General features: G+C 29.8%; 110 protein-coding genes (2 of these 110 only partly in view). 86 read left to right on the top strand and 24 right to left on the bottom strand.

What is annotated here, in order from left to right; all coding sequences use genetic code 11:
• The 11 genes from rpoB to BT0_RS01850 form a co-directional block, all read left to right on the top strand.
• Nucleotides 1–1,694, top strand: partial view of a DNA-directed RNA polymerase subunit beta gene (gene rpoB, locus BT0_RS01900; RefSeq protein WP_011772338.1) — the end only. The gene continues 1,774 nt to the left of window position 1, outside the view; 1,694 of the gene's 3,468 nt are visible here — the last part of the coding sequence; its start codon lies off the left edge, out of view; it ends in the stop codon at nt 1,692–1,694.
• Between the two features lie 14 nt (nt 1,695–1,708).
• Entirely contained in the window at nt 1,709–5,842 is a 4,134-nt protein-coding gene (gene rpoC / locus BT0_RS01895; protein ID WP_011772337.1) for a DNA-directed RNA polymerase subunit beta', read from the top strand.
• A 62-nt stretch (nt 5,843–5,904) separates the two neighbouring features.
• Nucleotides 5,905–6,279, top strand: coding sequence for a 30S ribosomal protein S12 (gene rpsL, locus BT0_RS01890; RefSeq protein WP_011772336.1), 375 nt, complete (start codon nt 5,905–5,907; stop codon nt 6,277–6,279).
• A 14-nt stretch (nt 6,280–6,293) separates the two neighbouring features.
• Nucleotides 6,294–6,767 carry a 30S ribosomal protein S7 gene (rpsG, locus tag BT0_RS01885; protein WP_011772335.1) on the top strand — a complete coding sequence of 158 codons (474 nt, stop codon included), beginning with the start codon at nt 6,294–6,296 and terminating at the stop codon, nt 6,765–6,767.
• Nucleotides 6,768–6,841: 74 nt separating this feature from the next.
• Complete coding sequence (locus tag BT0_RS01880; protein ID WP_041178467.1) at nt 6,842–7,855, top strand: BMP family lipoprotein; 1,014 nt, start codon at nt 6,842–6,844, stop codon at nt 7,853–7,855.
• A gap of 42 nt (nt 7,856–7,897) precedes the next feature.
• Nucleotides 7,898–8,929 (top strand): BMP family lipoprotein, encoded by a 1,032-nt coding sequence (locus BT0_RS01875; protein ID WP_041178466.1) that lies wholly within the window; start codon nt 7,898–7,900, stop codon nt 8,927–8,929.
• A gap of 161 nt (nt 8,930–9,090) precedes the next feature.
• The gene (locus tag BT0_RS01870; RefSeq protein ID WP_011772332.1) at nt 9,091–10,161 is read left to right on the top strand and encodes a BMP family ABC transporter substrate-binding protein; all 1,071 of its coding nucleotides are present in this window, start codon (nt 9,091–9,093) and stop codon (nt 10,159–10,161) included.
• A 63-nt stretch (nt 10,162–10,224) separates the two neighbouring features.
• Nucleotides 10,225–11,211, top strand: coding sequence for a BMP family ABC transporter substrate-binding protein (locus BT0_RS01865; RefSeq protein WP_041178465.1), 987 nt, complete (start codon nt 10,225–10,227; stop codon nt 11,209–11,211).
• Between the two features lie 277 nt (nt 11,212–11,488).
• A complete protein-coding gene (locus BT0_RS01860) occupies nt 11,489–12,913 on the top strand; it encodes an MGH1-like glycoside hydrolase domain-containing protein (RefSeq protein WP_041178464.1) in 1,425 nt (474 codons plus the stop codon).
• Between the two features lie 54 nt (nt 12,914–12,967).
• Entirely contained in the window at nt 12,968–14,329 is a 1,362-nt protein-coding gene (gene mgtE / locus BT0_RS01855; RefSeq protein ID WP_011772329.1) for a magnesium transporter, read from the top strand.
• Between the two features lie 62 nt (nt 14,330–14,391).
• Nucleotides 14,392–14,811: an HIT family protein gene (locus tag BT0_RS01850; RefSeq protein ID WP_181005554.1), complete on the top strand. Its 420-nt coding sequence runs from the start codon at nt 14,392–14,394 to the stop codon at nt 14,809–14,811.
• 142 nt (nt 14,812–14,953) lie between these two features.
• On the opposite strand, the gene BT0_RS01845 is transcribed toward BT0_RS01850, so the two are convergent.
• The 4 genes from BT0_RS01845 to BT0_RS01830 are packed head-to-tail and all read right to left on the bottom strand — an operon-like array spanning nt 14,954 to nt 18,477.
• Nucleotides 14,954–15,427, bottom strand: a complete 474-nt coding sequence (locus tag BT0_RS01845; RefSeq protein WP_041178463.1) for an S-ribosylhomocysteine lyase — start codon at nt 15,425–15,427, stop codon at nt 14,954–14,956.
• Nucleotides 15,424–16,593 (bottom strand): methionine adenosyltransferase, encoded by a 1,170-nt coding sequence (metK, locus tag BT0_RS01840; protein ID WP_011772326.1) that lies wholly within the window; start codon nt 16,591–16,593, stop codon nt 15,424–15,426. Before metK ends, BT0_RS01845 begins: the two co-directional genes overlap by 4 nt.
• An 18-nt stretch (nt 16,594–16,611) precedes the next feature.
• Nucleotides 16,612–17,325: a 5'-methylthioadenosine/adenosylhomocysteine nucleosidase gene (locus BT0_RS01835; protein ID WP_011772325.1), complete on the bottom strand. Its 714-nt coding sequence runs from the start codon at nt 17,323–17,325 to the stop codon at nt 16,612–16,614.
• A 12-nt stretch (nt 17,326–17,337) separates the two neighbouring features.
• Nucleotides 17,338–18,477: an HD-GYP domain-containing protein gene (locus BT0_RS01830; protein WP_011772324.1), complete on the bottom strand. Its 1,140-nt coding sequence runs from the start codon at nt 18,475–18,477 to the stop codon at nt 17,338–17,340.
• A gap of 130 nt (nt 18,478–18,607) precedes the next feature.
• On the opposite strand from BT0_RS01830, the gene BT0_RS01825 reads away from it, so the two are divergent.
• The 6 genes from BT0_RS01825 to BT0_RS01800 are packed head-to-tail and all read left to right on the top strand — an operon-like array spanning nt 18,608 to nt 26,841.
• Complete coding sequence (locus tag BT0_RS01825) at nt 18,608–19,387, top strand: hypothetical protein (protein WP_011772323.1); 780 nt, start codon at nt 18,608–18,610, stop codon at nt 19,385–19,387.
• Nucleotides 19,356–20,879 carry a glutamate--tRNA ligase gene (gene gltX / locus BT0_RS01820; protein ID WP_011772322.1) on the top strand — a complete coding sequence of 508 codons (1,524 nt, stop codon included), beginning with the start codon at nt 19,356–19,358 and terminating at the stop codon, nt 20,877–20,879. Before BT0_RS01825 ends, gltX begins: the two co-directional genes overlap by 32 nt.
• A 31-nt stretch (nt 20,880–20,910) precedes the next feature.
• Nucleotides 20,911–22,248 (top strand): glycine--tRNA ligase, encoded by a 1,338-nt coding sequence (locus BT0_RS01815; protein WP_041178462.1) that lies wholly within the window; start codon nt 20,911–20,913, stop codon nt 22,246–22,248.
• Nucleotides 22,245–23,465, top strand: a complete 1,221-nt coding sequence (gene tyrS / locus BT0_RS01810; RefSeq protein WP_011772320.1) for a tyrosine--tRNA ligase — start codon at nt 22,245–22,247, stop codon at nt 23,463–23,465. Before BT0_RS01815 ends, tyrS begins: the two co-directional genes overlap by 4 nt.
• A 10-nt stretch (nt 23,466–23,475) precedes the next feature.
• Nucleotides 23,476–25,764, top strand: coding sequence for an AAA family ATPase (locus BT0_RS01805; RefSeq protein WP_011772319.1), 2,289 nt, complete (start codon nt 23,476–23,478; stop codon nt 25,762–25,764).
• 24 nt (nt 25,765–25,788) lie between these two features.
• A complete protein-coding gene (locus BT0_RS01800; RefSeq protein WP_011772318.1) occupies nt 25,789–26,841 on the top strand; it encodes an NAD(P)H-dependent glycerol-3-phosphate dehydrogenase in 1,053 nt (350 codons plus the stop codon).
• Nucleotides 26,842–26,855: 14 nt separating this feature from the next.
• On the opposite strand, the gene BT0_RS01795 is transcribed toward BT0_RS01800, so the two are convergent.
• The 5 genes from BT0_RS01795 to BT0_RS01775 all read right to left on the bottom strand — a co-directional run bounded on the left by BT0_RS01795 (nt 26,856) and on the right by BT0_RS01775 (nt 32,822).
• Entirely contained in the window at nt 26,856–27,131 is a 276-nt protein-coding gene (locus BT0_RS01795) for a PTS transporter subunit EIIB (protein ID WP_011772317.1), read from the bottom strand.
• The gene (locus BT0_RS01790) at nt 27,128–28,504 is read right to left on the bottom strand and encodes an aminopeptidase (protein ID WP_011772316.1); all 1,377 of its coding nucleotides are present in this window, start codon (nt 28,502–28,504) and stop codon (nt 27,128–27,130) included. Before BT0_RS01790 ends, BT0_RS01795 begins: the two co-directional genes overlap by 4 nt.
• Nucleotides 28,505–28,675: 171 nt before the next feature.
• A complete protein-coding gene (locus BT0_RS01785; protein WP_011772315.1) occupies nt 28,676–30,667 on the bottom strand; it encodes an EAL domain-containing protein in 1,992 nt (663 codons plus the stop codon).
• Nucleotides 30,668–30,718: 51 nt separating this feature from the next.
• Nucleotides 30,719–31,678 carry a prolipoprotein diacylglyceryl transferase gene (gene lgt / locus BT0_RS01780; RefSeq protein ID WP_011772314.1) on the bottom strand — a complete coding sequence of 320 codons (960 nt, stop codon included), beginning with the start codon at nt 31,676–31,678 and terminating at the stop codon, nt 30,719–30,721.
• A 10-nt stretch (nt 31,679–31,688) separates the two neighbouring features.
• Nucleotides 31,689–32,822: a P-loop NTPase gene (locus tag BT0_RS01775; RefSeq protein WP_011772313.1), complete on the bottom strand. Its 1,134-nt coding sequence runs from the start codon at nt 32,820–32,822 to the stop codon at nt 31,689–31,691.
• Nucleotides 32,823–33,091: 269 nt separating this feature from the next.
• Here BT0_RS01775 and BT0_RS05740 point away from each other — a divergent pair, with 269 nt between their 5' ends.
• The 7 genes from BT0_RS05740 to BT0_RS01740 are packed head-to-tail and all read left to right on the top strand — an operon-like array spanning nt 33,092 to nt 39,381.
• On the top strand, nt 33,092–33,319 hold the full coding sequence (locus tag BT0_RS05740; protein WP_161491409.1) for a hypothetical protein: 228 nt from the start codon (nt 33,092–33,094) through the stop codon (nt 33,317–33,319).
• Nucleotides 33,316–34,746 carry a S41 family peptidase gene (locus BT0_RS01765; protein WP_011772311.1) on the top strand — a complete coding sequence of 477 codons (1,431 nt, stop codon included), beginning with the start codon at nt 33,316–33,318 and terminating at the stop codon, nt 34,744–34,746. Before BT0_RS05740 ends, BT0_RS01765 begins: the two co-directional genes overlap by 4 nt.
• Before the next feature lie 3 nt (nt 34,747–34,749).
• A complete protein-coding gene (locus tag BT0_RS01760; RefSeq protein ID WP_011772310.1) occupies nt 34,750–35,478 on the top strand; it encodes a 16S rRNA (uracil(1498)-N(3))-methyltransferase in 729 nt (242 codons plus the stop codon).
• Complete coding sequence (locus tag BT0_RS01755; RefSeq protein WP_011772309.1) at nt 35,471–36,064, top strand: hypothetical protein; 594 nt, start codon at nt 35,471–35,473, stop codon at nt 36,062–36,064. Before BT0_RS01760 ends, BT0_RS01755 begins: the two co-directional genes overlap by 8 nt.
• A 46-nt stretch (nt 36,065–36,110) precedes the next feature.
• Complete coding sequence (locus BT0_RS01750; RefSeq protein WP_011772308.1) at nt 36,111–36,596, top strand: CarD family transcriptional regulator; 486 nt, start codon at nt 36,111–36,113, stop codon at nt 36,594–36,596.
• Between the two features lie 34 nt (nt 36,597–36,630).
• Nucleotides 36,631–37,572, top strand: coding sequence for a hypothetical protein (locus BT0_RS01745; protein WP_011772307.1), 942 nt, complete (start codon nt 36,631–36,633; stop codon nt 37,570–37,572).
• A gap of 15 nt (nt 37,573–37,587) precedes the next feature.
• A complete protein-coding gene (locus BT0_RS01740) occupies nt 37,588–39,381 on the top strand; it encodes a hypothetical protein (protein ID WP_041178460.1) in 1,794 nt (597 codons plus the stop codon).
• On the opposite strand, the gene BT0_RS01735 is transcribed toward BT0_RS01740, so the two are convergent.
• Nucleotides 39,366–40,499: a hypothetical protein gene (locus BT0_RS01735; protein ID WP_011772305.1), complete on the bottom strand. Its 1,134-nt coding sequence runs from the start codon at nt 40,497–40,499 to the stop codon at nt 39,366–39,368. The genes BT0_RS01740 and BT0_RS01735 overlap by 16 nt on opposite strands.
• 123 nt (nt 40,500–40,622) lie before the next feature.
• Here BT0_RS01735 and BT0_RS01730 point away from each other — a divergent pair, with 123 nt between their 5' ends.
• Both BT0_RS01730 and rpmB read left to right on the top strand, forming a co-directional pair.
• The gene (locus tag BT0_RS01730; RefSeq protein WP_041178459.1) at nt 40,623–42,182 is read left to right on the top strand and encodes a hypothetical protein; all 1,560 of its coding nucleotides are present in this window, start codon (nt 40,623–40,625) and stop codon (nt 42,180–42,182) included.
• Nucleotides 42,183–42,191: 9 nt separating this feature from the next.
• Nucleotides 42,192–42,470 (top strand): 50S ribosomal protein L28, encoded by a 279-nt coding sequence (gene rpmB, locus BT0_RS01725; protein ID WP_011772303.1) that lies wholly within the window; start codon nt 42,192–42,194, stop codon nt 42,468–42,470.
• Nucleotides 42,471–42,490: 20 nt separating this feature from the next.
• Here the strand turns inward: rpmB and amrB are convergent, their stop codons facing one another.
• The 3 genes from amrB to BT0_RS01710 all read right to left on the bottom strand — a co-directional run bounded on the left by amrB (nt 42,491) and on the right by BT0_RS01710 (nt 46,202).
• On the bottom strand, nt 42,491–43,243 hold the full coding sequence (gene amrB / locus BT0_RS01720; RefSeq protein WP_041178458.1) for an AmmeMemoRadiSam system protein B: 753 nt from the start codon (nt 43,241–43,243) through the stop codon (nt 42,491–42,493).
• A 5-nt stretch (nt 43,244–43,248) separates the two neighbouring features.
• Nucleotides 43,249–44,682: a pyruvate kinase gene (pyk, locus tag BT0_RS01715; protein ID WP_011772301.1), complete on the bottom strand. Its 1,434-nt coding sequence runs from the start codon at nt 44,680–44,682 to the stop codon at nt 43,249–43,251.
• A gap of 110 nt (nt 44,683–44,792) precedes the next feature.
• Entirely contained in the window at nt 44,793–46,202 is a 1,410-nt protein-coding gene (locus tag BT0_RS01710) for an NFACT RNA binding domain-containing protein (RefSeq protein WP_011772300.1), read from the bottom strand.
• Between the two features lie 165 nt (nt 46,203–46,367).
• On the opposite strand from BT0_RS01710, the gene BT0_RS01705 reads away from it, so the two are divergent.
• The 9 genes from BT0_RS01705 to rpsI all read left to right on the top strand — a co-directional run bounded on the left by BT0_RS01705 (nt 46,368) and on the right by rpsI (nt 55,251).
• Nucleotides 46,368–47,021, top strand: a complete 654-nt coding sequence (locus tag BT0_RS01705) for a LolA family protein (RefSeq protein WP_011772299.1) — start codon at nt 46,368–46,370, stop codon at nt 47,019–47,021.
• 11 nt (nt 47,022–47,032) lie between these two features.
• Nucleotides 47,033–48,232: a helix-turn-helix domain-containing protein gene (locus BT0_RS01700; protein WP_011772298.1), complete on the top strand. Its 1,200-nt coding sequence runs from the start codon at nt 47,033–47,035 to the stop codon at nt 48,230–48,232.
• Nucleotides 48,232–50,325 carry an ATP-dependent helicase gene (locus tag BT0_RS01695; protein ID WP_011772297.1) on the top strand — a complete coding sequence of 698 codons (2,094 nt, stop codon included), beginning with the start codon at nt 48,232–48,234 and terminating at the stop codon, nt 50,323–50,325. The genes BT0_RS01700 and BT0_RS01695 overlap by 1 nt, the downstream gene beginning before the upstream one ends.
• A gap of 18 nt (nt 50,326–50,343) precedes the next feature.
• Nucleotides 50,344–50,619: an Asp-tRNA(Asn)/Glu-tRNA(Gln) amidotransferase subunit GatC gene (gatC, locus tag BT0_RS01690; RefSeq protein WP_041178569.1), complete on the top strand. Its 276-nt coding sequence runs from the start codon at nt 50,344–50,346 to the stop codon at nt 50,617–50,619.
• A gap of 11 nt (nt 50,620–50,630) precedes the next feature.
• Complete coding sequence (gene gatA, locus BT0_RS01685; RefSeq protein WP_011772295.1) at nt 50,631–52,076, top strand: Asp-tRNA(Asn)/Glu-tRNA(Gln) amidotransferase subunit GatA; 1,446 nt, start codon at nt 50,631–50,633, stop codon at nt 52,074–52,076.
• Nucleotides 52,066–53,523 (top strand): Asp-tRNA(Asn)/Glu-tRNA(Gln) amidotransferase subunit GatB, encoded by a 1,458-nt coding sequence (gatB, locus tag BT0_RS01680; protein ID WP_011772294.1) that lies wholly within the window; start codon nt 52,066–52,068, stop codon nt 53,521–53,523. Before gatA ends, gatB begins: the two co-directional genes overlap by 11 nt.
• Nucleotides 53,516–54,301 carry a hypothetical protein gene (locus BT0_RS01675; RefSeq protein ID WP_011772293.1) on the top strand — a complete coding sequence of 262 codons (786 nt, stop codon included), beginning with the start codon at nt 53,516–53,518 and terminating at the stop codon, nt 54,299–54,301. The genes gatB and BT0_RS01675 overlap by 8 nt, the downstream gene beginning before the upstream one ends.
• 79 nt (nt 54,302–54,380) lie before the next feature.
• Nucleotides 54,381–54,830, top strand: coding sequence for a 50S ribosomal protein L13 (gene rplM / locus BT0_RS01670; protein ID WP_011772292.1), 450 nt, complete (start codon nt 54,381–54,383; stop codon nt 54,828–54,830).
• 10 nt (nt 54,831–54,840) lie between these two features.
• Nucleotides 54,841–55,251, top strand: coding sequence for a 30S ribosomal protein S9 (gene rpsI, locus BT0_RS01665; RefSeq protein WP_011772291.1), 411 nt, complete (start codon nt 54,841–54,843; stop codon nt 55,249–55,251).
• 50 nt (nt 55,252–55,301) lie between these two features.
• Here the strand turns inward: rpsI and eno are convergent, their stop codons facing one another.
• On the bottom strand, nt 55,302–56,603 hold the full coding sequence (eno, locus tag BT0_RS01660) for a phosphopyruvate hydratase (protein WP_041178457.1): 1,302 nt from the start codon (nt 56,601–56,603) through the stop codon (nt 55,302–55,304).
• Nucleotides 56,604–56,728: 125 nt separating this feature from the next.
• Between eno and BT0_RS01655 the strand changes: the two genes are divergently transcribed.
• A complete protein-coding gene (locus BT0_RS01655; RefSeq protein WP_011772289.1) occupies nt 56,729–57,484 on the top strand; it encodes a hypothetical protein in 756 nt (251 codons plus the stop codon).
• Between the two features lie 157 nt (nt 57,485–57,641).
• Here the strand turns inward: BT0_RS01655 and BT0_RS01650 are convergent, their stop codons facing one another.
• From BT0_RS01650 to BT0_RS01625, 6 genes are all read right to left on the bottom strand, one after another.
• Nucleotides 57,642–58,631, bottom strand: a complete 990-nt coding sequence (locus tag BT0_RS01650) for an ABC transporter ATP-binding protein (protein ID WP_011772288.1) — start codon at nt 58,629–58,631, stop codon at nt 57,642–57,644.
• Nucleotides 58,628–59,506, bottom strand: a complete 879-nt coding sequence (locus BT0_RS01645) for an ABC transporter ATP-binding protein (RefSeq protein ID WP_041178456.1) — start codon at nt 59,504–59,506, stop codon at nt 58,628–58,630. Before BT0_RS01645 ends, BT0_RS01650 begins: the two co-directional genes overlap by 4 nt.
• Nucleotides 59,507–59,516: 10 nt before the next feature.
• Complete coding sequence (locus tag BT0_RS01640; RefSeq protein ID WP_011772286.1) at nt 59,517–60,569, bottom strand: ABC transporter permease; 1,053 nt, start codon at nt 60,567–60,569, stop codon at nt 59,517–59,519.
• A gap of 9 nt (nt 60,570–60,578) precedes the next feature.
• Nucleotides 60,579–61,499 carry an ABC transporter permease gene (locus BT0_RS01635; protein ID WP_011772285.1) on the bottom strand — a complete coding sequence of 307 codons (921 nt, stop codon included), beginning with the start codon at nt 61,497–61,499 and terminating at the stop codon, nt 60,579–60,581.
• A gap of 231 nt (nt 61,500–61,730) precedes the next feature.
• Nucleotides 61,731–63,317: a peptide ABC transporter substrate-binding protein gene (locus BT0_RS01630; protein ID WP_011772284.1), complete on the bottom strand. Its 1,587-nt coding sequence runs from the start codon at nt 63,315–63,317 to the stop codon at nt 61,731–61,733.
• A 421-nt stretch (nt 63,318–63,738) separates the two neighbouring features.
• Nucleotides 63,739–65,334: a peptide ABC transporter substrate-binding protein gene (locus BT0_RS01625; protein ID WP_011772283.1), complete on the bottom strand. Its 1,596-nt coding sequence runs from the start codon at nt 65,332–65,334 to the stop codon at nt 63,739–63,741.
• A 199-nt stretch (nt 65,335–65,533) separates the two neighbouring features.
• Here BT0_RS01625 and BT0_RS01620 point away from each other — a divergent pair, with 199 nt between their 5' ends.
• From BT0_RS01620 to BT0_RS01610, 3 genes are all read left to right on the top strand, one after another.
• Entirely contained in the window at nt 65,534–66,427 is an 894-nt protein-coding gene (locus tag BT0_RS01620; protein ID WP_011772282.1) for a 1-acyl-sn-glycerol-3-phosphate acyltransferase, read from the top strand.
• A gap of 15 nt (nt 66,428–66,442) precedes the next feature.
• Nucleotides 66,443–69,304 carry a periplasmic flagellar collar protein FlcA gene (gene flcA / locus BT0_RS01615; RefSeq protein WP_011772281.1) on the top strand — a complete coding sequence of 954 codons (2,862 nt, stop codon included), beginning with the start codon at nt 66,443–66,445 and terminating at the stop codon, nt 69,302–69,304.
• Between the two features lie 64 nt (nt 69,305–69,368).
• The gene (locus BT0_RS01610; protein ID WP_011772280.1) at nt 69,369–70,484 is read left to right on the top strand and encodes a vWA domain-containing protein; all 1,116 of its coding nucleotides are present in this window, start codon (nt 69,369–69,371) and stop codon (nt 70,482–70,484) included.
• Nucleotides 70,485–70,511: 27 nt separating this feature from the next.
• Here the strand turns inward: BT0_RS01610 and BT0_RS01605 are convergent, their stop codons facing one another.
• Both BT0_RS01605 and BT0_RS01600 read right to left on the bottom strand, forming a co-directional pair.
• Nucleotides 70,512–70,880, bottom strand: coding sequence for a hypothetical protein (locus BT0_RS01605; RefSeq protein WP_011772279.1), 369 nt, complete (start codon nt 70,878–70,880; stop codon nt 70,512–70,514).
• A gap of 95 nt (nt 70,881–70,975) precedes the next feature.
• On the bottom strand, nt 70,976–72,097 hold the full coding sequence (locus BT0_RS01600) for a LysM peptidoglycan-binding domain-containing protein (RefSeq protein WP_011772278.1): 1,122 nt from the start codon (nt 72,095–72,097) through the stop codon (nt 70,976–70,978).
• 602 nt (nt 72,098–72,699) lie between these two features.
• On the opposite strand from BT0_RS01600, the gene BT0_RS01595 reads away from it, so the two are divergent.
• The 5 genes from BT0_RS01595 to BT0_RS01575 all read left to right on the top strand — a co-directional run bounded on the left by BT0_RS01595 (nt 72,700) and on the right by BT0_RS01575 (nt 78,269).
• Nucleotides 72,700–73,707, top strand: coding sequence for a hypothetical protein (locus BT0_RS01595; RefSeq protein WP_049752290.1), 1,008 nt, complete (start codon nt 72,700–72,702; stop codon nt 73,705–73,707).
• 324 nt (nt 73,708–74,031) lie between these two features.
• A complete protein-coding gene (locus BT0_RS01590) occupies nt 74,032–75,072 on the top strand; it encodes a BMP family ABC transporter substrate-binding protein (protein WP_041178455.1) in 1,041 nt (346 codons plus the stop codon).
• Nucleotides 75,073–75,075: 3 nt separating this feature from the next.
• The gene (locus BT0_RS01585; RefSeq protein WP_011772275.1) at nt 75,076–76,533 is read left to right on the top strand and encodes an ATP-binding cassette domain-containing protein; all 1,458 of its coding nucleotides are present in this window, start codon (nt 75,076–75,078) and stop codon (nt 76,531–76,533) included.
• A complete protein-coding gene (locus BT0_RS01580; protein WP_011772274.1) occupies nt 76,530–77,462 on the top strand; it encodes an ABC transporter permease in 933 nt (310 codons plus the stop codon). The genes BT0_RS01585 and BT0_RS01580 overlap by 4 nt, the downstream gene beginning before the upstream one ends.
• Nucleotides 77,463–78,269: a membrane protein gene (locus BT0_RS01575; protein WP_011772273.1), complete on the top strand. Its 807-nt coding sequence runs from the start codon at nt 77,463–77,465 to the stop codon at nt 78,267–78,269. It begins immediately after the preceding gene.
• On the opposite strand, the gene BT0_RS01570 is transcribed toward BT0_RS01575, so the two are convergent.
• Nucleotides 78,247–78,930 (bottom strand): tetratricopeptide repeat protein, encoded by a 684-nt coding sequence (locus BT0_RS01570; RefSeq protein WP_011772272.1) that lies wholly within the window; start codon nt 78,928–78,930, stop codon nt 78,247–78,249. The genes BT0_RS01575 and BT0_RS01570 overlap by 23 nt on opposite strands.
• A complete protein-coding gene (locus BT0_RS01565) occupies nt 78,927–79,973 on the bottom strand; it encodes a polyprenyl synthetase family protein (protein WP_011772270.1) in 1,047 nt (348 codons plus the stop codon). The genes BT0_RS01570 and BT0_RS01565 overlap by 4 nt, the downstream gene beginning before the upstream one ends.
• Before the next feature lie 54 nt (nt 79,974–80,027).
• On the opposite strand from BT0_RS01565, the gene BT0_RS01560 reads away from it, so the two are divergent.
• The 42 genes in view from BT0_RS01560 to flhB are tightly spaced (at most 49 nt apart) and all read left to right on the top strand, a layout consistent with a single transcriptional unit that may run on beyond the window.
• Nucleotides 80,028–80,603, top strand: a complete 576-nt coding sequence (locus BT0_RS01560) for an SAM-dependent methyltransferase (RefSeq protein ID WP_041178567.1) — start codon at nt 80,028–80,030, stop codon at nt 80,601–80,603.
• A gap of 46 nt (nt 80,604–80,649) precedes the next feature.
• Nucleotides 80,650–81,174 carry a chemotaxis protein CheW gene (locus BT0_RS01555; RefSeq protein WP_041178454.1) on the top strand — a complete coding sequence of 175 codons (525 nt, stop codon included), beginning with the start codon at nt 80,650–80,652 and terminating at the stop codon, nt 81,172–81,174.
• On the top strand, nt 81,164–82,000 hold the full coding sequence (locus tag BT0_RS01550; RefSeq protein WP_041178453.1) for an NAD(+)/NADH kinase: 837 nt from the start codon (nt 81,164–81,166) through the stop codon (nt 81,998–82,000). The genes BT0_RS01555 and BT0_RS01550 overlap by 11 nt, the downstream gene beginning before the upstream one ends.
• A 46-nt stretch (nt 82,001–82,046) precedes the next feature.
• Nucleotides 82,047–83,711, top strand: coding sequence for a DNA repair protein RecN (gene recN, locus BT0_RS01545; RefSeq protein ID WP_041178452.1), 1,665 nt, complete (start codon nt 82,047–82,049; stop codon nt 83,709–83,711).
• Between the two features lie 15 nt (nt 83,712–83,726).
• The gene (locus BT0_RS01540) at nt 83,727–84,485 is read left to right on the top strand and encodes a hypothetical protein (RefSeq protein ID WP_011772266.1); all 759 of its coding nucleotides are present in this window, start codon (nt 83,727–83,729) and stop codon (nt 84,483–84,485) included.
• Nucleotides 84,486–84,510: 25 nt separating this feature from the next.
• Entirely contained in the window at nt 84,511–85,578 is a 1,068-nt protein-coding gene (locus tag BT0_RS01535; RefSeq protein WP_011772265.1) for a hypothetical protein, read from the top strand.
• Between the two features lie 5 nt (nt 85,579–85,583).
• Complete coding sequence (locus BT0_RS01530; RefSeq protein ID WP_081422778.1) at nt 85,584–86,414, top strand: hypothetical protein; 831 nt, start codon at nt 85,584–85,586, stop codon at nt 86,412–86,414.
• Entirely contained in the window at nt 86,407–87,300 is an 894-nt protein-coding gene (rsmH, locus tag BT0_RS01525; RefSeq protein WP_011772263.1) for a 16S rRNA (cytosine(1402)-N(4))-methyltransferase RsmH, read from the top strand. Before BT0_RS01530 ends, rsmH begins: the two co-directional genes overlap by 8 nt.
• A complete protein-coding gene (locus BT0_RS01520) occupies nt 87,293–87,574 on the top strand; it encodes a hypothetical protein (RefSeq protein WP_011772262.1) in 282 nt (93 codons plus the stop codon). Before rsmH ends, BT0_RS01520 begins: the two co-directional genes overlap by 8 nt.
• 18 nt (nt 87,575–87,592) lie before the next feature.
• Nucleotides 87,593–88,984: a UDP-N-acetylmuramoyl-tripeptide--D-alanyl-D-alanine ligase gene (gene murF / locus BT0_RS01515; RefSeq protein WP_041178450.1), complete on the top strand. Its 1,392-nt coding sequence runs from the start codon at nt 87,593–87,595 to the stop codon at nt 88,982–88,984.
• A 17-nt stretch (nt 88,985–89,001) separates the two neighbouring features.
• Nucleotides 89,002–90,057, top strand: coding sequence for a phospho-N-acetylmuramoyl-pentapeptide-transferase (mraY, locus tag BT0_RS01510; RefSeq protein ID WP_011772260.1), 1,056 nt, complete (start codon nt 89,002–89,004; stop codon nt 90,055–90,057).
• A gap of 16 nt (nt 90,058–90,073) precedes the next feature.
• Complete coding sequence (gene ftsW, locus BT0_RS01505) at nt 90,074–91,168, top strand: putative lipid II flippase FtsW (protein ID WP_041178449.1); 1,095 nt, start codon at nt 90,074–90,076, stop codon at nt 91,166–91,168.
• Nucleotides 91,169–91,207: 39 nt separating this feature from the next.
• Entirely contained in the window at nt 91,208–91,951 is a 744-nt protein-coding gene (locus BT0_RS01500; RefSeq protein ID WP_011772258.1) for a cell division protein FtsQ/DivIB, read from the top strand.
• Nucleotides 91,951–93,192, top strand: a complete 1,242-nt coding sequence (ftsA, locus tag BT0_RS01495; protein WP_011772257.1) for a cell division protein FtsA — start codon at nt 91,951–91,953, stop codon at nt 93,190–93,192. Before BT0_RS01500 ends, ftsA begins: the two co-directional genes overlap by 1 nt.
• Before the next feature lie 20 nt (nt 93,193–93,212).
• Nucleotides 93,213–94,409, top strand: a complete 1,197-nt coding sequence (ftsZ, locus tag BT0_RS01490; protein WP_041178448.1) for a cell division protein FtsZ — start codon at nt 93,213–93,215, stop codon at nt 94,407–94,409.
• Nucleotides 94,410–95,099, top strand: a complete 690-nt coding sequence (locus BT0_RS01485; protein WP_011772255.1) for a hypothetical protein — start codon at nt 94,410–94,412, stop codon at nt 95,097–95,099.
• Between the two features lie 5 nt (nt 95,100–95,104).
• A complete protein-coding gene (gene dprA, locus BT0_RS01480; protein ID WP_011772254.1) occupies nt 95,105–96,049 on the top strand; it encodes a DNA-processing protein DprA in 945 nt (314 codons plus the stop codon).
• A gap of 11 nt (nt 96,050–96,060) precedes the next feature.
• Nucleotides 96,061–96,603, top strand: coding sequence for an ATP-dependent protease subunit HslV (hslV, locus tag BT0_RS01475; protein ID WP_011772253.1), 543 nt, complete (start codon nt 96,061–96,063; stop codon nt 96,601–96,603).
• Nucleotides 96,603–97,955, top strand: a complete 1,353-nt coding sequence (gene hslU / locus BT0_RS01470) for an HslU--HslV peptidase ATPase subunit (RefSeq protein ID WP_041178447.1) — start codon at nt 96,603–96,605, stop codon at nt 97,953–97,955. The genes hslV and hslU overlap by 1 nt, the downstream gene beginning before the upstream one ends.
• 33 nt (nt 97,956–97,988) lie before the next feature.
• Complete coding sequence (gene flgB, locus BT0_RS01465; protein WP_041178446.1) at nt 97,989–98,396, top strand: flagellar basal body rod protein FlgB; 408 nt, start codon at nt 97,989–97,991, stop codon at nt 98,394–98,396.
• Nucleotides 98,397–98,421: 25 nt separating this feature from the next.
• Nucleotides 98,422–98,880 carry a flagellar basal body rod protein FlgC gene (gene flgC, locus BT0_RS01460; RefSeq protein ID WP_011772250.1) on the top strand — a complete coding sequence of 153 codons (459 nt, stop codon included), beginning with the start codon at nt 98,422–98,424 and terminating at the stop codon, nt 98,878–98,880.
• 15 nt (nt 98,881–98,895) lie between these two features.
• On the top strand, nt 98,896–99,225 hold the full coding sequence (gene fliE / locus BT0_RS01455) for a flagellar hook-basal body complex protein FliE (protein ID WP_011772249.1): 330 nt from the start codon (nt 98,896–98,898) through the stop codon (nt 99,223–99,225).
• 13 nt (nt 99,226–99,238) lie between these two features.
• A complete protein-coding gene (fliF, locus tag BT0_RS01450) occupies nt 99,239–100,945 on the top strand; it encodes a flagellar basal-body MS-ring/collar protein FliF (RefSeq protein ID WP_011772248.1) in 1,707 nt (568 codons plus the stop codon).
• A 15-nt stretch (nt 100,946–100,960) separates the two neighbouring features.
• The gene (gene fliG, locus BT0_RS01445) at nt 100,961–101,995 is read left to right on the top strand and encodes a flagellar motor switch protein FliG (protein ID WP_041178445.1); all 1,035 of its coding nucleotides are present in this window, start codon (nt 100,961–100,963) and stop codon (nt 101,993–101,995) included.
• 14 nt (nt 101,996–102,009) lie between these two features.
• Entirely contained in the window at nt 102,010–102,930 is a 921-nt protein-coding gene (fliH, locus tag BT0_RS01440) for a flagellar assembly protein FliH (RefSeq protein ID WP_041178444.1), read from the top strand.
• A 16-nt stretch (nt 102,931–102,946) separates the two neighbouring features.
• Nucleotides 102,947–104,254, top strand: coding sequence for a FliI/YscN family ATPase (locus BT0_RS01435; protein WP_041178443.1), 1,308 nt, complete (start codon nt 102,947–102,949; stop codon nt 104,252–104,254).
• Complete coding sequence (locus BT0_RS01430) at nt 104,251–104,679, top strand: flagellar protein FlbA (protein ID WP_011772244.1); 429 nt, start codon at nt 104,251–104,253, stop codon at nt 104,677–104,679. Before BT0_RS01435 ends, BT0_RS01430 begins: the two co-directional genes overlap by 4 nt.
• Nucleotides 104,676–105,290: a periplasmic-type flagellar collar protein FlbB gene (locus tag BT0_RS01425; RefSeq protein WP_011772243.1), complete on the top strand. Its 615-nt coding sequence runs from the start codon at nt 104,676–104,678 to the stop codon at nt 105,288–105,290. Before BT0_RS01430 ends, BT0_RS01425 begins: the two co-directional genes overlap by 4 nt.
• A 3-nt stretch (nt 105,291–105,293) precedes the next feature.
• Nucleotides 105,294–106,463, top strand: coding sequence for a flagellar hook-length control protein FliK (locus BT0_RS01420; protein WP_011772242.1), 1,170 nt, complete (start codon nt 105,294–105,296; stop codon nt 106,461–106,463).
• A gap of 12 nt (nt 106,464–106,475) precedes the next feature.
• Nucleotides 106,476–106,910 (top strand): flagellar hook assembly protein FlgD, encoded by a 435-nt coding sequence (flgD, locus tag BT0_RS01415; RefSeq protein WP_011772241.1) that lies wholly within the window; start codon nt 106,476–106,478, stop codon nt 106,908–106,910.
• 4 nt (nt 106,911–106,914) lie between these two features.
• Nucleotides 106,915–108,243 carry a flagellar hook protein FlgE gene (gene flgE / locus BT0_RS01410; protein ID WP_011772240.1) on the top strand — a complete coding sequence of 443 codons (1,329 nt, stop codon included), beginning with the start codon at nt 106,915–106,917 and terminating at the stop codon, nt 108,241–108,243.
• Between the two features lie 17 nt (nt 108,244–108,260).
• Nucleotides 108,261–108,482 (top strand): flagellar FlbD family protein, encoded by a 222-nt coding sequence (locus BT0_RS01405; protein WP_011772239.1) that lies wholly within the window; start codon nt 108,261–108,263, stop codon nt 108,480–108,482.
• Complete coding sequence (locus tag BT0_RS01400) at nt 108,479–109,264, top strand: motility protein A (RefSeq protein WP_011772238.1); 786 nt, start codon at nt 108,479–108,481, stop codon at nt 109,262–109,264. Before BT0_RS01405 ends, BT0_RS01400 begins: the two co-directional genes overlap by 4 nt.
• Nucleotides 109,264–110,049, top strand: coding sequence for a flagellar motor protein MotB (gene motB, locus BT0_RS01395; RefSeq protein ID WP_041178442.1), 786 nt, complete (start codon nt 109,264–109,266; stop codon nt 110,047–110,049). The genes BT0_RS01400 and motB overlap by 1 nt, the downstream gene beginning before the upstream one ends.
• A 41-nt stretch (nt 110,050–110,090) precedes the next feature.
• A complete protein-coding gene (fliL, locus tag BT0_RS01390) occupies nt 110,091–110,624 on the top strand; it encodes a flagellar basal body-associated protein FliL (RefSeq protein WP_011772236.1) in 534 nt (177 codons plus the stop codon).
• Nucleotides 110,625–110,643: 19 nt separating this feature from the next.
• Nucleotides 110,644–111,702 carry a flagellar motor switch protein FliM gene (fliM, locus tag BT0_RS01385; protein ID WP_011772235.1) on the top strand — a complete coding sequence of 353 codons (1,059 nt, stop codon included), beginning with the start codon at nt 110,644–110,646 and terminating at the stop codon, nt 111,700–111,702.
• A 49-nt stretch (nt 111,703–111,751) separates the two neighbouring features.
• The gene (gene fliN, locus BT0_RS01380) at nt 111,752–112,096 is read left to right on the top strand and encodes a flagellar motor switch protein FliN (protein WP_011772234.1); all 345 of its coding nucleotides are present in this window, start codon (nt 111,752–111,754) and stop codon (nt 112,094–112,096) included.
• Nucleotides 112,089–112,733 carry a flagella biosynthesis regulatory protein FliZ gene (locus BT0_RS01375; RefSeq protein ID WP_011772233.1) on the top strand — a complete coding sequence of 215 codons (645 nt, stop codon included), beginning with the start codon at nt 112,089–112,091 and terminating at the stop codon, nt 112,731–112,733. Before fliN ends, BT0_RS01375 begins: the two co-directional genes overlap by 8 nt.
• A 9-nt stretch (nt 112,734–112,742) precedes the next feature.
• Complete coding sequence (fliP, locus tag BT0_RS01370; RefSeq protein ID WP_041178441.1) at nt 112,743–113,507, top strand: flagellar type III secretion system pore protein FliP; 765 nt, start codon at nt 112,743–112,745, stop codon at nt 113,505–113,507.
• Nucleotides 113,508–113,516: 9 nt separating this feature from the next.
• Nucleotides 113,517–113,780 (top strand): flagellar biosynthesis protein FliQ, encoded by a 264-nt coding sequence (fliQ, locus tag BT0_RS01365; protein ID WP_011772231.1) that lies wholly within the window; start codon nt 113,517–113,519, stop codon nt 113,778–113,780.
• Between the two features lie 15 nt (nt 113,781–113,795).
• Nucleotides 113,796–114,584 (top strand): flagellar biosynthetic protein FliR, encoded by a 789-nt coding sequence (gene fliR / locus BT0_RS01360; RefSeq protein WP_011772230.1) that lies wholly within the window; start codon nt 113,796–113,798, stop codon nt 114,582–114,584.
• On the top strand, nt 114,581–115,343 hold the 5' portion of the coding sequence (gene flhB / locus BT0_RS01355; RefSeq protein ID WP_011772229.1) for a flagellar biosynthesis protein FlhB. The gene runs 359 nt beyond the window's last position; only the first 763 of its 1,122 coding nucleotides appear in the window; it begins with the start codon at nt 114,581–114,583; the stop codon falls past the right edge of the window. The genes fliR and flhB overlap by 4 nt, the downstream gene beginning before the upstream one ends.

Raw genomic sequence — 115,343 nt, 5'->3', positions numbered from 1 at the left:
GTGATTATACTACAATGATTCCTAAGAATATTGATTATATGGATGTTTCACCTAGACAGTTAATTTCTGTTTCTTCGGCATTAATACCTTTTCTTGAACATAATGATGCAAACCGTGCCCTTATGGGTTCAAATATGCAACGTCAGGCAGTTCCTTTGTTATTTCCACAACCCCCTATTGTTGGTACTGGTATGGAGCGAATAGTCGCAAAGGATTCTGGTGTTGTTATTAAGGCAAAAAGATCAGGTACAGTTGTATTGGCAACGAGCAAAAGAATAGTTATCAGACCTGATAATGCTGATGATGAGCATGATTTAGATGAATATGAACTTGCAAAATATGAAAGGACAAATCAGGACACTTCTTTTAACCATTCAGTTTTAATTAAGGAAGGCCAAGTAGTTAATAAGGGTGAAATAATAGCTGATGGTCCTGCTACTAGATATGGAGAACTGGCCCTTGGGAACAATTTGTTGGTTGGTTTTATCCCTTGGAATGGATTCAATTATGAAGATGCTATATTAATCTCGGAGAGAATTGTAAAGGAAGACCTTTACACTTCAATTCATATTAAAGAATTTAGTATTGAGGTAAGGGAGACTAAGCTTGGACCTGAGAAAGTTACAGCTGATATTCCCAATGTTAGTGGAAAGATATTAAATAAACTTGATGAAAATGGAATTGTACGGATAGGTACTTATGTAAAGCCGGGTGATATCTTAATTGGTAAGGTTACACCAAAATCAGAGGGAGATATTACTCCTGAATTTAAACTTTTGACATCTATTTTTGGTGAAAAGGCTAAAGATGTTAAGAATAATTCACTCAAAGTACCACATGGTACTGAGGGTACTGTAATTGATGTTCAAAGAATTACTAAGAATGATGTTGGTAATCTTCCACCTGGTGTTGACGAAATATTAAAGGTTTATGTTGCCAAGAAAAGGAGACTTAAAGAGGGTGATAAAATGGCAGGAAGACATGGAAATAAGGGTGTAGTTGCAAAGATCCTTCCTGTTGAAGATATGCCATATCTTGCAGATGGAACCCCTCTTGATATATGTCTAAATCCTTTAGGAGTACCCTCTCGTATGAATATTGGGCAATTGATGGAATCTCAGCTTGGTCTTGCTGGTAAATATCTTAGTGAATATTATGATGTTCCTGTGTTTGAATCTGCTACAAATGAATGTATTCAAGAAAAGTTGAAAAAAGCCGGATTTAATGAAACATCAAAAGCAATTTTATATGATGGATATACAGGGGAACCATTTGAGAATGAGGTAATGGTTGGAATTATATATATGCTTAAGCTGCATCACCTTGTTGACGATAAGATGCATGCAAGATCTACAGGTCCTTATTCACTTGTGTCTCAACAACCTCTTGGAGGAAAGGCACAATTTGGTGGTCAAAGACTTGGAGAGATGGAAGTTTGGGCACTTGAAGCTTATGGAGCTGCTTATACTCTTCAAGAGCTCTTAACAGTGAAATCAGATGATATGTCAGGTAGAGTTAAAATATATGAGAATATTGTTAAAGGTATTCCTACCAATGTATCTGGAATTCCTGAATCTTTTAATGTTTTGATGCAAGAACTAAGAGGTCTTGGTTTTGATTTATCAATTTATGATGATAATGGCAATCAAATTCCTTTAACAGAAAAGGAAGAGGAATTAATTAATAAAACTTAGGTTTTGAGGGTTTTATGAAAGAGATAAAAGATTTTGAAAAGATAAGAATAAAGATAGCATCTCCTGATCAAATTAGGAGTTGGTCTTATGGAGAGGTTAAAAAATCTGAAACTATTAACTATAGAACTTTGAGACCTGAGAAAGATGGTCTTTTTTGCGAGAGAATTTTTGGAACTACTAAAGAATGGGAATGTTATTGTGGAAAGTTTAAGTCAATAAGGTATAAGGGTATTATTTGTGATCGTTGTAATGTTGAGGTGACTCATTTTAAAGTTAGGCGTGAGAGAATGGGGCATATTGAACTCTCAGCTCCTGTTGCTCATATCTGGTATTATAAATATATTCCTTCTAGAATTGGTCTTTTACTTGATATTACGGCTTCTAATTTAAACTCTATTCTTTATTATGAAAAGTATATCGTAATTGAGCCAGGTGATACTGATCTTAAAAAGATGCAACTTTTAAATGAAGATGAATACTCTGAAGCAAAAGAGAGATATGGGATGTCTTTTAGTGCTTCAATGGGTGCTGAGGCCATTAAAACTTTACTTGAGAACCTTGATCTTGATGAACTTTCATCTAAGCTTAGACTTCAGATGATTGATAAAGATGATAAGACAGATAAAAAACTTTTAAGACGTCTTGAGATCATTGAAAATTTTAAAGTTTCTGGAAATAAGCCAGAATGGATGATTATGGATGTTCTTCCTGTTATTCCTCCAGAAATTAGACCAATGGTTCAGCTTGATGGTGGAAGATTTGCTACTTCTGATCTCAATGATCTCTATAGAAGAGTAATAAATAGAAATAATAGGTTAAGAAAACTTTTGCTTCTTAATGCCCCTGAGATTATTGTCAGAAATGAAAAAAGAATGTTACAAGAATCAGTTGATTCTCTTTTTGATAATTCTCATAAGAGAAAGGTTGTGAAGGGTACATCCAATAGACCTCTTAAATCTCTTTCTGATGCACTAAAGGGTAAACAAGGTAGATTTAGGCAAAACCTTCTTGGAAAGAGAGTTGATTATTCAGGTCGTTCTGTAATTGTTGTGGGACCTGAACTTAAGCTACATCAATGTGGTATTCCTGCAAAGATGGCGCTTGAGCTTTTTAAGCCATTTGTAATTAGAAAATTGATTGAGAGTGAATCCGTATTTAACATAAAGCGAGCAAAGAGTCTAATTGAACAAGAAGTAGATGAAGTATGGCAGATTTTAGACAATGTTATTAAAGAGCATCCTGTGCTTTTAAACCGGGCCCCAACACTTCACAGGCTGGGAATACAAGCTTTTGAACCAGTGTTAGTTGAAGGTAAGGCAATTAAATTACATCCTCTTGTTTGTCATGCATATAATGCTGATTTTGATGGTGATCAGATGGCTGTACATGTTCCTTTAACACCTGCAGCACAGGCTGAAAGTTGGGCTTTGATGTTGTCAACTAATAATTTGTTAAATCCTGCAAACGGACATCCTATTGTATTTCCATCTCAAGATATTGTATTAGGTCTTTATTACTTAACCATGGAGAGGAAAAATGTAGTGGGAGAAGGGCGTAAGTTCTCTAATTTCAATCATGTTCTTCTTGCGATTAATAATAAAAGTCTAGACTATAATGCACGGATTTATGTAAAGGTTGATGGTGAGTATATAGAAACTACGGCAGGATGTGTTGTATTTAATGAGGCTTTACCAGGTAAAATTTCATTTGTAAATAAAACCCTTAGTGATTATGAGTTACAGAATTTGATTTCTGAAGTTTATGTTGTATATGGTTCCTCTATTGTAATTGAAATGTTGGATATTATTAAGGAGCTTGGGTTTAAATATGCTACTAAATTTGGATGTACAATAAGTATGAGCGATATTATTGTGCCTGAAGAGAAGAAAGTATATGTGGATAAGGCTAATAGAGAAATTGCAAAAATTCAGAATGATTATACTAAAGGTGTTATTACTGGAGAAGAGAGATACAACAATGTTGTTTCTGTTTGGTCAAAGACAAATGAAGAGCTTACCAATAAGATGATGGAAATTCTTAAAAAAGATAGAGATGGATTTAATGTGATTTATATGATGGCTGATTCTGGTGCTCGTGGAAGTAGAAATCAGATAAGACAGCTTGCGGGAATGAGAGGATTGATGGCTAAAACCTCTGGAGATATTATTGAACTTCCAATTATTTCTAATTTTAAAGAAGGGCTTTCTGTTATAGAGTTCTTTATCTCTACAAATGGTGCAAGAAAGGGACTTGCAGATACAGCTCTTAAGACAGCGGATGCCGGATATTTAACGCGAAGATTGGTAGATATTGCTCAGGATGTTGTTGTTAGAATAGAAGATTGTGGAACTATTAATGGTATAAAAGTTGAGGCTTTAAAGAATGGTGAAGAAATAGTTGAGCCTTTAAGAGAAAAAGCCGTTGGTAGTTATTCAATTGAGAGAATAAAAAGTCCTATTACGGGCGAGATTATTTTAGATGTAAATGAAGAAATTACAGAGGATAAGATAAAGTTATTGGAAACCGTTGGTATTGACAAGCTTGTAATTAGATCTGTTTTGACCTGCGAAGCTGAGCATGGAGTTTGTCAAAAATGTTATGGACGTGACTTTTCAAATAATAAGCCTGTTAATATTGGAGAAGCTGTTGGGATAATAGCAGCTCAGTCAATAGGTCAGCCAGGAACACAGCTTACCATGAGAACTTTTCACATTGGGGGAGTTGCACAGGCTGGTAGTGAAGATGATAAGATTGCGCTTAAGAACTCTTTTATTCTTAATGGACTAGAGGGATTTAATGTGCAAGTTGATGGTGGATTGCTTTTTACAAGAAAAGGAACTTTAAGAGTAATAAATGTTATTTATGAAGAAGATATTAAGGATATTAAAGAGTTTAAGGTATTAGATTCTCAAAAGGTAATTAAGGGAATGCCTTTGTTTACAAGCAAGGATGGTATTGATGTATTATCATCTCATATTGGTTATGTTAGAATTAAAGATAACAAGCTGATGATTGTCTCTGAAGAGCAGGAGATATCTCTCAAGACTGGTACGAAACTTGAGGTAAATGTGGGTGATTATGTTGAGGCTGGGCGTGTAATTGGAACATTTGATCCATTTGCGGAACCAATTATTGCTGAAGTTAGGGGAAAAGTTAAATTTAAAGATATTATTTTAGGAACAACTCTTAAAGAAGAAATAAACCTTGAAACAGGAAATATTGAAAAGAGAATTACGGATCAAGTTTTTGAGTCTCTTGATCCTAGGATTTTAATTATTAATGATAGAGGAATTGAGATTGCATCTTATGTTCTTCCTGGAGATGCTTATCTGCAAGTTGAGGATGGACAAGACATTGATATAGGAGATATCATTGCTAAACTTTCCAAAGGTTCTGAAAAAACTCAAGATATTACTGGTGGTCTTCCTAGGGTTAATGATTTGTTTGAGACAAGAATTCCAAAGAATTTGACTGAGATGGCTAAGGTAAGTGGAGTTGTTCAGTTTAAAGCGATTCAAAAAGGTAAAAGACTCATTAATGTTTTAGATGAGTATGGAGTTGAGCATAAGCATTATATTCCTGCTGGGAAACATCTTTTAGTTAGGGATGGAGACGTTGTTAAGGCTGGAGATATGCTTTGTGATGGAAGAATTAATCCTCATGATGTTCTTGAAATCCTTGGTGGAATTAGTTTGCAAGAATTTTTATTAGCAGAAATTCAGGATGTTTATAGGAAGCAGGGTGTAAGTATTAATGATAAGCATATTGGTGTGATCATTAAACAGATGATGAAGAAAGTTAAGATTGTGTCTGTAGGTGATACTAATTTTGTTTATAATCAAAAGGTGGATAAGCATACTTTTTATGAGCAAAATAAAAGGGTAATTGAACAGGGTGGTGAGCCTGCAGTAGCTAGTCCAATCCTTATTGGGATAACAAAGGCATCTCTTAATATCGATTCATTTATTTCAGCTGCTTCTTTCCAAGAAACAACTAAAGTGTTAACAGATGCTTCAATTGCAGGTAGTGTCGATGATCTTAAAGGTCTTAAAGAAAATGTTGTGATTGGACATTTAATTCCTACCGGAACAGGTATGAATTTATATAAAAGAGTTAAGGTGAGGGAAAATTCAAGCTCTGAAATGTAGCTTGAAAATAAATTGTATATTTGATACCATTTATTGGTAAAATTAGGAAAAAGGGAGCATAGATGCCTACAATCAATCAACTAATTAGGAAGCCAAGAAAGAGTCAAAAAGAAAAGACAGCATCTCCTGCGCTTCAAAATTGTCCTCAACGAAGAGGAATTTGTACTCGTGTAATGACGGTTACACCTAAGAAACCTAATTCAGCTTTAAGAAAAGTAGCCCGTGTTAGGCTTTCAAATGGATTTGAAGTAACAGCTTATATTCCAGGAATTGGACATAATTTACAAGAGCATTCAGTTGTTTTAATTAGAGGTGGACGAGTTAAAGATTTGCCAGGTGTTAGGTACCATATCATCAGAGGAGCTAAGGATACTCTTGGTGTTAATAATCGGAAGCAAGGTCGTTCTAAGTATGGAACTAAGAAACCAAAAGCTTAGGAGGTATAAATTGTATGTCAAGAAAGAGTAAAAAAATTAAAAAGAAGGTCTTTAAAGATTCTAAGTATGATTCTCAAGTTATTGCTAAATTTGTGAATAGAATGATGTATGATGGAAAAAAATCCATCAGTGAAGCCATAGTTTATAATTCAATTGATCTTCTTGCAGAAAAAACTGAGGAGGTTGATAAGGTTGCTGCTTTTAGTAAGGCCTTAGATAATGTTAAGCCATTGGTAGAGGTTAGAAGTAGAAGGGTTGGTGGTGCCACTTATCAAGTTCCAGTTGAAGTTAGAGAGGAAAGGCGTGAGGCATTGGCAATGAAGTGGATTATTGCAGCTGCCAGAAAAGCAAGTGGAAAATCAATGCAAGAAAAATTGGGAAATGAACTTGTTAATTCTTATAATTCAACAGGTGTTGCTTTTAAGAAGAGAGAAGATACTCACAGAATGGCAGAGGCAAATAGAGCCTTCACACATTACAGATGGTAATAGTAAAACACCTTTTTCATACATATTGTTGTGAGGTTTGTTGATCTTAGATATAATTGATGAGGGGTATCTATATGTTAAAAAAGGTTTTTTTGTTTTTTTTTATTCTAGGTTGTTCAGGTTCACGAGATCAAACTTCACTTTCTGATACTATTTCTGTCATTGTCGATGGGACTTTTGATGATAGAGGTTTTAATGAGAGTTCTTCCAATGCAATGGCTCAAATTAAAGAAGAGTTTAAAGTTAATATAATTCGGAAAGAATCCAAGGTTTCTGATTATTTAGCAGATATTGGAATATTGGAAGAAGGTGGTTCTAGTTTAATTTGGGGAGTTGGTTTTAAGTTTACAGATACGTTTTTGCGAAAATCTCTTGAAAATGCCAATGTGCATTATGGGATTATTGAAGGTGCTTACTCAGAAGATGTTGAGTTGCCCAAAAATTTAGTGAATGTAAATTTTAGATCTGAGGAAGGAGCGTTTTTAGTTGGGTATTTGGCCGCTAATGCATCTAAAACAGGTAAGATTGGATTTTTAGGTGGAATGGAAGGTGTAGTTATTAATGCCTTCAGATATGGATATGAAGCTGGTGCTAAATATGCAAATAAGAATATTGAGTTGAATTCCCAGTATGTGGGGACATTCTCGGATCTCTCTCTTGGCCATTTAATGGCAAGTAAGATGTATGCTTCTGGGGTTGATATTATATTTACGGCAGCAGGCCTCTCAGGTCTTGGTGCTATTGAGGTTGCAAAAGAGCTTGGAAATGGACATTACATTATTGGTGTTGATCAGGATCAGTCATATCTTGCACCTGATAATGTACTTTTATCATATGTTAAGAGGGTTGACTTAGTTATGTTAGATTTGATGAGATCTTATCTAGACTTTGGCAAGTGGAATGGTGGAGATAATTTAGAATTTGGACTTAAAGATGGAGCACTTGATTTGATTCTTAATAAATCAATAAGTTTAGATTTAATCAAAGATTATGATTTTCTTTCAGAAATTAAAAACAAAATAGTTGGTAATGAGATTAAAGTTCCTAAAGACGAAAAATCTTATGGTGACTTTGTTGTTAATCTGTGACATAAGAGCTAATATAACAATATAACTATGAGGAGTTTTTATATGAATAAATTCGTAATGTTCATTTTTGTTGTGTTAACTTTTTTAGGTTGTGATAAAAAATCATTGACTTCTAAATCTTTGGCAAAGCCCATAATTTCTCTGATAGTTGATGGAACTTTTGATGACAAATCATTTGGTGAGGATGCTTGGAAAGGTTCTCAAATGTTAGAAGGAGGTTTTGGAGTTGAGATTATTGGCAAAGCTTCAACAAGTACTGCTTATGCGAGTGATTTAGAAGATCTTAAAGATAAAGGTTCCAGCATTATTTGGGGAGTTGGTTTTAGACTTCAAGAAGCTACTGAGCAGGCCGCTACCCTTAATAAAGATGTTAATTATGGAATGATTGATGTTACTTATGAAGATGATATAAATTTACCTGATAATTTTCTTGGCCTCTCGTTTAAAGTTGAAGAGGCTTCATTTTTAGCTGGATATTTAGCTGCTAAGACATCTAAAACAGGTAAAATTGGGTTTTTAGGTGGAATGGAAGGTGTAGTTATTAATGCCTTCAGATATGGATATGAAGCTGGTGCTAAATATGCAAATAAAGATATTGAGTTGAATTCTCAGTATTTGGAATCATTTGTGGATTTATCTTTAGCTAGGACTATTGCTTTGAAGATGTACGAAGATGGTACCGATGTCATATTTGTAGCAGCAGGCCTTGCAGGTCTTGGTGCTATTGAGGTTGCAAAGGAACTTGGAGCTGGATATTATATCGTTGGAGTTGATCAAGATCAGTCATATCTTGCACCTGATAATGTTTTAACGTCAGTTGTTAAAAATGTTGGGAATTCTATTTATGAAATAACAAAGAATTATTTGAATACGAATGATTTTGATGGTGGAAAAGTATTAAAATTAGGACTTAAAAACGGTTCTGTAAGTATTGTTAAGCATGATTCCATCAAGGATGATATTAAAGTCGAGATTGAAACTATAGAAGATAAAATAGTTAGTGGCGATATTTCAGTTCCAAGTAATCTTGACGAATATAATAAGTTTTTAGATATTTATAATCTATTGAATTGATTTCTTGCTTAGAGAGAGGCAATTTCATTAATGTTTATTTTTTTAAATTTACCTTTATTTTATGTAAGGTAAATTTTGATATTTATAACTTATTATTATTGTTGATAGTTTGTTAAAAATTAAAAAATGTTTAAAGCTATTTTATAAGGAGAGGATAGGTTGTGTCAAATAATTTATGTTTTATAATTTTATTTATTTTATTGTTTGTATCTTGTTTTTCTTCAAAAGAGTCTTCTTCTTTTGTTGACAGACAAATTATTATGGGAATCATGTTTCCAGGTAATTTTGATGATAAAGGATATTTCCAAAATGCTTTTGAGGGTGCCGTTAAAATAACAAATGAATTTGAAATTAAGCTTCTTCCAAAAGTTTTAACACCTTATCCTGTTGAAGGCAAAAGGTTAATGACGGCTAGTGAAGTATTAGAAGAAGATGTTTACACATTGCAAAAGGATGGTGCCAATCTTATTTGGTTTATTAGTGCCCATTTTTCAGATTCTGCCTTAAGACTTGCTCATGAAAATACAAATACTTCTTATGGCATTATAGATTCTTTTGGTTATGATGATAATATTTTAATTCCTAAGAATTTTTTAGCTATTAATTTTAAAGCTGAGGAAGGAGCATTTTTAGCTGGTTATCTTGCTGCTAAGATGAGTAAGAGTAATAGGATTGGATTTATGACTGGTGTTAATATTAAATATGTTGAGAGATTTTTAGTCGGCTTTAGAGCAGGGGCTTTTTACGCAGAACCTAAAACAAGAATGATTGTAAAGAGAGTTTTAGACGAATTTAGCGAAGCTTCTGGTAAATCTGTTGCCGAGCATATGTATATTGAGGACGGTGTTGATGTTATTTTTCCTGTAATGGGTCCTGCTGCACTTGGTGTGTTTTCTGCTGCAAAGAAGCTTGGAGCTGGTCATTACGTCATTGGGATTAATAAGGATCAGTCATCTCTTGCACCTGGGCATGTTATTACTTCTGTGCTTAAGGATGTTGGAAAGACAATATATAATTTTTCATTAGATGCTATAAAAAAACACAAATTTAATGGTGGTAGAATAATTGAAGAAGGAGTAAAAGAAGGCGTTATAGATATTGTCAAAGATCCTAATATTATTGGCAATAATTTATTTGATACCATGACAAAGATTCAGACTGAGATAGTTAATGGGCAACTTATTATACCTTCTACTGAACATGAATTTGATTTATTTAAGGCAAGATTATAAACTTTTTAATTAGATTGGTTTAAAGGGAGATATTATGTGAAGAATTTATTTTTAATTTTATGTATGTTGTGTTGTTCATGTTTTAATTCTAAAGTTAATGGTAATCTTGCTAAGATTGCCGTTTTAGTTGATGGAGTCTTTGATGATAAGACTTTTAATAAGGGTGCTTGGGATGGTGCTAAGAAAGTAGAAAAAGAATTTGGATTGGAAATAGTTATGAAGGAATCTAATTCAAATTCTTATTTAGCCGATCTTGAGTCATTAAAGAATAATGGCTCAAATTTTATCTGGTTAATTGGATATAAGCTTAGTGATTCTGCTATTATTGTTGCTTTAAAAAATCCAGAGATTAAATATGTAATTATTGATCCTGTTTATGATAGTGATTTGGTCATCCCTGAAAATTTATCAGCCATAACTTTTAGAAATGAAGAAGGAGCATTTTTGGTAGGTTATATTGCAGCTAAGATATCTAAGACGGGTAAAATTGGATTTTTAGGTGGAGTTGATAATGTAATTGTTAATGCATTTAGGTATGGATATGAGGCTGGTGCTATGTATGCAAATAGAAATATCAATATTGATAATAAGTATATTGGCAGTTTTGTTAATATTAATACTGGAAGAAACATGGCAAATGAGATGTATGTAGATAAAGTAGACATTATTTATCATGTTGCGGGTTTAGCTGGACTTGGAGTTATTGAGGCTGCTCACAACTTTGGAGATGAGTCTTATGTTATTGGAGTTGATCAGGATCAATCACATCTTGCCCCTGATAGTGTAATTACATCTTCAATCAAAGATATTGGACGAATTTTGAATATTATAATTTCTAATTACTTAAAAATTAATGCTTTTGAAGGGGGCCGTATATTAAATTATGGGTTAAGGGAGGGCTTTTTAGATTTTGTTAAAAATCCTAAGATGATTTCTTTCAAGCTTGAAAAGGAATTAGATGATATTTCTGAAAAGATAATTAACAGGAAGATTGTTGTTCCAAATAATGAGAGTACTTATAATAAATTCCTGAAAGAATTTGTTAATTAGTTTTTATTTTAAGTAATTATTGAGAAATATATTTTCATCTTTAATATCAGTTAGGCTTGTGTGATTATCATTTAGGCCTAAGCTTTTTTAATTATTTTAAGTTACATCAATCTGTTGTTGCAATATATAGTTTTAACTAATTTATTTTGCTTGGGTATTGCTTAGCTTTAGAATTGTGTTTAATATTAAAATTTTTGGTTTTCAGTCTCATTTTGTTATTATTATAATGTATAATAAATAGGAGTTGATTGATATTTGTTTTTCAGAGGTTCGAGCATTGAATAAGAGTGTGTTTCCCAAAATTTATTATTACGATCAGGATTTTATTGATATTTATAATAAGAGTCTTTCTTGGATTCGAGACAAAATTGTTTTTCCTCAAGCTTTGGAAAGGGGTAGAAAGGATAAAAACTATTATTCTGAAAACCTTGAGTTTATAGATCAACTTCAAGCTTGTCTTTCAAGCTTTTTTCTTGTTTATAGTAATGGGGAATATTCTCCCACATCTACTATTGATAAATTTTATGAACTTCAAGAGGCATCTGGTGCAATTAGAGCTCGTTATGACCGCAATAATAATATTGTTCATATAGAAGGAAATGATGATGGTATTGGCTTGCCCATTTTTGCTTGGGTTGAATACAATTTATATCATAAAACAGGCAATAAGAAACGTATCTGTGATGTTTTACCAGTTCTTGATAAGTATTATAAGTGGATAGAGAAAAAGTTTTTAAAAGCAAATGGTCTTTATTCAATTGATATGAATAAGATTTTTTATAAAAATTCTCCCAGAAATGATGCTTATTACCCGATAGATTTTAATTCACTTCAGGTACACAGTGCATATTGTATTGCAAAATTGGCAGACATATTAAATGATAAAAATTTATCCCTTGAGTATAAAAAAAGATTTTTTTCTCTTAAGGCTAAAATTAACTCATTGATGTGGGATGAAAAAGATGGTTTTTATTATGATCTTGATATTAACGAAAATATTGTTAGGTGTAAGACAATAGTAGGATTTTTACCACTGCTTTCCGAAATTCCAAGTGAAGATAGAATAGAGAGAATGATTTTTTATTTAAAGAGTCATGAACACTTTGGAACTCCAAATCCTTTTCCTACTCTTTCAGCTAATGATCCTAGCTTTAATTTAGATGGAAATGGATATTATGGTTCTGTTTATACTTATATGAATTTTTTTGTTATTAAAGGACTTGAATATTGTAGACGTTCAAATATTGCAAGAGAATTTACCATAAGACATCTGTATTATATATTAGATACTCTATTGCCTGATGGCAAAGTTAAGGGACATGTTTGGGAGGCTTATAAGCCAATGAAAGAGGGACCTGCATATTTAGATGTTGAGAAAAAGATTCTTCCAGAAAAAGATGTTATTTGTTATCTTGCACTTTTTAGTATTAGCCTGATGATAGAAAATATTATTGGACTTACAATTAGTCTGCCCGATAAAACAGTCTATTGGAATATTCCTGCTCTTGAAGTTATGGGAATAGAGAGTTTATCACTTAAAAAAAATCAAACCACAATTATATGTAATAAGGGCAAGAGGGGCTGGGAGATCAAGATGGAGTCTGAAAAACTTTATTACTTTACAATAAATATATTGAATAAAAAAGAAAAGACTCTGCCTATACCTTCAGGTAGATGTTCGATGCTTTTAGATAAGCTTTAATTAATAATTTGGCTATAAACATTTATTCAAAATTAAAATCTTGGAGATATTGATATGATAGATGTTGTATTTTTAAGAACCTTGCTTGAAGAGAAGAAATATTCTGACATAAAGGAAGAGCTTTTAAAATACGATGCTTTTGATATTAGTGAAGCTTTAAAAAAACTTAATGGTTCTGATTTGATTTTACTTTATAGATTCCTCCCCAAAAAGGTTGCTGTTGAAGCTTTTTCTAATTTTGATCAAGGCACAAAAAATAAATTGGCTAATTCCTTTACAAACAGAGAAATAAGAGAGATGATAGATGAATTAAATCTTGATGATGTTATTGATCTCTTAGAAGAAGTTCCAGCAAATGTTGTGCAAAGATTTTTAGCAAGTTCTACTGAGGAGAATAGGGAAATTATTAATAAATTCTTGTCTTACAGTGATGACTCTGCTGGTTCAATTGTGACGATAGAATATATTGAGCTTAAAGATTATTTTTGTGTTGGAGAAGCTCTTGATTATATTAGAAGGGTTGCAAAAACGAAGGAAGACATTTATACCTATTATATTACAGATGAAGAAAAACGGTTAAAAGGTGTCATCAAAATTGAAGATTTGATGTTATCTGGTGATGATGTTATTATTTCTGCAATAATGAGGACTAGCGGATTTTATATTGTTAAAGTTGGTGATGAAAAGGAAGATGTTGCTCTTCTTTTTCAGAATCATGATATCTCAAGTGTTCCTGTTGTTGATAATGAAGGGCGAATGATAGGAGTTATTATTATTGATGATATTCTTGAAGTTATTCAGAATTTAAATACTGAAGATTTCCAGATAATGGCTGCAGTTACTCCTTTAGGTAAATCTTATCTTGATACTTCTATTTTTGATATGACAAAAAATAGAATAATCTGGCTTTTGATTCTTATGATATCTTCTACCTTAACTGCCACTATAATCACTAATTATCAGCATTTGGTTTTATCTTTGGTTATTTTAACCAGCTTTATTCCACTTTTAATGGATACTTCGGGTAATGCTGGTTCTCAGGCATCTGCATTGATTATTCGTGAACTTGCTCTTGGAACTCTTAAGGTAAAGGATTTTTTCAAGGTGTTACTTAAGGAAGTATGTGTTAGTATTCTAGTTGGTTCAATTCTTGCCGGTATTAATTTTTTAAGAATTGTATTTTTTGTAATTCCTGAGCATAATGAAAAATTCAAAATAGCTTTTGTTGTTTCTGCATGTTTAATGATAGGGTTGATGGTAGCAAAAATATTGGGCGGTCTTTTACCCATTTTAGCCAAGTTTATAAGAATAGATCCAGCTTTAATGGCTGGACCTTTAATTACTACTATTGCTGATGTTGTTACCTTAATTGCTTATTTTAATATAGCAAGATTAGTATTAACCAATTATTTTTAAGTATGATCTATTTTTAGTAAAATTAAAGTTGAGATTAAGACAGAATTAAATTGGAGACAATTTTGAGTGGTTGTATTTTTTGTAAGATAGTAAAAAATGAAATGTCCTGTTATAAGGTTTATGAGAATGAGTTGGTGCTTGCTTTTCTCGATATTAATCCTTTAAATGTTGGACATACTCTTGTTATTCCAAAACAGCATAGCAATGATGCTTTGGGTATGAGCGACGAACTTAATGGACAAATATTGAAGGTTTGTAAGAAAGTAGCTCTCTCTTTAAAAAAGTTAGGTTCAAATATTTGTAACGGAATTAATATTTATAGTGCAATTGGCTCTGACGCGGGACAAGTTATTTTTCATACCCATTTTCATGTGGTTCCAAGATTTAAGGGAGATAATTTTGGTTTTACGAGAGGCAGTAATATTGAACTTTCAGGAGATGAGTTTTTAGACTTATCTAAGCATATAAGCCAGAATATTTGAGATTTTTTCTTAAAATGGATTTTATAAAAATTTGCTGCATAATTTGATTATTATGTCTTTTTAATTTTATTATATGTTGTAGAGTATTTTGCTTAGATTTTTCAAAGATATAATATTTCTGAATTGTAAATAAATTTTTACTTTAAGGATATGTTAAGTTTTCTTCTTTTATGTTAGCTAGTATTGCTAAATATCGATTAGATTCATATTTTGCCATGTTTAGATTATGATCTTGGTAATTTCCACATTCCTTTTCAGTTGCGCCTATAATATTTCCTTGAAAATTTGCAATTTCATGAAAGAGCCAAGATATTAAATCAATTAGATCTTTGCTCTCATAATTACCCAAAAGGATTAGGTAAAATCCAGTCCGGCAACCCATTGGTCCAAAGTATAATACTTTGTCGCCCCAGACTTTATTGTTTCTAAGCAATGTTGCTCCTATGTGTTCGATTGTATGCATTTCTGCATTGTTAATTACAGGTTCTCTATTAGGAGCTTTCATCCTAATATCTACAGTAGTGAATGTTAAATTATCAAATATATCTTTTCTTGAAACATATATGCCAGGTTTTAGTTTTGTGTGATCAATTGTAAAGCTTGGTATTTTATTCATATTTTGAACTCCTTTTTTATTGTGTCTACGAAATCTAGTTTTTCCCATTCTAGTTCATTTTTTCCAAAATGTCCGTATGTGCATGTCTTAGAGTAAATGGGCTCTCTTAATTTTAATTTTTTAATTATGCCGTTGGGAGTTAGGTCAAAGTTATTGATGATGAAACTTAATATTTTTTTTTCATATTCGTTGTTATTTATGCCTGTAGTTATTTTAATGGATATTGGATTTGGGATTCCAATAGCATAAGCAAGTTGCATTTCAAATTCTTTAGAAATTCCTGCTGCCACCATATTCTTAGCAATGTATCTTGCCATGTAAGCTGCTGATCTGTCAACTTTAGTAGCATCTTTGCCGCTATAAGCACCACCACCATGTCTTGCAAATCCACCATAACTGTCAGCGATAATCTTTCTCCCTGTAAGGCCCGTATCTCCAGTAGGGCCACCGATGACGAAGTTGCCTGAGGGGTTAATATAATATTTGATGTTTTCATCAAGCATTGATTTACTTTGAAGGATAGGTTTGATAATTTTTTCAATGATTGTTTGTCTTAGAAAATCTTGGGGAATACCAGGATCATGTTGATGAGATACAACAATATTATTGACTCTAATAGGATTTTTATTAGAATCATATTCAATGGTAACTTGGGATTTTGCATCGGGGCGTAGCCATTTAATTTGACCTGATTTTCTAAGTTTACTAGCTTTTTGCAGGATTAAGTTAGATAATTCGTATGCTATGGGCAAGAAATTTTTAGTTTCGTTGCATGCATAACCAAAGATTATTCCTTGATCACCTGCTCCTATATCGTTTGTATCTTTTTTCTCAACCGCATTTGTAATGTCAATTGACTGAGAGCCAATAGCATCAATTATTGTGGCAGATTTGTAGTCAAGTCCATATTCTATATTTGTGTATCCAATATTTTTTATTGTTTGTTTTGCAATTTCTTTTATATTTATTTCTTTTTTTGCTTTGCTGCTTATCTCTCCTGCTATGATTATTAAATTTTGTGAAACTAAAGTTTCACATGCGACTTTTGCCATTTTATCTCTTTTGAGTATTTCATCAAGTATAGCGTCAGAGATTTGATCCGCAATTTTATCGGGATGTCCTTCAGATACGGCTTCAGATGTTGATGTTAAATTATTATTGAGCATATTGTCACCTTATTTAAGTTATATGAGTTTAATTAATTCCTTTACTATCTTAGCTGAATTCATTGATGCATCTTGTAGGAACTTATTGAAGTCTATGTGATTATCTTTGATATTTGGTAAATCAGATACAGAGCGAGTAATAATGAAAGGTATTTTGAATGTGTGTGCTACTTGGGCAATTGCAGCGCTTTCCATCTCTACAGCTAAAGCATCTGCAAAGTTATTTTTAATTTCTTCTAATTGTTTTTTATCTCCAATAAATTGATCACCTGTAAGTATTAGACCAATATGAACACTAATATTTTTAAGTTTGTCTTCAATAATATTAACAACTTTGTTTAATAAATTTTCATCTGCTTTAAATTTTTGTGGAAAGCCTGGTACTTGTCCTATTTTATGTCCAAATTTAGTTAAATTAAAGTCATGAAATGCCGTTTCTGATGATACTATGATGTCTGTTATTTTAAGATCTTCAGATTCTTTAAGCCCACCAGCAGTTCCTGAGTTGATTATGTGAGTGATTTTATATTTTGATATAATGTAACTATTCCACATGGCGGCATTTACTTTTCCAATGCCAGTAGTTAAAGAGATTACCTTGTGACCCGCAATTTCTCCCTTATAAATTTTCTTCTCACCTGAATAATCGTCTAATATAATTTCTTCTTTGTTCTCGATAATTTTATTTATTTCTATCGATTCTTCATCCATTGCAGATGTTATTAAAATCATACTTTACTCCTTTTATATTTCCTTTAATCCATATTTTTTTGAAATAAATTCTATTTCATCTTGTCTTAGTATTTTTTTTATTCCTGTTTCTGTTTTGGGTATGGACTTGACATAATTTTTATTTTCACTAGGAGGTACAATTTTGTCATCTTTTATTATGTATTTTATATATGGGACATTAATATTATCTTCGTTAATTTTTGTTATTTTGGCAATTGAGTTGTCATTGAGTTCAACAATAAAATCCAGAGGGCATTGAGAGAGAACCTTAATTATTAGTTTTAAAACTCTTTTATCAAATTTCTTATCAGCATCTTGTATTAGTTCAATAAGAGATGCTCCAGAATTTAAAGCCCCTTTATATGTTCTATCTAGAAGGATTGCGCTGTATGCACTAGCAGCGCCTATTATATTAGACTCGATATTTATATTTTCACTTTTGAGTTTATTAGGATATCCTGAACCATCTAAGTTTTCTTTGTGATTTAGTATTGCTGAGCAGATAGATTGTGAAAAATTAGTGGTTGAGAGTATTTTATGACCAAGTACGGGATATTTTTTTATTATTTCAAATTCTTCGTTACTTAATTTTTCTTTTTTTTCACTTATTTGCAAGGGGATAAATAGGAAACCTATTTTGTGCAGAATAGCTATTGTACAGAGTTCAACCATTTTGTGATTATTTAAATTCATCTCGTTTCCAAGTGCGACGGTTAGTATTGCGGTATTTATTGAGTGAACGATATGATAATCGGATAGGAGCTTAGGTAGTTTCATATATTTGATGAATGTTTGTTGATTTTTTTTATAAAATTCCATTACCTTTTTGACGGCTGGAAGGACGTCTTGATAGTAGATTTTTTTATTTTTCTTGCAATTTTCATATATTTCTTCTAAATTGTTTATTAGCATGTGATAGTTGGCAATTGATTCTTCATCATATTCTACATTAATAAGCTTTTTTGTTTCTCGTATTAATGTTTCATTAAAGAATGTTCTTTGTATTTTGAGTGAACTCTTTAAGTCCCATTTTTCAATAAGTTCAGTGTTTACGGGTTGTAAGAGCGAATTTTGAGGCCATACTAGAAAGTCTTTGTCTATTATGTACGAAAAATTTTTTATATCTTTTGCTAGGTTATCAAAATTTTGCATTTTCCCCCTTAAGCTGCAAACTTAATAATAAGCATCTATCGCATATTATTTATTAATTGTATATCTATTTAGTATAATACTACATGTATGCATTAATTTTAACATTGAACTTTATTATAAGAGATCTTTAATGGTTGACAGAATACTTTTTATTTTTAATATCATATTTTTTGTTGCTTTTTTGTATTTTGTTTATTTATTAGAAATTTTCAAATTTTCAAATTTTTTAGACTTTATTTTCTTACATTGTTCTTTTATTTTAACTTTTATTGTATTTATATTTATTTTTAATATTGTTTATTCTAAATTTTTATATTCAAGATTATATTTTATGTTGAATGGCATAGAGCATACTTATACTTTTTTAAAGCTTAAGATATTACGCAAAACACTTAAGAGTGTATTTGATATTTCTCTTCTTTTAAAAATAATTTTAATTAAACAAGATAAAAAGAGTCTTGACGAGATTTATTTTTATTTAAAAGATACTAAAATGAGTAATAAGACAATTATAGAACTTTACTCTATATGTATTAGTTTTAGGGAGAAAGAGAAGGCTTCTGGTTTAATTGCCAATCATGCATACAGTAAAAATAAATGGTTAAGGTATTGTGTGGCACTTAATACTATTGCCGATGAAGATTATGAAAAGTTGAGTAATGAAATAAACTTTTTAAAAAGGTATTTTTTAAGAGGAGATCCTATTTTTACAGTTTATTTTTATTATGTCTTAAAAAGATCAAATTTAGAGTACCAATTGGTTGAAAAAAATAGACTTGAGATTAGAGATAAATATTTTAAATATAAAGATCGGCTAAATGTTAAGCATACAAGGTTACTTAATTCAAACTTATTTTTTGTAGTATTTTACTACATTTATGATATTTCAAAAAAGGATATCTTTTACTAAAAGAGGTTATGTTGTGAATATAAGAGTTAGATATGCACCTTCTCCAACTGGTTTACAGCACATTGGGGGAATTAGAACAGCTTTATTCAATTATTTTTTTGCTAAATCTTGTGGTGGGAAATTTTTGCTTAGAATAGAAGATACGGATCAAACTAGGTATTTTAAAGAAGCAGAAGAGGATCTGTATCAAAGTTTAGAGTGGCTTGGCATTGATTTTGATGAGGGTCCTACTTGTGGTGGTCCTTATGCACCTTATGTTCAGTCACAGAGAACAGAAATATATCAAAAATATGCTAAACAATTGGTTGAATTGGGAAGTGCTTATTATTGTTATTGCACGCCTGAGAGACTAGAGAGAATTAGAAAAATTCAAACTGTTAACAAGATGGCACCAGGTTATGATAGACATTGTAGGAACTTAAGTGAGAGTGAGGTGAGAGATGTTTTAAGTTTAGGAATCACTCCTGTTATTAGATTTAAGATTCCTCTTGACGGGGAGACTTGTTTTAATGATATTTTACTTGATAAAATTACGTGGGCAAATAAGGATATTAGTCCTGATCCTGTGCTTCTTAAATCCGATGGGCTTCCAACGTATCATCTTGCCAATGTTATTGATGATCACTTGATGGAAGTTTCTCATGTATTAAGAGCTCAAGAATGGATTTCCTCAGGTCCTTTACATGTACTTCTTTATAGTGCTTTTGGATGGAATCCTCCCATTTATTGTCATCTGCCAATGGTCATGGGAAGTGATGGGCAAAAATTAAGTAAGAGACATGGTGCTACAGCTTTAAAACAATTTATTGATGATGGATATCTTCCGGAAGCCATTATTAATTACATTACTTTACTTGGTTGGTCTTATGATGATAAGAGTGAATTTTTTACAAAAGATGAACTTCGAAGGTTATTTTCTATTGAGAGAGTCAATAAATCCCCTGCTGTTTTTGACTATAATAAATTAGATTTTTTTAATAGCCATTATATTAGGGAGAAAGGAAATAATGAGTTAGCCAAGCTTATAATTCCATTCTTGCAAAAAGCAGGCTATATTAAAGAAGATATTAATTCTTTTGATGAGCAAAAATTAATTCTTTTAGTTTCTCTAATAAAGCCAAGAATTAGAAAACTTAGTGAGTCTGTTACGATGCTTAAGTTTTTTTATGAAGATATTAAAACGTGGAATTTAGACGAGTTTTTAGGTAAGGAAAAAACAGCGGGTGATATTTGTTTGCTCTTAGAAAAGATTAAGCCACTATTAGAAGGATTTGAAACAAGAATATTGTCTGAAAACGAAAAAATTTTTTATAATTTTGCTAAGGAAAATAATCTAAAAATAGGAGAAGTACTTCTTCCAATTAGAATAGCAGTTCTTGGAAGTAAGGTATCACCGCCTCTTTTTGATTCTTTGCAATTACTTGGTAAAACCAAAGTTTTTAATAGAATAAATCAAGCACAGCAATTTTTAAGAAGACATGAATGTAAATAAGTGTTTGGAATAAATTTTTAGGATGTTTAATATGATTAAAATAGAAGATATTATTTCGCTTGCTAAAAGAAAAGGGTTTGTATTTCAATCCTCAGAAATTTATGGGGGACTCTCAGGTGTGTGGGATTATGGACCTTTGGGTATTGAGCTTAAGAAAAACATACAAAAAGAATGGTGGAACACCATGGTTTACTTACATGAAAATGTGGTAGGATTAGATAGTTCGATTTTAATGAGACCTGAGGTTTGGGAAGCATCAGGACATGTTGATAGTTTTTTAGATTTATTAGTGGATTGTAAAAATTGTAAGAATAGATTTAGAATAGATTCTATTGATTTGTCTAATGGTTGTTCTAGTTGTAATTCTATAGGTACGTTTACAGCCCCAAGAAGTTTTAACTTAATGTTTAAGACTAATATTGGAGCTGTTGAGGATAGTTCTAATGAAATTTATTTAAGGCCGGAAACTGCTCAGGGTATTTTTGTTAACTTTCGCAATGTGTTAGATTCTACAAGACTCAAAGTTCCTTTTGGCATAGCTCAGGTTGGTAAGGCCTTTAGGAATGAGATAGTAGCTAAGAATTTTATATTTAGGACTTGTGAATTTGAACAGATGGAAATGCAATTTTTTGTACATCCTAATCAGATGAGTGATTGGTATTATTATTGGCAGCAAAAGAGAATGAATTTTTTTATTGAAACTCTTGGAATAAGATCTGATAATCTTAGGTTTAAAGAACATAAAGGGGATGAACTTGCTCATTATGCTAAAGCAGCAGTTGATATTGAGTATAAATTTCCATTTGGTTTTCAAGAAATTGAAGGAATTCATAATAGAGGTAATTACGACTTGTCTCAGCATGCAAAGTTTTGTGGTAAGCCTAAATTGTTTGAATATCATGATTTAACAAGCGGTGATAAATATATTCCTTATGTTATTGAGACGTCTCTTGGACTTACAAGGAGCGTTTTAATGACTCTTTGTGATGCTTATGCTCATGAGGAACTTGAGGGAGAAGGTAAACGAATAGTTCTGCGTTTGCATCCTAAACTTGCTCCTTATAAGGTTGCAATACTTCCTCTTGTAAAAAAAGATGGGCTTCCTGAGCTTGCCAGAAAGGTGTTTATGCAGTTTAGCGATGATTTTTACATGTTTTATGATGACAATGGTACAATAGGCAAACGTTACAGGCGTCAAGATGAGATTGGTACACCTTATTGTGTAACAGTAGATTATGATACTATTGAAAATAGAACGGTTACTTTAAGGGATAGAGATAGTATGGCTCAAATAAGGATTCCTATTGATGATTTATATTCATATATTAGAACTGAAATTCTAAATTATAAGGGAGTTGCAAATAGATGAATCTTGCCTTAGAGATTTTGGAAAAAAGAGGATTCTTAAAACAGTGTACAAATTTGGAAGCTTTAAGTACATTAATGGATAAGGAGAGAGTAGTTTTTTATGTTGGTGTTGATGCTACTTCTACTTCATTGCATATTGGACATTTGATTCCTTTTATGGTAATGGCACACCTTCAAAGGCAAGGTCATATTCCGATTGCTTTGGTTGGTGGTGGAACTACAAAGATAGGAGATCCTTCAGGTAAGGATGCAATGCGAAAAATTTTGTCAAAAGAGGATATAGAAAAAAATGTTAAGGCAATAAGAGCACAATTGCTTAGAATAATAGATTTTAGTCACGGGTATATCCTAGATAATTCAGCATGGCTTGATAATATTAATTATATTGAGTTTTTAAGAGATATTGGGGTTTGCTTTTCTGTTAATCGTATGTTGGGTTTTGAAACTTATAAGAGAAGAATTAAGGATGGTCTTTCGTTTATTGAATTTAATTATCAACTTTTGCAGTCATATGATTTTTATATGTTAAACAAAATTAAGAACTGTAAGCTTCAGATTGGGGGCGATGATCAATGGGGAAATATTGTCTCAGGTGTTGATTTAATTAAGAAAAAGTTGGGAACAGAAGTTTTTGGACTTACATTGCCGCTTATTACAAGAAGTGATGGTAAAAAGATGGGCAAATCAGAAAAGGGAGCAGTTTATCTCGATGCAGAGCTTTACAGTGTTTATGATTTTTATCAATATTTTAGGAATGTTCCAGACTTGGATGTTAAGAATTTTTTGTATTTATTTACTTTTTTGGGCGATGATGAAATCGAACATATGTCAAGTGTTAAAGGGTATTTGTTAAATAAGGCAAAAGAAACCTTGGCGTTTGAAATAACAAAAATTGTTCATGGAGAAGATGCAGCTTTAAAGGCATCCTCAGCAGCTCGAGCAGCATTTAAAGGAAGTGAAGGGGATAGAGCAGATATTCCTTTCTTTAAATTGGCATTAGATAGTTTAGAAGGAAGTATTTTATTAATTGACCTAATGGTTCTCTCTAAAGTTGTATCTAGTAAGTCAGAGGCTAGGCGGCTTATTAATTCTGGTGGAGTTTATATAGATAAGGTGAGAATAGGGGATCAAGATTATTGTCTTAATAAGGATAATTTTATCAATGGTGAAATTGAACTTAAAATTGGCAAAAAGAGGATTTTGAGGGTTATTTTGTAGTTGGTGTTTCATGTATAACAGAAGAGCTTTAAATAATTTATTTTTTAAATCATTTCTGTTTTTTATGAAACGTAAGCATCTTGTTTTTACTGAAGAGCATATTTTTTACAGTTTAATTAGCGATGAAAAAATTAAAGAGTTGCTTAGTTTATGTACACTTGATTTTTATAGTTTTAATAAAATTTTGGAAAAGTTCTTTAAAAAGCTTCCTTTAAGAGATTCTGATATTTCAGATTATCTTTTTAAGATGAATGATTTATATCAAGAGATAGTCGATACAATTTTTTATTATAAGAAGCCTTATAGGTTGCAAGAGAAAGACTTGTTATGGGTATTAATTAGGAAAAGAAAAAATATAATTTTAGATGCTTTATTAAAATCAGGTTTTAGTTTGACTATCTTTGACAAGATAATTGAAGTTTATGATTACTTAGGTTCAGACTTAGATTTAAACTCTAGTGAAAATGAAAAATTTATTGCAAATGATCTTTTCGGTAAAGAGATAGATAAGGATGGGGGTTTGAGTATTTTTGAAGAAGATTATTTAAAGTTAGAGCAAAGTGATGATTTGTCTGATAATGATAATTTGGTTGAAGATTTTTTAGTTAATGTTATTGATAGTTTAGAGCCAAGCTTAGATAAAAACCCCTTGATTGGCCGCGAGGAAGAGTTGTGCGAGTTGACTCAAGTGATGCTTCGTAAATATAAGAGTAATCCAATTGTATTTGGAGAGCCTGGAGTTGGGAAGACAATATTATTGCAAGGACTTGCTTATATGATAAAGGTAGGCCAAGTGCCTCAGGAATTGGTAGGTTATGAGGTTTATTCTCTTGATATTGGGAGACTTATATCTGGAACTCGGTATAGAGGAGATCTTGAAGATAGAGTAAATAAACTTTTAGATTTTTTATATTTAAAAAAAAAAGTAATTCTTTTTATCGACGAAATTCATATGATAGTTGGAGCTGGGGCTACGTCTTTTAGTAACATAGATGTTTCAAATTTGTTAAAGCCTATATTAACTTTAGGTAAAGTAAAATTAATTGGTGCTACTACCAAATATGAATACCAAAAATTCTTTTTGAGAGATAAAGCTTTAATGAGAAGATTTCATAGCATAGAGCTTAAAGAACCAAGTTTTGAGGATACTTATCTTATTTTAAAAGGGAGTAAGGAACAATATGAAAAACATCATAATGTGGGGTACACAGATGAGGCCATATGGGCTTCAATTACTATGTCTAAGTATATTAAAGACAGATTTCTTCCCGATAAAGCTTTTGACCTATTAGATGGTCTTGGGGCTAAATTTAAACTTGAGGGCAATAAGAAAGTTATAACGGGCGATGATGTAAAAATTTTTGTTAAGTCCATGATTGGAACTAATGTTTTTAATTTTGATGATTATGATCAAAACTTACTCATTAATCTGGAGCGTAAAATAAGAGAGAGTATGATAATTGATGAGAATATTTTATCTGATTTGATATTAAACATCAAACTTTTAAGGATTAAATTTCTCTTAAAAAATAATACTCTTGGTATCTTCATTTTGATGGGTTCTTCTGATGTAGATAAGAATAAGCTTTCATGTATTTTATCAGAAGAACTTAAGATACCTAAATTGACTTTGGGAATGAGTGAATATGGTGATTTTGATGGCATTAATAGATTAATAGGACCTGTATATGGATCTGAATCTTATGATGAACCTACTAAGTTTTTTAAATTTTTAAGTGAATCTTCAAGTTCAATTATTGTCCTGTCTGATTTTGATAAATCTTCCAAGAGGGTTATAGATTTTTTTTTTGAAGGATTTAATACGGGTAGGCTTTTTGATAGTCTTGGTAGAAGTGTAAGCTTATCAGATAGTATAATAATACTAGATATTGATATAAAACATAGGGAATTTGATGGTATTGGATTTAAAACCGAAACAATCGATGGTAGAAGTTTGCTAGAGAAACGTTTTTCTACTCAGCTTTTGGATCTTGTGGATCATATTTTTTTCTTTAAGCCTGTGGGTGAAGATGATTTTGAAAAAGTTATTATTGAAGAGATGAATAGTTTTATTAAGATACTAAAAAATGAAAAAGTCGATGTTTTTTTTGAAGAAAATATTGTCGATTATTTTCAAAATAAGACTTATAGAAGTGGGCTTGGCATTAAGAGTGTGCGTAAAATTGTGCTCAAGGAAATTGGAGGTTTATTAGTCAATGACATGATTTCAAAAAAATTCAAAGAGAATGATAAGATTAGAGTTTTCCTGGACGAAACAATAAAATATGAGTTGTTGTAAACTCATGATTATAAGGAGGTATATATGAAAATATCTATAGTAGGAGCAGGGGCTTGGGGAACTGCTATTGCTAAGGTTTTGTCGGATAAATTTAAAGATAATGTTTTAATATGGTCTTTTGAAGAAGATGTTAGAGATAGCATTAATAATGATCATGAAAATGTCAAGTATTTAAAGGATATTAAATTAGCAGATAATTTGGTTGCAAGTTCTGATTTGCATGATGTTGTAGATCAAGCCGATTATGTTTTTGTTGTGACACCTTCTCTTTATACTTTAAATGTTTTGAATAAATTGAAAGGTATGTACACTACTAAAAAGTTTAATTTGGCAATACTTACAAAAGGTTTTATAACAATTGATGGGAGGCCTTGTACGATTATAGATGTTGCAGAGAGTATTTTAAGTGACTATAAAGATGAAATTACCTATATTGCAGGGCCAAGTCATGCTGAAGAAGTTGGACTTGGAATTATTACAGGACTTGTTGCTGCCAGTAAGAATAGAGCCAATGCTTTTGAATTTATTAATTTATTTAGTGATACTTCTATTTCTATGTTTTATAGTGATGATATTCTTGGGGTTCAAATAGCATCGGCTTTGAAAAATATATTTGCCATTGCATTTGGAATTTTGGATGAGTATAAAATTGAAAATCCAAATTTAATAGGCAATAACACGGAGTCTTTTTTATTCTCAGTTTCTTTAAATGACATGAAAAATATTGCGTTTAAGCTTGGTTCTTGCAATGCGGAAACATTTTTATTTTTAGCTGGTTCTGGGGATTTAGATGTTACTTGTAGAAGTATTTTTGGAAGAAATAGACGATTTGGTCGTGAAATTGTTAGTAAAAATATCTTAGAAGGTTTGGCTGGTATAAATGATTTGATAAATAATATTCATAAAATTGGTTATTTGCCAGAGGGAGTAATTGCTGCTAATGAAGTTGCTTTGCTTTTTAAATGTTTAGGTAGTGATTCAAGTTATCATAATTTAGCGAGCATAGTGTATAAAATTTTAAATAAAGAATTAAGACCTGAAGCTGTCATTGATTATATAAGAAATTTTAAAGTTTAGGACCCAAACGGGTCCTATTGTATTTTTTTGTTCATCATATATACGATATTGCTATAGACGTCATCAATTATTTCAAAGTTCATTACAATTTCTGTGAATTCATTTGACTTAATTGCTCCTATAATATTGTGATCTTCTGTTAAATTTTCTCTCTTAACTAGAGAATTGCTGTCAACTAATATTTTTATTCTAGTTAGATCTTTGTCTACTTGTTTGATATTTGCAATGCCCCCAAAGCATTCTAAAATGTGTTCTGATGTTTTTATTGTTTCTTTATTCATGTTTGTCATCCTTTAAAGAATGCTTGATAAGCCGTATAAGAAGTATATATGTCAAATTTCGAGGTTATTTCAAATGGTGAGTGCATACTAATTACACCAGGTCCTATGTCTATTGTTCTTATGCCATAATGTGCTAAGAATTTTGCAACAGTTCCTCCACCACCTTCGTCTACTTTTCCAAGTGTTGCTACTTGCCAAGCTATTTTATTTTTATTTAGTAAATTCCTAACATAAGAGACAAGTTCAGCATCAGCATCACTTGCCATGATTTTACCCCCGTGACCTGTATATTTCATGATAGATATTCCATATCCCAATTTGGGTGCGTTTTGTTCATCATGAACTGATTTGAATAATGGATTTATTGCACCGCAAACATCAGCAGATATACTTTTTGAGTTCCATAATACTTTTTGAACAAAGAGATTATTATATTTGTTCTGTTCAAGTTTGAATATTATGTCTGATACGAAGTATTCAAGATATCTTGAGTTTAGCCCGGTTGATCCAGTAGATCCAATCTCTTCCTTGTCAACTAGAAAACATATAGCGGTTTTGCTTGGTGTTTCTTCTAAATTTAGGATGGCTTCTAGTGAAGTGTAAACGCACACCCTGTCATCTTGACCATAAGCACCAATTAGTGCTCTATCAAATCCTACGTCTTTTGCTTCTCCTGCTGGTACTATTTCTATTTCTGCTGAAACGAAATCATCTTCTTCTATTTTGTATTTTTCTTTTATTAACTTTAGAGTAGCAGATTTTACTTTTTCTTTTTCTTTAGTCTCAATAGGTAGGCTTCCAATTATGATTTTTAAATTTTCACCTTCAATGATATCATCAGCTTTTTTATCTCTTTGTACTTTTCTGTCGAGATGTGGCAGGATGTCGGGAATTACAAATACGGGATCATTCTTATCATCACCGATGTTAATCTCTACTTTCTCTCCGTTTTGCAAAAATATTATTCCTCGTATTGATAGAGGAAGGGATAACCATTGATATTTTTTGATACCACCATAATAATTTGTCTTCATCATTGTGAATTCATTCTCTTCAGTAATTGGTGATGGTTTGGCATCTAGTCTTGGTGAATCTGTGTGTGATACAATGAAATTCATTCCGTTTTCAATAGGTTCTTTCCCGATAAATACAAGAGCAATATTTTTATTGCGACATGTGTAAAAGATTTTATCTCCAGCTTTGAGTTCTTGTTTTTCACAGGCATTAATGAAACCTTTTTCCTTTGCCCTTTGTGTAGCATAGTTGGTGGCTTCTCTTTCAGTTTTAACTGTGCTTAAAAATTTTTTGTATTTTTGAGTAAATTCTAAAATATTATTTCTATCTTCTTCGTTTAAAGAAGTCCAAGGATTTTGTTTTGTCATTGAAATTTCTCCTCCTGATTACTTATTATAACATTCTATTCTTTTTTAAATGCAGTTTAATAATAATAGAAAATAGGGTGTAATGGATTTGTGAGTTTGAACTTACAATTATTTTTAAGATAAAATGAGTTTAAATGTTGTTATAGTATTAAGAAATATTTTTGTATATTTTTAGATTGGTTCTGGTTTATGCCACAGAAATCCTTGTCCATAATCTATTCCTATCTCGTTTATCTTTTTAAGTATTTCTTCATTCGATACAAATTCAGCTATAATTTTTATTTTTTTTGTGTCAGCAATGTCTTTTATTGATTTTATTATTACGAGATCTGTTTGACTAGAATTTATTACTTGAATGAAAGAACCATCTATTTTGATGATATCTATTGGCAAGATTTTAATGTATGAAAGTGACGTATATCCGCTGCCAAAATCGTCAAGTGCAAGTTTAATTCCAAAGGTTTTAAGTTCGTTGAAATATGTGTTGATTAATTCAAAATTTTCTAAAATTCCAGTTTCTGTTATTTCTAAGCATATGTTTTGAAGTGGAACATGGCTTGTAAGAAGTGTTTCTTTTAAGAACATTCTGAAATTTTTGGACTTGAGTGAGTATGGTGAAATATTTATTGAAAAGATATGAGCACCATTTTTTGCTACAAAATTTGTATATTCTCTTAGTGCTTTAGTAACTACCAGCTTATCCACTTCAACAGTTAAATTATACTTATCTATTAAGCTAAATACATTGCCGTTTGGGATAGGAGTTCCTGTATAGTCAAAAAGTCTTGTTAATATTTCAATTTTGGGTTTTAGATCTTTTTTAAGGGGAGTAATTTTTTGATAGTATAGACTAAAAAAGTCATTTTTTATTGCTTTTACTATATATTCAAATATTTTATTTTGTTTTTTGATAAGTATTGTTTCTGGTAATTCATCTTTGTATAAAATAGGCGTAGAATCTTTATATTCATCGGATATTTTTGTTGCTATTTTTAATTTTGAAATCTTTGTCTCTATATCTTCTTTTAGGTTTACTTCTATTATTCCTATGTTGAATTTAAATATTATGAGGCCTTCTTTTTTAAGTTCTCTTGAAATGGTTTTTTTGATTTCTTCTGCAATTGAAATTAGTCTTTGTTCCCCTCCTCTTGTGGATATAATGACTATTAAATTATTGTCTTTTAATCTAAATATGTATTCTGAATAAAATGACATTATTCTCGAAGTAATTTTCTTAAGTATCTTTAAGTCGGAGTTGGCTTTCTTGTCTTTATATTTACATTCTGTATTTATGTGTAAATCCAGATCAAATAAATATATTTTTTTATAAGAAGATTCAATTTGATTTATCAATAGCTTTTCAAGTCCTTTAATGTTATACAGATCTGTTTGTTGATCGATAATTGTGAGATCTTGAATATTGTGTTTAGATTTTAACTCTGATATGTCTTTTATTGTAATTAATTTATCAATATTGTTTTGAGCAATTGTACTGATAAATAAGTCTACTATTAATTTTTTGTTATTCTTAATCTTTAAAAGGCAGTCGGTTATTAGTATGTTTTTGAATTCGGGAATATCGTTTATATTGTAACTTAAATCTATTTTTGTATTTTTTTCTAAATCCATGATATTGATGTCACTTATTTTATTTGTTTTGCCTCCAATCTTTATTGGGAGTTCAAGTTCTTTGCTTCCTTTTTCGTTAATATAAATGATATCATTGTCAGTATTTGTAATGATCACTATTTCTTGAATAAGTTCAGATAGATTTAAGAAAAAATCAAGATTAGCATTGTTATTGTCATAATAAAGTTTTTTTTGTTGTATTAGTTTGTTTTTATCGTTTAATTCACTGATATTTTTTAATATTTCTATGTAATTTGGTCTATATATTGCTTCGTCTATAGATTTGTTGTCTATGATAATAGAATGAATGTTATTAATGCTTTTTAAGTCATTTGCCATATTGATTGAAAAATCTATTGGTCTTTTGTGGTTATAAATAATAGCAAATTTAATATTACTTTGTTTGATGTATTCGCTAGAGATATTTTTTCTAGATTTTACTATTTGTGATATTTTAAAAATAGATTTGATCTTTGTAATATCATTATCATTAATTGTTCCTTCAGATATTACAATTGCATTTGGATTTTTCATCTTATTTAAATAAATTTATATTAATTTTGGTATAAATCTATATTTTGTGATTTATTTCTTTAATTTTTCCGATCTTGTTTTGGCCCATGATAGCCAAATTATTCCAGATAATATTAAAATTAATGAAAATATTTGTCCTATTGATATGTTTAAAAATGAGAAATCTAATATGCTCTCAGGTTTTTTGTAAGTTATAACAAAACCTATTTCCTTGTCTGGCTCTCTTAAGTACTCGATAAAGAATCTAAATAGTCCATAAAGAATTATGTATACTCCAAAGATAAAACCGTCATATCTTTTTATTTTCCTAAAAATAAACCATAGTAATAAAAAGGTTACAGTTCCCTCAAATAATCCCTCAATGAGTTGTGATGGAATTCTCGGTAGGTTAATAAACAAGTCGTGAGGTAATATTTCTAGTCCAATTGATTCTGCAAATTCTCTTACTCCTTTCTGACTTACTTTAAAAAGTTCTGCATTGGGAAATATTATACCGCCTTTCATTGGTCTTCCATAAAGTTCTGCATTTGCAAAGTTAGCAAATCTTCCAAGTATATATCCTGAAGAGAAGGCTATTGCTCCGTAATCAGTTATCTTTCTGAAGTATTTTTTTATATTTGTGTTTTTAAGTTTGGTATTTATCATTATTATTGGTGCAATAATTACTCCGAAAAATCCTCCGTGTATTGCCATTCCTCTAAAACCTGTGAAATTCCAGTTTCGATCGAATGGCAGAAAGATGAGCCATGGGTGTGTATAGTAAATGCCACTTCTATCATAAATCAAAGTAGATGTTAGTCTTGCGCCAATTATTGCTCCCATAACAAGCGAAAACATTAGTTTTTCATAATCACTTTTTTCTATGTTAATTTTATCAGTTTGTATTTGATACCAAATGAATTTGTAAGAAATTATTATTATGATAATATAAGATAGGCTATACCATGTAATTGGAATACCTTTAATTATTTCAGGATGTAACCAACTAGGATAATTTATATAATTCGGCATTTTTTTCTCCTTAGTCTTTTTTTAATTGTGCAAATAATTTTTTTTTAAACATTATATTTTGTTTTCTTAATGTTGCAATTTCTTTTTGTTGAGATTTGATTATATCAATAATTGCATTATTGTCTATTGTTTTGTTCATTAGTAATGATTCAAGATATGCATATTTTTCTAGGTATTCATCTTGTGCTTCTTGAATTACAAAATGATAGCTTTCGTTTAGATCGTCTTCACTTAAGAGTTCTACATCATTTATTATGGTTTCAAGTTCAATTAATTTTTTTGCTATTTTTTTAATACTTTTAGAAGTTAAGCTTGTTGGTTTATAAATAGTTATTGGTATTTTATGGTTTAATGCTTTGTCAATAAGCTCGTCTTTATAAATTGAACCTATACTTTGTAAATTTATATTTAAATAGTCTTTTGCAGATTTTAGTATCTTTTTAATTTTTTTGATGTCATCAGGTTTGTTTAACATGTTAAATATTATGAAAGGACTAAACTGTGAAAATTTTTTCATAAATTTTTCATAACTTTCAGGATCATAAGTTTCTATTTTGAGTAATAGATTAGGTATATATATTCTTTGTAAATCGCTAGAGTCTTTTTTTATGTCAGATATTAGTTTGTATGCTTTTGTCTCTTTTGTAAATATTTTTGCTATAAGCCTAAAGATTGCATTTTTTAAGAATAAATAAGCATTCATTATTGCTGTTACTGTTGGGATCGTTATTATTACTCCGCGATTTGAAATTAGAAAGAAATCTATTGTATTAAATGTTGTGCCAGCACCAAGGTCAATTATTAGGTAATCATAGCTTAAGTTTTTTAAGTTGTTTATTATTTTTTTCTTTTGAAAGATGGCTATATTTGCAAGTTCAGGAATATCTGAATCTCCTGCAATAAAGCTTAAATTTTTTATTCCTGATTCAATTATTACGTCTTTAAAGGGAATTTTTGTTTTAAGAAAAGTTCCAATACTCTTCTTAGGTATGATATTTAGCATGGAGTGTAAATTTGAACCGCCAAGGTCAAGATCGACAAGTAATACTTTTTTCCCTTCATTTGCAAGACAAATTGCAATATTTGTTGAAAAAAGAGATTTACCAACACCTCCTTTTCCACTAGCTACAGGAATGATAATCAAACCTTTACCCCGTTATTTTATCTTTTATTTTTATTAAAATTAAAATCATTGCATTAAATATAGTGTAAGTTATTATTATTCCTAAAAGCATAAATATCCATGGTTGATATACATATAATAAGTCAAGGCTTAATCCCAATATAATAAGTAAAAAAACCATTACTATTTGAAAGGTTTTTGTTATGATGATTAAGTTGTGAAGGATTTTGAATTGTTCATACAGAATGTAGTTTGTTGTTAATATTGATATACATAATTCTGGTGAGAATATGATGAATGCTATCATAAACTTGATAGAAGAGTTATTTACAAATATTGTTCTCTCAGCAAATCCATATAGTGCTAACAGTATTAATATGCTTGCGACTGTTTGTAAAATAAGAACGAGACCTGTAATTATTCTTTTTGTTTTTGAGTTATTTGTCTTTAACATAATCTTAAAATATTATATTATGAAGATAAAATCAAGTTTTATTTATGTAGGAATTATTCAATGAAAAAAAAATGTTTAGTATTTGTATACTTTGTATTAGCCTTAAGTATCAGTTCTTCAGTTATTGTAGAATCTATCTTTGCACAAACGGATCCTTCTAAAGGTAAGATGTCTGCATCCACTTATGGTCAAATGATGATGGATGCTTTTAATTTTATTAAGAGGAATTATGTTGAGCCTGTTGATGATGAGGCTATTTTTGAAGGTGCTTTAAAAGGTATGTTTAAAGCATTAAATGACCCTTATTCGCAATATTTGACAAAAGAAGATTTAGTAGAAATTTCAAAGACTACTGAAGGAAATTATGTTGGGATTGGAGTTTCTATTGTTAAGAAAAATGTTCCTGTAAAATCTGATAGTTCTGTTCTTGATGCTTCTTATGTAATGATTGTTACTGCTTTTGAAGAGGGACCTGCTTATAAGGCCGGAGTTAAGTCTGGTGATTACATTACGGATATTGATGGTAAGAGTACTACTTTAATGACAATAGAGCAAGTAGGTAGTCTTTTAAAAGGAAAAGCGGGTACGAAAGTTAAAATTTCTGTTCTAAGAGATAAAGATTTAAAACTTGAATTTGAACTTGTTAGAGAAAAAGTAGATATACAGACTGTTAAACATGATGTTATTAATAAAAGTGTTGGGTATATTAAGATATTAAGTTTTAATCCAAATACTAATACATATTTTAAAAAAGCTTTTGAAAAACTGCAAGCTCAGAACATCAAATCTTTGATTTTAGATCTAAGATTTAATACTGGGGGTTATCTTCAAGATGCAATAGAGATAGCTGATGATATTTTGGCTGAAGGACTTATTGTATCAACCAGGGCAAGAGATTCTAAGGTTCCTGTGGAATACAAGGCTAGTTCTTCACATATAGTGCCTTTGGACATGCCAATTGTTGTTTTGATTGATAAACATTCAGCATCAGCATCGGAGGTTTTAGTTGGAGCTTTAAAAGATAATCAAAGAGTTTATGTTATAGGTGAAAAATCTTATGGTAAAGGAGTAATTCAACGTATATTACCTTTCTATACCGGAGGATTTAAGATTACAAATTCCAAATACTATACTCCTTCTGGTCATAGTATTCATAATATTGGTATTAAGCCTGATTTGGAAGTTGGGGAGAGAGAGTTTTCTGAGACTGAGGTCTTAGCATACAGACAAATTCTTGATAAGAAATTAGTAGAAGATTTTTTAAATAGCAGAAAAAACAAAAAGTCTATTACTGAGAAAGAAATAGATGCTTTTGTGGATAAAATTCTTAAAGAACATTCGATCCATAATATAGATAAGGATATTTTAGGATATTATGTATTTTCGCAATTTTATCAAGACACACACAATGAAATGCCAATTTATAATTTACATTATGATAAGCCGTTAAGGGCTGCTTATGAATATCTTGTAAAGGGGACTAAAAATTAATCTGTGAAACAAATAGTCTTAGACGATACTTGTTTATTTGATAATGATATCATTATTGATGATGTTAAGATTTATCACTATCTTGTTGATGTAAGAAGGGTTAAGGTAGGCGACACGTTGAATGTTCTCTTAGGAGGAAGAGAGGTGAGGTTTGCTGAAATTTCTAGTATAGATAATAATCTTATTAAACTCTCTACTCTTAAGGTAGAAATGCTTAAGAAGCGTGATTTTGAAGTAAGTATATTTATATCTAGTCTTAAGGGTAGAAAATTAGATTTAAGTTTAAGACAAGTTGTTGAAATTGGTGTAGATCATATAAATATTGTTAATGCTGATAATTCTGTTGCTAGAATAGACATGGATGATTTGGAATTTAAAAGTACAAGATTTTTAAAATTGATTAATGAGGCTTTAAAGCAAAGTGGCAATACCCAAGTGCCTAGTCTTAATTTTTACAAAAATTTTTTTAGCATTTCTTATTCTCCATCTGTGAATTATTATGTTGCTCATAAAGAAGGTGTTTTGCTAGGTTGTGGTGATGATATTAGTGTCTTTGGTAAGATTGGAATTTTAATAGGTCCTGAGGGTTGTTTTTCAAAATCAGAAATTGATTTCTTTAAAAAGTTAAATTTTAAATTTGTAAGATTTAATACCCCAATTTTAAGAGCAGATACGGCTGTTGTTTATTCACTTGCTCATTTTAAATTATTATTAGAGGGTAATAATGGCTAATTTAAAAGATATATATTCAAAACCAGATAGGATTTATTTCTTTGGAATTCCAATAGATGTATTTAAGAGCAGTGATAAATTGATTGGTCGATTTGAATATCTTGTGTCTTATCCATATCATTCGATGGTTATTTTTATTGATTGTAAGTCTTTGCTAAAATTTTTGTTTTTTAAAAAATTTAGAAATCTTGTTAGGAATTCTTCACTTGTTTTCTCAAATTCTAAATTATTAAGAGCCCTTTGTAAGTTTTTTAAAAGGATCGATATTGGCTGTTATGATTCGAATTCGATTTTGCTTGTTTTAATGAGCGTACTGGAAAATACATATAAAACGTGTTATATTATTGATAAAGATAAAATAATTTCTAAGAGAAATTTTTTAAGATTAAAAGAGTCACATAAAGAGATTAACTTTATTGGTTATTATGATTTGAAAGCTGTTAAGAGAAACAAGGAAATGTTCTTTGCCAATATTAATAAACTTACTCCTAGTATGATAATAAGTTTTTGTAGTGATAGTTATCTTGAGGATTTGTTTTATGCAAATAAATTTGGCATTAGAACTAATTTAAGTGTATTTTTGTGATTTTTTTAATTTTATATATTGGTGAAAATTTATATGAGGTAAAGAAATGGCATTTGTATTAGATCAAGCTGTAGTTTATCCAATGCAGGGGGTGGGAAAAATAAAAAACATTCAAAATAAGGAATTTAATGGTGAGTTTATTGATTATTATGAAATATATTTCCCATTTAATGAAATGACTTTCATGGTTCCAGTCTCTAGAGCAGATGATCTTGGAATTAGAGCCTTGGTTAGTAAGGAAAAAGTAGAAGAAGTTTTTAATATCATTAAAGATTTTGAAGAGCAAATAGATCAAAAAAAGATAAAAGATGGTAGTCATGATTTTTATAAACAAAGTGATATATTAAGTACCGCTAAATTGTATAAATTTTTGTATACAAAATCTATGCAAAAAGAATTGCCTTTCTATGAGAAAAGAATTTTAAATGATTTTGAATTGATTTTGCAACATGAGATTAGTTTAGCCTTGCAAATTAGCTTTGAAGAAGCTAAACAAAAGATAAAAGAAGTCCTGTCTATGGGAAAATCTTAGATTGTTTATTGTTTATAACTTGTAGGAACTTATTATGTTGAGTATTTTGAGGTTTATTTTTTTAATATCTTTTAGATTTATTGTTATGTTTGTTATCTTTTCCTTAATGTTTGTTTGTACCTCTTACTTGAAATATAAGTTTTTACAAGCGAATCTTTCTATTGTAAGTTTTGAACTTTATTATGATGCTTATCTTTATGCTTTTCCTTTATCTTTAGTTGTTACTTTTATGAGAATTGCTTATCCTTTTAATGTGAAGACGTTGCGTGTTTCTGGGGGGTTTTATGGTATCATTTTTATTTTTATATTGCTTTTATCTTATTTTGGATTCTTAGCATCTGCTAATTTTAATTCTGTTTTTTTGGACTTTCATAGCAGAGGTGAAAAAATTATTAAAGATGGGGTAGTGCATTTTTTTGATGACAAAATAGTCTTTTATAGTGATGATGTTAAATCATTTGGTTTTAAGGGTGTTTTAAAAGTTGAGGATAATGGGTTTAATGAGGGAGATTTTAAAACTTTTTCATATGATTCAGATTTTTCTGAATCTGATATCATGAATTTTAATGCAAATTCATTTTTTACTCAGAAATTATATAATGATTTAATTAATTATGTTTTTAGTGATTTGGATACTTTGAATAATTTTTTGTTTTCTTTAGAATCTTTTAGTTTGATTTTTAACATATTTGGATTTGCTTTACTTTTATTTTCATTTTCTTATGTTTTTAATCTTATATTTTCAAGTGGTTTATCTTTTTTTCTTTATCCTATTTTTATTATATTGTTTTTTAAGGTTTATAATATTTATGCGATTGAATTCCCTGAGAGTTTGGATTTGATTATGGGCGAAAATGTAGTTTCTAATTATGTTCCTTTTATTTTTTGTGTACTTACTTTCTTTGCTACTTATTTGATTAGCTTTATTTTTAAGTATATTAGGGTGAGTGAAGGATTTGATAATAGTTTACGTTAAACTAATTTGTTATATATGAAAAGAGAATTGTATACATTTGTAAGTAAATTTTTTATTCTTTTGCTTTTGTTTATTTGCTTTGTTTTTTGTTACACGTATTTCTTTGGGGCAGATTATTTAGACAAACATGTATTAATAGCCACATTGTTTGATACTATTTTAAGTGTTTATCATTATTTTAATGGATTTTTTATTTTCTTTGTTTTAGTTTATTTTATCTTTTTAGCTAAACATGAGACACGGCTTTATCTGAGAGACTATAAAGGATATTTATTTAAAAAACTCTCTCCATTCATGTTTCTGTTTTTTATAATAGGCATTGTTTTTATGTTTGTTTTTAACTCTATTATGTCTTATGTTCTTACTCAAAGAAGTGAATATAAGTATAACTATGAGAGATATAATCTTCTTGCAGGTCAGGCAAATGCGATAGTTAATGAGGTTAAAAGTATAGATATAAATTTGTCTTCAAATAAGACACTAGATGTAAATGAGTTGATAGAGATTTTGCAACAGAAAAGAAAATACCTTGAAGAGTTGCTTAGAATGTATGAAAAAATGAGACTTATTTCTGATAACGATGAACTTTCAATTAATTATTACTTGACTCGGTCTGAGTATGATAGAATGCCTATTTATGATGTTGATTTGGAAAAAGTTAGAAAGACGCTTAAATTACGTTTGATTAAAAATTTGACGAAGAGGGATTTTCAAGATATTGTTAATGGATTTATTTCTAAAGGTGATTATTCTACAGCTAATTATTTTGCTTATATGGGATTGGTTTCGACTAGAGATGATGAATTTGCTGCACTCTTAGATTTAACTTTCAAAGCTATTAATGAATATAAAAATATTGAAATTGAAAAGAAATCTTTAATTTTTGAAGAGAAGCAAAAAAATTTTTTATATCTCAATACAGAAAAGTTTAAGCCCGCATATTATGGCTTTTTAAGGCTTCATAATTTATTTCCAAATGATAATGAGATCTTAAGTTATAAGAATAAATCTTTGGAAAAGCTTAAGGATGAGTATTTCTTTTTTGATGAGATTGAAAAACATTATGAGCATTATGGCATCAATGATATATTTTTGTTTCAACCTAATTCTGGTAATGGGACATATGATTATATTTATATGCAAAAGGTTGTAAATACTGTTTCTTCTTATATAAAGATGATTAAAAATTTTGAGCTTATTAGATTTAATAGATCAGGTAATATTATATTGCATATTAAAGTACCATTTGCTACTCTTAAGGGCAATGGGGTTTATCAAAATGTTTTAGATAAGAAAAATGAAAATAGTGACATTACTGCCACTAGGATGATTGTATCGCTTACAGACTTTGATTTAAGTAATACAAAAATCATTAATATTAATAATGATGTTAATAATTTGCGTTTATTTGCAAATTCTGGTAAGGATAGCATTTTTTTGCCCATTCAAGTTCTTTTAGGTGCTTTTAATAGAGTTAAAACGTTTAATTTAATACTGATAAGTGTGTTTTCTTCAAGTCTTTTTTTAATGATGAGTCCTATTTTATTAGTTTTTTTTGGTGTTATGTTTACAGCTGTAGCTTCTAAGATAAGTTTTGAATTTGATTCAAAACTTATGATATTTCTTATATCCTTAATAATAGCTATTTTTTCAGGTATTATTTCTCTTTTTATAAATTATTTATTGTTGATTTTAATAGCACTCTTTATTCAAATATCCGTTAATATATACATATCTTTTATTCTGATTTTTTCTATCTTGTTTTTTATTGTGTTGCATATAATACGAGTTAATTATAAAGAAGAATGATCTTCATTAGCTTTTGTGTTGTTTATATTAGATAAAAATAATTCATTAATCATGCGATTTTCTTTTTCTATTTGTTCTTTAGTGATTATATATGAATTTTTATTTATGTAATTTTCATCTATAATAAATAAAGGTATTTTTTTTATTATGTGTTTTAATTTTAAATTTAAACCTTTATAGGGTGTAAATCCATTTGCAAATCCAAAATGTTCATTGAATTTTGCTTTTTCTTTAAGTTTAATTAGCGATTTTTGTACCTCTTGGTTTAGTATCCATTGAATAAATTTTTCTATAGGCGTTGATATTTCTTTAACCCCCATAAAGTTTATGTTGCATATTGATGATTTTTTTTCTTTATTTGTTAGATATGAAAAATTAATTTTATCTTTAATATCTTTGTTTAAGCTATTGTAGTATGTTAAGTTAGTTAATCCTGCAATTAAAATGGTTTTCTTTTGAAGTAATATTTTCTCTAAATTTAAATATTTGTATTTTTCTGTGAAGTTTTTGTGTAATTCAAGTTCATTTGTGTCTATGAAAGATTTAAAGTGGTTTATCATATCCGACATTTTTTTTTCATTATATTCTGGCTTATTATTTCCAAAGTAAAAATTTATGTCATTGATTTCAGATATTGTGTAGAATAGATTTTCAGAAATGTATGGAGAGATAAAAATTTTTTTTTCCTTTTGAAAGCTTTTGTATATTTCTTTAATATTTTGTATATCAATATATTTTTGTATGTTATATTCATTTTTATATATTAAAATTGGAACATCAAAGCTTAAGGGGACAATTCTGTATGCGAATTTTTCAGATATATTATTCAATATTGGATAATCTGAGTAATAGTATTGTTGAATATTTTTAAAGTTTTTATTTATGTTTATGTTATCTATATTTTTTGAGATAATTACTTGCGCATTTTCTTCATTAATCGTTTGCATGTTAATATGTTCTCTATATTTAATGATAAAGCTAGTTTTATTTTGGATATTGAATTGATTGATGTAAAATGGCATGATTTTGTTATCAGTTAATATAGTGATGGTATCATTTCTTGAGCAACTAAAAATTAAAGTAAAAACTATGATTAAAATTGGTTTCTTTATGCACATAAAAAATTATTTGTTCTATTTTCTTCCATTTTACAATAAATTATGTATAATTTTTATAGTTATTTTATAATTTTAGATCTCTTTGAGAACTCCAGATTTTATTCTGAAAGGAGAGTAGCTAGTTTGGGTTTAGTTGATTTTTTAGTTTCTATCTTTAATAGAGAGCTTACTCCTGAACAAGTGAAGCAAAGAAGACTTAGAGAGGTAAAGAATAATCTAAGTAAGGTAGGCAATTTTTTTAATGCTTCAAAAATTCAGGCTTTACCTCAATTTGCTAAGTTTATTTATAATCTTTATAAAGCATTTATGCCTTTCAAGTTTTTTGTACAAAGATATCGAACTTCAAATAAGATAATTCATTTTGTTGTTGAAAAGTATTTAAATGATAATCAAAAGCAAGCTTTGGAATATATTTATTCTTTCTCATCTAATGATGTAGTCAATTTTACACCTGATATATCTAAGAATTTGGATAATAATTTAAATTATTTGTTGAACAATATAACTCAAGAACAAATCAGGTTGATAGATGAGACTTGTGGTGCTTTGGATATCTTTTTTGACTTAGCCTCGTATCAATATTATTCAATTATTAAGAATTTTGATAGTTTGTTTCCAGAAAATGACTTTATATATAAGCCAAGATTTAATACGGTTAGTTGTGGTGTAATTCTTGATGATATTAAGGATTTTTTGGAATGTATATATTCTATTAGAGATGTTTCTATTTGGAGAAATCTCTACGATATTCTTTTAGAAGTATATGGGGATAGGGACAATTTCCCTATTAAACCAAATGTTTGGCTTAAGATATTAACCTCTATAATTGAGATCAATAAAAATAAGGAAATTTTATATCTTATAAGGTATGTTAGCGGTGATCCTGATTATTTGCCTATATCTGGTGTCAAAAAGGCAAAGGCAAAGGCAAAATTATTTTTTAATGATCTCTCTAAACATGTTTCAAATGAGAGAGCAAAGATTGAAATTTTGCAAAAAAATAGTAAATCTAAGCTTTTGGCCGAAAAATTATTTCCTGGAATGACTCTTGTAAGTTTAGAGAATTATAGTGAACGTATGCATGCTAAGATTACATCTGCAATTGTGAATACTACAGGATATGTTTACTCTGATCTTTTAGTTTATATAAAAACTCATGCGGTTAATTTTGTGAAAAAGGAGCTAAGTGATATTATTAATGTTCTTATTATTAAGGGACAGTGGAAGGATATGGAAGTTTCTAGAGAAATTTCTAATGATATTCATTCTTTAGTTGGTGTTTATTCCAATCTTATTGATTTTGATAATAATCTTGGCGAACAGGGTACTTATGGTAATAGAATAAATTCACTTTTGCACAGAATTTCTGTTGGGGATAAATCCTCAGAGAAATTGCTGTTGAATATAATAGCAGATATTAATAAAAAGGCTTTAATTTTATTGAATGAGTATTATTTAGTAATTAAATCTTTGGAACGACGTTTGAATGATTGTTTAGAAGATTATTTTAAACCTGCTTCAGAAAAGGAGTTTATTTATAATTGGAAAGAGCTTGATATTGAGCTTGTAAAAAGCTATGGCAATAATGTAAACTTTGGTAGTATAATTAAAAATGTAGTTGATAGTTTAAATTTGTTTTTGAAATTGATGGATTTATATCTGGAGAAGAAAAATACAGTTTAGGAGATTTAGATGGGAAGAGAATGTGAAATAACAGGTAAAAAGACAATGTTTGGAAACAATGTTCCAAGGAAGGGACTTTCCAGAAAAAAGGGTGGAGGGGGCCAACACATTGGTGTAAAGACCAGGAGAACTTTTAAGGTAAATTTGATAAATAAGAAATTTTTTGTTCCTGAGCTTGGGAAAAGTATTAATATAAAAGTTTCTGCAAGTACTCTAAGAAGTATTTCGAAGTTAGGTCTTAGTGTTTTTTTGAAGAAAAATTCCAAAAAGATAGAAGATTTTATTTAAAAATTGTGTCTTTGTTAATTTTAATTTATTAATATGTTTTCTATTATTGAATATTCATTGTCATTGTTGATGATTTGTTGGTTTATAAATTCAAATTTGTGGAAAAGCTTGTGGATTATGATGATTGCGTTTATATTTTCAGGAAATATTTTGCGTGCATTATAATATTCTAATAGAGTAGATGAATTTAAATTAGGTGTACTTAAGAGCCCCTTTAATGTTGTTGATAGTTGAATACTTTTATTTAAGTGTGTAGAGTGTGATATGAAGTGGGAGAGGAATATAAAAGAATTTTCTTCCTTTGTTATAAGCGGATTTAAAAATGTGCAAAATTCTCTCAAAGTTTGATTTTTAAGTTTACCTAAAATAATGGGAATAATTTTTATATCTTGTGTTATATCTTTGATAAAATTTAATACAATTTCAATTTTATGATCATTTTCTATTATTTTATCTTCTGTATTTGTAAATTCAAAATTTTTTATTAAATTTATTATGTCTAGATTGACATCAATTGTTTTATTAAAGAATTTCCAAGTTTGATGATCTGAGATGTTAATCTGTGAGTTTTCTTTTGTTTGTGAGAATATAAACACATTTTTTGTATTATGTGCTATTACTTTTTTGAACAGAGCAATATTGTTTAAGAAAAACTCATAAGCACCATAACTAATCAAAAGTGCTTTATGAGTTTTTCTTTTATTTAAGCTAAATAATTCTAAATTGCAATCATTGGTTGAATAAAATATATTATCAACTAAACTATTTCTTATTTTGTTTATCTGTTGTGTCCTTTAATTGCTTCTTCTACTGTATTTATTTCCATAAATTCCGTACCTTTATTAGTATCTCTATTTGGATTTCCGGAGATAATTACTACAATATCTGAATCTTGAACTACTTTTTGTGTTTTAAGCATTTCAAGAGAGGTTACTACAAATTCAGTTGTTGCCTTGAAGTTATGATCAACCAGATTAGCATAAACACCATAAGAGAGTGATAATTCTCTTGCTATCCTTTCATTATTTGTTGTAATAAATAGAGGTACACTTGCTCTGTATGTTGCCATTATTCTTGCGGTTCTTCCTTTAAGTGAATCAACAATAATGGCTTTAACAGGCATTATTTTGATTGCATCAATTGCACATTTAATAATATAGTTTCTTATGATCCTTTTGCTGTGGAAAATTTCATCTTGAAATAGTGTTTTTTCTCTATATTTTTCAACTTCTATAGCAATTTTGGTCATCATCTTAACAGCTTCAATTGGGTATTTGCCATAAGCTGTCTCTCCAGATAGCATGATGGCATCTGTACCATTTAGAATTGCATTGGCTACATCAGATACTTCTGCTCTTGTAGGTCTTGGATTTTCAATCATTGTGTGCAACATTTGTGTTGCAGTAATTACAGGTACTCCATATTTAATGCAGGTTTTTGTTATTTTAATTTGTGCTAAAGGAACATCTTCAGCTGGTATTTCAACTCCCATATCGCCTCTTGCAACCATAATTCCATAGGAAGCTTTTGCAATTTCTTCAATATTATCAATTCCTTCTTGATTTTCAACTTTGGCAATAATTTTGACGTCTGGATTTCCAGCAGCATTTAATATATCTTTAACGTCTTGAATATCTTTTGCATGTCTTACGAATGAATGGGCAATAAAATCAATATTTTGTTTTGCTGCAAGTTCAATAAATCCCTTATCTTTTTCAGTGACAGATTGTAGTTTAAGTGAAATTCCCGGTGTATTAATTGATTTTTTGTTTTTGATTTGTCCGTCGTTTTTAACTTTGCAGATTAATCTATCTGTGAGTTTTTCAATAACAGTCATTTCAAGTTCGCCATCATCAATAAGGATTGTCGAGCCATTTGGGACTTCATTTACAAATCCATCATAGTTGGTTTGCAATGCATTAGACTCATTGATAGGTGATGTTGAGATTATTATTTTGTCTCCTATCTTAACGGTAATAGGATTTTCAATATTAGCTGTTCTAACTTCTGGTCCTTTTGTATCGATCATTAATGCTATTTTATTTGAAACTTTTCTAACATTGTTTATTACTCTTATTGCATCGTCATGAGATTGATGAGCAGTATTAAGTCTTATTACATTTACTCCTGCTTCATATAACTCTTTTATGTGTTCTGGATCACATCTGAGGTCAGATATTGTTGCTACTATTTTTGTTAATTTTTGTATCATTTATTTTTCTCCTACAGTACTTCAATTTTATGCTTTTTAAGTTTCAATAACAATATTTTTTTAAGAACTTGTCATTTTATTTTAAGATTAAATTAGCATATATTATAAACTTAATTTTTGTTTTTTAGTTTGTTTAATATTTTGTTGTCTAGTTTGATATTTAAATTTTTTTCCCTATTAGGTATTACAAGTCCTTTTTTTTCTCCTTTGATTCTTCTTAAATATTTAACATTGGTATAGTAAAGATCAGCTTCGCCTGATTGTCTTGCAGGTTTTGTATAAAACACACATAAGTTTCCAGCATCTATCAAGACTTCAAGAGGAGGTGTTTTGTCTTTTTTGCTCCTAATAAAAACATAAGCACCAGGATAGTCTCTTGTGTGTAGCCAGTAATCGTTTCCCTTTGCCCAATTTCTTAAGAGTGCATCGTTTTCTTTTGCATTTCTGCCTATAACAACTTCAAATCCATAAGATATGAAATGAAGTCCAATAGATGGTTTTTTTGTAATTTTTTGTTTTTTTGTTTTTTCATTTGTCGGTATGATACAGTCTGTTTTGTCGATATAAGCTGTCTTTGATATTAATGTATTGTATTGTGTTTTTGCATATTCTAATTGTTCTTGTATGATCTTTAAAGAATTTTTGTTTTTTTTGTATTCTTTAAAATATTTTAAAGCATTATCTTTAGGGAGTAATGCTTTGTCCAGCATTATTTTAATTTGTTCACCATTGTTATTGTTTAAAATGATTTCATCCATTCCTTTTTTTATTTTGTTAATGTTTGATAAGATCATTTCACCTTTTTTTCTTTGATCCTCGATTTTTTCAATTGAGTTTATTTGTTTTTCTAGAGAGTTTATTTTTTTTTCTAAGTTTATTTTTTCTTTTTCGTATTTTTGCTTAAGTAGTTCTATGTTGTGTGCTTGAGTCTCTTTTATTTCTAAATTGTCATAGTAATTTTCAATAAATTCGGAGTAAGATATTTCATTGTTGTATCCATCTTTGAGTTTGACTTCTTTTTTGTCAGTTATATCATTATTTTCAATAATTTCTTTGGCTTTTGTGAATATTTCACCTGTAATTTCTTTTGATCTTGGTTTTCTATAATATGCATCAAGGATTTTAAAATTTGCGTCTGTTGCAATTATGTTAGGAGATGATGGCCATAATTTTATGAAGATAAAGATTATTATTTTATCTTTAAATACTTTAATTAAAATTATTCTTTCATTTTTTATTTGATATGCCTCAAGTATTTTACCATTTTGAACTTTTGATTTTAGAAATTCAAAAAATCTTAAAGGGGGTTTGGTATTTTCAAATTTCTTGTTTGTTTTGTGAATTCTTGTTTTTTTTGGATCTAATGAGATTAATATATTAAAGTTTTTTTTCTCTGTTTCTTTATTATAAAGTTCCATAATCAAAGTTTTATGGTTGGGTTGTTTGATTTTTCTTAAAAATGAATTTTTTAATGGCACTTCTTTAAGTAAGATATTTATTTCACTGTAGTTTAATGACATTTTATCCCCTTTGATCTTTTGCTAAATATGTTTATTATTAATTTACAAAATGGTATATTATGATAATAGCTTATTATTATAACAAGTTGTACTATTTATATTAGACATAGATCGTACATAATGTATTTGTTGTTAAATTTAGCTTAGTAGTATACGAGTTTTATAATGAAGAAAATAATATTAATTTTGTGTCCTTGTTTAATTTTTGCTCAAGTATCTGCCAATCAATATTTTGAGAATATTTATTCAAATTACCAAAATATAGAAGATATGCAGGCTAAGATTAGTCTTAACATAAAAGGGTTAAAGCAAGCAGGAACCCTGTTATATAAATCCCCCGATAAATTCATTGTTAATTTGGATTCAAATAATCAGGTTTTTGTAAGTGATGGTGAAATTTTAACCGTTTATGTACCAACTCTTGGTACTTCTTTTAGACAACAGTTGACTATGGGAAAAGTGGGAAGTGGTTTTATGAATATTTTAAGTACTGAGTATAGTGTGTCTTATACTAATTCTCCCAATTTAGAACCACTTGACGAATCTGGAGGAGGAAATACAGAGAATTTTATAAAATTGACTTTTTCAAGGCGACTTTATAAGGGTGCTGCTACGATTGATTCCTTTATGATTGCTTTTACACGAAATGGTGTAATTAGGAGAGTGATTGCTTATCCTACAGGTGGTGGTCGCGAAATAATTATTGATCTTTTATCTGTAAAATTTAATGTTGGAATTCCTGATAGTAGATTTAAGTATGATTTGCCAAAAACTTCAAATAAAGTGGATAATTTTTTATATGATGTTAAAAAAACTTGAGGTGTTGAGAAATGGAAAGAAATAATTTCATTAGATTTGGAGATTTTATAAAAAAGGCTCGGATTGATAAGGGGTTAACTCTTGAGATGATATCTGATGATATTAGAATTTCTGTTAAATATCTTAAGGCACTTGAAGATTCTAATATTGAATTGTTTCCAAATGAAGTTTTAGCTTTAGGATTTTTAAGGACTTATAGTGAGTATTTAGGAATTGATGTTTGGTATGTCTCGTCCCTTTTTAAAGAATACAAAAGAAGACTTAATAGTAGCTATATTGGAATTAAGACTGAAGATCAAAATGGCAGTTTAAATTTTGTGAACGAAGGCAGGCTTGGGGGTCAGTATTTAGATCTGTCTAAGATAGCTTTTCCTAAAATGATTCAAATACTGGTAGGATTAGTTAGTATTATATTGCTAATACTTTTAATTTCAAATTTTAGTGGGATTAAGCAATTTTTAGGGAATTTTTTCAAAGCAAATCATGCTGCGAAGCGAGCTCCAGAAGTTCATGAAGTTCTTTTTGATAAAGAAAGTTTTTGGAACGTTGCTCTTGGAGATGGTGATTTTTTATCTTTAGTTTATGGCAATACTATTGCAAATTATAGAGTCTCTTTTATGAATGATGATTTGGTTGTTACAAATGATTTGAAAAATGGGCGATATGTTTTTAAATTAGGTAAATTTCGGGAAATAGATTTAAGTGATAATGTTAAAGTTAAGATTGTGTATGATAATTATTCTCAAGGTAAGGTTCGAAAGGCTCATGTAAGCTTAGAATCTTTTATGCTCAATATTGAATATGTGCTTGAAACTAGTCTTTCTAGTAGATTTAATGTTTTAAATTGGGGATTTGAAGTTAATGGACCTAAGAGTAGAGTTATTAGTGAGTATCCTACTGTATATTCTTCTCAAGATATTTCCAATATTGATTTAATGATTAATTTTTTAAACGATACGTTTTTAAGATATGCTGATGAGAGTAATATTTATGGTAAATCTTTGCTTGTATCTAAGGGGTTGCCTCTTAATTTAAAGTTCAAAAAATCTTTAATCTTATTTTTGTCAAGACTTTCTGATGTTAATATTATTCTTCAAGGTAAGGATATTACTTCTATTTTAAAGAGTTATGGAAGAGAAATAATGGCAGTGCAATTTTTTTGGTTAAAAACCCCTGGAGGTTTTGATCTTAAGGTTTCTGAAGTTTATTAATGGACAAAATAGAAAAATTCCTCTTTAGTTTAAATTCTTATCAGAAACAAATTGTTTTAGATGATACTAAAAATCCCATTCTTGTTTTGGCAGGTCCAGGCAGTGGTAAAACAAGGGTTATAACAGCTAAAATAGCACACTTAATAAAGGAAATGCAATTAAAACCAGAAGAGATTCTTGCTTTAACATTTACAAATAAAGCTGCAAATGAAATGAATTTAAGACTAAATTATCTTTTTGATTTTAATAAGGCTTTACATATCCAGACTTTTCATTCTTTTGGTGCTTGGCTTTTGAGACTTTATTTTAAAGAATTTGATAAAAATTATGATTCAAATTTTACAATTTGGGATACTAATGATGTTGTTAAATTTGTTAAGCAAATTGGGCTTGCTTCAACCATTGAACTTTCAAAGCATGTTGCGTCTTTCATACTTAAATATAAGGAAAATTGCTTTTTAGATAATTATTGTGGTCTTGATGAGAAAAGTTACAAGGATATTAAATTTTATGAGCAAGAAAAATCTAAAAATAATGCTTTTGATTTTGCTGATCTTATTCTTAAAGCTGTTTTGATGTTAAGAGATTGTGAAGATGTAAAGATGAGGGTTCAGAAGAAGTTTAAGGCTATTTTTGTAGATGAGTATCAAGATACCAATTATACACAGTTTTTGTTTTTAAAAGAGCTTTATTGTAAAGATATGCATTTTATGGTAGTAGGAGATGAAGATCAGTCTATTTATTCTTTTAGAGGTGCTAGAATTGAAAATATTCTTGAATTTGAAAAAATATTTGACAATGTGTCTAAGTATTATTTGGTACAAAATTATCGTTCTAGTTTAAGCATTGTTAATGTTGCAAATGATGTTATTTCAAAAAATAGAAATCGATATGAAAAAGTAATAAGTACAGAAAACAAAATGGGCAAGAAGATAAGATTTTTTGTTTTTCGAAATCCTGCAGAGGAGGCTGAATATTTTTCTAATTTCCTTATTGAAAATCAACTTGAGACAGCTGTTCTTTATAGATTTAATTACCAATCTTTGCAGTTTGAGAAATCTTTTTTTAAACATAATATTCCACATAAAATATTAGGTTCAATTAGATTTTATGAAAGAGAGGAGATTAAAGATGTAATTTCTTTGTTAAGACTTTTTGTAAATAAAAAAGATAAAATTTCTTTCTTAAGAGTAATAAATAAGCCTGCTAGGGGGATTGGAAAAACTACTACGAATAAAATCATTGCAATGCTTAATGATCGTAATGTTAATTTTGATTTAATTCTTGCAAGTAGAAAAGTTGCTGATAGTCTTAAGGGCAAAGCAAAAGATTCTCTTGTTGCTTTTTTAAATCTGTATGATAAACTAGCAGAAAGTATACAAAAAGATGTTTATGTAAATTTATCTGAATTTATTAAAAATGTTGTAATTAGATCTGGATTTTGGGATTATTATCAAAAATTTGATGGTGATGAAAAATCTAGAAATATTGATGAACTTATCAGCAGTGGAGTTGAATATTCAGGCAGTTTTGAGGGACTTGTAATATTTTTGGAAAATTCATCTCTTTCACCTTTAATACATGGAGATTCTAAGTCTAGTATACTACTCTCTTCAATTCATGGGGTTAAAGGACTTGAATTTGATAGAGTGATAATATCTGGTCTTGAAAAGGGTTTATTGCCTGCTGAGATTGAAGAATTGACCGGAGAGAGACTGGAAGAGGAGAGAAGACTTTTTTATGTTGCTATTACTAGAGCCAAATTTGAACTTATTGTTACAATGAATTTGCAAAGATTTTTTGGAGGCATGCTCAGAAATACAGCTATGTCAGTCTTTTTTCAAGATATTAGCAAAGATAATTATGATATTGTTTTTGTTCCAGAATATTTAAAAGATAATTTTAAATATTTTTTTTCAAAAAGTGGTAATAAAAGCTTTAATATTGGAGATTATATAACTTATAATGGTGAGAACGGAATAGTTGTTGATAAGTGGTATCAAAATGGTGAGCCATTTATTAAAATCAATCTAAGAAATGGGAGAAAAGCTATTTTAAGCTCAAGCTATATTAAAGGACTTGCTAAAATTTAGAGGTTAAATTTGAGAGATATTAGAGATATTCGTTTAGAAGATAGTTTAAAGTTAAGTTTACTAAGGTTAAGTAAGAATGAAGAACGAGAATTTGCCATAAAATTTGAAAAAATTATTGGCATGTTAAATAAAATTTCTGAATTTGAGATAAAAGATGGCATTCAAAAAGAGGCATGTAATTTTTCTGTTTTGAGAAACGATGAGATTTTACCTTCTTTGGCAATTGAATCTATTAAAAATTTTAGCAATGTGTTTGTGGATGGTTACTTTTCATCACCTAAAGTGCTTGGATAGGGAGTATTGATTTGGACTTCAGAGGTTTAAGTTTAATAAAAATTAAAGAATTAATATTGGCTCGCAGGTGTAAAATTTATGATATTGTGCTTTTTTATAAAGAACTTTATGAAGCAAATAAGGATATCAATGGATATATTGAATTTTTTGATGATTCATTAGAATTGGCAAAAAAATATGATGAACTTTTGGGTAAAGGTGAGGGACAAAATTTGCCCTTAATTGGTATGCCCATTGCTGTTAAGGATAATATTTCAATTAAAAATAAAGCCTTGACTTGTGCATCTGAACTTTTGCAAGGATATGTTTCCCCTTATGATGCAACTGTTATTAAGAGATTAAAAGATAGTGGTGCAATTATGATTGGTAGAACGAATATGGATGAATTTGCAATGGGATCTTCTTGTGAGTTTTCTTATTATGGTGTTACGCTTAATCCTTTAAATAAAGAATATGTTGTGGGTGGTAGTTCTGGTGGTTCTGGAGCTGTTGTTGCTGCCAATCAAGCTCCTTTTGCACTTGGTAGTGATACTGGAGGTTCTGTTAGGCTTCCCGCATCCTTTTCAAGTTTAATTGGTTTTAAGCCTTCTTATGGAGGTTTATCTCGTTATGGACTTGCATCATATGCGTCATCTCTTGATCAAATAGGATTTTTTGCTAATTCTATTGATGATGTGGCTTTAATATTAAAATATACTTGTGGAATTGATAAAATGGATGCTACTAGCATAGATCTTATTCAAGATCCTTATCCATTGTTAAGTAAGTCTTTAGCAGGTACTAAATTAGCTGTAATTAAAGAACTTAGTGAAGATTTGATGGAACCGGAGGTTGCATGCGAATTTTCTAAATTTAAATCTGCACTTTTAAACAGAGGCGTTGAAATTCATGAAGTTTCAATAGAGGCAGTGAACTTTGTACTTTCTCTTTACTATTCATTATCTCCAGTTGAAGCTGCATCTAATCTTGCTCGTTATACTTGTCTTCATTATGGGAAAAGGTTAAATGATGAATTAAATCTTAATGATTTTTACTATAGACATAGGAGTTTATTTTTAAGAGAAGAAGTGAAAAGGCGTATTGTGCTTGGTAATTATTTGTTATCAGAAGGTTATGATTTGCAATACTATGTAAAGGCTTGTAAAATTGTTGAGAATGTATTGATTCCAAAATTCAATGAAATTTTTAATAATTATTCATATATTATTACGCCTACAAGTTTTGTGAAACCTTTTAAAATTGGTGAAAATTTTGATAATCCTATAAAGATGTATTATTCTGATATGTGTACTGTGATTGCCAATCTTATTGGGGCCCCTGCACTCTCTATTCCCTTTTCTCAAGATGATAGGGGATTACCTATTGGTATGCAAATAATTGGTCAAGTTAAGAGAGATTTTGATCTTTTAAGTTTTGCAAAAAATGTAATAGAGGAATTGGGATTAAATGGAATATAAGTTGCTTGTTGGTTTAGAAGTTCATGTACAATTAGGATTAAAGACCAAAGCTTTTTGTGGGTGTAAGAATGATTTTGGTGGAATTCCAAATTCTCGTACTTGCCCAACATGTCTTGGCCTTCCTGGAGCATTGCCTAGTATAAATAAAGAACTTATTAGTAGTGCAATTTTAGCTGGGCATGCTACTAATTCTAAAATTAAAAATATTATTAAGTTTGATAGAAAGCATTATGCCTATCCCGATTTACCTAAGGGATATCAAATATCTCAAAATGATGCACCAATTTGTGAGAATGGATTTATCTTTATTGAAACTTGTTCAGGTTTAAAAAAAATCAATATTATTAGGATACATATGGAAGAAGATTCTGGCAAGAGTTTGCATTTGCTTGAGAGTGAAAATCGAAGTTATATTGATTTTAATCGTTCAGGTGCACCATTACTAGAAATTGTCTCAAACCCAGATATTAATAATGGAGAAGAAGCTGTGGCTTATTTGAGTGCTTTAAGAGAAATTTTTAGATATCTTGATTTGTCTGATTGTAACATGGAAAACGGGTCATTTCGTTGTGATGTCAACGTTAATTTACTTATCAATGAAAATGGTGTTGAGTATAAAACCCCCATTTCTGAGATAAAGAATTTAAATTCTTTTAAATCAGTAAAGTTGGCAATTGATTATGAAAAGTCAAGGCAAAAAGAAGAGTGGATTTTACATAGAAGAACTTTTGAGAGTGTAGGTAAACATACAATGGGTTTTGATGATAAAAAGGGTATTACAGTGCTTCAAAGGAGCAAAGAGACAGTAGCTGATTATCGTTATATAAAGGATCCCGATTTGCCTTTGATCAAACTCGATGATTCTTATATTGAAAGTATAAAGTCTAATAGAATGGTGGAATTGCCTTTTGATACAAGAGTTAGATTAAAAGAGCAATATGGTCTTAGTGATTTTGATGTTGTGACTTTAACGGCTGATAAAAACTTGGTTAAATATTTTGAAGAGGCAGCAATTGCCTCGAGTGATCCTAAGAGAGTGGCAAATTGGATATTGTCTGAGGTATTAAGTGTACTAAATGATAGAGAAATGAATATACTTGATTTTAATTTACCACCATCATATATTAGTGAACTTGTTGAATTCATTGTTAATGATAGGGTAAGTGGTAAGATAGCAAAAGAAATATTTTTAGAAATGCTTGAGCGAAATGTTTCTTCTGCTATTATTATTAATGAAAAAAATTTAGCACAGATAAGTGATATCTCTTTCATTGAGTCAGTTGTGTTTGAGGTTTTGAATGAAAATCCTAAATCCATTGAACTTTATAAAAAAGGTAAGAGTCATGCAATTAAGTTTATGATGGGTCAAATTATGCGCAAAACTTCTGGAAGGGTTAATCCCGTTCTTGCAAATGAGATTTTAATGAATAAATTAAGAGATGTATAATAGATCTTTGTTTAGCTGTTTTCCAATAATTAAAAGAGCAAGATTTTTTTATCTTTATGATATTCATGGTAATAGGTATTTGGATTTATACTTGAATGGGGGACTAAACTTTTTAGGACATAGGGTTCAAGGGTTAAATCTTATTCTTAAGCAAACTTTTTCAAGAGGTCTTACTGCTTCTTATCCTTCTGTTTTTAGAAAACAATTTGAAAATGTTCTTTTTTCTTTTTTTAAAGAAGCAGGATTTGTGTGTATTTTTAAATTTGAAAGGGATGCTAGAGATTTTTTATTATCTTTAACAGACCAGTGTTGTTTTAGTAGTCCTTGGGAGGAAAAGCAGGGTATATATGAATTTAAGGCTGGATTTAATAATTTTAGATATCCTATGCTTGTAAAGATCCCAATGCCTGGATGCATGTCTATTAACATTGCTATAGTAGATAATTTATCTAGAAAAATAGAATTTAGAGATTCTTTTGATGCTTTAACTTTAGCAGTTGCTAGGCATATGCTTACTAAGATTTTGTCTTATGAAAAGAGTACAAAAATTAATTTTAATATTTTTGCTACACCTATATTTAAACTAATTAATAGATATATGTTTCCTCTTTATAAATCTGAGTATCATAATGAAATTTTTAATGAGTATTTAAAGAATGGCTATTTAATTAGTCCTTTTTTTGATGTTCCTTCGCTTGTTCCTTTAAAATTTTCTAAAGGAGATTTAGATGGTTTTCACAAAGTTTCTCTTAAGCTACAGGATAAATTTGGCTGTTAGTATTGACAGGTTAACTTACAAATAATACAATGAAAAAGTATAACTTTGTAGAATATCTAAGTGAGGGCTGTATATTATTATGAATAGGATAACGAATAATAAGACAATATGGGTTAAACCTAAGTGTGTAGAGAAAAAATGGTGTATGATTGATGCGTCAGATAAAGTTCTTGGTAGAGTTGCTACAGAAGCTGTTAAAATTTTGAGAGGTAAGCATAAGCCTTATTATACGCCCCACCAAGATTTAGGTGATAATGTTATAATTATTAATGCTTCAAAGATTAGGCTTACTGGTAAGAAATATTCTCAGAAAATTTATTATAGACATTCAAGATATCCTGGAGGTCTTCGTTCTGATACTTTTAGAACATTATCTGAGAGGAAGCCAACAGCTCCTCTTGAAATAGCTATTAAGGGTATGTTACCAAAAGGACCTTTGGGACGTGAACTTTTTAGAAATCTTAAAGTTTTTGCAGGTTCTAATCATATGCTTAATTCTCAAAATTTTTATAAATTAGAAGCAAATTAAGAGAGGAAAAATGGCAAAGTCAGATGTTAAAGGTATTAATTTAGGAATGGGTACGGGAAGGAGAAAGTCTTCTGTTGCTAGGGTTTACATTAGGGAAGGTAAGGGTGATATTAAGATCAACAATAGGGATTTTGATTCTTATATTCAACTTGAAAATTTAAAGACAATTGCTTTATCTCCATTAGTTTTAACAAATACTCTTGGAAAATATGACCTTTACATTAATATTTATGGCGGGGGCATTTCAGGTCAGGCCGGTGCTATTAGACATGGTATTGCAAGAGCTCTTTTTGATCTTGATGAAGAGTATAAAATGGTTCTTAAGTCCAATGGGTTTTTAACAAGAGATTCGCGAAAAGTTGAGCGTAAAAAATTCGGTAAGAAAAAGGCTAGGAAAAGCTTTCAGTTTTCAAAAAGATAAGTATTTTGTTTGTATGAAAAAAAGCCCTCTTATGAGGGCTTTAGTTGTTATTATTGTTTTTTGATGGAATAAAAAACGTCTCTTCCGTGGTATTCGGCAATACTTCCTAGTTCTTCTTCTATTCTTAAGAGCTGATTATACTTAGCTATTCTGTCTGTTCTTGATAAAGATCCTGTCTTGATTTGTCCTGTTCCAAGTGCAACAACAAGATCGGCAATTGTTGTATCTTCTGTTTCTCCTGAGCGATGTGAAACTATTGCAGTATATCCTGCTTTTTTTGCCATCTCTACAGCTTCAAAAGTTTCAGTCAGTGTTCCAATTTGATTTACTTTAATGAGAATTGCATTTGCAACTTTCATTTCAATCCCTTTTTTAAGGAATGATGTGTTTGTTACAAATAAATCGTCACCAACAAGTTGAACTTTATTCCCAATCTTATCTGTAAGTTTTTTCCAGCCGTCCCAATCTTCTTCAGCCATTCCATCTTCAATTGATATGATAGGATATTTTTCTACCCATTTTGCCCAGTATTCAACCATTTCTTCAGATGTGAGTTTTTCTTTTGTTGACCATCTAAGTACATATTTTTTTGTCTTTGGATCATATAATTCAGATGTTGCTGGATCAAGAGCGATTGCGATATCTGTTCCAGGTGTATATCCTGCACTTTGTATGGCTTCCATAATAACTTCACAAGCTTCTTCGTTTGACTTTAGATTTGGTGCAAATCCACCCTCATCCCCAACAGCTGTTGCGTAACCTTTTTTACTTAAGATACCTTTGAGTGTATGGAAAACCTCAGCAGACATTCTTATTGCATCACTGAAAGTTTTTGCTCCAATTGGCATTATCATAAATTCTTGAAAATCGACACAGTTATCTGAGTGAGCACCTCCATTTATAATATTACACATTGGTGTAGGTAAAATATTGGCTTTGTAGGCACCAAGATATTGATAAACTTTAAGTCCAAGGTGTTCGGCTGCTGCTCTAGCTGTAGCCATTGAAACCGCAAGAATAGCATTAGCCCCAAGTTTTGATTTATTAGGAGTGCCGTCAAGTTCAAGCATTTTTTTGTCAATTTCAACCTGGTTTAAAGCACTCATTCCTTCAAGTTCTGGAGAGATAATATTTATTATATTTTCAACTGCTTTGAGTACCCCTTTACCCATATAAACAGATTTATTACCATCTCTTAATTCAACAGCTTCATTGGTTCCTGTTGATGCGCCTGATGGAACAGCTGCTCTACCTAGAGAACCATCTTCAAGTATGACATCTGCTTCAACAGTTGGATTTCCTCTAGAATCAATTATTTGCCTAGCTTTTATTTCATAAATATGAAAGCCCATTTTCCGCTCCTTATTGGTTAATATTTGTATATTTACTTTAGTATATATTTTTAGTATAATAATAAATGAGACAAATGTGTAGTATTTTTGCAAAAGAATTGTTTATTGGATTTTATAATTAAATCATGGAAAGAATTTTAGGTTGGCTATTTTATTTTATATTCTTTTTCTTTAATATTTTTAATATTTGTTCACAATGTTATGTAATTGAAAATTTTGATTTATCTTTAAATGAGTTTTTGGAAGTTTCAACAAGAAAGGATAATTTATCACCAATTGTTGACTCTAAGAGAGTCATTATGTTTTATCCTTCGAATAAGGGTATTAGGAAAATTTTTGCTGCTTTTGATTTTGATGGTTATGCAAAAAAGTATTTATTTAAGAAGAATAAGTATGGACTTTTTTTTGTAAAGATTAATCTCCCTCATGGAGTTGGTAGCATTAAGTATAGGCTTGTTGTAGATGGTATCTGGACAAATGATGAATATAATAAAAATGTAGTGTTTAATAAAGACTTAATACCATTCTCTATAATTGATATAGGTGTAGATCATAGTTACGTGTCTTTACGAAATCCGATTGATTCTTCTGATGGAAGAGAAGTTGAAATTTTTTATATAGGTCGTCCTGGGCAGATTGTTACAATAGCTGGCAATTTTAATAATTTTAATCCATTTTTAAATAGATTGGTTGAACAAGAACCCTATAAAGGGGTATATACTATTAAGCTTAAAGACCTTCCTAAGGGTAGAATTTATTATTATTTTGTCGATTCTGGAAATAAAGTTATAGATAAGAATAATGTTAATAGAATTAATCTATATTTGGTTGAGGGTATTGACAATAAGATGGATTTTGAAGTCTCTTATTTTGATAATTGATCGCTTAAAGGAAAAAATTAAAGTTCTTGTTAGCAATTCTTAATACAATTTATCTATGTAAATATAAAAATTTATGCTGAATTAAGTAATAACCCACATTGTCTTGTGAGGCCTAAATATAAAAATCTGGGTTAAGACAAATAAAAGTTTATTTGTCTTAGGTATCATTTTTATTTATCAGATTATTCATTTCATCAAAAAGGTACTTAGATACGAAATGATCCTTTTCTACTTCCTCAAGAGTTGCATTTTCTGGTGTTATAGATGTGTTTCGTATATTTGTGAGGGATGGTTCATCAAGCTTGATAGTTTTGTTTTTTATTTTTTCAGGATCAATTTCAGGAATAGATGCTATTAATGTTTTAGTGTATGGATGTTTAGGGTTTGAGAATAAAATTTCTCTAGGCGCAATCTCTAAAATGACTCCCAGATACATTACGGCAATTTTATCGCTCATGTATTTTACTACTGCCAAGTCGTGTGAAATGAATAGATAAGATAAATTCAATTCTTTTTGTAAATCTTTAAGTAAATTTAAAATTTGTGCTCTTATTGATACATCTAGTGCAGATACGGCTTCGTCTAGCAGTAAGAGCTTGGGATTTAGAGCAAGTGCTCTTGCTATTCCTATTCTTTGTCTTTGTCCCCCTGAGAATTCGTGTGGATATCTAGATAGCATGCTTTTTGCAAGTCCAGTAATATCCATTAATTCATTTACTCTTTTTTCTATTTCTTGCTTGGTTCTTGGGAAAATTTTATTTTCGTTGTATATTACTAATGGTTCTGCTATTATTTCTTTTATTGTCATTCTTGGATTGAGGGATGTGTGTGGATCTTGGAATACCATTTGCATGTCCTTTTTTGTCTTTAAAAGTTCTCTTTTTGACAGTTTAGTAATATCTTTTCCATTGAAATATATGTTGCCAGATGTTGGTGTATAGAGCTGCATTATTGTTCTTAAGGTTGTTGATTTTCCACATCCAGATTCCCCAACCAGTCCTAATGTTTTGTTGCGTTCAACTTCAAAGCTGATACCATTTACGGCATTTACCTTACGTTTATTTTTCCAAAATAAAAAGTTTTCCCCAATTGTGAATGTTTGTACTAAGTTTTCTACTTTAAGAATTATGTCTTTTTCATTTTTCATTTAAAATCCCCTTCCATTTTGTTTGTAATAGTCCCAATAGGATTATCTTTAATTGAATAAAGTTTTTCGTTTGGGTCCTTATCAAGAGTAAGTATTGATTTTAGAAGTCCAATTGTATATGGATGTTTAGGATTTTTAAATATTTCTTGTACTGTACCTTCTTCTACAAATTTTCCTTGGTACATTACAGAAACTGTATCGCATACTTCTGCAACTACTCCTAAATCATGGGTTATTAATATGGTGGAGGTATTAAATTTTTTAGACAGGCTTTTTATGAGTAGTAATATTTGTTCTTGGATTGTGACATCAAGAGCTGTGGTTGGCTCGTCTGCAATTAATAATGATGGATGGCAACTGAGAGCCATTGCAATCATAACTCTTTGTCTCATTCCCCCTGAAAATTGGTGTGGATAATGTTCTATTCGCTCTTCTGCATTTATAACACCAACTGTTTTTAACATTTCTATTGCTTTTTGCTTTGCTGTCTTTTTATCTAATTTTTGATGTAACATTATTGTTTCTTCAATTTGTGTAGATATTCTTAAATATGGATTTAGAGAAGTCATTGGATCTTGGAATATCATTGCTATTTTATTGCCTCTAATATTTTGAAGTTCTTTTTCGCTAAGTTTTAGTAAGTCTTGACCTTCAAATAGTATTTCACCTGTTTTGTATACTGTCGTAATTTCAGGCAGCAATTTTAGTATTGCCATGCTTGTGACAGATTTACCGCTACCAGATTCTCCAACAATAGCCCTAATTTCTCCTTTTTTCATTTTTAAGTTTATGTTGCTTACAGGATATATTGTTGTATGCTTCAACTTAAACTCAATTGATAAATTTCTTATATCCAGCATATAGTCTTCTTTCATTGAATGTCTCCTAAAGGTTGTCTTTTGGATCAAATGCATCTCTTAATCCGTCGCCTAAAAAGTTCATAAATAGTAAAAATATTGTCATGACTGTTGCTGGGATGAAAATTTTCCATGGGTATTCAATAAATGTGGGGATTCCGTTTTTGATTAATTCTCCCCAACTAGTCATTGGTGCTGATATTCCCAGACCTAAGAATGATAAAAATGATTCAAGCATAATGAATGATGGAACATTCATTGTTGTAATAATTACTATCATGCCAAAACTATTAGGAATTAAGTGTTTAAATATCATTCTCGTATTTGTTGCACCTAGTGTTCTAGCTGCCTGTATAAATTCAGATCTTGCAAGTGATTTTACTTGCCCTCTTACTATCCTAGCAATTGTTAGCCATGAGATAATGCTAATTGCAATAAATACCCCAATGATATTTCTTTCCATAACAGTCATTAAAATTATTATGACAAGCAAAGTAGGTAAGACATAAAAAATTTCTATTATTTTAGTTATTATTCTATCGATAATACCACCAAAAAAGCCAGCTATTGCACCTATTATAGTGCCTATGATCATTGATATGAGTGCTCCAATAAAGCCTACAGATATTGATATTTGACTTCCTTGTATTATTCTTGCAAGTAAATCTCGTCCAAGATTGTCTGTTCCTAGTAGATATATTCTTTTGTGTATTTTAATTTCTTTTCCATCAATTGTTTGAACCTCGGTTTCTATTTTTCTTTTTATCTCTTCTAGTTTTGCTTTTTCTTCCTTATTGATTTCTCGTTTTTCCTTTGCTGATAATCTTTTGATGAAATGAAGTTCCTTTTCATACCATAGTTCTCCAGCATATTTAAGAGATGGGGGCAAATCGGCATGTTCTACTACTTGAGTATGATATTTGTATATTGGTAGTATTGGCCGAAGTATTGCAATTAGTATATAAAATCCGATAATAAATATACTAATAAACGCAAGTTTGTTTTCCTTGAATCTTAACCAAGCTCTTTTGTTTGCTGTGTGGATTTCGACGTAGGTGTCTTGATTTTCGTGTTCGTTCATTTTGTTCTCCTATGTTCTTGGGTCAAGTTTTTTATAAGCAATATCAGATGCTAAAATGGAAATGAGCAATATTGTTGAATATACTAATAGTGAACCCATGAGTAGTGGATAATCCCTGTTTAGAGATGATTCTACTGTAAATGTACCCATTCCAGCAATTCTAAATATTTGTTCAATAACCATACTGCCAGAAATTATACCAGCAAATGCAGGCCCTATATAACTTACTAGAGGGAGTATAGAGCCTATTAACACATGCTTTCTGATTATTACATTAAAGCTTAGTCCTTTAGCTTTTGCTGTTCTTACAAAATCGCTCTTTAGTATTTCTAACATAGAACCCCTAATAATGCGTGTAAAAATAGCTATCCATGGTAAACTCATTGTTAATATTGGCATAATTAAATTTGTAAGCCCTCCTCGTTCTGAAATCCATCCAGAAGTGTAAAATAATTTTAATTTTACAGATAAAAGATATTGTAAAAGAGGACCAGTCACAAAGGTGGGTACAGAAATTCCACATATTGCTGCTATTCTTATTATATAATCGGTGCGAGTGTTTTTTTTGATCGCTGCTAATGAGCCTAGCAAAATTCCAAGTGTGAGAGATATTATTAAGCTTATTATTCCAATTGTAAATGATTTAGGAAATCCTAATTTTATGTATTGATTTACATTTAAATCTTTCTTTACTAATGATGGCCCAAAGTCTCCTTTGAAAATGTTTGTGATGTAGTAGTAAGCTTGTACATAAAAAGGTTTATCAAGATGGTATTTTTGCATCAATTTTTCTTTAATTTGAGGGTCAATGGGTTTTTCAGAATCAAATGGGTTCCCGGGAGCAAGCTTCATTATTAAAAAACACAAAAAAATTATTACTATTAAAGTTGGTATTGTTTCCAGTATTTTTTGCATGGTAAACTTTAACATAATTGCTCCTTATTATAACAGAAAGATTTTTTTCGTTGTATAATTAGTTATTTTAACATATGAGATTCAATATTTTTCAAAAAATATTGAATTTATTTTAGTTGGGAAAATGCACATCCTTAAGTTAGTCTTAACTTATTCTTATTCATTAATATATAAATTACAATTTTTAAAGAAAAGAATTAAATTTTTGATAAACAAACATCTATCTTTATAGATGTTTGTTTATTGTTATTTGATTCTTTTAATTTCAGAGAAATTAAATCTTTCTGAAATGTTAGGTACCCAACCGGTCCATTTGTCATTTTTGAATAGGTAGTTTCCTGCATATATGTATATTGGGGCTACAGGGAAATCTTTCTTTATAATTATTTCTTCAGCTTGTCTTAAAATGTTTTGTCTTTTAATTGGATCTTGCTCGCGATCAGATTGGTTTATTAAATTTTCATATTCTTTATTAAAGTACTTGTATGAGGAAAAATATGCAAACTCTTTTTGGAATAAACTTAAGAATGTTAATGGATCTGAATAATCACCTATCCAACCAGATCTTGCTATTTCATAATTTCCTTTTTGTTTGGTTTCTAAGAATGATGCCCATTCTTCATTTTCAAGTACAATGTTGATATTTAAAATTTTTTCCCATTGATTTTGAACAAATTCAGCAATTTTTTTATGACTTTCATTTGTATTATATTTGAGTTTTAGTTGAGGGAAATCCTCACCATTAGGATAACCAGCTTCAGCCATTAGTTCTTTTGCTCTTTGTGGATTAAATAATTCTAGTGGTTTGCCGTAAGAATAATGATTAAATTTTGGGCTTATACTTCTTGTAGGAATAGAACCATTATCTATAACTTTTTTTGTTAATGTTTCTCTATCAATAGCAAGAGTTAAAGCTTCTCTAACCTTTACATTATCAAGAGGTTTGACTTGTGTGTTAAATGAAAAGTAGTAAAGACCATTAATAGCAGATGAATAATAATCATTTCTTAATTTTATTTCTTTTATTAAATCAGGTGGAATTGCTCCATGTATAAGCATATCAATTTCATTATTTTCATACATTCTATAGGCAGTTGATGCATCATTTATTGTGTAAAATATAAGTTCTTGTAATTCAATGTTTGCAGCGTTAAAGTATTTATCATTTTTTATAAGTGATATTTTTTCGTTGGGATTTCTTTCCTTTAGTTTGTATGCACCACTTACTACCATGTTTTCAGGATTTGTCCAGTTTTTTCCATATTTTTCAATAGCATGAACTGGTACTGGTATGAAAGATTGGTGTACTAGCATATCTAAAAAGTAAGCTTTTGGAGTAATAATAGAGATCTCTAGTGTCAATTCATCTATAGTTTTAATGCCAAGTTCAGATTCTGGTATTTTGCCCTCGAAGTAATCTTGTGCATTTTTGATTGTTGACTTAATCATACCGACATAATTTGATGCTGTATCTTTAGTTAACATCCTAATATAAGATCTTCTTATACCTTCAGCAGTAATAGGGACTCCATCACTCCAAACGATATCTTTTCTTAAGTGAAATGTATATATAGTTCCATCATCGGATATGTCCCAAGATTGAGCTAGTCCTGGCTTGTATCCACCAGTTTTTGGGTCACCATCTACTATACCACTAAACATTTGTGCGACTATAGTTGCACCTATTTTATCTTCAGTTAATTGCGGATCTATTGATTTAGGTTCTCCTCCCATGCTGATTTTGAAAGACAAATTTTCTTTGCTATTTTCCTTACTGCAGGATAAAATAACTGTTAAGAAAAATATAATAAACGTATATTTTTTTATTTTCATTCTTTTATCTCCTAGTTACTAAAGTTAATTCTAATTCAATTAAAACAGTTAAAAGTTTTTTCCTATAAAATTTGTTTTATTGAACCTTTTAATTTATTTGGTAGAAGAATCAATTGTACCATAAAGTACGTTTAAATATAAAGATAATAAGAGAGGCATATGAATGTAGGATATTATTGGATATTAAATAAGATGTGTATCTTTGCTTAAATTTTTGAATAGTTACTTAGTGTTCGATATAAAAAAGTTTATAAAGTAAAATAATGAACTATTATAAAAGAGATATAGATGCAAAAATTTTGAGGTGATTTTAAAAGCTATGGTTATGTAATAAAAACCACTCCTATAGTTTATAGAAGTGATTTTTAATCATTATTAAGTATTAGTCTATTAATTTTAAAGTTATTTTCATATTTTATTATTAATTATTAATGTTTTCTCTTTTATATTTTATTTCTTCATAAAGATAAGCTTCTGAAACATTAGGAATCCAACCAGTCCATTTGTCATGTCTGAATAGATAGTATGATTTGAGTATTGAGAGTGGAGCTACAGGAAAATCTTGCTCTATAATTAGAGCCTCAGCTTGTCTTAAAATATCTTGTCTTTGTATTGGGTCTTGTGCAAAATTAGATTGTTCTATTAAATTGTCATATTTTTTGTTTGAATAGCCATATGCTCCAAATCCTTGATTTTCTGTTGTAAATAGACTCTCAAGAAATGTTAGTGGATCTGAATAATCACCTGTCCATCCCATATATGATGTTTGATAATTACCTTTGTTTCTATTATTTAGGAATGTATTCCATTCTTCAATTTCAATTTCAATGTTAATATTTAGTGTTTTTTTAAGTTGTTCTTGCAAGAACTCTGCAGTTATTGCCATTCCATTTCGTTGTGAAGTTTTATATTTAAGAGTAGGAAAACCTGCTCCATCAGGATAACCAGCTTCAGCTAGTAGTTGTTTTGCTCTTTGTGGGTCAAATAATTTTAATTGTTTCCCGTAAGAATAATGCTCAAATGGTGGTGTTAAGTTTCTTGTTGGTTTTGATTGACCCTTTAGAGTGATCTTATTGAGTGCTTCTCTGTCAATAGCAAGAGTTAAAGCTTCTCTAACCTTTACATTATCAAGTGGTTTGATAGTGGTGTTAAATGCCATGTAGGCTACTCTATTTATAGGATGAGAATAATAATCATTTCTTATTCTAGCTTCATCTAAGTATTCTGATGCTACTTTGGTTAGGAAATCAAGTTCGTCGTTTATGTACATGTTATACGCAGTGTTTCCTTGTACCTGATAAAATATCACTTCATCTATTTCAACATTTGAGGCATTGTAGTATTTATCGTTTTTTTCAAGCACTATTTTTTCATTTGGGATTCTTGTCTTTAATTTGTATGCACCACTTACTACTATATTTTCAGGATTTGTCCAAGCTTGTCCATATTTTTCAATAGCATGAACTGGTACTGGTATAAATGTTTGATGTGCTAACATATCAAGAAAATAAGGTTTTGGAGCAACTAAAGTTATCTCTAAAGTTGAATTGTCTATAGTTTTAATACCAAGTTCGGATTCCGGTATTTTACCTTCGAAGTAATCTTTTGCATTTTTGATTGTTGATTTAACGATGTCAACGTATTGTGAACCTGTTTCTTTATTTAAAACTCTAAGGTAAGACTTTAGAATTCCTTCAGCAGTAATGGGCACCCCATCACTCCACATAATACCTTCTCTTAAGTGCAGTGTGTATACAAGTCCATCTGCAGATATATCCCAAGATTGAGCTAATCCTGGTTTATGTCCTCCAGTTTGTGTGTTTCTTGTTGTTAAACCCGCAAATGTGTTTATAATTATGTTGAATGCTTGAACAGAAGTAGCAAGTTGAGGATCAAGTGAATCAGGCTCGGCTTCATTTGTTACTCTAAATGTTATCTTATCTTTGTGTTCATCACCGGAACAGGAAGTTAGCCATATAATCAATAAAGATAAAAGAATTATTGTTTTGTATTTCATAGTTGATTTATTCTCCTTATAAATATTTTTTATTTTTCTTTTGAATTATTCTTGTTTAACATACTTGAATGGATTTTACTTTAATTTGCTAAATAAATAAAGTATAATTATGTAAAATATTTACATGTGAGTATATTACATGGAATATTTTTGGTTTGCTAGTATCTTTTTTTTCAAGAACTTTAAAGGATGAAGTTTTATGTTTATACGTAATGAGAGTTTTAATAAATATTTTAAAGGTATTGAGAATGAATTTTTTAGTAGGTTTAAAGCTATTGAAAAGATAAATTATTTAAATAATTCTTATCATGAAGCAGATTCTGTTAGTAGGAGTTTAGTTGATACAATGATTAAAAGACTTCTTAAGAGTAGTTCTACTATTGTTGGTATTCAAAATATTTTAAAGCTTTATGAAAAATCTAAATCTGGCAAGTCTTCAATTATATTAATGGAACATTATAGTAATTTTGATTTTCCTTGTTTTCAGTTTTTGCTTAATCAAATGAATTGTAAGGAAGTTTCGGAACATATTGTTCCTATAGCTGGTGTTAAACTTTTTAAAGATAATTTATTAATTAAAAGTCTATCTTTAGGTTATAGTGTGATATTTATTTATCCTCCACATGCATTTGTTGGCGTTGATCATGAAACGATTAGGGCGCGACGAGTTTTTAATGCTAATTCTATGAGATGTATTGCAGATAAAAAGAGTAGTGGTTATATGATTCTTATTTTTCCGACGGCTACAAGATATAGGAAAGGTAGGCCTGAGACTAAAAAAATAATTTCAGAGATTTCAAGTTATTTTAAGCTTTTTGATTATTTTATAATGGTTGGTGTTAACGGGAGTATTCTTGAAGTTTCATCAAATGAGGATATGTCTTGTGATGTTTTTAAAGAAGATACTCTTGTTTATAATGCAACAGAAATATTGGATATACTTGAATACAAAAATTTAATTTTAGAGCAGTTAAATCAAGAAGGTTTAGAACCAACAAAAGAAATTTTGGGTTCTAGAATTGCTGATGATTTAGAGAAACGTTTCGAGGTCCTTCATGAAGAGGGAGCCAAGATATATAGTGGTTTGATTTAGGATTTTGATTGTAATATGCCAGATATAGAGAAAATAAATAAGTTTAAAAGAGAATTATTAGATAATATTTCCGATGAGAGGGCTCAAAAGGAACGTTTTGGCATCAAAATGGATATTGAACCTCCTAAAGATGGGGAGTCTATTGTTCCTTGGGAAAATCAGGAAGAAGTTTTTGATTTAGAAGAAGAACCCGATGATGAGCTTGATTTGGATGCTATGCTTGGTGAGCTTGATAGTGAGGAAGATCAGAATGATGGATCTAATGAAAATGATATTGCAATTTTAAAAGATTCTAAAAAAGTAGACATTGATCCTGAGTTTAATGAGTTAGATAATGATTTTGATGTTTTAAGTTCTCATCTTGAAGAAAATCTTGAAAAAGTTCTTGATGATAATTCTATTAGTTTAGACGATGCTATTAATTTCGATTTAGATAATAATGCTGATAGTTTGCAAAATCTAGATATAGAGAATGATTTGGATTCAGATTTATTAAATTCTGATGAGTCTATTGATAATGAGATTGATGCTAATAATTTGAGTCAGGAATCTCTAAATGATAGTAATGATGATTTTGATCTTGAGAATATGATTAGTGGTCTAAAGGAATCAGATGAAACAAATAATAGTTTAGAAATGCCTTACAGTGATGAATCATTTTCTAATGAAAATTCTGAAAATCTTAGTGATGGTGAGGAGGATAATTGGTCTAATCTTTCAGATGATTTTGAATTTTTGGAAAATGACCAAAAAGAACCTTTAGGTAAACATAATTTTAAAATTAATTATCCTTTATTTTTCAAGCATTTAGATTCTTATCCTAGAAATTTGAGAATTGCTATTGCTGAGGCTTTAATGCTAGAGAATGTCTCTAGGTACAAAATTGAAGCATTAATTGATCTTGTTGAACAAAATAAGAAAGGGCTTAAGTTTATTGCTAAATTTGTTGGAGACATTGTTGGTCGTTCTGTTAAATTGCCTGTTATGTATTATAAAGCAGAGGAATGTAGCAAACTTGAAAAGAAATTTAGCTATAGACTTTCTAAAGCTTTAACCCCAATCTTTAAAATTGCATCTCTTTTTGTTATTTTGACCTTTTTGTCTTTTTATTTTTTAGTTGATGTTATGTTTTTTTATATTGCATCTGATAGAAAATATAAAGAGGGAATATCATATATATATGAGAATAAGAGAGAGCTTGCTAAAGCTATTTTTAGGGATGCATATTATATGAAACCTAACAAAAAGTGGTTTTTAACTTATGCTAAAGTTTTTGAAGATGTAAGAGATTTTGATAGTGCTGAGGAAAAATACGAAGAATTATTTACCATTGATCCATTTTCTGTGGGTGCTTCTAAGAGAAGACGTAAAAATTTTGATAGGGATGGATATATATCTTATGCTTTTATGAAAATGAGGCTTGGTGAGTATGCTGATGCCAATGCTATTTTGGATGAGGTTATATCTTATTCTATTTATGATTATGAGGCATTAATGGCTAAGGGTGATAATTATTTTCAGTGGGCTCAAAGAGATCCTGCATATTACAAAGATAGTATTAATAATTACACTATCTTGCTTTCAAAATATGGTCATAAAAAGGAAATTTTGTTTAAGCTTTTTAATGCTTACATTGAGGCTGGTGCTGAGAGAGAAGCTGAAGATGTAAATGCTTTTATTAAGGTAAATAAGGAATTAGATATTGATGAAGTAGTTTATACTAAATATGCTAAGAAATTGATAGATAAGTATGTTGAGTTTACAGTTTATAATAAAAGAATAAATGCTCTTTCTAGAAATTTGAAATATTTCAGTGCTCAAATGAACTTACTTAATAAAGAATTTTCTAGTTTTAAGGCAGGTAATGGAAAAAGCATTTCTAATGCTTTAAATGATATTAATCTTAACTCAGAGATTGAATATATTCTTAGAAGAATTTTATTCAAAAATCCTGATTACGATAAGGCTCTTTTTGAGAGTGGTAGATATTTTTATTATATGGGTGATCTTAAGAAATCAGAAGGGTATTTATTAACAGCACTGAATAGTTTTAGACAAGAAGATTCAATTGAAAATTCTTCTGAAAAGATTGTTGCTTATAGAATTTTGTCAGATATTTATGAGAGGAACAATGATGCTCTTAAGGCAAGTAATATTGTTAGTCTGGCTTTAAATGAATATGATTTTTATAAAAAAAATGGTCTTGTTAAAAGCTCTAGAGAGCTTGCTTTAATTTATGAAAAGCAGGGGGATATTCTTAGGACTTTAAATGGTTTTAAATCGGCTATATCTTCTTATGAAATGGCAATAAATGAAGGAGTTAATTCCCCAGATGTTTATTACAAATTAGCATTGCTTAATTATAAGGAAAATAATTATAAAGATGCATTAACTTATTTATTTAGAGTTCAAAATATGTCTGGATTTGCAAATAGTAATAAAGTTTTAAACTCAATTGCATCTGTTCTCTACAAGATGGGTGATTTTGAGGCTGCTAGGAGTTATTATTTAAGAGTATTGCAGAATTTGGAATCAGAAAAGTCTAGCATTTTAAGTTTTAAACCTCAAGGGAATGATCATCATAAAGCTTTATTGATAAAAGAAATTGAAATTTACAATAATCTAGGAGTTGTTGAGATAAGAGCATCTCTTGGTGATAGGATTGAATCTGGTGTTGTTAGAAATAATAATCTTTTTGATTCGGGGATTGCGAATTTGACTGAATCTTCTAGAATATTTGATATCTTAAATCGTGATGATGATATGGTTAAGAGTGTTAAAAAAGATCTTGCTAGTTTAAATCTTAGAGGTATTTTTAAGAATGATTTTATTGGTTCTAAGATTTTATTCTATGATAATTTGGCTGATAATCTTTAGATTATTTAGTGATTTTGTTAGTTTTAAGGCATATAAGGTTGCCTAATAACGTGTAAGGATTTATATGAAAAAAGCTTACTTTATTATTTCCTTATTTATTGTATTTAATTTATTTTCTTCAATTAATGATCATTTAAGTATTAATATTGATGATGTATATGTTGAGGCTCATGAAGATGGTTTTCATCTTTTCATAAGAAAAAAGCCAAATATTAAATCGGTTATTTTAACTGAGTCTTTTGAAATTCCAGATAAGAGTAAAGACGTTTCTACTTATTCATTTAGAACATTGGAGTATAATAGAATTAATGGGGATGAGATTAGAATTTTAAATGGTAGAGTTATTCAAAATAGACGTCTCTTATCATTAACATCTTCTACGCCTGTTCAAAATAGAAGATTTGGACAAGCTTTTCATATCTTAATACCTAAAAAGTTGAGATACGGTTTTCCTAATTTTTTGACAAGGAGTGGTGATATCGATTTAGAAGTTCTAAAGAGAAAAAAAGATCCTTTTTGGTTTTCAATTAGAACTTTTGAGAAAAAATATAATGATTATTTAGGTCAGTATAAGGATAATGCTTATGAGTTATTTTTTGGAGACATTCAACGAGAAAGTACAAGTGAGAATAATGATTTAAAAAAAGAATTCTCTAGGTTTTCAGATAATGTTGTTGTTGCAAAAAAAGGACTTGATCTTGTTGATAAGATAAAAAATATTTTAGAAGAATCAGAAGATCCGCTTGCTGATTTAGATCTTGTTTTTGTTATTGATGTGACTGATAGTATGAAAAATCATATCGAAATTTTAAGAGAACACCTTTTCTCTATGATAGAACCGCAGTTAAGTCAATATAGGTCTTATAGGGTAGGTTTTGTGTTTTATAAGGATTATCTTGAAGATTTTTTAACAAGATCTTTTGATTTTAATAATAAAGAATATTTAAATAATGTTCTTGAAGATATTAGTGTGGGTGGTGGGGGAGATTATCCTGAGGCAGTATTTGAGGGAATTAATTCTGCTGTTACTCAATTTGATTGGAAAGCAGATAATAGGTTTATTATCGTATTGGGTAATGCACCTCCCCATGAATATCCCCGAGGACCTATAGTTTATGAGGATGTCATTAGATCAGCTAAGGAAAAAGATATTACAATTTATGGAATATTACTTAAGTAGTGGTTTGCATTAATTGTGTATTATTATTTATTTTTTTTGTTGGTTTTTTATCTTCTCTATTATCTTTTGAGATAAGGGAATAATCCATTTAGGTGTTTGCACATTAGATTGTATTAATTCTTCAAAGAGCTTTTTTGCTGTGTTGTTTTTATTTGTCACATAATATATGAATGCGATTTCATACTTTCCTATGGCAACGATGCTTTCATTTTCTTTATAATTTTTAATCATTTTTTCATATATCTTTAAAGCAGATTGATAATCGTTAACATTTGTTGCTTTTTGAGCTTCTCGTAGGTAAATGCTGTACGGAGTGTCTTTTGTAAGTTGTTTGTTTAAGTGAGCTACTGTATAGCAGGAAAAGAATAGGATACTTGTTAGTACTAGTTTTTTCATTTTTGATTCTCTTATTTTGTAAAAAAAATTTGTTTAGATTAATTTTATTAGATATAAAAAAAGAAAACAAGCATAAGCTTATTTTCTTTTTTGTTTTATTTAGAAGGAATTATTATTTTCCAATTTTCATGTATTAAATCCGGATTCTGAATTTTTTGTCTGTTTGCAAACCAAATTTTTGGCCATAGGTAAGGGTCGTTGTACAATTTCTTAGAAATACCCCACAAGGTGTTTCCGATTTTAATTATATATAACTCCTTACTTGAGTGACTTTGATAGGCTTTGAGATATCTTGCAGAATCTAAGAATAATTCATTTGCAAGTCTAAGATTATTAAGATTCTTAGCTTCAAGTCCTTGTTCCCATAATTGTCTGGCTTTTTCAATAAGCTGGAGTGTTTTAAATTTATTTGGGTCTGGGGTTTTTACTTCTTCAGCCTTTTCTTCATAAGCAAGTATTAATGAATCCATTTGTCCAAGTAAGTAAGTTTCGTCTTGTGGGTTTAAAAGATTTATGCGTTCACCTTTATCCTTAAGAAGCGCTCTTCCATTCCATGGTGATGGTTTAATGAGTTTATTGTTTCTGTAAACGGGGAGTTCAGAAGCAGCTTCCAGTGCTTTTAATTGTTTATACATTCTCTCTTCCGTTTCTTTAAGAGCCCTTGCTTCTTTTGCCTTTTTAGCAGCTTGTTGTGCTTTATTAAATGTTTTACTATACATTCCAAGAGAGCTTTCGATATCATACATTTTATATTTTCTTGTTGCTTCGAAATATAAGTTATTTACTTCGTCTATTTCTAATGGGATCCATATATATGCTTCATTAGCTTCAGCATCATTCAAGTATTTTTCAATGTTTTCTTTCAAGTAGTTTATTTGTTCTTTTTTTTCTGTTGTATCTCTTGCGATATTTCTGTACCTTTCTAATACTTTTAGGGCAATTTCATTACCTTCTTTAATCATTCCCTTTGCAAATTTTTCGTGCATTTCTTTTTCAATCTTTTCAGTCTCATTAAATTCTTTAGAATAAAAAAGATTGCCCCGTTCTCTTAGGACTCCCTTCTTTATATCTTCAATGTCTCTTTTTATATCCCCAGTTTCTTTAGTTGAAATTTTGGAGTTTGCATTCTTTGTATCCTCTGGCGGGGTTTTGCATGAAATTAGGGGAAGAGCAAATACAGATAACATTAAAAATAATAATTTGCTTTTTTTTATCATAAATACATCCTTCTTATGTGATATTGACTACATAAATTAAGAACTTTGCTTTCTAAACATTAATTCTTTTATCTTTGCATAAAGCCTCTAATTAGTATATTATTACACAATTTAACATTATACAATTTTTTTACTGTATAACTGTATATATTAAGTTCCATTTTTATTGTATCAATACTCTAACCCTTGCATTTAGTATTCCTTAGAAATTTTAGCATCTCCACATGTTCTTTCTTCTGGTGGGGTTTCACATGAAATTAGGGAAAGAGCAAATACGAATAACATTAAAAATAGTAATTTGTTTTTTTTCATCATAAGTACATCCTTTTGACATAAGATTAACTACATAAATTGTAGCTTTATTACGTTTTAGGTTCTTTAAAAGAACGGGCTTAGTATAAAATATTATTTTTATACTTTCTTGAAAATTATAACGTATTTTTCATTTTTATTAAAGTTAGTAAATCTCTTTAAAAAAGATATAATTAAGCTTATAAGGTTTTAAAAAAGAGGAAAATTTGATTGTGAAATCATATGTTATTATCCTTTTACTTTTATTATTACAAGTGACATTATTCTCTCAAGTAGCGTCTATTAAAGAAATGGAAGGACAGATTAATATTATAAGGAATGCTATTCCTGTTAAATTAAATTTGGGGGATGAAATTTTTGAATATGATTTTATTGAAGTGGGAGATAATTCTAAAATTAAAATAGGTTTGTATGGGATAAATGGTATTGCATCAGATTTAACCTTGTATTCTAATACCCATAGTCTTATTTGTTATTCTTCTCTTAAAGATATGCAGGATGCAAAAATATATTTATTTAAGGGGAGTTTAGAGGTGTTTATTTATGAGGTTGTGCAAGGTTCTTCATTTTCTGTAGATTTAAATAATTATTTTTTTATGACAGATGCTCCGGCAAAATTTTATGTAAATTGTGAATACTTTAATAATTATTTTGTTAGTGTTTTTGATGGAGTTCTTAAACATTATAACAAGGATGAGTATTGGATTTCAGCAGGCACTAGTATTTTACTTTGGGATAATAATTCTTTTTTATATAAAACTAGTGATTCTGTGTCGCAAAATGTAATTGAAAATTTGAAAGAAATGTCTCGTAAAAATTTTGTTTCTCTAAATAATAGTCGTTTAACTTACATATTTTTAAAATATATTGAAGATAGTTTTAGATTTGATTTTGTATATGATTATTTGGTAAGAGATCCTAAATTTAATACAATATATTCAAAGTGGAGTTTAGAAGATAAAAATTATACCTTAGGGAATAGAGTTGACATGATAAATTATGTCAATTATTTAAGAGGCCGTATAGGTATTCTTTTTAATAATTTTATTTATTTGGCCAATGTGTTTTTCTTTATAGAAGATATTGTTAAGCATTCTTCTGATGTGTTTGATAAAGTGAGCATCCATGGGGCTATTTTAAAATATTTGGAAAATTATAAAAAAAATCGCTCGTCTTTAACAAAAAAGTTTTTTAAAACTGTTCATTCTTTTAAAATGTATTTAATTCGTACAAATGGTGATATTCCTAGTAATTTAAGTGTTAATGAATTTTATTTGTTAAAACCCAGAGAGTTTTAATTTTGATAAATGTTGTGATTGTGAAGTATTTATAAAAATTCCTATTTTCAAGATTGATAGTTTTAATTTGATTTAGGCTATTTCTTGCATTGAGTTTTTGTTAATAAGTTTCTTGTTATATTCATACAATGCTGGTGTTTTTAAGCAAATTTAAGCAAAAAATCGGATATAGAATTGGACGTGATAGAGGCTTTTATGGTATCTTTTTACAAAGAAACTTTTTTGAAAAAGTTGGTATATTGTGCGTTTTAGGTTTTTGATTTTATGCCATTTTGTTCTCATAGTATCAAGTTTTATTTTATGAGAAAAAGGTGTTTTATTTCTGTGAGTAAAGCTCTTTTTTTTAGGATTTTTTGTGTTTTTGTTTCACTAATTTGTTTATTTTTATTTGTTTATATTAATTTTTTTAGAATTAGAGAACCCAGGTCTTCATCTAATAGAAAAATTGCATTATTTATTCCTGGAATCATTAGTGGTTCTCCTTCTTATAAAGCAATGTATGATTTTTTAATTGAATTTAAAAAAAATAAGAGTGATATTGAGATTCGTTTGTTTGAAGCTGGGTTTAATCAACATGAATGGATAGAATTACTTGAAAAGTTATTAAATTCTAACAATTATGATTTTTTGATAACGACAAATAATGCAATGCAAGGAATTATTGATAGGGTTTCCCCCAATTATCCTTATACTAAGTTCTTGCTTTTTGATTCTTTAGTTAAAAATATTAATCCACAAGTGTATTCACTCTCTTATAATGTTGCAGAGGAAGCTTACATATTGGGTTATTATGTGGGTTTATTTTTAAAAAGTTCTAATTTACATAATAAAAATGTTGCCTTGATTGCTGGACAAGAATATCCTGTTATGAATAATTATATTTTTCCTTATTTCAAGAATGGAATTAGAGAGGTTTTAGATTCAGAAGTGTTCTTTAGAACTTTAGGAAATTGGCATGATAGCAATAGGGTAAAAGTTTTATCTGACTCTTTAATTTTAGACTTAGGAGTTTCTGTAGTTCTTCCAATTGTAGGTACAGCTATTAAAGGAGTTCTCTCATCAGTTCGTGAGCATGGTGTTTTTGCTGTTCTTTTTGATGGTGAAGATTATTTGAATAATAAAGATAATATTATTGGTTCAGGCGTTACAAATCAAAGATTTTATTTAGAAAAAGTTTTGGGGAAAGCCCTTAAAGGGGAACTTAAATATGGAACTTATAAGGTCCTTGGCTTTAGAGAAAGGGGGGTTTCATTTAATTTGTTGAATAAGTTTTATTTAGAGAAGACCGATTCAAAGCTTAAAAAAAAACTTGAGGAAAAAATGAAAGAGATGAATAATACTGAGATCAAAATAAATTTAGAATAATTTATGGTAGAGTTTAAAAACATAGTAAAATCTTTCCCAGATATTGAAAAACCTATTCTAGATAGTGTTAATTTAAGAATTGAGGAATCTAAAATCTTGACTGTAATTGGGAGAAATGGGGAAGGTAAGAGTACCTTATCAAAAATTATAGCTGGATTTATTCGTTTTGATAGTGGTGATGTATTTGTAAATAATATTAGGCAAAAAAACTGGAATGTGGATGTAGCAAAGAGTAATGGTATTTATATTGTGTCTCAGATTCCAAAACTTGATATGAACTTAAAAGTTTGGGAATATCTTAGTATTTATTGGTTTGATTCTCAATTTTTTATGCCAATGAATAAATCCCATACCTATAGATATTATAAATGGCTTAGACAATTTTATAATATTGCTTTTGATCTAGAGACTAGAATACAAGATTTGAATATTAAAGAAATCTATTTTTTGCTTATTATTTCTTCCCTGAAAAAAAATGCAAAGATTATTATTTTTGATGAGAGTGTTTCTTATTTTTCTCAAAAAGAGGCTAAAGAGTTTATTAAATTGCTTCAGGCCCTTAAAAGGGCAGGTATTACTTCTCTTTTTATTACACATAGAGAGATTGGCGATGCCATAAAATTTAGTGATGAATTTGTTATTTTAAAAGAGGGAAAGTGTTTTAGAACGACAAATAAAGAGATAATACTTAGCAAGCTTGAAATTCCTGCTGATAAGTTTATTTCTATGAGTATTAGGCGTGGTGGGCCGAATGAGGATTTTATAAAATTTAATTTGTTTTTTGAAGATTTTTGGAAGTATGATATTAGTTTTTCTTTGAAAAAAAGAGGAGTTTTAGGAATTATTGCAGAAGAGGCAGTAATAAAAACATGGGAGAAATTATTCTTAGGTGAGATTCCATTTGTAGGATGTATAAAGATGAATGGGCATAGATATGAATATATTAATTTTTATGAGTTAAAGGCTGGGTTTTTACCTTTAGGAATTGGTAATTTATTTTCTGATAATATGACTATATTGGATAGCTTTTTGGCCAAAATAATGAGTTTTGAAAATGAAATTTTTATTAAACAGTCTATTATTAATGATCTTAAAAAATTTTTTAAAAGCGACATGGAATATTGTGATAGTAAGATATTAAAGACTTTTTATTCTAAGTCTTTATCATTTTCTGGCGGAACTTTAAAAAAACTTGCTCTTTTTAGGGAAAAATATATTACAAAGAGCTTTTTAATTTGTTTTTCACCTCTTAGTAATTTAGACTATAGAGCGTATAGTGAGACATCTAATTTTATTCGTAATTTTTCTAATGAAAAGCCTGTACTACTAATTACTCCTAATTTAGATGAATTACTGCTTTTATCTGATGATGTTTTGGCAATAAAGGCTGGTGAGGTTGTATTGAGATTGAAAAGAGAACATATCAACAAAGAGGCTTTAAAGGAAATGTTGTTTATATGAGGGCATTTAGAAGAGAATATATTTTGTTAATATTTTCACTGAGTGTATTGAGTATTAGCTATTTTTTTGATGGTTTTTTTAGTTTTTCTTATATGAAAGTGATGTTGTGGAACTTTATGTTGCTCTTATTAATTGCTACAGGAATCTCGACTTGTGCTAAAAGTAATAGTTTGACTCTTGGCGATGAGGGTCAAGTTTATTTCGGAGCATTTTTATCATATATATTTTGTGAGTTTTGTGGACTTACATACTTTAATTTTGTATTAATAATAATTTTAAGCTCATTTTTAGTTGGTGTTATAGGAATTATTCCTTTTTTACTGACATTTTTTTGTGGAGTAAATGGGATGCTTACAGGTCTTTTAATGTCTTATGGAAATCAGAGATTAGTTGATGGATTTATATCAAAGCTTTTAGGCTCGAATGGACTTTTAAATCAGACAAAAAGTATTGATAAGATATTCGTTATTGATACTGCTTTTCCATATTTGCTTTTATTTAGTATTTTGGTTTGGGGATGTTATGTATTTATTCATAAGAGAACTATTTTAGGATTAAGACTTGAAATATTGAGTGATAGAAAGCCGTTAAGCAAATTTTTCGGTATTAATGAATTTAAGTATAAGTTTTGTACGGTATTTACCAGTGCTTTTTTAAATGGTCTTGTAGGTTCAATCTTTTTAATTTTTTTTAAGAATTATTTATTTTTAGGATTAACCGCCGGGCTTGGCTGGAATGGATTTGTTGTTGCTGTAGTTTCAGGATTTAATTATATGTATGTATTATGTTTTAGTTTGTTTTTTGCAATGCTGAATGAATTTAATAATTATCTTAAAATAAATTATTCGTTTAAATTTGAATTTATTGGTTTATATCAAGCTATATCGATTTTTATTTCATTGTTTTTAATTAATGCGGGTAAAAAATAAATGTTTGGTATTTTTTTGCATTCTATAGTATTTGCATATTTAGCTCTTGGAATTCTTTATGCTGAGAGAGTAGGACTTCTAAATATATCTATTGAAGGAATTTCTTTTTTATCTGTTTTCCTAACATCTTTTTTTATTTATTTGGGATATGGAATATTTGCTTCAGTTGTTATGACGATTTTTATTAGTTTGATCTTTGGTTTTTTTTTATCTTTTATTGTAATAAATGGTTATAACATTTTTATAACGGGTATAGGAATTAACATATTGTGTTATTTTTTAGTTAGGGTTTTGATGAAAGCTAATTTCAATTTTATTCCAGGATTTAGTTTAAATATTTCCAATAATTTTGCTATTATTTTTTTTGTTATATTTTTTTTCGTTTTTTTAAGTTTTAGTATTTATATACTAAATTATTCAAGAGTTAGAGTAGTTTTTGAGTTCATTCGCTCGAATGATTATGAAAATATCTTAGGTGAGCGAACTAGTAATTACTTTAAATCTTTTGCTATTTTTGTATCCGTAATCTCGTCAAGTATTGCAGGTTCATTTCTTGCTATCAATTTTAATGTTTATTCTTATGATTTGGGGTTAAATAATGGTTGGCTTGCTATTTGTATACTGTATATTGCATTTGCAAATCCTTGGCTCATTTTTCCAAGTGCATTTTTAATGATATTTATTGAATACGAGTTTTTTAATTTTCAGGATTATGTTAATTCTTATTTTGCTCTTTCGTTACCCTTTTATATGGCTATATTAATTAATATATTTGTCTCACTTTTTAGAAAAACCAACCTGTTTTAGCAATATCATTTGTCGAATTTTTGAGCTTTTTTAAGGCTCGAATTTGTAATTCTAAATCTTTGATTTTAATTTTATTAAATTTGTAAAAGGGCATTTGTTTGATGATATCTAAATTGTTTAGAAAAATTGTAAATATGGTGTCATCATATGTTTCTATTTGGAAAAGAGTATTTATTATCAGATTAAATATTAAGTCCTCATCTTGTATGAAATGATAAAATCCTTTTTTTAAAATAGTATCAATTAATATGTATATGTTAGTATTTAGTAGTTCTTTATTATCTTGAATAAATTGCATTATATAGTCCATTGAGTTTCTTGATTCCCCCATGAGAAAATATGCCCATGAGATATCAAGATAATTTTTTGTATCTTTAAAATCAATTATTTGTAGATAAGTTTTTGTTTGTTCGATTGCTTGCAACCAGTTATTCATCAAGTATTCTAATTCTGCAATTAGTAAATATGCATCAACTTGTTTTGGATCTGTATTTATAATTTGCATTAATAATGCTTTGGATTGATTATATTTTTTTAACTCTTTGAGTAACATTGATTTTGTATAAAGTTCATCTATTTTATTGATATCTTCTGTAGGAATTGTTGCATAAATAAAAGTAGTGATATTCATCCAGATTAGCATTATTACATATTTTTTCATAAATTTTCCTCTTTTATTTTCTTTACAATGTTCATTATCATATCTTTATACTTGTTGATCAATGCGTATGAATTTAATTCTTCTGTAAATTTATTAAGGTACGACATTGCAAGATTTGTAGAATTTTGAATGGCACTTGATGAGTTAATCATATTGCTAAATTTTAATATTTCTTTTTTTGATTCATTTATAGATTTATTTTTAATTGCACTTAATTCTTGAATGATTTGCTCATCCAATAGTTTTTCTTTTAAAAAGTATATTATGGGCAGACTTTTTTTTCCTTCAATTAAGTCATCTCCAAAATCTTTGCCGTTAATTCCATCTTTAATATTTTTGATATCGTCTATTATTTGGAAACAGGTTCCAAGTTTTAGAAATGTGTTGTAAAGATTTTTTGCTTTACTTTCATTGTTTGTAAGTATTCCGGCTAAAAATCCAGCCATTCCAAAAAGGCAGCTTGTTTTAAGTTCTACTAAAGATATGTATTCGTCAAGGTTTGGAATATATGTCCCATTGTGCAATGCGATATCAATTCCTTGTCCTAGGTGAAGATTTGAGAGCGTTGTGAAAAAATTTTCATAAATTAATAGTTTTTGACTTTTTTTTAATTTGGAAGTTTGTATTAATTTTGCAGGCAAAAAGTAAATTAAATTTGCTGTATTAATACTGTTATCTAATCCGTAAATTAAGTGAATAGCAGGTTTACCCCTTCTTTTAATAGCCCCATCTTCTATGTCATCAATAATTAAACTTCCAGAATGAGGTAATTCAAGTAGCATGCTTAGTTTGTATAGATTCTCAGTATTTTTTTTATTATATCCTAATGCATATGCTAGTAAAATCATTAGCATTGGTCTTATTCTTTTTCCCCCTCTATTTATTATTTCAATAGCTGGGGCTTTAATTGTCTTTATTGTATTTTTTTGTATATTAAGTTTTAGCTTTAAATCTTTGTCTTTAAATAAATTAAGAAAATGGTCTTGTGAGAATATATTATTAATATTTTTTTCGATCTTATCTAAAAATGATTTATTTTGCATAATAATAATTATAATAAAAAGTATAATGGATTGAGTGTATTGCAGAGCATTGATATGTATAATGTTGTTGATGAATATTCACGAAGAGCTAAAAAAGAAGGATATCTTGCTAGATCTGTTTATAAGTTAATAGAAATTGATAAGAGATTTTCTTTGTTTTCTTCTGGCAATATATTGGATGTTGGGGCGTCTCCTGGCAGTTTTTCTCAATATGCTTATGGAAATCTTAAAGATGGGGTGCTTGTTGCAGTTGACCTTAATGATATAGATCTTAATTTTACTAATAATTTTTATTTTATCAAAGGTAATATATATATCGATGAGGTTTGTCAAAAGATCGAGACTTTTGCACCTTATAGTTTAATTATAAGTGATGCAGCTCCCAAAACTACTGGTAATAGATTAGTTGATACAAGTAATTCTTTTAATTTGAATATGAGAATAATTGAATTGGCGTCTAGAATTTTGGTCAAAGGTGGTAATTTATTACTTAAGGTTTTTCAAGGAGGTGAGGAAGAACAGCTTTTTTATAAGCTTAAGAGTTGTTTTAAGATTGTCAAAAAAATTAGACCTAAAGCTGTGCGGAAGAATTCCTTTGAGATTTATTTTTTATCTAAGGATTTTAATTAAATTAGATACAAATATTTAAATTATTTAAGGGTATTGGGATGTGTTTATGAAAGAAAAAATTATGGAAAAAAAGTCTCATTTGCAAGTTGCATGTTTTAAGATAGGCAAAGAGAGTTATGGGGTTGCAATAGATCACATTAGGGAAGTAATTAAAGTGCCTTTGGAAGGTATATATGCAATACCCAATGTTCCTGATTATATTACGGGTATTTATAATCTTAGAGGGAGTGTTATCCCTTTAATAAATTTAAATATTAGATTTAAAATTCCTTCTGTTTATGTAACGGAAGAAGATAAACTTTTAACAGGTTATTTAATAGTGAATATCAAAGATAAGCTTTTAGGAATATTTGTAGATAAAGTTCTCAAGGTTATTAGCTTTGATACATCAAAGGTACAAGAACCCCCTGCGACCTTGCAAACTTTGGATAGAAAATACATATCTGGTGTTGTTAAAATTGAGAATGAGGAAAATTTTGAGAGTGAATATTTAATTTTAATTGATATTGAACGGATATTTGACAAGGGCGAATTTGCACGGATTCCATATAAGGAGAATAATGAAGAGTAAGGTTCTCATTTACGTGAATTATTCAAATTTAGATGCCGAGGTTCTTGCTTGTGAAATACAAAAATATTTAGAACATAAATATGGTGTTTTAAGCTTATTTGCAGGAATTGATAAATCCTCAGAGGTGTTAACTGAGGATAATTTGATTCTTGCAATAACTTTGGGTGGAGATGGTACGGTTTTATTAGCTAGTAGCTTGCTTTTGAAGAATGATATTGATATTCCAATTATTTCAATAAATTTAGGCAAGGTAGGATTTTTAGCAGACATAAAACCTATCGATTTTAAAGAGGTCATAGATAAGTTTTTTGATAATTCTTTAGTTATTCATAGTAAATATTTACTTAGTATTAGTGCTTATGAGAATGGAAATAATGTGTTTACCAAATATGCTTTAAATGATGTAATTATTCGTTCTAGTGTTATTAATAAGTTGATTTATGTAAATCTTAGGGTTAATTCAGAAGATTTTCTCTCATATAGGAGTGATGGAATAATATTTGCAACTCCTACAGGTTCAACCGGATATTCTTTCTCAGCAGGTGGATCTATTTTAGAATCAGATCTTCAGGCTTTTATCTTAACTCCTATTTCCCCACATTCTGTTTATAATCGTTCCTTTATTTTTTCAAGCGGGAGTAAGCTTTCACTTTCATTTCAGAAAGGATATGCGTTAAACTCAGCATCAATTTTCGTTGATGGCGTTAATATTGGTAAATTTGGGGTTAATATTATTTTTGAGTTGGGACTTGATAATAAGAGTTTACGTTTTGCATCATTTTGTACAGATACTTTTGTTAGAAGACTTAAAAATAAGTTATTATAATGTATGGCGTTTTATAATATAGATATAGCTTGTTTTGAAGTTTTGTATGTTAGTTGAACTTTTTGTAAAAAATTTTGTTTTAATTAAAGAACTTTCTATTAAGATAGGTACGGGGTTGGTAGCGCTCACAGGTGAGTCTGGAAGTGGAAAAAGCTTATTATTATCATCAATTTATTATTTATTTGGTGGAAAAATTAAAAGTAATATAATTATTAATGGAGAACAGGAATGTGTTTTACTTGCCAAGTTTAGGGTGAATGGTGATGTTAGAGATTATTTGTCTTCTAAGGCTATATTAGCCTCAGATTGTATTATTATAAAAAGAGTAATTATATTTGAATCTTCAGAGACTCTTTTGAGTAATTATTATATTAATAATGAACCAATTTCTAGTAACATATTAAAGCCAATTTTTAATATGTTGATTGAGGTTCATTCTCAAAATCAACAGTATTTAATTTTGAAAAATCCCTCAAGTAATTTGAAGATTTTGGATAATTATGCTAATTTAAATTCTCAATTGGAAAAATATAGATTAGTCTATGAAGAATATATTCAATATTTAAATGATTATGATGATTTTGTTTCGAAAGAGAAATTGCATAAAGATAGTAAAGAGGAATGTGAAAAAATAATTGATGAGATAGATTCTTTTAATCCCAAAATAGGTGAAGAAGAAATTTTAAAGACTAGGTTAGATGAGCTTAAAAATCATGAATCTTTATGTAATGCACTTTCAAGCTTGAAGAGTGTTTTGAGCTTGAATAATAATGTTTCTGCTTTAAGTAAGATAAGGAATGTAATTTGTGATGCTGAGTATCTCTCAGGAGTGAACAATAATTATTTTGAACTTGAAAATCGTCTTAAGAGTTCTTACTATGAGCTTGAGGATATTGGTCAAGCTTATAGTAGGTATCTTTTTGACAAGACTTATGATGAGAAGGAAATTGAGTCAGTAGAGAATAGGTTACATGACCTCTCTCGTCTTCGCAAAAAATATGGACCAAGTCTTGAGGATGTCATAGTATTTAGGAAAAGGTGTGATGACATTATTGATTTGTCACTTAATTTTGAGACTGAAAGATTGGGTAAAGAGCAAATGTTAAATGATTTGTTTGAGAGAGTGAAAAAATTGGCATTCGATATCTCAAGTGTTAGAAAGGCTGCTGCTTTAAGATTTGCATCTGGAGTAACTAAGATTTTGCATAAGCTTAATATGGGTGATGCAGAGTTTTTTGTGTCAGTCTCTGAAGGAAAAATCAAATCAACGGGTATAGATGAGGTGGAATTTTTAATTTCTAGTAATACTGGGCTAAAAGCCCAACCAATTTATAGAATTGCATCTGGGGGTGAGCTTTCAAGAATAATGTTGGCTATTAAGAGTGTTCAAAATGTTGATGAGAGTAAGCTTATCATATTTGATGAGATTGATTCTGGTATAGGGGGTGAGTCTGGGATGAGTTTGGGCAAGTATTTAAAAGGATTGTCAGAAAATATGCAAATATTTGTTGTTACTCATCTTGCTAATATTGCAAGTCTTTCAGATTATCATATTTTGGTAAAAAAGGAATATATTGAAGATAGGCCTTATGTTCAGGCCTGTTTATTATTGGGTAATGATCGTGTTTTAGAGGTTGCTCGCATGCTTAGTGGAAATGTTAATGATATTAGCTTTCAACATGCAGAAGAGCTTTTAAAAGGTAATAATTGATATGAGTGAGTATTTATGGATTTAGTGCATAATGAAAATTATCAAAAAATTTTGTTTATTGATGATCTTATTTTGCAAACTTTAAAAGACATAAAAGGCATCAAGAAATCCGGTAAGCTTGCACTGGATTCAGGTGTAACGGTTAATTTTATTAACTTAAATTTAAATGTTCTAAGTTATATTGCATCATTAAATTATTTTTACACAAAGCCTAGATTAAAAGTTAACTATGATTTTCGAGTAAATCTTTTTAGTTTTATTTCTGATTTTTCGTTGTTTGTAAGTCCTGTTTTACTTATTTCTTTTGGCGAACTTATGGATAATGAGTCTGTGCTTAATTTAAATCCTGAAGAACGATTTTTGATTGTTAGAAAGTTAGGATATCTTATTGATTTGGGAATGTATTTTAGTAAAGGTGATTCTAAAGCGATTCTCTTTTTAGAAGATATATATCTTAAATTTATTGTTCTGGTTAAAAATTTTATTGATTTTAAGAATTTGTCAAAAAATTTAGTTATTGATAGTCCTTTTTATAAGGTTCAATTAGCTCATCTTATTAAATCTTTAGATCTCCTAGAGGAAGGAGCATTTTTGTTAAGATCAAGATATGAAGTAAATGGGGCTTATGGACTCTCAGAACAGATTTTAAGTTATATTCAGGCCGGAAAAACTTTAGCTACTGTTACTTCTCAGAAATCGATAGCTGAGAAATTTACAAAATTTTATGAAGTTTGGTCTGTTAAATTTCAGTCGGATTTGAGCAAGAGTAGATGAGTTTGAGGGGAGGATTTTAATAGGTGTGAATCTTTGTAAAGAAAATTCAACTCGATTTAGAAAAATCAAAAATTTTTTGTTATCAATTTTTTTATTGATATTCATAGTATTAGTTGATTCTATCTTGAAATCAACGATTGATATTTCAATCTTTTATAAGTTTAATCACTTTAAGAAGTCTGATAATTTGGTTGATATTGTTCCAAAGCGTAATGTTTTTATTAATGATCAAATTTTGAATCTAGATTTCAATAAATATGATTATCATGTTGTAAGTGATCGTTTAGTAAGTTTTTCAGACTATTATTATGTGCTTAACAGGTTTAAAAATAATTATTCTGTATTTTCTAGAAAGACAGATAAATTTTTGTTTTCTTTGGCATATAAGGATTTTGTTTTTACAAAAGATAATGTTGTTTTTGCTTTAAATAATTTACATAAGGCTTTAGAAGTTTATGGGGCAGATGGAAGTAGAATTTTGTCTTTCAAGTTTATAGCTTCAATATTAAGTATTGATTATAATGATGATGTTTTGGCTTTAGGACTCTCTGATGGCAAGACTTATGTGTATAAACGTGGAAAAATGGTTTATGGTGGTGATTTATTAGGTGTTGGTTTGCCAATTATATGTCTTAAGTTAAGCTTAAATAACAAATATTTATGTATTTTGAGAGGGAATGAGGAATACTCTATAGAGGTTTTTAACTTAGAGGATGGATATAATCAGTTTTTATATTTGAAAAATTTAAAGATTAAAGATTTTAATCCTTTTTTTAAGATTGATAAATTTTATAATTTGTTTGTTGAGACTGCAAATTCATTTTTAATACTTAATATTAATAGTGGTAAAACTTTTAAAGTTGATAATAAAAATTCTGTTTTAAAAGCCTCTTATGATCCTTTTTCTAGAGTGTATAGGGTATATTTTTATGATTTGAGTGGTAGTATGATCAATATAAGGACTTATTCTGTAGATTCTTATAGTTTATTTGATAATATCTTTTTTAAAGATAAGGTGAATTCATATGTTGAATTTGATGAAGGAATTTTATATTTTAATGATAATAGTGATTTAAATTATTTAGGGTTGTAGTTGTGATGATCATTGCTGTTCTTTTTTTCTTTAATTTTTTTAATTTGTATGCGTTTTTGGAGTTTGGAAAGGATGAGAAGTTTGATTTAGTAAGTGATTTTGGAGAATTGAGAAATGATACTTTAAGTATTGGTATAAAATTAAGAGCTTTAGATACACACTTTTCTATTTTTTCAAATAATTATAAGATTTTGTATTCCAAGAATAAGGTTAGTGAATATGATGGAAGCATTTTGATCATTTTTGATAAAGATTTGGGTTTTAATTTGGAATTTTTTGGTGATTTTATATATAAGGATGGGAAAATCTTTTTGAAGAATGATAATAAAGTTTTTGATGTAGTGGTTGTTGATCATTATAGTGGGCATATAATTAATCCTTTATTTGTGATAAAGAATAGAAATAATTTAAATATCAATTCTTCCTTTTTATTAAGTAATATCCTTTTAAAAGGTAAGGATGATACAATGTTTGAGTTAAAGGAAAATATTGATTTAGATTTAGAATTGGGTGATTATGGTCTTGTTTTAAATTTTTTGAAAAAAGATATTGGTGTTGCAAAAGCTATTAATGGTATTTACTATTTTGAAGTGTTTTTAAATAATAACAGTATTTTTCGTGCTGATTTTCAGAGCATGTCTTTAAACGGTAATTCATATGTTGTTTTTGATAATAAGGATTATAATTTAGATCTTTTTAACATAAAAAGAGATAATGGAAACATTGAGATAAATAATCTTGAGTTTACTAGCGGTCATAACGAAATTAAGATCAAATATGGCGATGTTTATAATACCGAAAATAGTTTAACTTATAGGTTTACACTTAATGGGTAATATTTTTCATATACCTGTACTTCTTGAGGAAATTATTAATCTTTTAGAGGCATCAAATATAAGTGATGGGTTTGTTTTTGTTGATTGTACTCTTGGGGAAGGTGGGCACTCAAGTGCAGTTCTTAAGAAGTATCAAAACATAAATGTGATTGGGATTGATAGGGATGACGTTGTTTTAAATAGGGCAAAAGAATCTCTTATAGAATTTAAGGGAAGAGTTTCATATTTTAATACTTGGTTTGATGATTTCTTTAGTGAATATCCTTTAAGTAGTAAAATCAATTTTATTTTAGCTGATCTTGGTATTTCCATGTTTCATTACAAAATGAGTGGTAGGGGATTTTCTTTTTTTGAAGATGAAAGATTAGATATGAGGCTGTATCCTGGTGCTGGAGGTCTTAGTGCTTATGATATTATCAATACTTTTGACAAAAAAAGACTTGAAAATTTAATATATGAATTAAGTGGTGAACGTTATTCTAGAAGAATTGTTAAATCTATCTTAGAATATAGAAAAATTAAGAAAATAGAAACCCCAAGAGAGTTGCAGGACATAGTTAGCAAAGCCTATCCTAGGATAAAGCTTAAAATAAATCCGGCAACAAAAACTTTTCAAGCGTTAAGAATTTATGTTAATGATGAGCTTTTTCGTTTAAAGAGAAGCTTGCCATTATGGGTAGAAAGCTTATCAAATAATGGCGTCTTGGCTATTGTTACATTTCATTCATTGGAAGATAAAATTGTAAAAGAGTTTTTTAAAGGTTTAAGTAAAGACCAATATTGTATACTTACTAAAAAGCCTATAATGCCAAGGTGTGAAGAAAAGAGATTTAATAGTGCATCACGAAGTGCTAAGCTTAGAGTCATCAAAAAATTATATGAGTAAAATGGGAAAAATTGAAGTTAGATTATACTTTTTATTGATTCTGATATTAACAATTATAATATGCTTAAATATTTATCTTAATTTTAGATATGTTGTAAAGTTGCGTGAGTTTGAAGGTTTAAATGATGAACAAAGTAATATTATTGATGAAAATCTTAGATTGTTAACCATAATATATGAACTTCAAAGTATTGATAGGATAGAAGAGCTTAGTAAAGATTATTTGAATTTAGAAAAAAAGGATAATAAGGATATAAATGTTATTAAACGATAGAATCTATGAGGGTTTTTGGTGCATATAAAGATTGAAGACATTTTAGATTCTCTAAAGGATATTAAATTTGTTGGTTATGCAAGTAGTATGCAAAAGATCGTATCGTTTTATTCGCTTGATAGTCGTGAAATAAATGCTAAAAATAGTAGTGCTAGTCTTTATTTTGCATATAAAGGTGATAGGGTGGATGGATTTTCTTTTGTCGAATATTTAATTGATATTGGTGTTAAATGTTTTGTGTGCTCTAAAGATTGTGAGAGTTTGTGTCTTGAGTATTTAAACAGAGATGAGAATTTGGTTTTTTTGCTTACTAGTAATGTGGTTATTTTGCTTCAAAACTTAGCAGCACATTTTATTACAAGAACAAGTTTTAAGAGGATAGCTATTACTGGTAGTAATGGAAAGACTACAACAAAAGAGATGCTTTACAGCATATTGTCAGAGAGATATAAAACTTGCAAAACTTGGGGAAATTTAAATTCGGATATTGGGTTGCCTTTGAGTATTTTGAGAACTGAGGGAGATGAGGAGTATGCTGTTTTTGAAGTGGGGATTAGCTATATTGGAGAGATGAACCTCCTTGCTGAAATATTAAATCCCGAAATTGTTATTGTAACAAATATAAGTTATGCTCATATGCAAGCTTTTGAAGATCTAGAGATTGTTACTGCTGAGAAGGGTAAAATCATGACTAAGAGTACTCAGATGGTAATTTTAAATGAGAGTTGTCCTTATCATTTACATTTAAGAGTAATGGCTAAGTCTATTAATCCAGGGATTAATATTTTTTATTTTGATTTTCATAGTCTTCAAATTAGATCATTTGCATTTGTAAATGATAAATTTTTTTATGATTTTACTTATAAAGGGTTTGATTATTCTATTTTATTACCCGGTCAGCATAATATTTTCAATGCAATATCTTGCATTCATTTAGCTTTGTTGCTTGGACTGAGTGAAAATGAGATTCGTAATGGTTTATTGCACGCTGATTTTCAAAAAGGTAGGGCAGAGCTTTTAAGAGTAAAGGATTATTTGATTTTGAATGATTCTTATAATGGTAATTTAGGTTCATTTATGGCGTTAAAGGAGATGATTTTGGGTCTTGAGATAAAGGGTAAAAAATTTATTATTCTTGGTGCTTTTAAAGAACTTGGAAAATTTGCGTATGAGGTACATAAAACAGCAATTAGGGAAGTTGTTTTGATGAATTTTGATAAAGGTTTTTTAATTGGTGAAGAATTTCAAGAAGTAAAAAAAATTGAAAACTTAGCATTAGATAATTTATTTTATTTTAGTAATTTTGAAAATTTTATTGATTATTTTGTGAAGAATTTGGAATCTGAGTGTTTTATTGCTATTAAAGGGTCAAGATCAAATAGACTTGAAAGGATTCTTGATTATCTTTAAGGACTAATGGGAGGGATATGTTTTGTCTTTTAGGACTTAGATTGTTGAAATATATTACTTTTAGAACCGCTTATGCTACTATTTTTGCATTTTTGCTTGCATTAATTTTTGGTCCATTTATTATTTTAAGACTTAAAAAACTAAAACTAGATCAAATCTTAAGGAAAGATGGACCAAAGCGCCATTTAAGTGAGAAGATAGGAATTCCTACTATGGGAGGTATTCTTATTTTTTTTTGTGTTTTAGTTTCTTTATTTTTCTGGATTGATTTTTGGAATATTTACTTTTTAATTATACTTTTTGTCATGGTTAGTTTTGCTTGCTTAGGATTTATGGATGATTTGCTAAAAATAAAGAGAAAAAATTCAGATGGGCTTAATCCTCGATTTAAGATTTATGGGCAAATATTGTTTTCTTGTATTTCAGTTACTATGCTTTATTATTTTGGCGATGAACATGTTAGTATAATTTATTTCCCTTTTTTTAAGTCTCTTAAATTAGATTTGGGGGTGTTGTATATTCCATTTGGGATGTTTATTTTAATATCCGCGTCTAATTCTTTTAATTTGACAGATGGACTTGATGGACTTGCTATTGGACTTAGTATTGTTGTAACAGGAGCTCTAGTAATAATTGCATATCTTGCAAGTAGAGTAGATTTTGCATTTTATTTAAATATTCCAAATATTAAAGGTGCTGAGGAACTTGTAGTATTTCTTGGAGCTTTACTTGGCGGTAGTTTTGGATTTTTGTGGTTTAATGCGTATCCTGCTAAAATAATGATGGGTGATACTGGTAGTCTTTCAATCGGGGCGGTTCTTGGGATGACAGCTTTAATCTTAAAGAGTGAGATTCTTTTTGCAATTCTTGCAGGGGTTTTTGTGGTTGAAACTTTATCTGTAATTATTCAAGTTGTAGTTTATAAGCATACTAAGAAAAGGGTTTTTAAAATGGCACCACTGCATCATCATTTTGAGGAGCTTGGGTGGTCTGAAATGCAGGTTGTTATTAGATTTTGGATAATAGGTTTGATATTTGCTATAATTGCTTTAAGCACTCTTAAGATTAGATGAGTTTAAATTGATATTTATGTTTGTAGAGAGAACCTCTCTTAGAAAATGTTATTTACTTGTTTTATGGTCGCTTATTGCTTATGGTCTTGTTGTATTTTATACATCTTCATTTTTTTTAAGTCTAGAACTTACAGGGGAGCCTAATTTTTTATTCTTAATGCGTCTTAAATATCTTTTTTTAAGTTTTATTGTATTTTTTGTCTTTGAAAGGATTTCTTTAGATTTTTTAAAAAAAATTGTTTCTATTATATTGCTTGTAACTTTTACATTAGTTTTGGCAACTTTTTTCTCTCCTAGTGTTTCAGGAACACAAAGGTGGATATTTTTAAAAGGCGTTAGTATTCAGCCTTCAGAGATTTTTAAGGTATCTTTTACGATTTATCTTGCGAGTTATTTGAGTAGATTTAGATTAAAGTCAGATAATAATATTTCTTATTGGATAAAGCCAATGTTAATTTTTGGTATTTTTTGGTTGCTCATAATTTTGCAAAATGATTATTCAACGGCTATTTATTTTGCTATGCTTTTCTTTATTGTTTTGTTTGTTTCTGGAATGTCATTGGGATATGTTTTTGCTATTTTATTTACTTTTGTTCCAATTGCTATGCTTTTTTTAATATTTGAACCTTACAGAGTTGCTAGAATTTTTGCATTTTTAAATCCTTATGATGATCCTTTGGGAAAAGGGTATCAAATAATTGCATCACTTAATGCTTTTAAGAGTGGTGGTCTTGGGGGGAGGGGGCTTGGAATGGGTGAGGTAAAGCTTGGCAGACTTCCAGAGGCTAATTCTGATTTTATTTTTTCTGTGCTTGGAGAGGAATTAGGATTTTTTGGGATTTGTCTTGCTATTGTATTATTTTTTTTATTGTTCTATTTTGGGTATTTTGTTGCCCTTTTTGCTAAGACCAGATTTAGATTTTTTATTGCGTTTATTGCAAGTCTTACAATTTTTCTTCAAAGCATCATGAATATTTTAATTGCAATTGGTCTTTTGCCTCCCACAGGTATAAATTTACCATTTTTTTCGTCAGGTGGTTCTTCTATTGTTGTTACAATGGCTCTTTCTGGACTTATTTCAAATGTTTCTAGAGATGTTGAAGGTGAATAGTTTGAAGTTTTATCAAAATGATAATTTAATCTTAAATTTATGTTGATTTATAGAAAATTTTTAATTATATATATTTATGTAATAATTTCTCTTATACTACTTGAGATTGTTTTTATTATTTTTATTTCCCCTTATTTTCTAATCAGATACATTAATTTTAATGATAGTATTCATATTTCTAAGGAAGAGATATTGAGTATTTCAGGAATTAAGCCTAATACTTATTATTATGATGCTGATGTTAGTGCTTATGAGAAAAATATTATGAGAGATCGAAGGGTAAAGAATGTGACGGTAAAACTTAAATTTCCTAATACAATTAGCATTAATATTGAGAGAAGAGTGCCTATCGTTACTGCTTATGAGAATGTTGATGGCAGTTTTATTTACTATTTTATTGCTTCAGACGGTTTAATTTTGGAAAAGTGTAAAGATTTAATTTATGATTTACCTATAGTTAGTGGATTAAATTTAAATGGCAATGAAGTTGGTGATTTTTTAGAAGATAGAATGCTTGCTATTATAAAGAACCTTAACTATGTTAAAATAAATCAAAATACTTTGTATAATTTAATATCGGAAATTAATTTTTTGAAGTTGAATTTTTATGATTACAAGATTTTTTTGTATATAAAAAATATATATAATAAGATATTAATAACAACGGATATGGATTTAATAAGTGTAATGCATAAGGTATTCATGATATCTGATTTGCTTAAGGGAAGGTCTGATACTGTTGATTTAAGAAGCGGTAATATCATTTTGTTAGGAGAAGATTAGTGTCTAGGGATTTGATAGTAGGATTAGATGTTGGAACTTCAAAGATTTGTACTGTCGTAGCTGAGGTAAACTTGAATAATCAGTTGGAAATAGTTGGAATAGGCACTAGTGTATCAAGAGGTGTGAGGAAAGGTGTTCTTATAAATATTGAAGCTGCACTTGATTCAATTTCTAGTTCTATTGAAGCTGCTGAACTTATTTCTGGGTGTGATATTTCCGCTCTTTCTGTGTCTATGTCAGGTAGTAGTATCGAGGGTACTAATTCTCGTGGGGTTGTTGCAATAAATTCAAAAACCAGGGAGATTGATAATGAAGATGTTGAACGTGTTATTGAAGCTGCTAAGGCAATTGTGATTCCGATGGATAGAGAAATTTTACATGTGATTCCTCAAGAATTTATTGTGGATGGAATTCCTCATATAAAAAATCCAATAGATATGATGGGAATCCGCCTTGAGGGTGAAGTGCATATTATTACTGGATCTAGTTCTTCAAGTCAGAATTTGGTTAGGTGTGTGAATCGTGCTGGATTTTCTGTTGATGAAGTTGTGCTTGGAAGTTTGGCCTCATCTTATGCTACTTTATCTAAGGAAGAGAGAGAAATGGGAGTTTTGTTTGTTGACATGGGTAAAGGTACAACAGACATAATTCTTTATATTGATGGCTCTCCTTATTATACCGGAGTAATTCCTATAGGTGCAAATAGAGTTACTCTTGATATTGCACAAGTATGGAAAGTACCTGAAGATATTGCTGAGAATATTAAAATAACGGCTGGTGTTGCTCATATTTCTGCTCTTGAGAGTCAAGTGGAAAGTGTTATTATTCCTAATCTTGGAACCAGGCCGCCTCAAGAGAAAAGTCGAAAAGAATTGGCTATAATAATTAATTCAAGATTAAGTGAGATTTTTGAGATGATAAAAGCTGAAATAATGAAGAGAGGGCTTTATAATAAGATTAATGGAGGAATTGTTTTAACTGGAGGAGGCTCTTTGTTTCCCGGTATTTCTAATTTAACAGAAGAAATATTTAAATATCCATCAAGAATAGGATTTCCAATGAATATTAATGGGGTTGGAGAGGAATATATTGGTCCTAAATTTTCCTCAGCTCTTGGTCTTGTTCTTTATAAGCATGAACAGCAAAAATTCAATAAATTAAAGAAGGGAAATAATAAATCTAAGAGACAAAGTAAAATATCTTCAAAATTGAAAGGTTGGTTTTTGAAAGAGTGGTTTTGACCAGTCATGGAGGAAGTTTAATGAAAGATTATAATATTATTGATAGTCATTCAAAAAGGTTTGATTCTGCTACAAATCCTACGGTTCTTAAAGTAATTGGTGCAGGCGGTGGCGGTAGCAACGCTGTCAATCGTATGATTGAATATGGAGTAAGAGATGTTGAGTTTATTGTAGCAAATACTGATCTTCAAGCTCTTCAAACTTCTATTGCTCCAATAAAGATTGCGCTTGGTGCTAAAGTTACTTCAGGTCTTGGGGCCGGTGGGAGACCTGAGATTGGACAAGCTGCTGCAGAAGAAGATATTGATATTATTAAAAATCATCTAGCAGGTGCTGATATGGTATTTATTACTGCTGGAATGGGTGGAGGAACTGGAACAGGCGCTGCACCTGTTATTGCTCAAGTGGCTAAAGAACTTGGAATTTTGACTGTTGGGGTTGTTACTAAGCCTTTTAAATTTGAAGGCCCTAAAAAGATGCGGCTTGCTGAACAGGGAATAAATAATTTAAGAAAATCTGTTGATACTTTAATCATTATTCCAAATCAAAAACTTTTAACTGTTGTTGATAAGCGAACTACTATTAAGGATGCTTTCAAAAGGGCTGATGATGTTTTAAGGATGGGTGTGCAGGGGATTGCAGGTCTTATTATTGAGCATGGCGAAGTTAATATTGATTTTGCTGATGTTAAGAGCATTATGCAAGGACAAGGTGATGCTTTGATGGGTATTGGTTATGGTAAGGGTGAGAATAGGGCTGTTGATGCGGCTACTTCTGCTATTAGCAATCCTTTGCTTGAAGAGGTTAGAATAGAAGGATCTAAAGGGCTTCTTGTTAATATAACTGGGGGTGAAGATTTTTCATTGCTTGAGCTTGAAGAGATTATGGGAATTATTACAGCTAGTGTTGATGATGAGGCTACCGTAATATATGGGCATGCAATTAATTCAAATCTTGATGATGAGATTTATGTTACAGTTGTTGCTACTGGTTTTTCTTCTAAAAAACAGAAAGATTTATCCGGTGCTGTTGAAAATAATACTTTAAGTTCAAAAGAATTTGATAGTTTAATGTCAGGTAGTCAAGATGTTTCAGGAAGTGTTTATGAGGCGAATGATAATTTTATAGCGAAGTCAAAAAATGTTAATTATTTTGAAGATGATATTGATGTCCCTACATTTCTTAGAAATTTAAATAAAAAAAATAGCGATAATTGAATGAAAAGATGGATACCAATATTTTTGTTTTTAGTTATTTCTTGTGGAGATGAATCTAAGGAAAAAGTAAATCTTGGACTTAGAATAAGAGAAATAGAGATAGCAGGTGGTGGTTCATTAGAAAAAATTGAAGTTTATAAGGAATTTATTGATAAAGAAGAGCAAAATATTTTAAAAATAATAAATTCAATTGATAAAAAGGCTAGATTTTTTAGTTTGATTGGACTTGAGCTTATTAGGCTTGGTCAATATGGACCTGCTATTGAGTATTTGAATAAAAATTTGGAATATGGCCCTGATAATCATTTATCTCATTTTTATATAGGAGTTTCTTCTTATAATTTAGCCAAGGGGATTGAAACCAAAGAAAAGGTTCGTGAATATTTTATTCTTGCTGAAGGTTCTTTTTTAAAATCAATCTCTATTAAAGATGATTTTAAAGAGGCGATTTTTGCTCTCTCTACTATGTATGTTTATGACCTTGATAAACAGTTGGAAGCTAAAGGATATTTAAGCAGACTTGAGTCTATGGGAGAGGATTATTTTGAATTTTTTATGCTGAGGGGTGCAAACTATTATTCTCTTGGTGATTTTGATAATGCTTTGTTGTTTTACAAGAAGGCAAAGGATAAAGCTTTGACTCAAGAGCAAATAGATGGAGTTGATAGAATAATGAATAATTTTAAGTAACTTTTATGTTTAAATTGCTTTATGTTGATAATTTAAGATTTTTAAAGGGTGAAGAGAAACTTAGAATTTTTAATGATTTTGATTTAAGTTGTCTTTGTAAGTTAAGTTTAAGAGATATTTCTAATTATTTATCTAGGGTTTTTAGGAGAGACTATAAGCTTCCAGATTTAAAATTGATAGAGATGCAACAAAAAATTATTAATAAAACAAGTGCAAGAATTGCTGTTTTTGGATCTAAAGATTATCCTTTAAAGCTTAAGAGGATCTATAATCCTCCGTTTGCTATTTATTATAAAGGTAATCTTCCAGATTCTAATTCTTTGTCTTGGGCTGTTGTTGGTTCAAGGCAAATCAGTAGAGTGTTGGCAGATAAAATTAAAGAGTTGTCGTCTCATCTTGCTAAGAATCATGTAGAAATAATATCTGGATTTGCAATAGGAGCTGATATTGCAGCGCATTTTGGTGCAATGAATGAGAAAAAAAGAACATATGCAGTTATTGCAACAGATATTGATAATATTTATCCAAAGCAAAATAGAAAGTATGTTGCTTGCCTTTTAGAAAATGGTGGAGGTGTTCTTACTGAAACTTTGCCTTATGAGAAGATACAAAATTATTTTTTTGCAAAGAGAAATAGAATAGTGGCTGGTCTTTCAGATGTTGTTTTTATTACTTGTGCACCAAGGAAATCAGGAGCCTTAATTACTGCTGAGCTTGGACTTGATTTGGGTCTTGATGTTTATGTTTATAATATTGATTATTCTGGTGATGGTTCTAGAGTTTTATATGATTCTGGAGCTCAAGAGATAAAATCTGTATCAGATCTTTATAAGATACTAAATGTTCAGTATAATGAGCCTGAAATTAGTGATAACTCAAAGGTCTGTTGTATATGCAAAGATACATCGAGTATGCTTATTAATAAGTTATTGAATGAAATATCTAAATAGGGGGGGACATCATGAGTTTTAAAGGAACTACAGTTATTGCAATAAGAAGGGGTGGGAAGACTGTAGTAGCAGCAGATGGACAAGTGACTTTTGGATATACTGTTTTGAAATCCAATGCTATTAAAATAAGAAAGTTGTTTAATGGAAAAATTTTAGCAGGATTTGCAGGTTCAACTTCTGATGCTATTACTCTTTTTGAGAAGTTTGAAGAAAAGGTTAAAGCTAGAGAAGATGGAATTATTGATATTAAGAGAGCTGCTGTAGAGCTTGCAAAAGATTGGAGGTCTGACAAAATACTTCATAAACTTGAAGCAATGATGCTCGTAGCTGATTCTGAAAATATTTTATTAATTTCAGGTACCGGAGATGTTGTTGAGCCTGAAGAAGATGTGATTTCGATTGGTAGTGGAGGGAATTATGCATATTCAGCAGCGCTTGCTTATATGGAAAATAAAAAATTAAGTGCTGCTGATATTGCTTTTAAGTCTTTAAAGGTAGCAGCAAGAGTTTGTATATATACAAATTCAAATATCGTGCTTGAGGAGATTAGTTGATGGATAAGACTGAAAATCAAAATATAGTGCCTAAAGAGATTGTTGCAGAGCTAGATAAATATATAATAGGGCAAGTTGAAGCTAAGAAATTGGTTTCAATTGCTCTTGTTAATAGATATATAAGATCTAAGCTTCCCAAGGAAATAAGAGATGATGTTATGCCTAAAAACATTATTATGGTTGGCTCAACTGGAATTGGTAAAACTGAGATTGCAAGAAGGCTTTCAAAGTTTATTAAGGCTCCTTTTATTAAAGTCGAGGCTACAAAATATACCGAGGTAGGTTATGTGGGTCGTGATGTTGAGTCTATGATTCGTGATTTGATGAGTATTGCGGTGAATATGGTAAGGGAAGAGATGTATGATTCTGTTCGCGAAGAGGCAAGCAAGCGTGCTGAGGAGAGAATAATTGACAAACTTTTGAAAACTTCTGAGGGTTCTGAGAATGATAATACAAGTGAAGAAGAAAGAAAAATTCGTGATAAATTAAGAAATAAGTTTAGGAAACAATTAAGAAGTGGGGATATTGATGATAATCTTATTGATATTTATGTTTCAGGAAAAATGCCCGTTTCTACTATCGAAATATTTTCCGGTAGTAATTTCGAAGAGATTGATATGAGTATTGGAGGATTGATTAATAATATATTTGATAGGAAGAAGAGACGGGAGTTAAAAATAAAAAAAGCCAGGGAGATAATTATATCTGAGGAGCTTGAAAAGTTAGTGGATCATGAGAATATTGTAGAAGTTGCCAAATCAAGAGTTGAGAATATGGGAATTGTTTTTATTGATGAGATCGATAAGATAGTTACTAAGAATAGAACCGGAAATGATATATCTAGAGAAGGCGTTCAGAGAGATATTTTGCCAATTGTTGAAGGATCTAAGGTTAATACAAAATATGGGATAGTGGATACTTCTCATATTTTGTTCATTGCTGCAGGTGCTTTTAATTTATCAAAGCCATCCGATTTAATACCAGAACTTCAAGGTAGGTTTCCAATTAAGGTTGAGCTTAAAAGTTTAAGTGTGAATGATTTCAAAAATATTTTAAAACACACTAAAAACTCTTTAATAAAACAGTACATTGCAATGTTTAAAGTTTATAATTTGACTTTGACATTTAGTGAAGAAGCGATTGATAGAATTGCTGAACTTGCTTTTGATATGAATTATGAAGGAGAGAATCTTGGAGCAAGAAGGTTGCATGGAGTTATGGAAAAGATTCTTGCCGATCTTTTTTTTGAAGCACCCGGTAGCAAGTTAAAAAAATTTGAAATAAACTTGGACTATGTTAATGAAAAAATAAAAATTAACGAACAAAAAGACTTAAATTATTATATAATATAGTAAAAAGTATTTTGTGATATAGAGGGTGTGAGCTTGAATATTTTTGATAGGTCAATTGATTTAGCACATAGATATTTGGATGTTCTTAGTTTGAGACAAAGTGTTATAGCTGATAATGTTGCAAATGTAGATACTCCAAATTTTAAGAGAAGTAAGGTCACTTTTGAGTCTGAGCTTGAACGAGCAATTTTTAATGAAGGAGCAAGCAGTTTATCTTTAAGAAGGGGTAATGGTAAGCATTTGGATGGTTTTAAAGAGTTGGGATATTTAGATGTTAAACCTCGCAGAATGCTTGATTATCTCTCTACTCTCAATAATAATGGTAATAATGTTGATATTGATTCTGAGATGAAAAATCTTGCTCAGAATCAAATGATGTATAGTTTGTTTACAAATATTCAAGCCCATCATTTTAAAAGTGTAAATATTGTAATAAAATAAGTTATAACCTCAAGGAATATTACATATGGGATTATTTTCAAGTATTAATACTGCTGCAACGGGTTTGACAGCTCAAAGATTGAGACTAGATGTTATTGCAAATAATATTGCTAATGTGGAGACTACTAGAACTTCTGAGGGGGGCTCTTATAGAAGACAGAGAATAGTTTTTTCTCCAAGGGTTGTAAGTCCGTATTGGAAGGGTCCTTTTGTTCCTGATTATCTTGATAATGGAATTGGTCAGGGTGTAAGGGTTGCTGGTATTGAGAGAGACAAGTCTCCTTTGAAATTAAAGTATGATCCAACTCATCCTGATGCAATAAAATCTGGTGAGCGAAAGGGTTATGTGGAATTTCCTAATGTGAATGCAGTTGAAGAGATGGTGGATATGATATCTGCTTCGCGTGCTTATGAAGCAAATTCTACTGTCATTAATAGTAGCAAAGCAATATTTAGGAGTGCATTATCAATATTGCAGAATTAAGGAGGTTTGTGAGCAATGGAAGTAGATTCTTTTTTTACAGATAATAATGTTTATTTAGTTCGTAAAAATCCTTTGCATTTTGATAAAAGTTTTTCTGTTTTTGACGTTAAACGTGAGGTAAAGGCAGAGTCTTTCAAAGATTTGTTCTTGAATTTAATATCTGATGTGAATAATAGCCAATTAGATGTATCTAGAATGTCTCAACAAGCTATTTTGCAACCAAATAGTGTCGATGTGCATGATATTACAATAGCAATGGCTAAAGCTAATATGAATTTAAGTATTACAAAGGCTGTTGTTGAGAGAAGTATAAAGGCTTATCAAGATGTAATTAATATTCGTTAAGGAGCTATGCAGTTTGAACAATTTTATTACTAAGTTTTTTGCATCAGTAAATAAAAAATTCCAAAAGGCCAGTATGGTTCAAAAAGTGGCTTTTGGTGTTATTGCTTTATTCATAATTTTAGCATTTATTTTTTTAATAGGATTTTCTACTAAAAAACAAGGTGTTGCTCTTTTTGGTGTTGGCATTAAGGATCAGTACTTGTTAGATAGAATAGTGCAAAGATTGGATAGAGAAAGTGTTGAATATATTATTACTGCTGATGGAAAAATTTACTTAAGTGATGAAAATATGTCAAAAAAAATGAGAGCAATTCTTGTAAGAGAAGAGCTTGTTCCTGTGCATATGGATCCTTGGTCTCTTTTTGATATTGATAGATGGACCATTACGGATTTTGAGAGAAATGTTAATCTTAGAAGGTCAATTACAAGAGCTGTTGAACAGCATATTGTTGCTCTTGATGATGTTGATGCTGTTAGTATTAATCTTGTGATGCCAGAAAAGGCTCTTTTTAAAGAATCACAGGAAGCAGTTAAAGCGTCTGTTAGAATCACTCCTAAGCCTGGTTCTGATATCGTGACTAATCGTAAAAAGGTGGAAGGACTTGTTAAGCTGATTCAATATGCTATTGAGGGTCTTGAATCAGATAACATTGCTATTGTTGATAATAAAGGGACTGTTTTAAATGATTTTTCTAATTTAGATGGCATTGATAGGATTGATTTGGCTGAAAAGGAAAGAAAGCTTAAATTAAAATATGAATCTATGCTTCGAGATGAAATTGATTCCGCTTTAAGTAAGGTTTTGTCTGTTGATAGGTTTATGATTGCAAGAGTTAATGTGACACTTGATACTTCTCGTCAAACTACGGAATCTAAAGAGTATGCTCCTATTGAGATTGAGCCTCAGGATCCAAAAGTTTCTTATAACACAAGAAAAGTTAGTGATTCTACATTGCTTTCTTCTCAAGTGCATAAAAGAGAATACGAGGGACAAGGTTATAGTCCATGGGGGCCACCTGGTCAAGAAGGTAATACTCCTCCTGAATACCGAGATTTAAGTGATATTATCGGTAAGTCAAATGAGTTTAAAGAAATAAAGAATGTTGCTCTTAATGAGAAAAAATCTTTAAACGAAAAGGAGCCTGCTAGGATTGCAGGGATTTCTCTTGGTATTTTTATAGATGGTGTTTGGGATTTTGTTTATGATGAGTCTGGAAATTTTATTATAGAAAATGGCATGCGTAAAAGGGAATATAAGCCTATTTCTGATGAAGCTTTAAAAAATATTACAGATGTTTTGCAGAGTTCTTTTGAGTATAAGCCGGAGAGGGGGGATTCAATTGCCATTAGGAATGTTGCCTTTGATCGAGTGAATGAATTTAGAAAGATAGATGAAGATTATTTTTCAACTGAAAAATTTAAGTTTCTTATTTTTACAGTAAGTATAATATTTGCATTGTTGATATTAATATTTACGGTATTTTTCATTGTGTCTAGAGAACTTGAGAGAAGAAGACGCCTTAGAGAAGAAGAATTTTCAAGACAAGCACATTTAAGACGCCAACAAGCATTAATGGATAGCGATGATATTGGTGTTGATGATGTTGTTGGTGGAATTAGAGAAGAGGATGAGCTTCAAAGTAATGCTGAACTTTTAGCTAGAGAGAAACCAGAAGATGTTGCTAAGCTTATTAGAACATGGATTGTGAAGAATGTATAAAGGGTGATAATTTATATGGAAGAGCAAAAAGAAAAAGAGATATTAGGTGTTTCTACTTTAACGGGAAAACAGAAAGCTGCTATTTTGTTAGTTTCAATAGGTTCTGAAATTTCATCTAAAATATTTAAGTATTTATCTCAAGAGGAGATAGAATCTTTAACTTTTGAAATAGCAAGACTTGATGTTGTTACTTCTGATCTTAAAGATAGTGTTCTCTTAGAATTTAAAGAGTTGATGATGGCTCAAGAGTTTATTCAAAAGGGTGGAATAGATTATGCTAGGGAGCTTCTTGAGAAATCTCTTGGTACTCAAAAAGCGGTAGATATTATTAATAATTTAGGTTCTGCTTTGCAATCAAGGCCTTTTGAATTTGTTAGGAGAGCAGATCCTGCTAATATTTTAAACTTTATTCAACAAGAACATCCACAGACAATTGCTTTAATACTTTCGTATCTTGATCCTCAAAAGGCTTCATTTATTCTCTCTAGCCTTCCTACTGAAATTCAGACTAATGTTGCAAGAAGAATTGCATTGATGGATAGAACTTCTCCTGAAGTGGTAAGAGAAGTTGAGAGAGTGCTTGAGAAAAAGTTAGCTTCTTTATCTTCAGAGGATTATACTTCAGCTGGAGGCGTTGATAATGTTGTTGAAATAATTAACATGGCCGATCGAAAGACAGAGAAATTTATTATTGAATCCCTTGAAGAAGAGGATCCTGAACTTGCAGAGGAAATTAAAAAGAAAATGTTTGTATTTGAAGATATTGTTCTTCTTGATGATAGATCAATACAGAGAATTTTAAGAGAAATAGATGGTCAGGAGTTAGCAAAAGCTTTAAAATCAGTTGATGCACCTGTTCAAGATAAGATTTTTAAAAATATGTCTAAGAGGGCTGCTGGAATGCTTAAGGAAGATATGGAATTTTTGGGGCCTACTAGACGTAAGGATGTTGAGGAAGCTCAGCAAAAAATTGTTTCTCTTATTAGAAAATTAGAAGAGCAGGGTGAAATAGTAATCTCAAGGGGTGGTGAAGAAGATGTACTTGTCTGAGGAAGGAGTTGTATTTGCCTAAGGTTTTATATAAATCAAAAGAAGTTGTAAATGCAGTAAAGTTAGAGTTTGTTGAGATTACAAATCCTATTTTTAAATCGTTAGAAATTAAGAGAAAAGAAAATGAACTTTGTGACATAGATAGTCGTAGCATTAAGCTTCGCAATGAACTTGAAGATTTAATGAATCAAAGAGCAAAGCTTCAAGAGGAAATTGAACGTGAACATGAGTTTGCTAAAAAGGAAATAGATGCTGAATGTTCTAAGATTCTTGAAGAAGCTAAAGAACAGGCTAACAAAATAGTAAGTTTTGCTAGTGAGAGAGCTGAAGCTTTGCAAAAGGAAGCTGAGAACAAAAAAGGGGCTATTGAGCAAGAGTCTAATTTAGAAATTGAAAAAATAGTTAGGGAACATGAAGAGCGATTAAAAAGGGAACTTGAAACGGAAATGGCAAGAGGAAGAAATGAAGGGTATGATGCAGGGTTTAATAAGGGACGTGAAGATTGTGATAAAATATTAGGAAAGTTAAATAGCATAATATCTTCTTTGGTTGCAAAGAGGAAGGAGATCCTTGAATCCTCAGGGGAACACATAATGAATCTTGTTATGCAGATTGCAGTTAAGGTGGTTAAAAAAATTATAGATTCTCAGACAGGTATTGTCATAGAAAATATAAATGAGGCTTTAAAGAAAGTAAAAAGCAAAACAAATATTATTATTCGTGTTAATCTTGATGATATAGATGTTGTGAGTCATCAAAAACATGAGTTTATTTCTAAATTTGATTTTATAAAAAATTTAGAAGTTGTTGAAGACGTTAATATAGGCAAGGGTGGATGTATTATTGAGACTGATTTTGGGGAAATAGATGCACGAATTTCATCCCAACTGGATAGAATAGAGGAGAAATTTAAAAATTTTTCTTCTATATTTTAGGGATTAAGGAATATTGATGGACATCTTTTTTGAAGGTTATTCAAAAATGTTGGATGATGTTGAGCCTATATCTCTTATTGGTAAAGTAAGGAAGATTAAAGGTCTCTTAGTAGAAAGTTTGGGTCCAAAATGTGGTATTGGTGATTTATGTTTAATAGAGCAGAGAAGTGGTAAGAAAATATATGCTGAAGTTTTAGGTTTAAATGGATCGTTTGTTAATCTTATGGCTTATGAAGGATTTGATGGAATTGAGATTGGCGATCAAGTTTGCTCTTTAGGTAAAAAGCTTCAGATTAATCTTAGCGATGAATTACTTGGTAGGGTGATTGATTCTCTTGGTAGACCTATTGATAATAAGGGGCAGTTTTTTTGTAATTATTATAAAGAATTAAGTTTTAGTAATATTAATCCTTTAAGTAGAGGTGTTTTTTCTGAGCAAATAGTTACTGGTGTTAAAGTTCTTGATGGGTTTTTACCAGTTGCAAAGGGACAACGTGTAGGCATTTTCTCAGGTGCGGGTGTTGGTAAGTCTACTTTGCTTGGTATGATTGCTAAAAATTCTAAGGCAGATGTTAATGTTATTGCCTTTATTGGTGAGAGAGGCCGTGAGCTTAATGAGTTTATTAAATATGATCTTGGAGAAGAATGCTTTAAGAGAAGTGTTTTGATTGTTTCAACCTCTGATGCATCTCCTATCGCAAGATATAAAGGGGCTTATACCGCAACATTAATAGCTGAATATTTTAGAGATTGTGGAATGGATGTTATGTTGCTGTTTGATTCAATTACAAGATTTGCAAATGCTAAAAGGGAAATTAGTCTTTCTATGGGAGAGCCACCTGCTACTAAAGGATATCCCCCTTCTGTTTTTGTAGAAATTCCTATTTTGCTTGAGCGTTCAGGACTTAATTCTAAGGGTAGTATTACAGGGTTTTATACTGTGCTTGTTGAGGGTGATGATTTTACAGAACCGATAGCTGATAATATGAAAGCTGTTTTAGATGGGCACATTATTTTGGATAGAGATTTATCTGATAGAGGGATTTATCCTTCTGTAAATATTTTGAGTTCTACTTCAAGATCTCTTCATAGAATAGTAAATTTTGAAAAACAAAAATTGATATCTAAAATTAGGAATTTATTATCAATTTATAAAAGTTATGAAGATTTAATTAAGACGGGAATTTATATTAAAGGTTCTAATAAAGAAGTTGATTTGGCAGTTGCAAAATATCCAAAGATTATTGATTTTTTGTCTCAAGGAATACAAGAGGAGTTTGATTTTGAAAATTTGGATAGTGAATTGAGAGAAATATTAGCTTGAATGATTTAATTTTTAAGAAAAAAATTTTTGAAAAAATATTGAGTATTAGGACTTATGATAGGAAGTCTAGCGAAAACGCTTTAGTGAATGTAAATAATAAGATTTCAAAAATAGAAGAATTTTTAGAAGGAATTTCTGCAGGTTTAAACAAATTAAACAATATGGATGTTTTTTCGAAAGGAAATTATTTAGATTATTTGACTTATAGAAAAGGGAAAGAGTTGAAAAAGCTTGAAAAACTTAAGCATGAGTATGATAAGTATCATGATATTTATTTGAAAAAATATGGAGAAGAAAAAAAGGTTGACATATTAATAAAAACTTTAAATGATACTATAATTAAAGAAAAAGTAAAAAGCGAAAGCTTGTTTTTGGATGAATATGTTAATTATAGAATTTGTAAAAAATTAGGGAATAATCAATGAATGATTGCTTGTCATTTTTACTTAGATTTTTTTTGTGGTTATTTTTAGTTATTTTTTTCTTAGTGTTTTCATTTTTTTTGGTCGATTTATTTGGCATATATCAAACTAGAGATTATTTGCCTGTGTATATCAGGGCTTTACTTTTTAAGGGAGATGCTCAGCCACCTGAATATACACATATTAGTCTTGAAGAGATTAGAATGATAAAGGAAAAAGAGGCGATTTATATTAAAGGTCAGCAGGTTGAAAAATTGAGAGAAGAATTGAAAAAGAGAGAAGATAGTTTGAATAAATTAGAAGCCGAACTTAATCAAAAGCAAAAAGATTTAGATCTGAAACAGAAAGTAATCGATGATATTGTCAATAAATATAAAGATGAAGACGCAAATTTTGCTCAGGCTGCTTTATATTTAATTAATATGCCACCAAAGGATGCTGTTAAGAGGCTTGAAGAACTTAATGATGAGATTGCAATATCTTATATGCGTAAGGTGGAAGATATTGCTAAAAAAGAGGGACGTGCGTCTATTGTGCCTTATTGGTTGTCTCTTATGGATTCTAAGAAGGCCGCTGTACTAATTAGAAAAATGTCTGTTAGTTCATTGGAGTAATGTATGGATAATGTAAGTAAGATTATTGTTAGTTTGCCAAGTCTAAACAAGGATTTTAATTTTGTGAATGTAGGTGGTATTTTTAGTCAAGCTAAAAAGGGTGTTTTTTCAGATCTTATTTCTTCAGAGATTCAAAATCTGTCTAAGTTTAGGGATTCAATACTAGACTTTTTAAAATTTTTAAAAAGTAATGGCCTTATAAGTAAGGATTTTAAGAATATCTCTTTAAAGAAGCCCTTTGCCTTTGAAAAATTTAGTGATAACGGTTTCGTGTCTGATTTAAAATCTTTAATAAAAAAGGTGAATAATTTATTTGATTTTGATAGTCTGAAAGTTTTAAGTGAGAGTTTGTCTTTTGATTCTGAACTTAGTGACAAAATAAAAATATTAAAAAATTTTGAAAAAGTTCTATCTGATCTTAACATTTTGTTTGATAATGTAACTTCTCTTTTTAATTTTGATGTTTTAAGTGTTGATCTTAATTCTAATCATAGAGATTTGAATATTGTAAAGAGAGAGAGGGAAAAAAATGTTATTGGTATTGATGTTAAAAATTTTAAAAAAAATGATAGTGTTAAGGAATTTTTTAATTCAGGTTTTAGGTTTAGGTTAATTGATAGTGAAAATTGTGTTCGCAAATATGGTCTTAAAGAAACGTTTGATGGATTGACAGAATCTATAGGTGATCTTTCTAGTTTTAATGCAAAACCTGTTAAAGGATCTTTTATTGGTCACATTGCTGATAATTTAATGTCAGAATGGAATTTAAAAATAAATCATAATATTGTGAACAAGGCCAAAATTGTGTTAAAATCGAATGATACAGGAGAAATTAGGCTGATTTTAAAGCCCAAAAGACTTGGTAGTATAAGAATTAATTTAAATCTTGATTCTAATAATAATTTATTAGGTAAGATTATAGTTGACAATCATAATGTTAGGACTCTTTTTGAACAAAATATGTATTCAATCAGTAAAATGTTAAATGATAATGGTTTTAATACTAGTTTAAATCTTTCTCTTGCAGGTAGTGGTTCTGGGTTTTTTTCTGGTAATTTTGAGGATGATGTTGAAAGCCAATCATCTTCTTTGAATAAGAATAATATCTTTAAAATTGAGGATAATGTTGAGATTTCTGGTGATTTAGAAAAAAGTATTAATTTTATTGTTTAAAATGGAGGATAGATGGGTAGAGTTGATTATATTGACAATTTAGTCGGTATAGGCCGAGCTAAGGAAATATCTAATTCTAAGGTACAAAGAGGTGTGAAGGGTAATAATCTTGGTCGAGATGATTTTTTGAAACTACTTATTACTCAACTTAAATATCAAGATCCTACAGATCCAATGAAAGATAAAGAGTTTATTGCTCAAATGGCACAATTTTCAGCTCTTGAACAAATGACAAATATGAGTAAATCTTTTGAGAGCCTCTCATCTGTTCTTGGTATAAATAAGGATTTGGATTTATTGGGCAAAATAGTTGAATTTGAACATGTTGATGGAGAGATTATTAAGGGTAAAGTTACAAATATTAAAACAGGAATAGTTCCACAAATTATGATTGATGGCAAGTATTATGTTTATAATAATATTTTGTCAGTAGGATTGGAGGAGTAGTTATATGATGAGGTCTTTATATTCTGGTGTTTCTGGTCTTCAGAATCATCAAACAAGAATGGATGTTGTTGGTAATAACATTGCCAATGTTAATACTATTGGTTTTAAGAAAGGAAGAGTTAATTTTCAAGATATGATATCTCAGAGTATTTCTGGAGCGTCTCGTCCTACTGATGGGCGCGGAGGTGTTAATCCAAAACAAGTTGGTCTTGGAATGAGTGTTGCTACTATTGATACTATTCATACTCAAGGATCCTTTCAAAGTACCCAAAAAGCTTCTGATCTTGGAATTAGTGGTAATGGTTTTTTTATTTTAAGAGATGGTAATAATTCTTTTTATACAAGAGCTGGTGCATTTGATGTTGATTCTAATAGGTGTCTTGTAAATCCTGCAAATGGTATGAGAATTCAAGGTTGGATGGCAAAGTCTATTGGAGGAGAACAGGTTATTAATACATCTGCTGATGTTGAAGATTTAGTTATTCCTATTGGGGATAAAGAAAGTGCTAAGGCTACTGAACACATTACTTTTGCTTGTAATCTTGATAAAAGATTACCTATAATTGAGGAAGGTGCAAGTGAAGTGGATGTTGCTCGTGGTACTTGGGTTGTTAATAAGACTATTTATGATAGTTTTGGAAATACTAGTGTTGTTGAACTTAGAGTTGTAAAGGATACAACTACTCCTAATTTATGGAACGCTACAGTTTTAGTAAATGGAGAGACAAATTCCAATTTTACAATAGGCTTTAATAATGAAGGAGCATTGCTTTCTTTAAATGGTCAGGCAGGTCAGCCTGGTGATTTACTTGAGTTTCCTATAACTTTTGGTGTTGTGAATGCTAATGCCGGAGAAGTTGGTGAGCAGCAAACTATTAATCTTAGACTTGGTAATGTTGGTAGTTATACTGATTCAATTACTCAATTTGCTGATGCAAGTACTACAAAGGCTATTATTCAAGATGGATATGGTATGGGATATATGGAAAACTATGAAATAGATCAAAATGGCATAATAATGGGAGTTTATTCAAATGGTATTAGACGAGATATTGGCAAAATTGCGCTTGCTTCATTTGTTAATCCTGGGGGACTTGCAAAGGTAGGTGATACTAATTTTAGTGAGACAAGTAATTCAGGTCAGGCTAGGATAGGTGAAACTGGTTTGGCAGGCCTTGGTACTATTAGAGCAGGAGTTTTAGAAATGGCTAATGTTGATCTTGCTGAACAATTTACAGATATGATAGTTACTCAAAGAGGTTTTCAGGCTAATGCTAAAACTATAACCACTTCGGATCAGTTATTACAAGAGCTTGTAAGACTTAAGAATTAATTTTTTTGTTTTAGTTTATGATTTATGTAACTAAACTTAATGGCGATGGGTATTATTTAAATCCTTGTCATATTGAGAGTATTGAGGCTAATCCTGATACTACGATTCTTCTTATGAATGGTAAAAAATTGATTGTAAAAGAAGATGTAGTAGAGGTTGTGGATAAAATCAAGATGTGTAGGAGAGAGATTGCTTTGTTAGATAGAATTATACAAGAGAATAAGGGAGTTGAGCTATGAATTTAGCTAGTATAGTTGGATGGGGCGTTGGATTTGGTGCTATTTTAATTTCTATGGCATTTACTCCTACAGGATTAGGGGTTTTTTGGGATTTGAGTTCTGTGTTTATTACGGTTGTTGGTTCTTTTTCTGCACTTGTGGCTTCCTCAGAGATTCCCACTGTAAAGAGAATCCCTACATATCTAGGATTGTTCTTTAAAAAGAGTTCTTTTGGTAAAGTTTTTATTATAAAGACTTTAGTTGAACTCTCAGAAAAAGCCAGAAAAGAAGGGCTTTTATCTCTTGATGATGAACTTGATCAAATCAATGATCCTTTTTTTAAGTCTGGAATGAGACTTGTTGTTGATGGTGCTGATCCTGAGATAATTAGAACTATGCTTTATCTTGAACTTGATCAAATGCAAGAGAGACATAAGATTGGTGCTGATCTTTTTGGAACTTGGGCAAAGCTTGCTCCTGCTTTTGGAATGACAGGTACGCTTATTGGGCTTATAGCTCTTCTTGGAAATTTAGAAGACAGATCAGCTCTTGGTTCTTCTATGGCTGTTGCTCTTATTACAACTCTTTATGGTACAATAATGGCAAATTTAATGTTGCTTCCTATTCAAATTAAATTAGAGTCTATAGATATTGAGGAAGCATCAGTTAAGACGATGATCGTTGAGGGTATTTTATCAATCCAGGCAGGGGATAACCCTAGAATTTTAGAACAAAAATTGGTAACGTTTTTAACTCCTAAAGATAGGAGTCAGCTTGGAAGCGGTATTCTTGGGGGTGAGTGATGTCATTGAGAGATAGGAAGAAGCGTTCAAAGTGTGCTGAAGGTACTCCTGAATATATGTTAACGTATGGAGACATGGTTACCTTGTTACTTGTTTTTTTTGTTACTATGTTTTCATTAAATGATATTATTCTCAAAGAAAATGTATTAAAAATAATGTCAGCTTCATTTACAGGATCCGGATTTTTTAAGGGCGGGAAGACCTTAGATATTAATAAGCTTTCTTATTTGAGTAATAGTTTTATGTCTTTACCCTCTACTGAGAAGAATAAGCAAGCTTCTCAGGCGTCTAAAAATAAGTCTATTATTGAATTTATTGAAAAGATTCAGTCTAATAGGGTTATTGTGAGACATTATGAACGCGGTGTTGTTGTATCTCTTTTGGCCGATGCTTTTTTTGATTCAGCTAGTGCTGAGGTTAAGCTTGATGATAATAGGGAAACTATACAAAAGATAGCTTCTTTTATTGGGTTTTTGGATAATCAAGGGTATAATTTTAAAATCGAAGGACATACAGACAATGTTGATGTTAATATAAATGGAATTTGGAAAAGCAATTGGGAGCTTTCATCGGCAAGAGCAGTAAATATGTTAGAGCAGATTTTGAATTACACCGATCAGTCTAAGATACAAAGCATTGAGAGTAAATTTGAGGTATCTGGATTTGCGGGAAGTAGACCGGTTGCTACAGATGATACTCCTGAAGGTAGAGCTTATAATAGAAGAATAGATATTTTGATTACTAGTGATGCTTCTTTGAGTTCTACTAAAGGTATTAATCACTAATAATGTTTTAGTAATAAAAGAAGAAATTTATAGGAGGTAATATGCCTGAGAGAGATGATGGTAGTATTGATGTAGGTGGTGCGGATAGTAAAAGAATGGGACTTCTACCTGATGTTATAATAAAAATCTTGCAAATATTAGCAATAGGATTATTTACTGTTGTTATTATGATAATAGTTGCTTATTTTGTTTCTAAGATGGTAGTAAGTCAAAGTGGGGCACCTAATAATTTTCCAATTTTTTCTAATGAATATTTGGGGAAACCCCCTATGCTTATATGGTATGAAAGCATAGATGAAATTAGGGGAACTACTCAAGATACTCCTCCAAAGACTTTTGTCATAAAACTTGCGTTAGGTTATGCTGAGAATAATGTAAATATTTTAAGTGAGCTTGGAAGACAGAAAGTGCGATTAAAAGATATTATTAGAGAATATTTTAGTCAAAGAACAGGACAAGAGATAAAGAACGAAAGTCAGATTAAGGCGGAAATTAAGGCTAGAATTAATAGTATTCTTAGAAATGGTGAAATAAAAGAGATAGCATTAACACAAATTGATATTTTTGATATGTGATTTTTAAAAGGAATTTTGAATGGCAGGTAATCCGGGAGCATTATCACAAGATGATATAGATAGTCTTTTAGAATCTATTAATTCATCTGATAATTTATCATCAGATGATTCACTTTCTAATATCATATCCAGTCCTATGGGCAAAAAACAGAAAATTAAAGTTTATGATTTTAAAAGACCAGATAAATTCTCAAAAGAACAAGTAAGGACAGTATCAAGTTTTCATGAAGCATTTGCAAGATATACTACAACTTCACTCTCAGCACTTTTGAGAAAGATGGTTCATGTACATGTAGCTTCAGTTGATCAGTTGACTTATGAAGAGTTTATTAGATCTATTCCAAATCCTACTACTTTAGCAATAATTAACATGGATCCTCTTAAGGGTTCTGCTATATTTGAGGTTGATCCAACCATTGCGTTTGCAATAGTTGATAGACTTTTTGGAGGAGATGGAGATACTATTAAGGATAAGAGTAGAGATTTAACAGAAATAGAACAGTCTGTCATGGAAAGTGTTATTATCCGTATACTTGCTAACATGAGAGAAGCTTGGTCGCAGGTAGTCGATCTTAGGCCTCGTTTTGGGCATATAGAGGTTAATCCTCAATTTGCCCAAATAGTTCCTCCAACAGAAATGGTTATTTTAGTAACTCTTGAAGTTAAGATAGGTAAAGTTGAAGGGCTTATGAATTTTTGTTTGCCTTATATTACAATAGAGCCTATTGTATCTAAGCTTTCAACAAGATATTGGCATTCTTTAATTGGTGTAGGCACTACTAGTGAAAATCTTGACATCCTTAGAGAAAAGCTTGAGAATACAGATATGCTTTTAGTGGCTGAAATCGGAGAGGTTAAATTAAAGGTAAGAGAAATATTATCCTTAGCAAAAGGTGATGTGCTTAATCTTGAAAATTCTCCAATAGATAAGGATTTGATCTTAAAGGTAGGGACTAAACAGAAATTTAAGTGTAGAATGGGTCTTGTTGGAAATAAGATTTCAGTTCAGGTTACAGAAAAAGTTGGTGAAGTAGAGGATTTTGATTTGTTAAAGGAACTCACGGAAGAGGTTGAATAGGTTGTTAAAAGTTTAAATGTGTTAATAAGTTTAATGAAGAGGTGAATTAATGGCTATAGATGATAAGAGTGATATTGGTGAAGAGAAACCTGAGATAAAGGGTGTTAAACTTCCTGATTTAATTGATACTTTGCCTGAAGGTGTTGATCCTAGTAATTTTGGTCTTTTGATGGATGTTTCTATGCAAGTCACTGTTGAACTTGGTAGAACTGAGCGTAAAATAAAAGATATACTTGGCATGTCTGAGGGAACGATTATTACACTTGATAAACTTGCTGGTGAGCCTGTAGATATTTTGGTAAATGGTAAAGTGATAGCTAAAGGAGAGGTTGTTGTAATTGATGAGAATTTTGGTGTTAGAATTACCGAAATAATTAAAATTAAAAATGAGTAGATTAACTTTATTTAAGTTTGTGTTTTTAATTATTTTTATATTTTTTTTTAAAAATTTGTTTGCACAGGAGAATGGAGTTGATTTAGATATTTCTTCTTCTAGTTTAGAGAATGAGGTTAATTTACCGATATTTGAGGGTGATAAGGCTAATTTGAATAATAAAGATATACAAAATATATCTCTTTTCAATATTTCAGATTTAGTTACTATATTTTTGTTCTTTCTTTTTTTTCTTATTTGTATTTTTTTGTTCAAGAAAATGATTCTAAATCATAAGAAAGTTAAAAATAGTTATAAATCAAATTTTATAAGAGAGCTTGCTTTTTATGAAATAGATAATAAAAATTCTGTAAGGGTTATCAATATACTAGGTAATGTTTATGTATTTTTAGTATCAAGTAATTCTTCTATTTTGCTAAGAGAGATCAAACAGGGTGAAGAACTAGATAATTTAAAATTTGAGCTTGATAAAGCTAAAAGTCTTAGTGATATAACTTCATTTAAGTCAATTTTTAATAAAATATTGCGTAAGAACAAAAAAGATGAATTATCTTTTGATAAGACTGAGTATGCGGCATTGGAGAATGATATTGAGACTTCGTTAAAAAGTAAACAAGATAGGCTGAAAAAGTTTTAGAGGTTGAATTTGAGTAAAAAATTAAGTTTTTTCTTATTTTTTGGAGTTATAAATTTTGCATTTGCTCAAACTAAATCTTTGCAAACTACTACTGGTTTAAATTTTCCGTTTGTTGATCTTGTAAATTCTGTTGGCGGTGGAATAATTTTTCCTTTGCAACTGTTATTGATATTAACTATAATAACTCTTTCTCCAGCTTTTTTAGTTTTGATGACTTCTTTTTTAAGGATAGCAATAGTATTAGATTTTATTAGAAGGGCATTATCACTTCAACAATCACCACCTAATCAGGTAATAATGGGATTGGCTTTATTTTTAACTCTTTTTACTATGTGGCCAACTTTTAACATAATATATAAAGAAGCATATTTGCCTCTTCAGGACTCAAAAATAGGTTTTAATGAATTTTATGATAGGGGAATTGCTCCTCTTAGAAATTTTATGTATAAGCAAATGTCTAATAGTAAGCATGAAGAGATTAGATTGTTTATGAGTATTAGTAATTATCCCAGGCCTAAGAATTTTAGTGAAGTTCCTACTCATGTTCTTATTGCATCTTTTGTTTTGCACGAGCTGAAAGTTGCTTTTAAAATGGGCATTTTAATATTTTTACCATTCATAGTGATAGACATTATTGTAGCTGCCGTTTTAATGGCGATGGGAATGATAATGTTGCCGCCTGTAATGATATCTTTACCATTTAAACTTATGCTTTTTGTAATGGTAGATGGTTGGACTTTGATTACTAGTGGGCTTGTGAAAAGCTTTATGTGAAGGATTTAAATGACAACAGGACAAATTATTTATTTAATTAGAATTTCTATTGAGAATATTATTATTCTCTCAGCGCCAATGTTGATTACAGCTCTTATAGTTGGTCTTCTAATTTCAATTTTTCAAGCTGTTACATCTATTCAAGATCAAACACTTAGTTTTATTCCTAAGATTATTATAATACTTTTAACTCTTGTTATATTTGGTCCTTGGATTTTAAAAAAGCTTATGCTTTTTGCTTTTATGGTTTTTAGTCAAATACAAAATATATAATGTATGGATTAAAGTATGAATATGAATTTTTTAGTTTTAAAATCTTTTGTGATTTTGCCTGTGTTTGTTAGGATTTTTCTTTTCCTAAGGTTTTCACCTTTTTTTGCAACTATAAGAATGAGTTATTTAAATTTTTTCTTTGCTTTAATTTTGTCTATTATTGTTGTAGATAAGATAAATGTTGTTTACCCTTTAGATAATTTGATTGCATTTACGTTGATATTGGCAGGAGAAGCTATTTTAGGTCTTATTCAGGCTTTTTTTGTAAGCATAATTTTCAGTGTTTTTCATTTGCTTGGATTTTTTTTCTCAAATCAGATGGGTCTTGCTTATGCAAATATTTTCGATGTTTTTGCAGAAGAGGATAATTTAGTAATATCTCAAATATTTACTTGTCTTTTTTTGCTTTTATTTTTATCAAATAATGTTTTATTACGTTTCTTTATGATTGGAGTGCATGATTCTGTTTTAAATGTTAGAGTTGAAAATATGGTTAATATAAAAAATTATGAATTTATTGAGTTGATGTTTTATTCTTTTGTTATTCTTTTTGAAAAAGCTTTGATAATTTCTCTTCCAATATTGGGAGTTCTTTTACTTTTATATTTAATTTTAGGCATACTTTCAAAGACCGCTCCCCAGATTAATTTATTAATGATTAGTTTTGCAGTTTCGTTGGGATTGGGATTAATTATTTTATATATTGGTTTTCCAAGTTTGGTGATGTCCGTTAAGAGAGTCATTGAACTTGCTTTAGAATCTATGAGGAATGCTTTAAATTTATTTTCTGAGACCTTAAAATGAATACTAGAAATGAATTTTTAAGTAAAAATTGGTATATCCCTCTTAATTTTTTTGCCTCAGAGGATGAGGGTAGAACTGAACTTCCTACTGAACAAAAAAAACAAAAAGCAAGAGAAGAAGGGCAAGTATTAAAATCAACCGAAATTAATATGGCAGTTACTCTTTGCATATTATTTGCTGTGTTTTTCTTTATGTTATCTTATTTTGCTTACGAATTAATGGATGTTTTTAGGTGGCAAGCTGGTAAGCTTCCAGAGATAATGTCGATTAGTATTTATTCATTGGGGTTTGCATATATTAGATCGATGCTTGGATATGTGATTGTATTTCTTTTGATATCGTTTATAGTTGTTTTTTTAATTAACGTTGTGCAAGTTGGCTTTTTGATAACCTTTAAACCTATAGTTCCCAAATGGGATAGAGTAAATCCAAATTTTTCAAAGTGGATTAAAAATTCTTTTGGTTCATTTGATGCTTTTTTTAATTTGTTTAAAAGTTTATCAAAAATTGCTATAATATCTTTTATATATTATATAATGCTAAGAAGCAATATAGGTAAAATCTCAAGAATGTTTGAATATAGTCTTGAAGATGGTATTTCTGTTATATTAAGTCTTGCTTACAGAATATGTTTTTTTTCAGTAATAGTATTGATGGGTATTAGTATATTGGATTATCTTTTTCAAAGAACTCGTTATATTGAAAATTTGAAAATGACAAAAGAAGAAGTGAAGCAAGAGAGAAAAGAAATGGAAGGAG

Source organism: Borrelia turicatae 91E135 (assembly GCF_000012085.2).
Classification (GTDB): Bacteria; Spirochaetota; Spirochaetia; order Borreliales; family Borreliaceae; genus Borrelia; species Borrelia turicatae.
This window is presented reverse-complemented; position numbering and strand designations above follow the sequence as displayed.

What these genes read in the sequence shown, in the direction of transcription:
- BT0_RS01620 (WP_011772282.1), top strand. Translation starts at nt 65,534, where the DNA reads ATGTTTATACGTAATGAGAGTTTTAATAAATATTTTAAAGGTATTGAG.
- BT0_RS01650 (WP_011772288.1), bottom strand. Translation starts at nt 58,631, where the DNA reads ATGAAAAATGAAAAAGACATAATTCTTAAAGTAGAAAACTTAGTACAA.
- BT0_RS05740 (WP_161491409.1), top strand. Translation starts at nt 33,092, where the DNA reads ATGATGAATGCTATCATAAACTTGATAGAAGAGTTATTTACAAATATT.
- rpmB (WP_011772303.1), top strand. Translation starts at nt 42,192, where the DNA reads ATGGGAAGAGAATGTGAAATAACAGGTAAAAAGACAATGTTTGGAAAC.
- gatB (WP_011772294.1), top strand. Translation starts at nt 52,066, where the DNA reads ATGGAATATAAGTTGCTTGTTGGTTTAGAAGTTCATGTACAATTAGGA.
- BT0_RS01755 (WP_011772309.1), top strand. Translation starts at nt 35,471, where the DNA reads ATGGCTAATTTAAAAGATATATATTCAAAACCAGATAGGATTTATTTC.
- fliG (WP_041178445.1), top strand. Translation starts at nt 100,961, where the DNA reads ATGGAAGAGCAAAAAGAAAAAGAGATATTAGGTGTTTCTACTTTAACG.
- BT0_RS01785 (WP_011772315.1), bottom strand. Translation starts at nt 30,667, where the DNA reads ATGAAAAATCCAAATGCAATTGTAATATCTGAAGGAACAATTAATGAT.
- BT0_RS01765 (WP_011772311.1), top strand. Translation starts at nt 33,316, where the DNA reads ATGAAAAAAAAATGTTTAGTATTTGTATACTTTGTATTAGCCTTAAGT.
- fliE (WP_011772249.1), top strand. Translation starts at nt 98,896, where the DNA reads ATGGAAGTAGATTCTTTTTTTACAGATAATAATGTTTATTTAGTTCGT.
- fliQ (WP_011772231.1), top strand. Translation starts at nt 113,517, where the DNA reads ATGACAACAGGACAAATTATTTATTTAATTAGAATTTCTATTGAGAAT.
- gltX (WP_011772322.1), top strand. Translation starts at nt 19,356, where the DNA reads ATGATATTTCAAAAAAGGATATCTTTTACTAAAAGAGGTTATGTTGTG.
- BT0_RS01610 (WP_011772280.1), top strand. Translation starts at nt 69,369, where the DNA reads ATGAAAAAAGCTTACTTTATTATTTCCTTATTTATTGTATTTAATTTA.
- eno (WP_041178457.1), bottom strand. Translation starts at nt 56,603, where the DNA reads ATGGGCTTTCATATTTATGAAATAAAAGCTAGGCAAATAATTGATTCT.
- BT0_RS01540 (WP_011772266.1), top strand. Translation starts at nt 83,727, where the DNA reads ATGGATTTAGTGCATAATGAAAATTATCAAAAAATTTTGTTTATTGAT.
- BT0_RS01400 (WP_011772238.1), top strand. Translation starts at nt 108,479, where the DNA reads ATGAATTTAGCTAGTATAGTTGGATGGGGCGTTGGATTTGGTGCTATT.
- BT0_RS01710 (WP_011772300.1), bottom strand. Translation starts at nt 46,202, where the DNA reads ATGTCATTAAACTACAGTGAAATAAATATCTTACTTAAAGAAGTGCCA.
- BT0_RS01695 (WP_011772297.1), top strand. Translation starts at nt 48,232, where the DNA reads ATGGACAAAATAGAAAAATTCCTCTTTAGTTTAAATTCTTATCAGAAA.
- BT0_RS01565 (WP_011772270.1), bottom strand. Translation starts at nt 79,973, where the DNA reads ATGCAAAATAAATCATTTTTAGATAAGATCGAAAAAAATATTAATAAT.
- BT0_RS01815 (WP_041178462.1), top strand. Translation starts at nt 20,911, where the DNA reads ATGATTAAAATAGAAGATATTATTTCGCTTGCTAAAAGAAAAGGGTTT.
- BT0_RS01530 (WP_081422778.1), top strand. Translation starts at nt 85,584, where the DNA reads ATGATCATTGCTGTTCTTTTTTTCTTTAATTTTTTTAATTTGTATGCG.
- BT0_RS01575 (WP_011772273.1), top strand. Translation starts at nt 77,463, where the DNA reads ATGTTTGGTATTTTTTTGCATTCTATAGTATTTGCATATTTAGCTCTT.
- BT0_RS01555 (WP_041178454.1), top strand. Translation starts at nt 80,650, where the DNA reads ATGAAAGAAAAAATTATGGAAAAAAAGTCTCATTTGCAAGTTGCATGT.
- ftsZ (WP_041178448.1), top strand. Translation starts at nt 93,213, where the DNA reads ATGAAAGATTATAATATTATTGATAGTCATTCAAAAAGGTTTGATTCT.
- BT0_RS01425 (WP_011772243.1), top strand. Translation starts at nt 104,676, where the DNA reads ATGAATGATTGCTTGTCATTTTTACTTAGATTTTTTTTGTGGTTATTT.
- rpsG (WP_011772335.1), top strand. Translation starts at nt 6,294, where the DNA reads ATGTCAAGAAAGAGTAAAAAAATTAAAAAGAAGGTCTTTAAAGATTCT.
- motB (WP_041178442.1), top strand. Translation starts at nt 109,264, where the DNA reads ATGTCATTGAGAGATAGGAAGAAGCGTTCAAAGTGTGCTGAAGGTACT.
- fliN (WP_011772234.1), top strand. Translation starts at nt 111,752, where the DNA reads ATGGCTATAGATGATAAGAGTGATATTGGTGAAGAGAAACCTGAGATA.
- flgE (WP_011772240.1), top strand. Translation starts at nt 106,915, where the DNA reads ATGATGAGGTCTTTATATTCTGGTGTTTCTGGTCTTCAGAATCATCAA.
- BT0_RS01700 (WP_011772298.1), top strand. Translation starts at nt 47,033, where the DNA reads ATGGAAAGAAATAATTTCATTAGATTTGGAGATTTTATAAAAAAGGCT.
- fliM (WP_011772235.1), top strand. Translation starts at nt 110,644, where the DNA reads ATGGCAGGTAATCCGGGAGCATTATCACAAGATGATATAGATAGTCTT.
- BT0_RS01705 (WP_011772299.1), top strand. Translation starts at nt 46,368, where the DNA reads ATGAAGAAAATAATATTAATTTTGTGTCCTTGTTTAATTTTTGCTCAA.
- mgtE (WP_011772329.1), top strand. Translation starts at nt 12,968, where the DNA reads ATGATAGATGTTGTATTTTTAAGAACCTTGCTTGAAGAGAAGAAATAT.
- mraY (WP_011772260.1), top strand. Translation starts at nt 89,002, where the DNA reads ATGTTTTGTCTTTTAGGACTTAGATTGTTGAAATATATTACTTTTAGA.
- BT0_RS01635 (WP_011772285.1), bottom strand. Translation starts at nt 61,499, where the DNA reads ATGTTAAAGTTTACCATGCAAAAAATACTGGAAACAATACCAACTTTA.
- BT0_RS01805 (WP_011772319.1), top strand. Translation starts at nt 23,476, where the DNA reads ATGTATAACAGAAGAGCTTTAAATAATTTATTTTTTAAATCATTTCTG.
- BT0_RS01420 (WP_011772242.1), top strand. Translation starts at nt 105,294, where the DNA reads ATGGATAATGTAAGTAAGATTATTGTTAGTTTGCCAAGTCTAAACAAG.
- metK (WP_011772326.1), bottom strand. Translation starts at nt 16,593, where the DNA reads ATGCTCAATAATAATTTAACATCAACATCTGAAGCCGTATCTGAAGGA.
- BT0_RS01675 (WP_011772293.1), top strand. Translation starts at nt 53,516, where the DNA reads ATGTATAATAGATCTTTGTTTAGCTGTTTTCCAATAATTAAAAGAGCA.
- rpsL (WP_011772336.1), top strand. Translation starts at nt 5,905, where the DNA reads ATGCCTACAATCAATCAACTAATTAGGAAGCCAAGAAAGAGTCAAAAA.
- BT0_RS01595 (WP_049752290.1), top strand. Translation starts at nt 72,700, where the DNA reads ATGGAAGGACAGATTAATATTATAAGGAATGCTATTCCTGTTAAATTA.
- BT0_RS01735 (WP_011772305.1), bottom strand. Translation starts at nt 40,499, where the DNA reads ATGTGCATAAAGAAACCAATTTTAATCATAGTTTTTACTTTAATTTTT.
- BT0_RS01845 (WP_041178463.1), bottom strand. Translation starts at nt 15,427, where the DNA reads ATGAATAAAATACCAAGCTTTACAATTGATCACACAAAACTAAAACCT.
- hslV (WP_011772253.1), top strand. Translation starts at nt 96,061, where the DNA reads ATGAGTTTTAAAGGAACTACAGTTATTGCAATAAGAAGGGGTGGGAAG.
- BT0_RS01605 (WP_011772279.1), bottom strand. Translation starts at nt 70,880, where the DNA reads ATGAAAAAACTAGTACTAACAAGTATCCTATTCTTTTCCTGCTATACA.
- BT0_RS01795 (WP_011772317.1), bottom strand. Translation starts at nt 27,131, where the DNA reads ATGACAAACATGAATAAAGAAACAATAAAAACATCAGAACACATTTTA.
- BT0_RS01585 (WP_011772275.1), top strand. Translation starts at nt 75,076, where the DNA reads ATGGTAGAGTTTAAAAACATAGTAAAATCTTTCCCAGATATTGAAAAA.
- BT0_RS01405 (WP_011772239.1), top strand. Translation starts at nt 108,261, where the DNA reads ATGATTTATGTAACTAAACTTAATGGCGATGGGTATTATTTAAATCCT.
- pyk (WP_011772301.1), bottom strand. Translation starts at nt 44,682, where the DNA reads ATGATACAAAAATTAACAAAAATAGTAGCAACAATATCTGACCTCAGA.
- rsmH (WP_011772263.1), top strand. Translation starts at nt 86,407, where the DNA reads ATGGGTAATATTTTTCATATACCTGTACTTCTTGAGGAAATTATTAAT.
- BT0_RS01435 (WP_041178443.1), top strand. Translation starts at nt 102,947, where the DNA reads ATGGACATCTTTTTTGAAGGTTATTCAAAAATGTTGGATGATGTTGAG.
- BT0_RS01880 (WP_041178467.1), top strand. Translation starts at nt 6,842, where the DNA reads ATGTTAAAAAAGGTTTTTTTGTTTTTTTTTATTCTAGGTTGTTCAGGT.
- BT0_RS01520 (WP_011772262.1), top strand. Translation starts at nt 87,293, where the DNA reads ATGAGTAAAATGGGAAAAATTGAAGTTAGATTATACTTTTTATTGATT.
- fliL (WP_011772236.1), top strand. Translation starts at nt 110,091, where the DNA reads ATGCCTGAGAGAGATGATGGTAGTATTGATGTAGGTGGTGCGGATAGT.
- BT0_RS01550 (WP_041178453.1), top strand. Translation starts at nt 81,164, where the DNA reads ATGAAGAGTAAGGTTCTCATTTACGTGAATTATTCAAATTTAGATGCC.
- fliR (WP_011772230.1), top strand. Translation starts at nt 113,796, where the DNA reads ATGAATATGAATTTTTTAGTTTTAAAATCTTTTGTGATTTTGCCTGTG.
- ftsW (WP_041178449.1), top strand. Translation starts at nt 90,074, where the DNA reads ATGTTTGTAGAGAGAACCTCTCTTAGAAAATGTTATTTACTTGTTTTA.
- lgt (WP_011772314.1), bottom strand. Translation starts at nt 31,678, where the DNA reads ATGCCGAATTATATAAATTATCCTAGTTGGTTACATCCTGAAATAATT.
- hslU (WP_041178447.1), top strand. Translation starts at nt 96,603, where the DNA reads ATGGATAAGACTGAAAATCAAAATATAGTGCCTAAAGAGATTGTTGCA.
- BT0_RS01750 (WP_011772308.1), top strand. Translation starts at nt 36,111, where the DNA reads ATGGCATTTGTATTAGATCAAGCTGTAGTTTATCCAATGCAGGGGGTG.
- flgC (WP_011772250.1), top strand. Translation starts at nt 98,422, where the DNA reads ATGGGATTATTTTCAAGTATTAATACTGCTGCAACGGGTTTGACAGCT.
- BT0_RS01645 (WP_041178456.1), bottom strand. Translation starts at nt 59,506, where the DNA reads ATGAAAGAAGACTATATGCTGGATATAAGAAATTTATCAATTGAGTTT.
- flcA (WP_011772281.1), top strand. Translation starts at nt 66,443, where the DNA reads ATGCCAGATATAGAGAAAATAAATAAGTTTAAAAGAGAATTATTAGAT.
- BT0_RS01740 (WP_041178460.1), top strand. Translation starts at nt 37,588, where the DNA reads ATGAAAAGAGAATTGTATACATTTGTAAGTAAATTTTTTATTCTTTTG.
- BT0_RS01655 (WP_011772289.1), top strand. Translation starts at nt 56,729, where the DNA reads ATGGAAAGAATTTTAGGTTGGCTATTTTATTTTATATTCTTTTTCTTT.
- BT0_RS01500 (WP_011772258.1), top strand. Translation starts at nt 91,208, where the DNA reads ATGTTGATTTATAGAAAATTTTTAATTATATATATTTATGTAATAATT.
- tyrS (WP_011772320.1), top strand. Translation starts at nt 22,245, where the DNA reads ATGAATCTTGCCTTAGAGATTTTGGAAAAAAGAGGATTCTTAAAACAG.
- BT0_RS01580 (WP_011772274.1), top strand. Translation starts at nt 76,530, where the DNA reads ATGAGGGCATTTAGAAGAGAATATATTTTGTTAATATTTTCACTGAGT.
- BT0_RS01875 (WP_041178466.1), top strand. Translation starts at nt 7,898, where the DNA reads ATGAATAAATTCGTAATGTTCATTTTTGTTGTGTTAACTTTTTTAGGT.
- BT0_RS01825 (WP_011772323.1), top strand. Translation starts at nt 18,608, where the DNA reads ATGGTTGACAGAATACTTTTTATTTTTAATATCATATTTTTTGTTGCT.
- rplM (WP_011772292.1), top strand. Translation starts at nt 54,381, where the DNA reads ATGAATAGGATAACGAATAATAAGACAATATGGGTTAAACCTAAGTGT.
- BT0_RS01745 (WP_011772307.1), top strand. Translation starts at nt 36,631, where the DNA reads ATGTTGAGTATTTTGAGGTTTATTTTTTTAATATCTTTTAGATTTATT.
- BT0_RS01790 (WP_011772316.1), bottom strand. Translation starts at nt 28,504, where the DNA reads ATGACAAAACAAAATCCTTGGACTTCTTTAAACGAAGAAGATAGAAAT.
- BT0_RS01865 (WP_041178465.1), top strand. Translation starts at nt 10,225, where the DNA reads ATGTTGTGTTGTTCATGTTTTAATTCTAAAGTTAATGGTAATCTTGCT.
- BT0_RS01625 (WP_011772283.1), bottom strand. Translation starts at nt 65,334, where the DNA reads ATGAAATACAAAACAATAATTCTTTTATCTTTATTGATTATATGGCTA.
- dprA (WP_011772254.1), top strand. Translation starts at nt 95,105, where the DNA reads ATGTTTAAATTGCTTTATGTTGATAATTTAAGATTTTTAAAGGGTGAA.
- BT0_RS01570 (WP_011772272.1), bottom strand. Translation starts at nt 78,930, where the DNA reads ATGAAAAAATATGTAATAATGCTAATCTGGATGAATATCACTACTTTT.
- BT0_RS01600 (WP_011772278.1), bottom strand. Translation starts at nt 72,097, where the DNA reads ATGATAAAAAAAAGCAAATTATTATTTTTAATGTTATCTGTATTTGCT.
- BT0_RS01830 (WP_011772324.1), bottom strand. Translation starts at nt 18,477, where the DNA reads ATGCAAAATTTTGATAACCTAGCAAAAGATATAAAAAATTTTTCGTAC.
- BT0_RS01560 (WP_041178567.1), top strand. Translation starts at nt 80,028, where the DNA reads ATGTATAATGTTGTTGATGAATATTCACGAAGAGCTAAAAAAGAAGGA.
- BT0_RS01375 (WP_011772233.1), top strand. Translation starts at nt 112,089, where the DNA reads ATGAGTAGATTAACTTTATTTAAGTTTGTGTTTTTAATTATTTTTATA.
- rpoC (WP_011772337.1), top strand. Translation starts at nt 1,709, where the DNA reads ATGAAAGAGATAAAAGATTTTGAAAAGATAAGAATAAAGATAGCATCT.
- flgD (WP_011772241.1), top strand. Translation starts at nt 106,476, where the DNA reads ATGGGTAGAGTTGATTATATTGACAATTTAGTCGGTATAGGCCGAGCT.
- BT0_RS01485 (WP_011772255.1), top strand. Translation starts at nt 94,410, where the DNA reads ATGAAAAGATGGATACCAATATTTTTGTTTTTAGTTATTTCTTGTGGA.
- BT0_RS01630 (WP_011772284.1), bottom strand. Translation starts at nt 63,317, where the DNA reads ATGAAAATAAAAAAATATACGTTTATTATATTTTTCTTAACAGTTATT.
- BT0_RS01835 (WP_011772325.1), bottom strand. Translation starts at nt 17,325, where the DNA reads ATGATTTTAATAACATCTGCAATGGATGAAGAATCGATAGAAATAAAT.
- BT0_RS01640 (WP_011772286.1), bottom strand. Translation starts at nt 60,569, where the DNA reads ATGAACGAACACGAAAATCAAGACACCTACGTCGAAATCCACACAGCA.
- recN (WP_041178452.1), top strand. Translation starts at nt 82,047, where the DNA reads ATGTTAGTTGAACTTTTTGTAAAAAATTTTGTTTTAATTAAAGAACTT.
- BT0_RS01800 (WP_011772318.1), top strand. Translation starts at nt 25,789, where the DNA reads ATGAAAATATCTATAGTAGGAGCAGGGGCTTGGGGAACTGCTATTGCT.
- rpsI (WP_011772291.1), top strand. Translation starts at nt 54,841, where the DNA reads ATGGCAAAGTCAGATGTTAAAGGTATTAATTTAGGAATGGGTACGGGA.